Annotated in this window: 100 protein-coding genes, 1 tRNA gene and 3 pseudogenes (1 of these 104 cut by a window edge); 42 read left to right on the forward strand and 62 right to left on the reverse strand. The window is 71.0% G+C overall.

What is annotated here, in order from left to right; all coding sequences use genetic code 11:
• Positions 1 to 661: 661 nt before the first annotated feature.
• The gene (gene trpS / locus AB0L95_RS11255; RefSeq protein ID WP_365160430.1) at positions 662 to 1660 is read left to right on the forward strand and encodes a tryptophan--tRNA ligase; all 999 of its coding nucleotides are present in this window, start codon (positions 662 to 664) and stop codon (positions 1658 to 1660) included.
• 44 nt (positions 1661 to 1704) lie between these two features.
• Here the strand turns inward: trpS and proC are convergent, their stop codons facing one another.
• The 6 genes from proC to AB0L95_RS11285 all read right to left on the reverse strand — a co-directional run bounded on the left by proC (position 1705) and on the right by AB0L95_RS11285 (position 6113).
• Positions 1705 to 2514: a pyrroline-5-carboxylate reductase gene (gene proC / locus AB0L95_RS11260; protein ID WP_365160433.1), complete on the reverse strand. Its 810-nt coding sequence runs from the start codon at positions 2512 to 2514 to the stop codon at positions 1705 to 1707.
• Positions 2515 to 2624: 110 nt separating this feature from the next.
• Complete coding sequence (locus AB0L95_RS11265) at positions 2625 to 3398, reverse strand: ABC transporter permease (RefSeq protein WP_365160436.1); 774 nt, start codon at positions 3396 to 3398, stop codon at positions 2625 to 2627.
• Positions 3395 to 4234 carry an ABC transporter ATP-binding protein gene (locus tag AB0L95_RS11270; protein WP_365161002.1) on the reverse strand — a complete coding sequence of 280 codons (840 nt, stop codon included), beginning with the start codon at positions 4232 to 4234 and terminating at the stop codon, positions 3395 to 3397. Before AB0L95_RS11270 ends, AB0L95_RS11265 begins: the two co-directional genes overlap by 4 nt.
• A gap of 147 nt (positions 4235 to 4381) precedes the next feature.
• Complete coding sequence (locus tag AB0L95_RS11275; protein ID WP_365160439.1) at positions 4382 to 5158, reverse strand: class I SAM-dependent methyltransferase; 777 nt, start codon at positions 5156 to 5158, stop codon at positions 4382 to 4384.
• 97 nt (positions 5159 to 5255) lie between these two features.
• Positions 5256 to 5747, reverse strand: coding sequence for an EamA/RhaT family transporter (locus AB0L95_RS11280; protein ID WP_365160442.1), 492 nt, complete (start codon positions 5745 to 5747; stop codon positions 5256 to 5258).
• A gap of 48 nt (positions 5748 to 5795) precedes the next feature.
• Positions 5796 to 6113, reverse strand: coding sequence for an SH3 domain-containing protein (locus tag AB0L95_RS11285; protein ID WP_365160445.1), 318 nt, complete (start codon positions 6111 to 6113; stop codon positions 5796 to 5798).
• Between the two features lie 182 nt (positions 6114 to 6295).
• Here AB0L95_RS11285 and AB0L95_RS11290 point away from each other — a divergent pair, with 182 nt between their 5' ends.
• A complete protein-coding gene (locus AB0L95_RS11290; RefSeq protein ID WP_365160447.1) occupies positions 6296 to 8464 on the forward strand; it encodes a serine/threonine-protein kinase in 2169 nt (722 codons plus the stop codon).
• Positions 8465 to 8536: 72 nt separating this feature from the next.
• Here AB0L95_RS11290 and ilvD read toward each other — a convergent pair whose 3' ends face one another.
• From ilvD to AB0L95_RS11310, 4 genes are all read right to left on the reverse strand, one after another.
• A complete protein-coding gene (gene ilvD / locus AB0L95_RS11295; RefSeq protein WP_365160449.1) occupies positions 8537 to 10390 on the reverse strand; it encodes a dihydroxy-acid dehydratase in 1854 nt (617 codons plus the stop codon).
• Between the two features lie 229 nt (positions 10391 to 10619).
• Positions 10620 to 11267, reverse strand: coding sequence for a TetR family transcriptional regulator (locus AB0L95_RS11300; protein ID WP_365160452.1), 648 nt, complete (start codon positions 11265 to 11267; stop codon positions 10620 to 10622).
• Positions 11268 to 11283: 16 nt separating this feature from the next.
• Positions 11284 to 12108 carry a sugar phosphate isomerase/epimerase gene (locus AB0L95_RS11305; RefSeq protein WP_365160455.1) on the reverse strand — a complete coding sequence of 275 codons (825 nt, stop codon included), beginning with the start codon at positions 12106 to 12108 and terminating at the stop codon, positions 11284 to 11286.
• A gap of 110 nt (positions 12109 to 12218) precedes the next feature.
• Positions 12219 to 13151 carry a Ppx/GppA phosphatase family protein gene (locus tag AB0L95_RS11310; RefSeq protein WP_365160458.1) on the reverse strand — a complete coding sequence of 311 codons (933 nt, stop codon included), beginning with the start codon at positions 13149 to 13151 and terminating at the stop codon, positions 12219 to 12221.
• A 71-nt stretch (positions 13152 to 13222) separates the two neighbouring features.
• Between AB0L95_RS11310 and AB0L95_RS11315 the strand changes: the two genes are divergently transcribed.
• Positions 13223 to 14071: a hypothetical protein gene (locus tag AB0L95_RS11315; protein ID WP_365160461.1), complete on the forward strand. Its 849-nt coding sequence runs from the start codon at positions 13223 to 13225 to the stop codon at positions 14069 to 14071.
• Positions 14072 to 14271: 200 nt separating this feature from the next.
• Here the strand turns inward: AB0L95_RS11315 and AB0L95_RS11320 are convergent, their stop codons facing one another.
• The gene (locus tag AB0L95_RS11320) at positions 14272 to 16026 is read right to left on the reverse strand and encodes a hypothetical protein (protein ID WP_365160464.1); all 1755 of its coding nucleotides are present in this window, start codon (positions 16024 to 16026) and stop codon (positions 14272 to 14274) included.
• Between the two features lie 419 nt (positions 16027 to 16445).
• Between AB0L95_RS11320 and radA the strand changes: the two genes are divergently transcribed.
• The 3 genes from radA (at position 16446) to AB0L95_RS11335 (ending at position 19522) form a co-directional block, all read left to right on the forward strand.
• Positions 16446 to 17855 (forward strand): DNA repair protein RadA, encoded by a 1410-nt coding sequence (gene radA, locus AB0L95_RS11325; RefSeq protein ID WP_365160467.1) that lies wholly within the window; start codon positions 16446 to 16448, stop codon positions 17853 to 17855.
• 81 nt (positions 17856 to 17936) lie between these two features.
• A complete protein-coding gene (disA, locus tag AB0L95_RS11330; RefSeq protein WP_365160470.1) occupies positions 17937 to 19061 on the forward strand; it encodes a DNA integrity scanning diadenylate cyclase DisA in 1125 nt (374 codons plus the stop codon).
• A gap of 101 nt (positions 19062 to 19162) precedes the next feature.
• Positions 19163 to 19522 (forward strand): DUF6204 family protein, encoded by a 360-nt coding sequence (locus tag AB0L95_RS11335; RefSeq protein ID WP_365160473.1) that lies wholly within the window; start codon positions 19163 to 19165, stop codon positions 19520 to 19522.
• A 28-nt stretch (positions 19523 to 19550) separates the two neighbouring features.
• Here the strand turns inward: AB0L95_RS11335 and AB0L95_RS11340 are convergent, their stop codons facing one another.
• The gene (locus AB0L95_RS11340) at positions 19551 to 20372 is read right to left on the reverse strand and encodes a hypothetical protein (RefSeq protein WP_365160475.1); all 822 of its coding nucleotides are present in this window, start codon (positions 20370 to 20372) and stop codon (positions 19551 to 19553) included.
• Between the two features lie 382 nt (positions 20373 to 20754).
• Here AB0L95_RS11340 and AB0L95_RS11345 point away from each other — a divergent pair, with 382 nt between their 5' ends.
• The 5 genes from AB0L95_RS11345 (at position 20755) to cseC (ending at position 25435) form a co-directional block, all read left to right on the forward strand.
• Positions 20755 to 21699, forward strand: a complete 945-nt coding sequence (locus AB0L95_RS11345) for an A/G-specific adenine glycosylase (RefSeq protein WP_365160478.1) — start codon at positions 20755 to 20757, stop codon at positions 21697 to 21699.
• Positions 21700 to 22186: 487 nt separating this feature from the next.
• Positions 22187 to 22726, forward strand: coding sequence for a SigE family RNA polymerase sigma factor (locus AB0L95_RS11350; RefSeq protein ID WP_311694770.1), 540 nt, complete (start codon positions 22187 to 22189; stop codon positions 22724 to 22726).
• The gene (locus AB0L95_RS11355) at positions 22714 to 23370 is read left to right on the forward strand and encodes a hypothetical protein (RefSeq protein ID WP_365160481.1); all 657 of its coding nucleotides are present in this window, start codon (positions 22714 to 22716) and stop codon (positions 23368 to 23370) included. The genes AB0L95_RS11350 and AB0L95_RS11355 overlap by 13 nt, the downstream gene beginning before the upstream one ends.
• 8 nt (positions 23371 to 23378) lie before the next feature.
• On the forward strand, positions 23379 to 24083 hold the full coding sequence (gene cseB / locus AB0L95_RS11360; RefSeq protein WP_365160483.1) for a two-component system response regulator CseB: 705 nt from the start codon (positions 23379 to 23381) through the stop codon (positions 24081 to 24083).
• Between the two features lie 8 nt (positions 24084 to 24091).
• A complete protein-coding gene (gene cseC, locus AB0L95_RS11365; protein WP_365161004.1) occupies positions 24092 to 25435 on the forward strand; it encodes a two-component system sensor histidine kinase CseC in 1344 nt (447 codons plus the stop codon).
• A gap of 238 nt (positions 25436 to 25673) precedes the next feature.
• On the opposite strand, the gene AB0L95_RS11370 is transcribed toward cseC, so the two are convergent.
• The 3 genes from AB0L95_RS11370 to AB0L95_RS11380 form a co-directional block, all read right to left on the reverse strand.
• Positions 25674 to 26120, reverse strand: a complete 447-nt coding sequence (locus AB0L95_RS11370) for a VOC family protein (RefSeq protein WP_365160486.1) — start codon at positions 26118 to 26120, stop codon at positions 25674 to 25676.
• Positions 26121 to 26178: 58 nt separating this feature from the next.
• The gene (locus AB0L95_RS11375) at positions 26179 to 26601 is read right to left on the reverse strand and encodes a helix-turn-helix transcriptional regulator (protein ID WP_365161006.1); all 423 of its coding nucleotides are present in this window, start codon (positions 26599 to 26601) and stop codon (positions 26179 to 26181) included.
• Positions 26602 to 26716: 115 nt separating this feature from the next.
• Entirely contained in the window at positions 26717 to 28300 is a 1584-nt protein-coding gene (locus AB0L95_RS11380) for an MDR family MFS transporter (RefSeq protein ID WP_365160489.1), read from the reverse strand.
• A 166-nt stretch (positions 28301 to 28466) separates the two neighbouring features.
• On the opposite strand from AB0L95_RS11380, the gene AB0L95_RS11385 reads away from it, so the two are divergent.
• A complete protein-coding gene (locus tag AB0L95_RS11385) occupies positions 28467 to 29066 on the forward strand; it encodes a helix-turn-helix domain-containing protein (protein WP_365160492.1) in 600 nt (199 codons plus the stop codon).
• A 41-nt stretch (positions 29067 to 29107) separates the two neighbouring features.
• On the opposite strand, the gene AB0L95_RS11390 is transcribed toward AB0L95_RS11385, so the two are convergent.
• Positions 29108 to 29665 carry a M23 family metallopeptidase gene (locus tag AB0L95_RS11390; RefSeq protein ID WP_365160495.1) on the reverse strand — a complete coding sequence of 186 codons (558 nt, stop codon included), beginning with the start codon at positions 29663 to 29665 and terminating at the stop codon, positions 29108 to 29110.
• Between the two features lie 428 nt (positions 29666 to 30093).
• Complete coding sequence (locus AB0L95_RS11395) at positions 30094 to 32616, reverse strand: ATP-dependent Clp protease ATP-binding subunit (RefSeq protein ID WP_365160498.1); 2523 nt, start codon at positions 32614 to 32616, stop codon at positions 30094 to 30096.
• Between the two features lie 430 nt (positions 32617 to 33046).
• Between AB0L95_RS11395 and AB0L95_RS11400 the strand changes: the two genes are divergently transcribed.
• Positions 33047 to 33715, forward strand: coding sequence for an SCO3374 family protein (locus AB0L95_RS11400; RefSeq protein WP_365160501.1), 669 nt, complete (start codon positions 33047 to 33049; stop codon positions 33713 to 33715).
• Here the strand turns inward: AB0L95_RS11400 and AB0L95_RS11405 are convergent.
• The 10 genes from AB0L95_RS11405 to AB0L95_RS11450 form a co-directional block, all read right to left on the reverse strand.
• A complete protein-coding gene (locus AB0L95_RS11405) occupies positions 33694 to 34032 on the reverse strand; it encodes an Lsr2 family protein (protein ID WP_365160504.1) in 339 nt (112 codons plus the stop codon). The two genes, AB0L95_RS11400 and AB0L95_RS11405, sit on opposite strands and share 22 nt — an antisense overlap.
• A 250-nt stretch (positions 34033 to 34282) precedes the next feature.
• Complete coding sequence (locus tag AB0L95_RS11410; RefSeq protein ID WP_365160507.1) at positions 34283 to 34810, reverse strand: amino-acid N-acetyltransferase; 528 nt, start codon at positions 34808 to 34810, stop codon at positions 34283 to 34285.
• 9 nt (positions 34811 to 34819) lie between these two features.
• Positions 34820 to 35398, reverse strand: a complete 579-nt coding sequence (locus AB0L95_RS11415) for a BlaI/MecI/CopY family transcriptional regulator (RefSeq protein WP_365160510.1) — start codon at positions 35396 to 35398, stop codon at positions 34820 to 34822.
• Positions 35399 to 35603: 205 nt separating this feature from the next.
• Positions 35604 to 35786, reverse strand: a complete 183-nt coding sequence (locus tag AB0L95_RS11420) for a hypothetical protein (protein ID WP_365160513.1) — start codon at positions 35784 to 35786, stop codon at positions 35604 to 35606.
• Between the two features lie 126 nt (positions 35787 to 35912).
• Positions 35913 to 36566, reverse strand: coding sequence for a hypothetical protein (locus tag AB0L95_RS11425; protein WP_365160516.1), 654 nt, complete (start codon positions 36564 to 36566; stop codon positions 35913 to 35915).
• Between the two features lie 101 nt (positions 36567 to 36667).
• Positions 36668 to 37465 (reverse strand): type III pantothenate kinase, encoded by a 798-nt coding sequence (locus tag AB0L95_RS11430; RefSeq protein ID WP_365160518.1) that lies wholly within the window; start codon positions 37463 to 37465, stop codon positions 36668 to 36670.
• 9 nt (positions 37466 to 37474) lie between these two features.
• Positions 37475 to 38452, reverse strand: a complete 978-nt coding sequence (nadC, locus tag AB0L95_RS11435) for a carboxylating nicotinate-nucleotide diphosphorylase (protein ID WP_365160521.1) — start codon at positions 38450 to 38452, stop codon at positions 37475 to 37477.
• 5 nt (positions 38453 to 38457) lie between these two features.
• Complete coding sequence (locus tag AB0L95_RS11440) at positions 38458 to 40218, reverse strand: L-aspartate oxidase (RefSeq protein ID WP_365160524.1); 1761 nt, start codon at positions 40216 to 40218, stop codon at positions 38458 to 38460.
• The gene (gene panC / locus AB0L95_RS11445) at positions 40215 to 41255 is read right to left on the reverse strand and encodes a pantoate--beta-alanine ligase (RefSeq protein ID WP_365160527.1); all 1041 of its coding nucleotides are present in this window, start codon (positions 41253 to 41255) and stop codon (positions 40215 to 40217) included. Before panC ends, AB0L95_RS11440 begins: the two co-directional genes overlap by 4 nt.
• On the reverse strand, positions 41252 to 42247 hold the full coding sequence (locus AB0L95_RS11450) for a DUF2520 domain-containing protein (protein WP_365160530.1): 996 nt from the start codon (positions 42245 to 42247) through the stop codon (positions 41252 to 41254). The genes panC and AB0L95_RS11450 overlap by 4 nt, the downstream gene beginning before the upstream one ends.
• A 175-nt stretch (positions 42248 to 42422) precedes the next feature.
• Between AB0L95_RS11450 and AB0L95_RS11455 the strand changes: the two genes are divergently transcribed.
• On the forward strand, positions 42423 to 43718 hold the full coding sequence (locus tag AB0L95_RS11455) for a beta-eliminating lyase-related protein (protein ID WP_365160532.1): 1296 nt from the start codon (positions 42423 to 42425) through the stop codon (positions 43716 to 43718).
• Positions 43719 to 43802: 84 nt separating this feature from the next.
• Here AB0L95_RS11455 and AB0L95_RS11460 read toward each other — a convergent pair whose 3' ends face one another.
• Positions 43803 to 44021, reverse strand: coding sequence for a hypothetical protein (locus tag AB0L95_RS11460; RefSeq protein WP_365160535.1), 219 nt, complete (start codon positions 44019 to 44021; stop codon positions 43803 to 43805).
• Between the two features lie 158 nt (positions 44022 to 44179).
• On the opposite strand from AB0L95_RS11460, the gene AB0L95_RS11465 reads away from it, so the two are divergent.
• Positions 44180 to 45286 carry a DUF5937 family protein gene (locus AB0L95_RS11465; protein ID WP_365160538.1) on the forward strand — a complete coding sequence of 369 codons (1107 nt, stop codon included), beginning with the start codon at positions 44180 to 44182 and terminating at the stop codon, positions 45284 to 45286.
• 64 nt (positions 45287 to 45350) lie between these two features.
• On the opposite strand, the gene AB0L95_RS11470 is transcribed toward AB0L95_RS11465, so the two are convergent.
• From AB0L95_RS11470 to AB0L95_RS11480, 3 genes are all read right to left on the reverse strand, one after another.
• The gene (locus tag AB0L95_RS11470; protein WP_365160541.1) at positions 45351 to 45983 is read right to left on the reverse strand and encodes an AAA family ATPase; all 633 of its coding nucleotides are present in this window, start codon (positions 45981 to 45983) and stop codon (positions 45351 to 45353) included.
• A 109-nt stretch (positions 45984 to 46092) separates the two neighbouring features.
• Positions 46093 to 46764, reverse strand: a complete 672-nt coding sequence (locus tag AB0L95_RS11475; RefSeq protein WP_365160544.1) for a response regulator transcription factor — start codon at positions 46762 to 46764, stop codon at positions 46093 to 46095.
• 79 nt (positions 46765 to 46843) lie between these two features.
• Entirely contained in the window at positions 46844 to 48049 is a 1206-nt protein-coding gene (locus tag AB0L95_RS11480) for a sensor histidine kinase (RefSeq protein WP_365160547.1), read from the reverse strand.
• 421 nt (positions 48050 to 48470) lie between these two features.
• Between AB0L95_RS11480 and AB0L95_RS11485 the strand changes: the two genes are divergently transcribed.
• Positions 48471 to 49505: an SAM-dependent methyltransferase gene (locus AB0L95_RS11485; RefSeq protein WP_365160550.1), complete on the forward strand. Its 1035-nt coding sequence runs from the start codon at positions 48471 to 48473 to the stop codon at positions 49503 to 49505.
• Here AB0L95_RS11485 and AB0L95_RS11490 read toward each other — a convergent pair.
• The gene (locus AB0L95_RS11490) at positions 49470 to 50621 is read right to left on the reverse strand and encodes an NADH-quinone oxidoreductase subunit D (RefSeq protein ID WP_365160553.1); all 1152 of its coding nucleotides are present in this window, start codon (positions 50619 to 50621) and stop codon (positions 49470 to 49472) included. The genes AB0L95_RS11485 and AB0L95_RS11490 overlap by 36 nt on opposite strands.
• 31 nt (positions 50622 to 50652) lie before the next feature.
• On the opposite strand from AB0L95_RS11490, the gene AB0L95_RS11495 reads away from it, so the two are divergent.
• Positions 50653 to 51144 (forward strand): PH domain-containing protein, encoded by a 492-nt coding sequence (locus tag AB0L95_RS11495; RefSeq protein WP_365160556.1) that lies wholly within the window; start codon positions 50653 to 50655, stop codon positions 51142 to 51144.
• Entirely contained in the window at positions 51141 to 52472 is a 1332-nt protein-coding gene (locus AB0L95_RS11500) for a PH domain-containing protein (RefSeq protein ID WP_365160559.1), read from the forward strand. The genes AB0L95_RS11495 and AB0L95_RS11500 overlap by 4 nt, the downstream gene beginning before the upstream one ends.
• A 102-nt stretch (positions 52473 to 52574) precedes the next feature.
• Here the strand turns inward: AB0L95_RS11500 and AB0L95_RS11505 are convergent, their stop codons facing one another.
• Both AB0L95_RS11505 and AB0L95_RS11510 read right to left on the reverse strand, forming a co-directional pair.
• Positions 52575 to 54107, reverse strand: a complete 1533-nt coding sequence (locus AB0L95_RS11505) for a hypothetical protein (RefSeq protein WP_365160562.1) — start codon at positions 54105 to 54107, stop codon at positions 52575 to 52577.
• Positions 54108 to 54497: 390 nt separating this feature from the next.
• Positions 54498 to 55625, reverse strand: coding sequence for an alpha/beta hydrolase-fold protein (locus AB0L95_RS11510; protein WP_365160565.1), 1128 nt, complete (start codon positions 55623 to 55625; stop codon positions 54498 to 54500).
• A gap of 205 nt (positions 55626 to 55830) precedes the next feature.
• Here AB0L95_RS11510 and AB0L95_RS11515 point away from each other — a divergent pair, with 205 nt between their 5' ends.
• From AB0L95_RS11515 to AB0L95_RS11540, 6 genes are all read left to right on the forward strand, one after another.
• Positions 55831 to 57660, forward strand: a complete 1830-nt coding sequence (locus AB0L95_RS11515) for a phosphatidylglycerol lysyltransferase domain-containing protein (RefSeq protein WP_365160568.1) — start codon at positions 55831 to 55833, stop codon at positions 57658 to 57660.
• Between the two features lie 255 nt (positions 57661 to 57915).
• Positions 57916 to 58875 carry a dihydropteroate synthase gene (gene folP / locus AB0L95_RS11520; protein WP_365160571.1) on the forward strand — a complete coding sequence of 320 codons (960 nt, stop codon included), beginning with the start codon at positions 57916 to 57918 and terminating at the stop codon, positions 58873 to 58875.
• Positions 58872 to 59375 carry a nuclear transport factor 2 family protein gene (locus AB0L95_RS11525; protein WP_365160574.1) on the forward strand — a complete coding sequence of 168 codons (504 nt, stop codon included), beginning with the start codon at positions 58872 to 58874 and terminating at the stop codon, positions 59373 to 59375. Before folP ends, AB0L95_RS11525 begins: the two co-directional genes overlap by 4 nt.
• A gap of 259 nt (positions 59376 to 59634) precedes the next feature.
• A complete protein-coding gene (gene folB, locus AB0L95_RS11530) occupies positions 59635 to 59994 on the forward strand; it encodes a dihydroneopterin aldolase (protein WP_365160577.1) in 360 nt (119 codons plus the stop codon).
• On the forward strand, positions 59991 to 60602 hold the full coding sequence (gene folK / locus AB0L95_RS11535) for a 2-amino-4-hydroxy-6-hydroxymethyldihydropteridine diphosphokinase (protein WP_365160580.1): 612 nt from the start codon (positions 59991 to 59993) through the stop codon (positions 60600 to 60602). Before folB ends, folK begins: the two co-directional genes overlap by 4 nt.
• 79 nt (positions 60603 to 60681) lie before the next feature.
• Entirely contained in the window at positions 60682 to 61167 is a 486-nt protein-coding gene (locus AB0L95_RS11540) for a DUF3180 domain-containing protein (RefSeq protein WP_365160582.1), read from the forward strand.
• Positions 61168 to 61441: 274 nt separating this feature from the next.
• Here the strand turns inward: AB0L95_RS11540 and folE are convergent, their stop codons facing one another.
• The 6 genes from folE to dacB form a co-directional block, all read right to left on the reverse strand.
• Positions 61442 to 62047: a GTP cyclohydrolase I FolE gene (gene folE, locus AB0L95_RS11545; RefSeq protein ID WP_365160585.1), complete on the reverse strand. Its 606-nt coding sequence runs from the start codon at positions 62045 to 62047 to the stop codon at positions 61442 to 61444.
• A gap of 145 nt (positions 62048 to 62192) precedes the next feature.
• The gene (gene ftsH / locus AB0L95_RS11550; RefSeq protein WP_365160588.1) at positions 62193 to 64217 is read right to left on the reverse strand and encodes an ATP-dependent zinc metalloprotease FtsH; all 2025 of its coding nucleotides are present in this window, start codon (positions 64215 to 64217) and stop codon (positions 62193 to 62195) included.
• Positions 64218 to 64438: 221 nt separating this feature from the next.
• Positions 64439 to 64999 (reverse strand): hypoxanthine phosphoribosyltransferase, encoded by a 561-nt coding sequence (gene hpt / locus AB0L95_RS11555; protein WP_365160591.1) that lies wholly within the window; start codon positions 64997 to 64999, stop codon positions 64439 to 64441.
• Between the two features lie 232 nt (positions 65000 to 65231).
• Positions 65232 to 66287 (reverse strand): tRNA lysidine(34) synthetase TilS, encoded by a 1056-nt coding sequence (gene tilS / locus AB0L95_RS11560; protein ID WP_365160594.1) that lies wholly within the window; start codon positions 66285 to 66287, stop codon positions 65232 to 65234.
• Positions 66288 to 66480: 193 nt separating this feature from the next.
• Positions 66481 to 67614: a zinc-dependent metalloprotease gene (locus AB0L95_RS11565; RefSeq protein ID WP_365160597.1), complete on the reverse strand. Its 1134-nt coding sequence runs from the start codon at positions 67612 to 67614 to the stop codon at positions 66481 to 66483.
• Positions 67615 to 67740: 126 nt separating this feature from the next.
• Positions 67741 to 69399: a D-alanyl-D-alanine carboxypeptidase/D-alanyl-D-alanine-endopeptidase gene (dacB, locus tag AB0L95_RS11570; RefSeq protein WP_365160599.1), complete on the reverse strand. Its 1659-nt coding sequence runs from the start codon at positions 69397 to 69399 to the stop codon at positions 67741 to 67743.
• 79 nt (positions 69400 to 69478) lie between these two features.
• Here dacB and AB0L95_RS11575 point away from each other — a divergent pair, with 79 nt between their 5' ends.
• Both AB0L95_RS11575 and AB0L95_RS11580 read left to right on the forward strand, forming a co-directional pair.
• Positions 69479 to 69970, forward strand: a complete 492-nt coding sequence (locus AB0L95_RS11575) for an inorganic diphosphatase (RefSeq protein WP_059133642.1) — start codon at positions 69479 to 69481, stop codon at positions 69968 to 69970.
• 214 nt (positions 69971 to 70184) lie between these two features.
• A complete protein-coding gene (locus tag AB0L95_RS11580; protein WP_365160602.1) occupies positions 70185 to 71948 on the forward strand; it encodes a threonine/serine exporter family protein in 1764 nt (587 codons plus the stop codon).
• A 52-nt stretch (positions 71949 to 72000) separates the two neighbouring features.
• On the opposite strand, the gene AB0L95_RS11585 is transcribed toward AB0L95_RS11580, so the two are convergent.
• Both AB0L95_RS11585 and AB0L95_RS11590 read right to left on the reverse strand, forming a co-directional pair.
• Positions 72001 to 73059, reverse strand: a complete 1059-nt coding sequence (locus tag AB0L95_RS11585) for a VTT domain-containing protein (RefSeq protein WP_365160605.1) — start codon at positions 73057 to 73059, stop codon at positions 72001 to 72003.
• Positions 73060 to 73302: 243 nt separating this feature from the next.
• Positions 73303 to 74064: a MerR family transcriptional regulator gene (locus AB0L95_RS11590; RefSeq protein WP_365160608.1), complete on the reverse strand. Its 762-nt coding sequence runs from the start codon at positions 74062 to 74064 to the stop codon at positions 73303 to 73305.
• 210 nt (positions 74065 to 74274) lie between these two features.
• Between AB0L95_RS11590 and AB0L95_RS11595 the strand changes: the two genes are divergently transcribed.
• Entirely contained in the window at positions 74275 to 75561 is a 1287-nt protein-coding gene (locus AB0L95_RS11595) for an ion channel protein (protein ID WP_365160611.1), read from the forward strand.
• Between the two features lie 256 nt (positions 75562 to 75817).
• On the forward strand, positions 75818 to 77230 hold the full coding sequence (locus AB0L95_RS11600; RefSeq protein ID WP_365160614.1) for a glutamate decarboxylase: 1413 nt from the start codon (positions 75818 to 75820) through the stop codon (positions 77228 to 77230).
• Between the two features lie 27 nt (positions 77231 to 77257).
• Here AB0L95_RS11600 and AB0L95_RS11605 read toward each other — a convergent pair whose 3' ends face one another.
• From AB0L95_RS11605 to AB0L95_RS11615, 3 genes are all read right to left on the reverse strand, one after another.
• Positions 77258 to 77806 (reverse strand): DinB family protein, encoded by a 549-nt coding sequence (locus AB0L95_RS11605; protein ID WP_365160616.1) that lies wholly within the window; start codon positions 77804 to 77806, stop codon positions 77258 to 77260.
• A gap of 199 nt (positions 77807 to 78005) precedes the next feature.
• Positions 78006 to 79466, reverse strand: a complete 1461-nt coding sequence (locus AB0L95_RS11610) for an aldehyde dehydrogenase family protein (protein ID WP_365160619.1) — start codon at positions 79464 to 79466, stop codon at positions 78006 to 78008.
• A gap of 135 nt (positions 79467 to 79601) precedes the next feature.
• Positions 79602 to 80438 carry a helix-turn-helix transcriptional regulator gene (locus AB0L95_RS11615; RefSeq protein WP_365161008.1) on the reverse strand — a complete coding sequence of 279 codons (837 nt, stop codon included), beginning with the start codon at positions 80436 to 80438 and terminating at the stop codon, positions 79602 to 79604.
• A 341-nt stretch (positions 80439 to 80779) separates the two neighbouring features.
• Here AB0L95_RS11615 and AB0L95_RS11620 point away from each other — a divergent pair, with 341 nt between their 5' ends.
• Positions 80780 to 81268 (forward strand): ATP-binding protein, encoded by a 489-nt coding sequence (locus tag AB0L95_RS11620; RefSeq protein WP_365160622.1) that lies wholly within the window; start codon positions 80780 to 80782, stop codon positions 81266 to 81268.
• A gap of 230 nt (positions 81269 to 81498) precedes the next feature.
• On the opposite strand, the gene AB0L95_RS11625 is transcribed toward AB0L95_RS11620, so the two are convergent.
• The 4 genes and pseudogenes from AB0L95_RS11625 to AB0L95_RS11640 form a co-directional block, all read right to left on the reverse strand.
• The gene (locus tag AB0L95_RS11625) at positions 81499 to 81756 is read right to left on the reverse strand and encodes a DUF397 domain-containing protein (RefSeq protein WP_365160625.1); all 258 of its coding nucleotides are present in this window, start codon (positions 81754 to 81756) and stop codon (positions 81499 to 81501) included.
• Between the two features lie 171 nt (positions 81757 to 81927).
• Positions 81928 to 82364 (reverse strand): annotated as a pseudogene (locus tag AB0L95_RS11630) (SRPBCC domain-containing protein).
• A gap of 15 nt (positions 82365 to 82379) precedes the next feature.
• Complete coding sequence (locus AB0L95_RS11635; protein ID WP_365160628.1) at positions 82380 to 82754, reverse strand: metalloregulator ArsR/SmtB family transcription factor; 375 nt, start codon at positions 82752 to 82754, stop codon at positions 82380 to 82382.
• 7 nt (positions 82755 to 82761) lie between these two features.
• Positions 82762 to 83135, reverse strand: a pseudogene (locus AB0L95_RS11640) (VOC family protein).
• Positions 83136 to 83423: 288 nt separating this feature from the next.
• On the opposite strand from AB0L95_RS11640, the gene AB0L95_RS11645 reads away from it, so the two are divergent.
• Together AB0L95_RS11645 and AB0L95_RS11650 are read left to right on the forward strand one after the other, a co-directional pair.
• Positions 83424 to 83927: a hypothetical protein gene (locus AB0L95_RS11645; RefSeq protein ID WP_365160631.1), complete on the forward strand. Its 504-nt coding sequence runs from the start codon at positions 83424 to 83426 to the stop codon at positions 83925 to 83927.
• A 305-nt stretch (positions 83928 to 84232) separates the two neighbouring features.
• Entirely contained in the window at positions 84233 to 84739 is a 507-nt protein-coding gene (locus AB0L95_RS11650; protein WP_365160634.1) for a DUF4232 domain-containing protein, read from the forward strand.
• Between the two features lie 46 nt (positions 84740 to 84785).
• Here AB0L95_RS11650 and AB0L95_RS11655 read toward each other — a convergent pair whose 3' ends face one another.
• Entirely contained in the window at positions 84786 to 85967 is a 1182-nt protein-coding gene (locus AB0L95_RS11655) for a DUF2786 domain-containing protein (protein WP_365160637.1), read from the reverse strand.
• 93 nt (positions 85968 to 86060) lie between these two features.
• Between AB0L95_RS11655 and AB0L95_RS11660 the strand changes: the two genes are divergently transcribed.
• Together AB0L95_RS11660 and AB0L95_RS11665 are read left to right on the forward strand one after the other, a co-directional pair.
• The gene (locus AB0L95_RS11660; RefSeq protein WP_365160640.1) at positions 86061 to 86855 is read left to right on the forward strand and encodes a Clp protease N-terminal domain-containing protein; all 795 of its coding nucleotides are present in this window, start codon (positions 86061 to 86063) and stop codon (positions 86853 to 86855) included.
• A 112-nt stretch (positions 86856 to 86967) separates the two neighbouring features.
• The gene (locus AB0L95_RS11665) at positions 86968 to 88665 is read left to right on the forward strand and encodes a bifunctional 3'-5' exonuclease/DNA polymerase (RefSeq protein WP_365160643.1); all 1698 of its coding nucleotides are present in this window, start codon (positions 86968 to 86970) and stop codon (positions 88663 to 88665) included.
• Positions 88666 to 88768: 103 nt separating this feature from the next.
• Here the strand turns inward: AB0L95_RS11665 and AB0L95_RS11670 are convergent, their stop codons facing one another.
• On the reverse strand, positions 88769 to 91963 hold the full coding sequence (locus tag AB0L95_RS11670) for a BTAD domain-containing putative transcriptional regulator (RefSeq protein ID WP_365161010.1): 3195 nt from the start codon (positions 91961 to 91963) through the stop codon (positions 88769 to 88771).
• A gap of 435 nt (positions 91964 to 92398) precedes the next feature.
• Positions 92399 to 93313, reverse strand: a complete 915-nt coding sequence (locus AB0L95_RS11675) for a glycosyltransferase (protein ID WP_365160646.1) — start codon at positions 93311 to 93313, stop codon at positions 92399 to 92401.
• A gap of 742 nt (positions 93314 to 94055) precedes the next feature.
• On the opposite strand from AB0L95_RS11675, the gene AB0L95_RS11680 reads away from it, so the two are divergent.
• Positions 94056 to 94781, forward strand: a complete 726-nt coding sequence (locus AB0L95_RS11680) for an RNA methyltransferase (protein ID WP_365160649.1) — start codon at positions 94056 to 94058, stop codon at positions 94779 to 94781.
• Between the two features lie 61 nt (positions 94782 to 94842).
• Here the strand turns inward: AB0L95_RS11680 and AB0L95_RS11685 are convergent, their stop codons facing one another.
• The gene (locus AB0L95_RS11685) at positions 94843 to 95277 is read right to left on the reverse strand and encodes a hypothetical protein (RefSeq protein ID WP_365160652.1); all 435 of its coding nucleotides are present in this window, start codon (positions 95275 to 95277) and stop codon (positions 94843 to 94845) included.
• Positions 95278 to 95301: 24 nt separating this feature from the next.
• Here AB0L95_RS11685 and AB0L95_RS11690 point away from each other — a divergent pair, with 24 nt between their 5' ends.
• A complete protein-coding gene (locus tag AB0L95_RS11690; protein WP_365160655.1) occupies positions 95302 to 95553 on the forward strand; it encodes a hypothetical protein in 252 nt (83 codons plus the stop codon).
• 85 nt (positions 95554 to 95638) lie between these two features.
• On the opposite strand, the gene AB0L95_RS11695 is transcribed toward AB0L95_RS11690, so the two are convergent.
• A complete protein-coding gene (locus AB0L95_RS11695) occupies positions 95639 to 97588 on the reverse strand; it encodes an Ig-like domain repeat protein (RefSeq protein ID WP_365160658.1) in 1950 nt (649 codons plus the stop codon).
• 603 nt (positions 97589 to 98191) lie between these two features.
• Between AB0L95_RS11695 and AB0L95_RS11700 the strand changes: the two genes are divergently transcribed.
• The gene (locus tag AB0L95_RS11700) at positions 98192 to 98524 is read left to right on the forward strand and encodes a hypothetical protein (RefSeq protein ID WP_365160661.1); all 333 of its coding nucleotides are present in this window, start codon (positions 98192 to 98194) and stop codon (positions 98522 to 98524) included.
• Positions 98525 to 98744: 220 nt separating this feature from the next.
• On the opposite strand, the gene AB0L95_RS11705 is transcribed toward AB0L95_RS11700, so the two are convergent.
• Both AB0L95_RS11705 and AB0L95_RS11710 read right to left on the reverse strand, forming a co-directional pair.
• Positions 98745 to 101237 carry a SpoIIE family protein phosphatase gene (locus tag AB0L95_RS11705; RefSeq protein WP_365160664.1) on the reverse strand — a complete coding sequence of 831 codons (2493 nt, stop codon included), beginning with the start codon at positions 101235 to 101237 and terminating at the stop codon, positions 98745 to 98747.
• Between the two features lie 736 nt (positions 101238 to 101973).
• Positions 101974 to 103245: a glycosyltransferase 87 family protein gene (locus AB0L95_RS11710; protein WP_365160667.1), complete on the reverse strand. Its 1272-nt coding sequence runs from the start codon at positions 103243 to 103245 to the stop codon at positions 101974 to 101976.
• 502 nt (positions 103246 to 103747) lie between these two features.
• Between AB0L95_RS11710 and AB0L95_RS11715 the strand changes: the two genes are divergently transcribed.
• Positions 103748 to 104113 carry a hypothetical protein gene (locus AB0L95_RS11715; RefSeq protein WP_365160670.1) on the forward strand — a complete coding sequence of 122 codons (366 nt, stop codon included), beginning with the start codon at positions 103748 to 103750 and terminating at the stop codon, positions 104111 to 104113.
• A gap of 778 nt (positions 104114 to 104891) precedes the next feature.
• Positions 104892 to 105520 (forward strand): annotated as a pseudogene (locus tag AB0L95_RS11720) (site-specific integrase); the annotation flags it as partial.
• Positions 105521 to 106084: 564 nt separating this feature from the next.
• Here the strand turns inward: AB0L95_RS11720 and AB0L95_RS11725 are convergent.
• Positions 106085 to 106414, reverse strand: coding sequence for a transcriptional regulator (locus AB0L95_RS11725; protein WP_365160673.1), 330 nt, complete (start codon positions 106412 to 106414; stop codon positions 106085 to 106087).
• Entirely contained in the window at positions 106411 to 106854 is a 444-nt protein-coding gene (locus AB0L95_RS11730) for a hypothetical protein (protein WP_365160676.1), read from the reverse strand. The genes AB0L95_RS11725 and AB0L95_RS11730 overlap by 4 nt, the downstream gene beginning before the upstream one ends.
• Positions 106855 to 107261: 407 nt before the next feature.
• Between AB0L95_RS11730 and AB0L95_RS11735 the strand changes: the two genes are divergently transcribed.
• From AB0L95_RS11735 to AB0L95_RS11745, 3 genes are read left to right on the forward strand one after another with little or no spacing between them, the layout of a single operon-like run.
• Positions 107262 to 107690: a transposase gene (locus tag AB0L95_RS11735; protein ID WP_365160679.1), complete on the forward strand. Its 429-nt coding sequence runs from the start codon at positions 107262 to 107264 to the stop codon at positions 107688 to 107690.
• 53 nt (positions 107691 to 107743) lie between these two features.
• Positions 107744 to 108673, forward strand: coding sequence for an ATP-binding cassette domain-containing protein (locus AB0L95_RS11740; RefSeq protein WP_365160682.1), 930 nt, complete (start codon positions 107744 to 107746; stop codon positions 108671 to 108673).
• Positions 108670 to 109911, forward strand: coding sequence for an ABC transporter permease (locus AB0L95_RS11745; protein ID WP_365160685.1), 1242 nt, complete (start codon positions 108670 to 108672; stop codon positions 109909 to 109911). The genes AB0L95_RS11740 and AB0L95_RS11745 overlap by 4 nt, the downstream gene beginning before the upstream one ends.
• A gap of 118 nt (positions 109912 to 110029) precedes the next feature.
• Here AB0L95_RS11745 and AB0L95_RS11750 read toward each other — a convergent pair whose 3' ends face one another.
• A complete protein-coding gene (locus tag AB0L95_RS11750; RefSeq protein ID WP_365160688.1) occupies positions 110030 to 110209 on the reverse strand; it encodes an LxmA leader domain family RiPP in 180 nt (59 codons plus the stop codon).
• Positions 110210 to 110418: 209 nt separating this feature from the next.
• Here AB0L95_RS11750 and AB0L95_RS11755 point away from each other — a divergent pair, with 209 nt between their 5' ends.
• Positions 110419 to 110703 (forward strand): hypothetical protein, encoded by a 285-nt coding sequence (locus AB0L95_RS11755; protein WP_365160691.1) that lies wholly within the window; start codon positions 110419 to 110421, stop codon positions 110701 to 110703.
• A gap of 160 nt (positions 110704 to 110863) precedes the next feature.
• Here AB0L95_RS11755 and AB0L95_RS11760 read toward each other — a convergent pair.
• The 3 genes from AB0L95_RS11760 to AB0L95_RS11770 all read right to left on the reverse strand — a co-directional run.
• A tRNA-Thr gene (locus tag AB0L95_RS11760) sits at positions 110864 to 110940 on the reverse strand.
• 108 nt (positions 110941 to 111048) lie between these two features.
• Positions 111049 to 112593, reverse strand: a complete 1545-nt coding sequence (locus AB0L95_RS11765) for an alpha/beta hydrolase (protein ID WP_365161012.1) — start codon at positions 112591 to 112593, stop codon at positions 111049 to 111051.
• A 256-nt stretch (positions 112594 to 112849) separates the two neighbouring features.
• Positions 112850 to 113065: the 3' end of a DNA polymerase III subunit delta' gene (locus tag AB0L95_RS11770; protein WP_365160694.1), read on the reverse strand. The gene runs 990 nt beyond the window's last position; only the last 216 of its 1206 coding nucleotides appear in the window; its start codon lies off the right edge, out of view; it ends in the stop codon at positions 112850 to 112852.

Genomic DNA, 113065 nt, shown 5'->3' on the forward strand with positions numbered 1-113065 from the left:
GTACTCACCCGAGAGACTCTCTCAGGCTTTCCTCCGGGCGCTTCCCTTCGGTGTTTCCGACTCTATCAGATCTTTTCTCGACCCGATTTCCTCGGTGCTTTCCAGGTTCCCGCTCCCGCGTTTCCCTTTCCGGCGGTGTTGACTTTATCAGATCCCCTCGGGCTCTTTCCGAGCTCCTCTGGTCCTGACCCCCGGTCAACCGGGGTTGTCCTCCCGGCCCTTGGGCCGTTCCGACGAGTGAGACTTTAGCGGATTCCTCGCTCCCGAGCTAATCGGGGGCTGCGTCCTCGCAAAAGCTTCGAACGCGGATTCCTCATTCCGAAAATACGCGCACCGAAGCACACAGCGCTATGACGCCGATGATCGGTAGGTACCTACGGAATGGCTGTCCGGGGACCGACCGGAATCGGCGCTCACGTCGGACAACCCGAAGAACCTTACGGATCGGCCTGGGGTGTGTCAACTCGGTGCCGTACCGCCCCGTGCAGGCGTAGTCTCGTGTCCATGACTTCGCGTACGTGCACCCAGCAGTGGTGGGCCGCCTGACACGGCGGCCGGACTCACGTATGCGCTCAACGGCCGCCGCTTCGGCGGCCGTTCTCGTATCTCCTCCACAGGGGCGGCCGGCCGGCAGCGGCGGTCCCGACCAGAAGGTGGAGAGATGACACGGGTCTTCAGCGGGGTCAAGCCGACCGGGCACCTGACGCTGGGCAACTATCTGGGCGCCATGCGGCGGTGGGCCGACGTGGACCAGCACCAGTCCGACGCCCTCTTCTGCATCGTCGATCTGCACGCACTGACCGTGGACCACGATCCGGCGCGGGTGCGCAGGCTCAGTCGCCAGGGGGCGACGCTGCTGCTGGCGTCGGGACTCGACCCCGATCTGTGCACCGTGTTCGTGCAGAGCCATGTGGACGAACACGCGCGGCTGTCGTACGTGCTGGAGTGCGTGGCCACCGACGGCGAGATGCGGCGCATGATCCAGTACCGGGAGAAGTCCGCGCGGGAACGGGAGCGGGGCGGGAGCGTGCGGCTGTCGCTGCTGACGTATCCCGCGTTGATGGCGGCGGACATCCTGGCGTACGGGGCCGACGAGGTACCCGTGGGAGACGACCAGACCCAGCATGTGGAGCTGACCCGGGATCTGGCCGTGCGGTTCAACCAGCGTTACGGGCACACATTCGTGGTGCCCCGGGCGACCCGCCCCCCGGTCGCGGCCAGGGTCATGAACCTGCAGGACCCGACCTCGAAGATGGGGAAGTCCGACGACTCGGGGCCGGGGATCGTCTATCTGCTCGACGAGCCGGACGTGGTGCGGAAGAAGATCATGCGGGCCGTGACGGACAGCGGTTCGGACGTCGTGTACGACCGGGAGACCCGGCCCGGGGTGACGAACCTGCTGGAGATCCTGGCCGCCTGTGAGGGGGGCGGCCCCGAGAAGCTGAGCGGCGCCTACGACTCGTACGGCGCCCTGAAGAAGGACACCGCGGAGGCCGTCGTAGAGCTGCTGCGGCCGGTGCAGGAGCGGCACAAGGAGCTGTGCGCGGACCCCGGGTATGTGGACGGGGTGCTGCGGGCCGGTGCGGAGCGGGCCAGAGGGATGGCCCGGCCTCAGGTGGACGCGGCGTACCGGGCGATCGGGTTGCTGCCGGCCGGGTGAGGGTTCGCTGCCCACCGCCGGTCCCCCGGCGGTGGGCAGGCCCGTCAGCTGTTGCCGGACGCCAGCTCGCGGCTGCGGTCGCGGGCCGCTTCCAGCGCGGCGATCAGGGCCGCTCGTACGCCGTGGTTCTCCAGTTCGCGGATGGCGTTGATCGTCGTGCCGGCCGGGGAGGTCACGTTCTCGCGGAGCTTCACCGGGTGCTCGCCGCTGTCGCGGAGCATGACCGCCGCGCCGATCGCGGACTGGACGATCAGCTCGTGGGCCTTGTCGCGGGGCAGGCCGAGCAGGATGCCGGCGTCGGTCATGGCCTCGACCAGGTAGAAGAAGTACGCCGGGCCCGAGCCGGACAGGGCGGTGCAGGCGTCCTGCTGGGACTCGGGGACGCGGAGTGTCTTGCCGACGGCTCCGAAGATCTCCTCGGCGTGGGAGAGGTGGGCCTCGGTGGCGTGGCTGCCGGCCGAGATGACGGACATGGCCTCGTCGACGAGGGCGGGGGTGTTCGTCATGACGCGGACCACCGGGGTGCCGGCGGTGAGGCGTGACTCGAAGAACGAGGTGGGGATGCCGGCGGCGCCGCTGATGACCAGGCGGTCGGCGGGGATGTGCGGCGCGAGTTCGTCGAGGAGCGTGCCCATGTCCTGGGGCTTGACGGTGAGGATGAGGGTCTCGGCGCTCTTCGCGGCCTCGGCGTTGGAGACCGGGGTGACGCCGTGGCGGCTGCGGAGCTCCTCGGCCCGTTCCCGGCGTCGGGCGGTGACCAGGAGGTCGGCGGGGGCCCAGCCGGCTCGGATCATTCCGCTGAGCAGGGCCTCGCCGATCTTTCCGGTGCCGAGGACTGCGACTTTCTGGGTCATGGTGCGGTGCCCTCCGGGGGTTGCGTCGTCCGGGTTCATCCTCGCACCGGGGTGGGCGTGCGAGGCGGGTCGTCCGGTGGGCGGGACACCGGCCCCGTCCCGCGCCGCCGCTATGCCGTGCGTCGCCTGAGGGTCGCCGCTCCCAGTCCGAGCACCAGGAGTGCGCAGCCCGCGACGATCAGGGCGTCCCTGACGAACGTCGTCGTCATGTCCGTATGGCGGAGGACCTCGTTCATGCCGTCCACCGCGTAGGACATCGGCAGCACGTCGGAGAGCGCCGTCAGCACCGGGTGCATGTCCGAGCGGGGGGTGAAGAGGCCGCAGAGCAGGAGTTGCGGGAAGATCACCGCCGGCATGAACTGGACCGCCTGGAACTCCGAGGCCGCGAACGCCGAGACGAAGAGGCCGAGGGCCGTGCCGAGCAGGGCGTCGAGCAGCGCCACCAGCAGAAGCAGCCAGGGCGAGCCGGTGACGTCCAGGCCGAGGAACCAGACCGCCAGTCCGGTGGCCAGGGCGGACTGGATGATCGCGAGCGTGCCGAAGGCGAGGGCGTAGCCCGCGATCAGATCCGCCTTGCCGAGGGGCATCGCGAGGAGGCGCTCCAGGGTGCCGGAGGTGCGTTCGCGCAGGGTCGCGATGGACGTCACCAGGAACATCGTGATCAGCGGGAAGATCCCGAGGAGCGAGGCGCCGATCGAGTCGAAGGTGCGCGGGCTGCCGTCGAAGACATAGCGGAGCAGCACCAGCATCAGGCACGGGACGACCAGCATCAGCGCGATGGTGCGCGGGTCGTGGCGGAGCTGTCGCAGCACGCGGGCGGCCGTGGCCGTCGCGCGGGAGACGGTGAGGGCCCTCCCGGCCGGGTGGGCGGTGGCGATGGTCATCGGACCGTCTCCTTTCCTGCCGTCCGCTGCTCCGCCGCCTCGTCCACCAGGCACAGGAACGCTTCTTCAACCGTCTCCGCGCCGGTACGGGTGCGCAGGGCCTCCGGGGTGTCGTCGGCGAGCAGCTCCCCCTCCCGCATCAGCAGGAGGCGATGGCAGCGCTCGGCCTCGTCCATGACGTGCGAGGAGACGAGGAGGGTGGCGCCGCGGTCGGCCGCGAGGCGGTGGAAGAGGGCCCAGAGGTCGCGGCGCAGGACCGGGTCGAGACCGACCGTGGGTTCGTCGAGGACCAGGAGTTCCGGGGTGCCCAGCAGTGCGACCGCGAGGGAGACGCGGCTGCGCTGGCCGCCGGAGAGGTTGCCGGCGAGGGAGTCGGCGTGCGAGGTGAGGTCCACGTCGGCGATGGCCCGGGTGACGTTGTGGTGGCGGCGGTCGGCGGCGGCGCGGCCCGGGTCGAGGATCGCGGCGAAGTAGTCGAGGTTCTGGCGGATCGTCAGGTCGGCGTAGACGGAGGGCGCCTGGGCGACGTAGCCGATCCGGGAGCGCAGGGGGGCGGAGCCGGCGGGCAGGCCGAGGACCTCCAGGGTGCCGGCGACCTTGGCCTGGGTGCCGACGATCGCCCGCATGAGGGTCGATTTGCCGCAGCCGGACGGGCCGAGCAGACCGGTGATCCGGCCGCGGGGCACGGTGAAGCCGAGATGGCGGAGGACCGTGCGGGTGCCACGGCGGACGGTGAGCCGGTCGGCGTGGACGGCGGGTGCGGTGAGTGCGGCGGGAGCGGTGGGAGCGGGTGCCGGCGTCTCGGGGCCGGGCGGGTGCGCCCGGCGATTATTCATCATGCGATGAATATGGCGCGGACGGGTCCGGTCGTCAAGGGGCGGCACGTTCCGGCGGGGGCCCTGGAGTCGACGCGGCAAAGCCGCCGGCCGGTGCGGGCGCACGGGCGCGGCGGCTTGGGTCCTGCTCGGGCGGACGGCTTGGGGCTACGGACGTCGGGCCACGATCAGTTCGACGTCGTAGACCTCCTCCACGAAGCCGTCCGGGAAGGCGTCGAGGAGGCGCTCCCGTTCCTCGGCGAGGAAGGCGCGGGTGCCCTCCTCGCCGTGGACGAGGAAGAGCGAGTGGCTGCCGATGTTGGCGAGGTGGAGGTCGACGGGCACCCTACGGCTCCAGCGCACCACGCGGTGGGTGTGGGCCGGGACCTCGGGCGCGCCCTTGAAGGCGAGTTCGGTACGTGTGCCGCCGGCGCCGTTCTTGGTGGCGTCCTCGGCGCCGAAGTACCGCTTGATGCGCTCCGCCTGCGCGGTGATCCAGGGCACGTCCGGGGCGTCCATGTTCCACCACAGCGCGAGCGCGCCGCCCGGGCGCAGGACGCGCAGGGCCTCCGGGACCGAACGGGCGGCGTCGGTCCAGTGCCAGGACTGGGCGTAGGTGAGGAAGTCGACGGAGGCTGCGGCGAGCGGGAGGGCGTTTCCGTCGCCGCGCAGCAGCGGGACGTCAGGGAGGGTGCGGCGGAACTGGGCCGCCATACCGTCGCCGGGCTCGATCCCGAGGACCTGTGCGCCCCTGGCCCGCAGGAGGGCGGTGGCGATGCCGGTGCCCGCGCCGACGTCCACGACCCGGGCGCCGGTCAGGGAGCGGTCGGCGAGTTCCTCCAGCGCGTCGAAGAGGGCGGGCGGATAGGAGGGGCGGTTGGCGGCGTACTGGGCCGCGGCGGCATTGAACGAGTGGGCTCGCAGGGAGCTGGAGGGCGCGGTCATGCGTCCATGGTGGCGCGCCTCGGGTGCCGGCACAGCGGGATTCCCGGGTCCCGGGTCCCCCTGTACCGGGTCCCGGGAGGGGGCGGTGGGCCGCCGGTCAGGAGCGGCGCTTGCGGGCCGGGTTCCCCGTGCGGCGCTTCGCGCGCTTCTGGTGGGCGGCGTGGGCCTTGTCGTACTCCTCGCGGTGCAGCTTCTCGCCGGGGGCCTCGGTCAGCGAACGGACGAAGTAGGCGAGCAGCGAGCCGAGGAAACCGATCGCGAGCAGGCCCCGGAGGGAGGACCGGCGCTCCGGGTCGGGGCGCTTGCCGAAGGCTTCCCAGGTGTGGCCGAACGCCAGCACGCTGCAGACCGCGAACATCACCACGACCAGCACGGTCACGGGTGTGCCGACGTCGGCGATCTGCAGGCCCTGGTAGGCGAAGCGCAGCACGAGGACGGAGACGGCGGCGACCAGGAGGGAGCCGACGGCCACCGCGGCGCGGCGGGCGCCGTAGCCGCCGTCGTGGTCCACCCAGGTCGTACCGAAGAAGCGGATCGGTTCGGGACGGGGTCCGCGCGGGGTGTCCGGAGTGCCGTTCTCGTCGTTCACGCGTCGATTATCACCCCGGCGGCAGGCAGGACCCCGCCCCGGTCCGGTTCAGCCGCAGCGGGAGGCGACGTAGCCGTCGCTGCCCGTGTGCACATAGGCGTCCGCGACGTACTCACCGGCGTCGATGCTGTCCCAGATGTTGCTCGTGCCGTAGGGACCGGTGACCGTCGTGCCCGGCGTCTGGCAGTAGATCGGCACCTTGGCGCCCTCGGGCAGGATCCGGACGACGCCGTAGCCGGTGCCGGGGCCGCTGCGGACGTTGAGCCGGGCGCCCGGGGCCACCGAGTAGTAGCGCACGGCCGCGGCGGCCGCGACGGACTCCGTCACGCCGCCGTCCTGGGCTTCTCCGACCTGGTCGACAGACATGGAATACCTCCCCCGTTGAGCCCCATGATCGTCATGGGGTCCCGTTCATTCCCCCGCGTCACGTCGCGAAACACAGGTGTGACACGCCCGCGGAGGCTAGCAAGCCGCCTCTGACTCGCACGAGTCATCGACTAGGCTCCGTGCGTCGCGCGCGCGGACGAAACAGTCACGGGGGTGGTCCAATGGCGCCACAGCACAACACCGGAGCGGGCGCGGAAGCGGAACTTCCCGAGTACGCCGGTCACTATCCTCTGGAGTCCTGTCTCGGCTCCGGTGGCATGGGTGTGGTGCATCTGGCCCGGAGCACCTCGGGGCTGAAGCTCGCGGTGAAGGTCGTACACGCCCAGTTCGCCAAGGACCCGGAGTTCAGGGGGCGTTTCCGGCAGGAGGTGGCCGCCGCCCGGAGGGTGAGCGGTGCCTTCACCGCGCCCGTCGTCGATGCCGACCCCGAGGCCGCGCGGCCCTGGATGGCCACGCTGTTCATCCCCGGTCCGACCCTGTCCGACCATGTGAAGCGGAACGGGCCCATGGCGCCGGCCCAGTTGCGCCGGCTGATGGCCGGGCTCGCCGAGGCGCTGCGCGACATCCATCGGGTCGGGGTCGTGCACCGGGATCTGAAGCCGAGCAACGTGCTGCTCGCCGAGGACGGCCCGAAGGTCATCGACTTCGGTATCTCCCGGCCGAAGGACAGCGAACTGCGCACGGAGACCGGCAAGTTGATCGGCACGCCGCCGTTCATGGCGCCCGAGCAGTTCCGTCGGCCGAGGGAGGTCGGTCCGGCCGCCGACATCTTCGCGCTCGGGTCCGTCCTGGTGCACGCGGCGACGGGCCGTGGACCGTTCGACTCCGACAGTCCGTATGTCGTCGCCTACCAGGTCGTGCACGACGAGCCGGATCTGACCGGTGTGCCGGAGAGCCTCGCGCCGCTGGTCATGGGCTGTCTGGCCAAGGAGCCCGAGGACCGGCCCACGCCCGACGAGCTGATGCGGGAACTGCGGTCGGTGGCGGCGTCGTACGACACCCAGGCCTTCATACCGGCGCAGCGCAGCGATGACACGCAGAGCGGCACTCCGGGTGACCTGTCGCACGACGCTCCCGGTGACGCGCCTGGTGACACCGCGGCTGACATGCCGAGCGGTGAGCCGCCGCCCGAGTCCCGTGCCGGGAGACCGGGCCGGCGGCCCCGGGGCCTGCTCGGCCGGATGGCTCTGGTGGCGGGAGCGTTCAGTCTCGTGGTGGGCGGCGCATGGACCGTCGTCCGGCTGCTCGACGACGGCGGCTCCGCTCCGGCCGGTCCCCGCACCTCGCTGGCCGCGTTCCGCACCTGGGAGGCGAGGCCCGCGTCCGGGGACAGTGCCGTGCCGCAGTGCTCCTACGGTGCGGACAAGCTGCTGTGCGGACAGTCCGGTCTGGTCTTCGCCCTCGACCCGTCCGACGGCTCCCTGGTGTGGCGGCACAGGTACGACGCGGCCTTCCGCAGCGGACCCCCGGTCCTCTCGGGCGGTCTCGTCCAGCCGTTGCCGGCCCGGATCCAGCCCCTGGAGGCGCTGGACCCCGGGTCGGGCCGGACCCGCTGGCACCGGGAGATGCCCGCCTACAACGGGATGCGGCAGGCAGGGGGCATGCTCCTGCTCACCGGCACCGACGGGACGGTCACCGGCGTGGACAACGCCACGGGAAAGACCGAGTGGAGCCACCGGATCCCCGGCCAGAGCATGCCGTACTTCACCTCGTTCACGGGGGACCCGCTGGCGTACGCCGTGAGCACATCCGACGACGGGTCGGACACGCGGATCACCGCGGTGGACGCGGAGACGGGTGACGTGCGCTGGGACGCCCGTATGAAGGGAAACCTCACGCCCTTCGGCAGCGCGGACGGGTCCGTCTTCCTCCTCTCCAAGGACCCGGTCTACGGGCGCACCCGAGCCGTGGTCCGCTACACCCCCGAGTCGAGGTCGACGCGCGCCGTCGCGCTGCCTTTCCCCCTGGACGACGCCCATGGCACCGTCCACGGCAGCGTCGTCCATCTGCTGGCCGCCGGGGGCACGCTGGAGGCCGTCGACATGGACCGGCGCAGACCGCTCTGGCGTGTCGAGACGTCCGTGAGCCGCGGCTCGGCGCCGGTCGAGGACGGCGGGCACGTCTACTTCACCGCCGCCGACGGACGGCTGCTCGCCTTCGACGCGGGCGACGGCCGGCTTCTCGGCCAGACCCGGCCGCGCCTCGGCCCCCATGCCGACCGGGTGACGGCCGCGCTGCCGGAGCCCGTGATCGTCGACGGTCATGTCTACGCGGGCGCCCCCGACGGCACCGTCTTCGGTGTGGACGGACGTGACCCGTCGCTCTGGTGACATGCGAGGGGGCCGCTCCCGAAGGAGCGGCCCCCTCGTACGTCGCCGGTCAGCCCGGCTCCGTCAGGCGGTTCAGCCCAGCTTCGACACGTCGCGCACGGCGCCCTTGTCCGCGCTCGTCGCCATCGCGGCGTAGGCACGCAGGGCGGCCGAGACCTTGCGGCCGCGGTCCGCGGGGGCGTACACGCCGTTCAGGGCGGCGCGGCGGGTGTCCAGCTCGTCGTCGGACACCAGCAGGTCGATCGTGCGGTTCGGGATGTCGATGCGGATGCGGTCGCCGTCCCGGACCAGGGCGATCGTGCCGCCCGAGGCCGCCTCCGGAGAGGCGTGACCGATCGACAGGCCCGAGGTGCCGCCGGAGAAGCGGCCGTCGGTGACCAGTGCGCACGCCTTGCCCAGGCCGCGGCCCTTCAGATACGAGGTCGGGTACAGCATCTCCTGCATGCCCGGGCCGCCCTTGGGACCCTCGTACCGGATGACGACGACGTCGCCCTCCTTGACCTGCTGGGTGAGGATCTTCTCGACGGCCTGCTCCTGCGACTCGCAGACGACCGCGGGGCCCTCGAAGGTCCAGATCGACTCGTCGACGCCGGCCGTCTTCACCACACAGCCGTCGACCGCGAGATTGCCCTTGAGGACCGCGAGGCCGCCGTCCTGGGAGTACGCGTGCTCGGCCGACCGGATGCAGCCGCTCTCGGCGTCCACGTCCAGCGCTTCCCAGCGCTCGGACTGGGAGAACGCCTCGGCGGAGCGGACACAGCCGGGGGCCGCGTGCCACAGCTCGACCGCCTCGGGGGAGGGGGAGCCGCCGCGGACGTCCCAGGTCTTGAGCCAGTCCCCGAGGGACGGGCTGTGGACGGCGTGCACGTCCTCGTTCAGCAGGCCCGCGCGGTGCAGCTCGCCGAGGAGGGCCGGGATGCCGCCGGCGCGGTGCACGTCCTCCATGTAGTACGTACGGTCCTTGGCGACGTTCGGGGCGACCTTCGCCAGGCACGGCACCCGGCGCGAGACCTCGTCGATCTCCGCGAGGCCGAACGGGACGCCCGCCTCCTGGGCGGCGGCCAGCAGGTGCAGGATCGTGTTGGTCGAGCCGCCCATCGCGATGTCGAGGGCCATCGCGTTCTCGAAGGCCGAGAAGGTGGCGATGCTGCTGGGCAGGACGGTCTCGTCGTCCTGCTCGTAGTAGCGGCGGGTGAGGTCCATGACCGTGCGGGCCGCGTTCTCGTACAGCGCCCGGCGGGCCGTGTGGGTGGCCAGGACCGAGCCGTTGCCGGGGAGGGAGAGGCCGATCGCCTCGGTCAGGCAGTTCATCGAGTTGGCCGTGAACATGCCGGAACAGGACCCGCAGGTCGGACAGGCGTTCTCCTCGATGCGGAGGATGTCCTCGTCGGAGACCTTGTCGTTCACGGCGTCGGAGATCGCGTCGACCAGGTCGAGCGTACGGACCGTGCCGTCGACCAGGGTGGCGCGGCCGGACTCCATCGGGCCGCCCGAGACGAAGACCGTCGGGATGTTCAGGCGCAGGGCCGCCATCAGCATGCCCGGGGTGATCTTGTCGCAGTTGGAGATGCAGACCAGGGCGTCGGCGCAGTGGGCCTCGACCATGTACTCCACGCTGTCCGCGATCAGGTCGCGGGAGGGGAGGCTGTAGAGCATGCCGCCGTGACCCATCGCGATGCCGTCGTCGACGGCGATCGTGTTGAACTCGCGCGGGATGCCGCCCGCCTCCCGGATCGCCTCGCTGACGATCCGGCCGACCGGCTGGAGGTGGGTGTGGCCCGGCACGAACTCCGTGAAGGAGTTGGCGACCGCGATGATCGGCTTCCGTCCGATGTCCGCACCGGGTACACCGGAGGCACGCATCAGGGCGCGGGCGCCCGCCATGTTGCGGCCGTGGGTGACTGTGCGGGACCTCAGCTCGGGCATCGTGGCTCGCTCCTTCGGAGAGTTCTCAGCTCATGTCGAGCGTACGCCGGTGCTCCAAGGGACGGACACGACCGTCCGGAATGCGGGATGGGTGTTTCAGGAACCCGGCGGGGGCGGGGATCCGACTCGGAAGAGCCGCTGCGTGGGGTCCGGGGCGGGCGTGTTGGGGCGGGCGTGTTCCGGGCCGGGTTGCGGTGGCAGGGGCGTCTGTTGCGGTGGCAGGGGTGTCTCAGGGGTTGGCCATATGCCCCTGCACCACCGGCGCCAGGCGCGCCACCAGCTGTTCCAGGTCGGCCGACGCCACCGGCTCCACCTTGATCACGTACCGCAGCATCGCGACCCCGACCAGCTGCGCGGCGGCCAGTTCGGCACGCAGCTCCGCGTCGGGGAGGCCGAGCTGCCCCGAGATGCGGCGCAGCAGCTGCTCGACGATCAGCCGGCGGAAGACGGCGGCCGCGGTGTCGTTGTTCACGGCGGAGCGGACGATCGCGAGCAGGGGCGTACGGGTCACGGGGTTCTCCCAGACGCCGAAGAAGAAACGGGTCAGGCGCTCGCCGACGGCGTCGCGGGGGCCCTCGGCGAGCGCGTCGGGCGCGCTCAGGGCGGGCGCGACGGCGAGCTCGATGGCGGCCTCGAAGACCTGTTCCTTGGTGCCGAAGTAGTGGTGCACGAGCGCGGAGTCCACCCCCGCGGCCTTGGCGATGCCGCGGACGGACGTCTTCTCGTAGCCGCGCTCGGAGAACTCCTCGCGGGCCGCCTCCAGGATGCGGTCCCGGGTGGCGGGGGCCGCCTCCGTCTCCCTGCGGCTGGGCCGTCCCCTGCCGCGGCGGACGGGACCCGCGCCCGTCGACCCGGCCGGTCCGGTGGTCCCGGTCACGGACGGACCACCCCGCTCACCCGCGGGACACCTTCGCGGCGGACGCGAGGTGCAGACGTGTGAAGGCGAGCGCCTCCGCGAGATCGGCCTCGCGCTCGGCGGCGGACATCGCGCGGCGGGTGTTGACCTCGATGACGACGTATCCGTCGAAGCCGGTGAGCGCGAGCCGCTCCAGGACCTCTGCGCAGGGCTGGACGCCGCGGCCGGGGACGAGGTGCTCGTCCTTGTTGGAGCCGTTGCCGTCGGCGAGGTGGACATGGCCGAGGCGGTCGCCCATGCGTTCGAGCATCTGCAGGGCGTCGGAGCGGGCCGTGGCGGTGTGGCTCAGGTCGATCGTGAAGTGGCGGTAGTCGTCCCTCGTGACGTCCCAGTCGGGGGCGTAGGCGAGCATCTCGCGGTCGCGGTAGCGCCAGGGGTACATGTTCTCCACGGCGAACCGCACATCCGTCTCGTTCGCCATGCGCCAGATGCCGTTGACGAAGTCGCGGGCGTACTGCCGCTGCCACCGGAAGGGCGGGTGAACGACGACGGTGCCCGCGCCGAGCTTCTCGGCGGCCCTGCGGGCGCGCTGGAGCTTGACCCAGGGGTCGCTGGACCACACCCGCTGGGTGATCAGCAGACAGGGTGCGTGAACAGCGAGAACGGGGATCTGGTGGTAGTCGCTGAGCCGGCGCAGCGCCTCGATGTCCTGGCTGACGGGATCGGTCCACACCATGACCTCGACCCCGTCGTACCCGAGGCGCGCGGCCATCTCGAAGGCCGTCGCCGTCGACTCCGGATAGACGGAGGCCGTCGACAGGGCGACCTTCGCATCCGGGATGCGCACCACTGGTTCTGCCACGAGGGACAGGGTACGGGGCGTCGCCTTGGCATGGAGGGGCGGCCGCTCAGGGCGGGATGTGGCAAGGCGCACAGCGCCGCACGGCACCCCCTTGGGCCCCCAGGGATTGCCTAGCCCGCTGCCATGTGGTCGAGGCGGCGCAGGATCACGCCCTCGCGCAGGGCCCACGGACAGACCTCCAGGGCCTCCACACCGAACAGGTCCATCGCGCCCTCGGCGACCAGCGCGCCCGCGAGGAGCTGGGCCGCCCGGCCCTCGGAGACGCCCGGGAGGTCCGCGCGCTGCTCGGCCGTCATCCCGGCGAGCTGCGGCACCCAGGCCTCCAGGGACTCCCGCTTCAGCTCGCGCTGCACATACACGCCCTCGGCCGAACGCGCCGCGCCGGCGAGGCGGGCGAGCTGCTTGAAGGTCTTGGAGGTGGCGACGACGTGGTCGGGCACCCCGAGGCGGCTGAACTCGCCGACCGTACGCGCGATCTCGGTCCGCACATGGCGGCGCAGCGCCCTGATGTCCGCGGGATCCGGCGGATCGCCGGGGAGCCAGGACGCGGTGAGCCGGCCCGCGCCCAACGGCAGCGACACCGCCGCGTCGGGTTCCTCGTCCATGCCGTAGGCGATCTCCAGCGAGCCGCCGCCGATGTCGAGGACGAGCAGCTTGCCCGCGGACCAGCCGAACCAGCGGCGGGCCGCGAGGAAGGTCAGCCGCGCCTCCTCCGCGCCGGTCAGCACCTGGAGCTCGACGCCTGTGGCCTCCTTGACCCGGGCCAGCACGTCGTCCGCGTTGCTCGCCTCGCGCACCGCGGAGGTGGCGAACGGCAGCAGGTCCTCGACGCCCTTGTCCTCGGCGGCCTGGAGGGCGTCGCGGACGACGGCGATCAGCTTGTCGACCCCTTCGGGGCCGATGGCGCCGTCGCCGTCGAGCAGCTGGGCGAGCCGCAGTTCCGCCTTGTGCGAGTGCGCGGGCAGCGGGCGCGCGCCGGGGTGCGCGTCCACCACCAGCAGATGCACTGTGTTCGAACCCACGTCGAGGACACCGAGTCTCATGTACGGAACGCTACTGCCAGTACGACGATCCTCAGGCCCTGAAGCGGCCCGGAGCCACTTACCCTGGATGCGTGCCAAAGACGAAAAAGGCGAAGTCCGACAAATCCTCCAAGGGATCGAAGGATTCTCCGCAGGCGAAGGCGTCCCCCTCCAAGAAGGCCCCGAGCGTGAGCGACGAGAAGGGGCTCGATTTCGCGCGCGCGTGGGTGGAGTTTCCGGATCCGGCCGACGACGAACAGGTCTTCCGCTGCGATCTGACATGGCTGACCTCGCGCTGGAGCTGCATCTTCGGAAGCGGCTGCCAGGGCATCCAGGCGGGCCGCGCGGACGACGGCTGCTGCACGCTGGGCGCGCACTTCTCGGACGAGGACGACGAGAAGCGGGTGGCCGAACACGTCGCACGGCTGACGCCGGAGATCTGGCAGAACCATGACGTGGGCATGGAGACCGGCTGGGTTTCGGTGGACGACGAGGGTTCCCGCCAGACCCGCCCCTATCAGGGCTCGTGCATCTTCCAGAACCGGCCCGGGTTCGCGGGCGGCGCGGGCTGCTCGCTGCACATCCTGGCGCTGCGGGAGGGCCGCGAGCCGCTGGAGACCAAGCCGGACGTGTGCTGGCAGCTGCCGATCCGGCGGACGTACGACTGGATCGACCGGCCGGACGACACGCGGGTACTGCAGGTGTCCATCGGTGAGTACGACCGCCGGGGCTGGGGCCCGGGCGGCCATGACCTGCACTGGTGGTGCACGTCGGCGACGTCGGCGCACGGCGCGGGCGATCCGGTGTACGTCTCGTACCGGGCCGAGCTGACCGAGCTGATGGGCAAGGCGGGGTACGACCGCCTGGTCGGGCTGTGCGAGCAGCGCCTGGCGTCGCAGCTGCCGCTGGTGGCGCCGCATCCTGCCGATCCGGTGGAGTGAACTGAGCGGCGGGTTTCGCCCCGTGCGTGCAAGGGCCCCGCGTGTACGGGGGCCCGTGCGCGTGAGGGCCCGTGCGCGTGAGGGCCCGTGCGCGTGAGGGCCCGTGCGCGTGAGGGCCCGTGCGCGTGAGGGCCCGTGCGCGTGAGGTGGGTGCCCCGTGCGCTGCGGGGTGGGTTGTCCTACGTCTGTGGTGGCCGGGCCTACGAGGACGGGCTCGGGGTGGCGCTCCCGGCGGGCGGCGGGGTCGAGGCCGGGGGGTCCTGGGAGGGCGGCGGGTCCGTGGTCGGCGGGTCCGTGGGCGTCGGGTCGCCGGGCGTGGGTCCGGGGTCGGACGTGGGCGGATCGCTCGGTACGGGGGCGGACGGACCGGTGTGCACGGGGGTGGGGCGCGGGTCGGGCGGCACCGCCGTCCCGTAGCCGTCGATCGAGACCACGACGCCCGCGGGTGCCACCGTCACGCGCGCGTGCCAGGGGCCGGACGGTTCGCGCAGGGGATCGACGTACACCCGGACCGTGATCGACGCCCCCGGGGCGAGCGTTCCGGACGTCTGGCTGAGGGAGAGCCAGGAGGCTCCGGTGGACGCCGACCAGGAGACCGGCGCGCTGCCCGACGCGGTCAGCGTGACGAGGGTCGTGGTGCCGTCGCCCGCCGCCGTCACTGTGAGGTGCCCCGCTTCCCGGGCGCCCGTCCGCACCCCGATGACCTCGACGGACACATCGGGCTGGCGGCCGTCCTTGCCGAAGCGGGCGCCGGGTCTCGTACGCGCGTTGCCCGCGTTCTCGTAGCCGTCCGAGCCCGTGCCGCCGAGCACGGCGGAGTCGTGCAGCTCGCGCGCGGTGACCGTGCGGCCGTCGGTGCCCTCGCCGGTGAGGGGCGCACCGCGGTAGGCCGCCCACAGGGCGATGACGGGGGCCGCGACCACGGCGGCGACGACGGTCGTCGTGACGGCACGCGCGCGTAGACGGTCGCGGCGCGCCGCGTGGTCCTTGGGGTCCATGGGGAAGCCGCGCCGGTCGAAGCGGGGAGCACCGCCACGCGCGCGGGGGACGTGCGCCATCGCGGCGTGCAGGGCCGCGCGCGGAGCCTCGAGGACGGGGAGCGCGGCGGGGGTGACGCTGGTGCCCGGCCAGGCACCGGGGACCGCCCGCTCGGCGGTGCGACGACAGCGGGGACAGTCGTCGACGTGCCGGACGAGTTCGCGGCGCAGGGTGGCGCTCAGCACGAACTGGTGGTCGTCGGTCAGGCGGGCGACGCTCGGGCAGGAGCCGGTCTCGACGACCGCGAGCGCGGCGCGAGTGCGCTCGACCTCGCAGGCGGCGGAGGCGAGGAGTTCCCGTGCGGCTGCCAGGTCCATGCCGAGGACGGCGGCGACCTCCTGGGCGGTGAGCTGGTGACGCACGGCGAGTTCCAGCGCCTCCCGCTGCTCGGGCGTCGTACCGGCCGCCTCGGGCCAGGCGAGCTGGGCGAGTTCCTGTCTGCGCTGCTGCCGGATCTCCTCGGGGACGGCTCCCTCGGGTGCGGAGGCACCGGCGATCGCCTCGGCGGCGCGCCGGTCGTCGGCCTCCCGGTACCCGCGCGGACCGCGGTCGCGCCCCGCGGCGTGACCGGCCTGGCGGCGGCGCCGGGCCTCGGCGAGCCGGCGCAGACAGGACCAACGGACCAGCGCGTACAGCCAGGCACGGCAGTCTTCGGGGGTGTCCGGGGCGCGGGTGCCGCGGCGGTCGGCGAGCGTGAGGGCGTCCCCCAGGGCGGCCGTCGCCGTGTCGTGGTCGCACAACACGGACAGGCAGTAGGTGAACAGGCCGTCGAGGTAGGGCTCGTATCGCGCGGGAGGGCGCTGTGCCGTGCTGCGGGCGCTGCCACCGCGAGGCACGCTCCCCCGCTTGCGAGCGTCGTTGCGCGCTGGGCGTGCGCCGGTGGCGTGCGTGGAAGTCTCCGGCCTGCTGCTCATCACCTGTGCGACCGTAGGCGCCCACAGGCTGCACCTTCTTCCACCTTGCGCACTTTTACTCCGTACGGGTGAAACGATCCCTCAAAACGGGCCACGAGAAGCGGGTGCGGCGGGCCCAGCGCGCGCCGGCGCTCCGACCGCGCGCAGGTCCCGGGCGCTCCGCCCCCCGCCTGCGCGCCGCGGGCGCCGGGCGCCGGGCGCCGGGCGCCGGGGGAGTCGGGGCGGGTTCCCGCGGGGGGTAGGGGACAGGGGGCAGGGAGCAGGCCGGGGTCGGCGCGGGCGAGGGGCGGAGTCGGTGTCGGTATCGATGTCGGTATCGATGTCGGTATCGATGTCGGTATCGATGTCAATGTCGCGGCCGAGGGTTCCGGTGTCGTGGGCCGCGGCCCCTGGTGTCAGTGGGTCCCGCTACGGTTTCGTCCATGGCTGCCCGTACGAAGACCACCAAGGACCGGCCGTCCTACCGCTGCACCGAGTGCGGCTGGCAGACGGCCAAGTGGCTCGGCCGCTGCCCCGAGTGCCAGGCCTGGGGCACGATCGAGGAGTACGGCGCGCCCGCGGTGCGGACGACGACACCGGGCCGGGTGACCACCTCCGCCGTCCCCATCGGCCAGGTCGACGGACGGCAGGCCGCCGCCCGGTCCACCGGCGTGCCCGAGCTGGACCGCGTTCTCGGCGGCGGGCTCGTGCCGGGCGCGGTCGTGCTGCTGGCCGGCGAACCCGGCGTCGGCAAGTCCACGCTGCTGCTGGACGTCGCGGCGAAGGCGGCGAGCGACGAGCACCGGACGCTGTATGTGACGGGCGAGGAGTCGGCGAGCCAGGTGCGGCTGCGCGCCGACCGCATCGGGGCCATCGACGACCACCTCTACCTGGCGGCGGAGACCGATCTCTCCGCCGTGCTCGGCCACTTGGACGCGGTGAAGCCGTCCCTGCTCATCCTGGACTCCGTGCAGACCGTCGCGTCGCCCGAGATCGACGGCGCGCCCGGCGGCATGGCCCAGGTCCGGGAGGTCGCCGGGGCCCTCATCCGCGCCTCCAAGGAGCGCGGCATGTCCACCCTCCTCGTCGGCCACGTCACCAAGGACGGCGCGATCGCGGGCCCGCGCCTGCTCGAACACCTGGTGGACGTCGTCCTGCACTTCGAGGGCGACCGGCACGCCCGGCTGCGCCTCGTACGAGGCGTCAAGAACCGGTACGGCGCGACCGACGAGGTCGGCTGCTTCGAGCTGCACGACGAGGGGATCACCGGCCTGGCCGACCCGAGCGGTCTGTTCCTGACCCGTCGCGACGAGCCGGTCCCCGGCACCTGCCTGACCGTCACCCTGGAGGGCCGCCGGCCCCTCGTCGCCGAGGTGCAGGCCCTGACGGTCGACTCGCAGATCCCCTCCCCGCGGCGTACGACGTCGGGCCTGGAGACCTCCCGCGTCTCGATGATGCTGGCCGTGCTGGAGCAGCGCGGCCGGATCAGCGCCCTCGGCAAGCGGGACATCTACTCCGCGACGGTCGGCGGGGTGAAGCTCTCCGAGCCGGCCGCGGACCTGGCGGTCGCGCTGGCGCTGGCGAGCGCCGCGAGCGACACCCCGCTGCCCAAGAATCTGGTGGCGATCGGCGAAGTGGGCCTCGCGGGCGAGGTAAGACGCGTCACAGGGGTCCAGCGCCGGCTGTCCGAGGCCCACCGTCTGGGCTTCACACACGCGCTCGTTCCGAGCGATCCCGGCAAGATCCCGCACGGGATGAAGGTGCTGGAAGTGGCGGACATAGGGGACGCCCTGCGGGTCCTTCCGCGCTCCCGTCGGCGAGAGGCCCCACGGGAGGAGGAGGACCGCCGGTAGACTTTGCCCTGGTCTCGCCCGTCCGTACGAACCGAGAGTGCGACACGGGAGCGCCCCAGAACCTGCGACCGGAGGAGTGCAGTGGCAGCCAACGACCGGGCGGCAGCTCCCGGAAAGTACGGCGGGAGTTCCGGTGCCGATGGCCTGATGCGCGCCTCTCTGAGCGCCGTGGCTCCCGGCACGGCCCTGCGCGACGGACTCGAACGCGTGCTCCGCGGCAACACCGGCGGCCTCATCGTGCTCGGCTCCGACAAGACCGTCGAGACCATGTGCACGGGCGGCTTCGTCCTGGACGTCGAGTTCACGGCCACCCGGCTGCGGGAGCTGTGCAAGCTGGACGGTGCCCTGGTGCTCTCCTCGGATCTTTCGAAGATCCTCAGGGCGGGCGTGCAGCTGGTGCCCGACCCGACGATCCCGACGGAGGAGACGGGCACGCGCCACCGCACGGCGGACCGGGTGAGCAAGCAGGTCGGCTTCCCCGTGGTCTCGGTCTCCCAGTCGATGCGCCTGATCGCGCTGTACGTCGACGGGCAGCGCCGGGTGCTGGAGGACTCGGCGGCGATCCTGTCCCGCGCCAACCAGGCTCTCGCCACCCTGGAGCGGTACAAGCTCCGCCTGGACGAGGTGGCCGGCACGCTGTCCGCGCTGGAGATCGAGGACCTCGTGACGGTCCGGGACGTCTCGGCGGTGTCGCAGCGGCTGGAGATGGTCCGTCGTATCGCGACCGAGATCGCGGAGTACGTCGTCGAGCTGGGCACGGACGGCCGTCTGCTCGCCCTCCAGCTGGACGAGTTGATCGCCGGGGTGGAACCCGAGCGGGAGCTGGTGGTGCGCGACTACGTGCCCGAGCCGACCGCGAAGCGCTCCCGCACCGTCGAGGAGGCGCTGTCCGAGCTGGACGCGCTGTCCCACGCCGAGCTTCTCGAACTGCCCACGGTGGCCCGCGCCTTGGGCTACACCGGCTCCCCCGAGGCGCTCGACTCGGCGGTGTCCCCGCGCGGATTCCGGCTGCTCGCGAAGGTCCCGCGGCTGCCCGGCGCGATCATCGACCGCCTGGTGGACCACTTCGGGGGCCTGCAGAAGCTGCTCGCGGCGAGCGTCGACGACCTCCAGACGGTGGACGGCGTCGGCGAGGCCCGGGCGCGCAGCGTCCGCGAGGGCCTGTCGCGACTGGCGGAGTCGTCGATCCTCGAACGGTACGTCTAGCCTTCGGCGCCCTCTGGGGCCGGGGCGGGGTCCCTGAGGCCGGGGCGGGGCCCGCCGGAAAACCGGTGGAACGGCACCGCTGCCGCCTCTACGTTCGGAGGATGACTACCCGAACGTTCCGGATCACCGTCCGCGGCGTCTTCGACGGGCTCGACGACGGGCAACGGACCGAACTCCTGGCCCACGCCGCCGAGCACGACGTGCTGCACGCCGCGTTCACCCCCGAGGGCCATCTCAGCTACGACCTCGCGGCTCGTGCCGCCTTCACCTTCCGCTTCCTCGACTCGGGCGAGGCCGAGGAGGACATCCTGGAGGCGACGGAGCGCGCCGAGGCCTCCGCCCGGGCCTGGCTCACCGAGCACGGCTACGGCTACAAGAACCTCCGCTCCAGCGCCGAGGACCTCTCGCAGGCCCCGCTCGGCAAGCGCCGACGGCAGGCCCTCACCCGCCCGTCCTCCTGACCGGCCCCCGAGCGTCCCGCCGCCGGCATCAGTCCTTGGACAGCACGAACGACGTCTGGGCCTTCGGGAAACCGGAGGCCTTCGCCTCGACCAGATAGGTGCCCGCGGGCACCGAACCCGCCGGCGGCGTCGCGCAGTTCGGCGCGCTCTGCTTGCGGTCCCACTTGACCGTGTAGGCGACATGAGCGTTCGCGGGCACACGGAACAGCACGCTGCCCGAGCCGCTCGGGCAGTCGGCCGACGACCACACGTCCTTGTCGCTCCCGGTCTGAGTGACCGTCAGCACCGCACCCTTGGGGCCGAGATCGATCTTGCAGTCGGTGCCGGAGGAGTTCTTCGCGTCCAGCTCGAACGCGGGGGTGTCTCCGGGCTCGTAGGTGTTGTGGACGCTCCGCAGGGTCAACTGGACCGACCCCGGTGAGCAGTTGGGCAGGGAGGACCCGGAACCGGCCGGCAGTTGCCCCCCGGCGGAACCGCCGTTGCCGCTGCCGTCCGACCCGTCGGATCCCGTACCCGATCCCCCGGACCCCGTATCCGAACCACCCGAGCCGTCGGACCCCGACGATCCGGACGAACCCGCCGACCCGGAACCGCCTCCACCGCTCGACTCGTCCCGCCCGCCCGGGTGTTGGCTGATCGCCGGTCCGGTTCCGGACGGACCCGGAGTGATGGACGACGTGGGGTGCTTGCCGTCCGAGCCGTCCGCCTTGTTCTTGCCACCGCCGCCACCGGCCGTGACCACCCAGGCGATCAGCAGCGCCAACAGGGCTAGCACAGACAGCATTACGGCCCTCCGACGCCAGTAGATGGAGGAGGGAAGCGGCCCGACCGGATTGCGCAGAGATCCCACGGCGAAAACTGTACGAGAGATCGGAGCCGCGCCTTGCCCCACCCGCCGCCCCGGCATCAACTTTTCCGGATCATCATCCCGGGCGCCCTCCGTCGAACGGTGCCGCGGAACACGCCACGGCACCGGGCGACGCGCCGGTCCCCCGAAGCGCTCCCGCGGCCCGCGCTCCGCTCACCGCGCCCCCACCGCACTCCGCCCTCCTCCTCGCGCCCCCACCCACCGCACTCCGCGCCGCTCCTCACCCCGTCCGCCCGCCGCACTCCGAGCTCCGCGCCCCTCCCCACCCCGTCCGCCCGCCGGGACCCGGGCGCACCGACACAACACCCCCACCGAGGCCGAACCCCCACCCCACCGCCCCTCACGTGGCAGGATCGAAAGCGTCATGACTGCACCCACCACCCCCACCCCCGTGCCCACTCCCGCCCTCGAACCCGCCCAGACCGACGACCTCACGGGCAGGGCCCTGCACGCCCCGGTCATCGCCTGGTTCAACGAGCACGCCCGCGATCTCCCCTGGCGGCGCCCGGAGGCGGGGCCGTGGGGCGTGATGGTCAGTGAGTTCATGCTGCAGCAGACGCCGGTCAACCGCGTTCTGCCCGTCTACGAGCAGTGGCTCGCCCGCTGGCCCCGCCCCGCCGACCTCGCCAAGGAACCCCCCGGCGAGTCCGTCCGCGCCTGGGGCCGCCTCGGCTACCCGCGCCGCGCCCTGCGTCTGCACGGCGCCGCCGTCGCCATAACGGAACGGCACGGCGGCGATGTACCCACCGATCACGCCCAGCTGCTCGCCCTGCCCGGCATCGGCGAGTACACGGCCGCGGCCGTCGCGTCCTTCGCCTACGGCCAGCGGCACCCGGTCCTCGACACCAATGTGCGGCGCGTCCTGGCGCGCGCCGTCACCGGGGTGCAGTACCCGCCCAACGCCACCACCGCCGCGGAACGCAAGCTCGCCCGCGCAGTGCTGCCCGAGGACGAGCACACGGCGTCCCGCTGGGCCGCCGCCTCCATGGAGCTGGGCGCGCTGATCTGCACCGCGAAGAACGAGACGTGTCACCGCTGCCCGATCGCCGCGCAGTGCGCCTGGCAGCTGGCCGGGAAGCCGAAGCACGACGGCCCGCCGCGCCGCGGCCAGACGTACGCGGGGACGGACCGTCAGGTGCGCGGCCGGCTGCTGGCCGTCCTGCGGGAAGCCGTGGGTCCGGTCCCCCAGTCGGCCCTCGACCGGGTGTGGGACGAGCCGGTGCAGCGCTCCCGGGCCCTGGACGGCCTGGTCTCCGACGGCCTGGTGGAGCCGCTCCCCGGCGGCCTCTACCGCCTTCCGCTCACCTGACCCCGCCCGCCCGGGCGCGCACTCCTCACTCCAGCGCCCGGGCGCGCTCCTCACTCTCGCGCCCGGGCGTGAGATCCACATCGCCACGCCCGGGCGCGCGATCGGCTGTCCCCGCCCCCGAACGCATCCCGCGTCCCGTCGTTCGCACAGTCGTAGGCCAGCCCACAGATCGTCCGCTCACAGCTGTTACCTGGTCAGGTCACAGAGTTCGCGACCCTCCAGCCGGACAAATCACCCCATATCCTCCCCAACTACCGCTTCCCTTTACCCAGTTCCTCCGTCTGTTACACAACCGACGGACAGCCGAGCGCTCTCCGCAGGCTGGCTCGGACAACGCCGTGACAACCCGTCCGTAACTTCATATGCGTGCCGGGGATCGCCCGGCACCGGAGCCGAGAGCGGCTCACACGGACTTTTGCGGAACGGCACCCGGCTGGGGAACGCAGCCGGCGGACGGGTCCGAAAACGGGGAACGGAGGCGGTTGGAATGGCGCACGGCGAGGTGCTCGAATTCGAAGAGTACGTACGCACCCGGCAGGACGCGCTGCTGCGCAGCGCCCGTCGGCTGGTGCCCGACCCGACCGACGCCCAGGACCTGCTGCAGACCGCTCTGGTGCGCACGTACGGTCGCTGGGACGGCATCGCCGACAAGCGGCTGGCGGACGCTTACCTGCGACGCGTGATGATCAACACGCGCACCGAGTGGTGGCGGGCCCGCAAGCTGGAGGAGGTCCCCACCGAGCAGCTGCCGGACGCCTGCGTCGAGGACTCCACCGAGCAGCACGCCGACCGTGCTCTGCTGATGGATGTCCTGAAGGTGCTCGCTCCGAAGCAGCGCAGTGTCGTGGTGCTGCGACACTGGGAGCAGATGTCCACGGAGGAGACGGCCGCCGCCCTCGGCATGTCGGCCGGTACGGTCAAGAGCACGCTGCACCGGGCGCTCGCCCGGCTCCGGGAGGAGCTGGAGGCCCGCGACCTGGACGCACGCGCGCTGGAGCGTGAGGAGCGGGAGCGTTGCGCGGCCTAGGCACGGGGGCCATACGGCCCAGGGAGGTCCTCAAGGCGGCGATGGCGGCTGTGGCCGTGGTCGCCGCCCTCGGGCTTTTCGTCTCCGCCTGTGCCACCGGTGGCACGGGCGCACGGGACGAGGGTCCGGCGGCCCATGACCCGGTGGTCGCGGGCGCCGCGACGCCCTCCGCCTCGCCGACCAAGAAGGAGCCCACGCGGCTGGACGTGGTCAACATGGTCAAGGACGATCCGAAGGTCGCGAAGGCGGTCAAGGACGATCTGAAACCGTGCGTGGCCGATGAGTACCCTGTCGACGTCTCGTACGGCGACGTCACCGGCGGCACCGCGAACGACATCGTCGTGAACGTGATGACATGCAGCGATGCCGTCGGCCTCGGCTCGTACGTGTACCGCATGGAGAATCACAAGTACGAGAATGTGTTCCGGGCCGAGGAGCCTCCGGTCTACGCGGAGATAGACCGCGGTGATCTGGTGGTGACCCAGCAGATGTACGAGAAGGGCGACCCGGTGTCGTATCCCTCCAGCGAGGAAGTGATCACCTACCGCTGGACGGCGAGCCACTTCGCCGTCGTGTCCAGTACGCGCAACGTGTACAGCAACGCGGTGGGCAACGGCGGCAAGTCCGCCCCGGCAGGGAACTGAGAGAGCGGATGGCAGAGCAGACCCACGTCCTGTTCGTCGAGGACGACGATGTGATCCGCGAGGCCACCCAGCTCGCCCTGGAGCGGGACGGTTTCGCGGTCACCGCCATGCCCGACGGTCTGTCGGGCCTGGAGGCGTTCCGCGCCCGTCGCCCCGACATCGCCCTGCTGGACGTGATGCTCCCCGGGCTGGACGGCGTCAGTCTGTGCCGCCGTATCCGTGACGAGTCGACCGTCCCGGTGATCATGGTGTCGGCGCGCGCCGACTCCATCGACGTGGTGCTCGGCCTGGAGGCCGGCGCCGACGACTATGTGACCAAGCCGTTCGACGGTGCCGTGCTGGTCGCGCGCATTCGCGCGGTGCTGCGCCGCTTCGGGCACGCGGGCGGCCCCGACCGGGGCACCGAGGACTCCTCGTCCATGAGCGGCGGCACCCTCGCCTTCGGCGAACTGGAGATCGACACCGAGGGCATGGAGGTACGGCGGTCCGGGCAACCGGTGGCGCTCACCCCGACCGAGATGCGGCTGCTGCTGGAGTTCTCGTCGGCACCGGGCACGGTGCTGTCGCGCGACAAGCTGCTGGAGCGGGTGTGGGACTACGGCTGGGGCGGTGACACCCGGGTCGTCGACGTCCATGTGCAGCGACTGCGCACGAAGATCGGCCAGGACCGGATCGAGACGGTCCGCGGCTTCGGCTACAAGTTGAAGGCTTGAGCAGAAGCATGCGGGGGATTCTCGGACGTCTGATCACGGACGACCCGGCCATACGGACGGGCCTCAGATGGAAACTCAGCGCGGCGATCGCCCTGGTCGGCGCGCTGGTCGCGATCGCGCTGAGCCTGGTCGTGCACAACGCGGCGCGGGTGTCGATGCTCGACAACTCGCGCGACCTCGCCATCGAGCGGATCCAGGTGGCCCAGCGGATGTACGAGTCCGGGCGCACCCAGACCTTCGGCGTCAAGGTCGACGACCCGACCATCCCCCGGGATCTGCTGCAGAAGGTCCTGGAGGGCCGGCGGGCCACCTTTGTCTCCGAGGGCGCGCACGGCGTGCCGGACATCTGGGCGGCCGTGCCGCTCAAGGACGGCCGGGTGCTGTCCCTGCACACCCGTTTCACCGACCGCAGCGCCGATGTGATGAAGGACCTCGACCAGGCCCTGATCATCGGTTCGATCGCCGTGGTCCTCGGCGGCTCGGCGCTCGGCGTGCTGATCGGCGGGCAGCTGTCGCGGCGGCTGCGCAAGGCGGCGGCCGCGGCGAACCGGGTCGCCGCGGGCGAGACCGACGTCCGTGTGCGGAAGGCGATCGGCGGTGTGGTGCGCGACGAGACCGACGATCTGGCGCGCGCGGTGGACGCGATGGCGGACGCGCTGCGGCAGCGTCTGGAGGCCGAGCGCAGGGTGACCGCGGACATCGCGCACGAACTGCGCACGCCCGTCACCGGCCTGCTCACGGCGGCGGAACTGCTCCCGCCCGGGCGGCCCACGGAACTGGTGCGGGACCGCGCACAGGCCCTGCGCACACTGGTGGAGGACGTCCTGGAGGTCGCCCGGCTGGACGGCGCCTCCGAGCGGGCGGAACTCCAGGACATCATGCTCGGCGAGTTCATCACCCGGCGGGTGGCCGCGAAGGACGCCGATGTCGAGGTCCGGGTGATCCATGAGTCGGAGGTCACCACGGATCCGCGCCGTCTGGAGCGCGTCCTGTTCAATCTGCTGGCGAACGCGGCCCGGCACGGCAAGCCGCCGATCGAGGTGTCGGTCGAGGGCCGGGTGATCCGCGTACGGGACCACGGGCCCGGCTTCCCGGAGGAACTGCTGGCCGACGGGCCGAGCCGCTTCCGTACGGGCAGCTCGGACCGCTCGGGGCAGGGCCACGGCCTGGGCCTGACGATCGCGGCGGGCCAGGCGCGGGTGCTGGGTGCGCGCCTGACGTTCCGCAACGTACGGCCGGCCGGCACGCCGGAGCACATGCCGGCCGAGGGGGCGGTGGCGGTGCTGTGGCTGCCGGAGCACGCGCCGACGAACACGGGAAGCTTCCCGATGCTGCCGCTGTCCGGCGGCTGAACCGCCTCCCTGGTGCTGTGGCACTAGGACGTGTTTCGAAAGTCCCGTCCGGCCCGCGACTCCCCCAGCCTGGCGGCTGGGAGGTGCCCCCAGGCACGGCACCTCGCCGCGTTGTCGGGGGCGTCCGCGTACGCCCAGTACGCGGACGACCCTCCGCCTTGCGATGCACCGCACCAGACGCCGCGGGCCCCGCCCTTCGGGCGGGCGACGCTACTTTCGAAACACGCCCTAGCCGCTTCTACTTGGCCCACTCCTTGTCGAAGTCCAGGCCGCCCTCCCGGCGCTGGGTGAAGGAGAACCAGTTGCCGGAGTCGTCACGGAAGAGCGCCTCGGTGCCGTAGGGACGCTCCTGCGGCTCCTGGAGGAACTCCACGCCCCGCTCCTTGAGCTTCTTGTAGTCCCCGTGGATGTCGTCGGTGGCCAGCACTCCGGCGCCGAGGGCGCCCTTGGCGATGAGCTTCCTCATCATCTCGGCGGACTCGGGGTCCATCGCGGGCGGGCCCGGCACCATGAGCGTCAGCTCCACGTCCGGCTGGTCCGGCGCGCCGACGGTCAGCCAGCGCATACCGCCGTCGCCCATGGTCATGTCCGTACGGACCTCCAGGCCGAGCTTCTGTGTGTAGAACTCCTTGGCCCGGTCCTGGTCGAGGACCCAGACGGTGGTGATGGCGAGTCCCTTGATCATGGCGTTCTCCCAGGGGATGCGAGGTGCTGTTGCGTTGCCACCGTAGGCAGCGCGACGGTCAGTCCGCTTCTCCGGAATTGCGCTCCCGGTCCGCGGCTCCCGGGCGGAAGCCGCCGGCCCAGAGCATGGCGTAGCAGCCAGGTATGAGCGCGGCGCCGCGGCCCACGTGCTTGGTGCGGTACTCGCTGGGGGTGAGGCCGGTCCAGGTCTTGAACCGGGCGGAGAACGTGCCGACGCTGCTGAAGCCCACGAGGTGGCAGATCTCGGTCACAGTGAGATTCGCCGTGCGCAGCATCTCCTCGGCCCGCTCGATCCGGCGGTGCGTCAGATACTGGCCGGGGGTCTCCCCGTAGGCCCCCTTGAAGGCACGGATGAAGTGATACCGCGAGTACCCGGCGTGTGCGGCCACGGCGTCGAGATCGAGGCCGGGGTCGGCCCAGTCCCGGTCCATCGCGTCCTTGGCGAGCCTCAGCTGCCGCATCTTGTCCACAGGTCGATGCTGCCACGGGGCACTGACAGCGCACGGCGGCGCGGAAACGGCGAAGGCCCCCGGAGCGGTGGGGCTCCAGGGGCCTTCGGGGGCCGGGGCAGGTGCGTCAGACGGCCTCTGCCACCGTCGCCTGCAGCTCCGCGGCGTCCCCAGCCGCGTCCCCGGCCTGCTTGTCCGGTCCGGCGCCGCGCAGCGGGACCTCCTTCACGAAGACCGCGGCCACCAGCGCCGCCACGGCCACCACCGCGCCCAGCAGGAAGGCCGAGTGCGTGCCCGCCGACACCGCGTACTGGTACGCCTCCCGGGCCGCCGCCGGCAGCTTCTCCAGGCTCTTCGCGTCCAGCTGGGCGGACTGCTCGGTGATCTTCGAACCGAGGGCGCCGGCCCGCTTGGCCATCTCGTCCTGCACCCGGTTGTTGAACAGCGCGCCCATGATCGCGACACCGAAGGAGGAGCCGAGCGTACGGAACAGGGTGGTGGACGAGGACGCGACGCCCATGTCCTTCATCTCGACGCTGTTCTGCGCCACCAGCATGGTGATCTGCATCAGGCAGCCCATTCCGGCGCCCAGGACGGCCATGTACACGCCCGAGGTGAAGCGGGTCGTGCCGGTGTCCATCTGGGACAGGAGGTACAGGCCGGTGATCATCAGCACGCTGCCGACCAGCGGGAAGACCTTGTAGCGCCCGCTGTTGGTGGTGACGCGGCCCGCGATCATCGACACGACGAGCATCGCGCCGAGCATCGGCAGGAGCAGCAGTCCGGAGTTGGTCGCGGAGGCGCCCTGCACCGCCTGCTGGTACAGCGGCAGGAACAGCGTCGCACCGAACATCACGAAGCCGGTGATGAACCCGATCACCGACATCAGCGTGAAGTTGCGGCTGCGGAAGATGTGCAGCGGCACGACCGGCTCGGCGGCCTTGGTCTGCCAGAACACGAACCCGACGAGCGCGGCGACACCGATGCCGATCAGCTCCATGATCCGCGCGGAGGTCCAGGCGTACTCGCTCCCGCCCCAGGTGGTGACCAGCACGATCGAGGTGATGCCGACCGTGAGCAGGGCGGCCCCGAGGTAGTCGATCCGGGTCTTGGCGCGCTTCCTGGGCAGATGGAGTACGGCGCTGATCGCGATCAGGGAGACTATGCCGAGCGGCAGGTTGATGTAGAAGGCCCAGCGCCAGCCCCAGTGGTCGGTGATCGTGCCGCCGACCAACGGGCCGCCGATCATCGCGAGCGCCATGACGCCGGCCATCATGCCCTGGTACTTGCCGCGCTCCCGCGGCGGGATCAGGTCGCCGATGATGGCCATGACCCCGACCATGAGGCCGCCGGCACCGAGGCCCTGCACGGCGCGGAAGCCGATGAGCTGGCCCATGTTCTGCGCCATGCCGCTGAGCGCCGAACCGATCAGGAAGATCACGATCGAGCTCATGAAGGCGCCCTTGCGCCCGTACATGTCGCCGATCTTGCCCCACAGCGGGGTGGAGGCGGCGGTCGCGAGCGTGTACCCGGTCACCACCCAGGACAGGTGCTGAAGCCCGCCGAGCTCGCCCACGATCGTCGGCATCGCGGTGCCCACGATCATGTTGTCGAGCATCGCGAGCATCATCGCGATCATCAGTGCGAGCAGGACGACTCGCACGCTCCGTGGCTGCTTCTCGGTCTCGGGCGGTGCCGTGTTGTCCGCCATGCTCCCCAACTCCCCTAGGTCTTGCCTGCCGCCCGGCCACTTACTTGCCGCCCGGCTAGTTGACTACACTGAGGGAAGGTAGCCCCGGAACTAGCCGGGCGTCAAGTAAGTTTGGGGCCTGCCTGTCGGGCGGTAAGCAGGTATTCGAGGTCCGAGGAGTACGAGGATGGGCAGCACGACCATGGATGGCACCAAGCGGCAGCGGCGGGGGGACACCCACCAGCGGATCCAGGACGTGGCGCTCGAACTCTTCGCCGAGCAGGGTTATGAGAAGACCTCGCTGCGAGAGATCGCGGAGCGCCTGGAGGTCACCAAGGCGGCTCTCTACTACCACTTCAAGACCAAGGAAGAGATCCTCGTCAGCATCTTCGAGGATCTGACCCGCCCCATGGACGAGCTGATCGAGTGGGGCAAGGCTCAGCCGCACACCCTGGAGACCAAGCGGGAGGTGCTGCGCCGCTACAGCGAGGCGCTGGTGGAGGCGGCCCCGCTGTTCCGCTTCATGCAGGAGAACCAGGCCACGATCCGCGAGCTGAGCATCGGCAACGAGTTCAAGGACCGGATGCTCCAGATGCGCGACATCATCCGGGACCCGGACGCCTCGCTGACCGACCAGGTCCGCTGCATCAGCGCGCTGTTCACCATGCACGCCGGGATGTTCGTCCTCCAGGAGGTCGAAGGCGACGCGGAGGAGAAGCGCAAGGCGGTCCTGGAGGTCGCCATCGACCTGGTGACCCAGGCGCACGCCGAGCCTCAGGCGTCGTAGCGACCCGGGGGCGCCGTGGGGACACCCGGCCGCTCACCTGCTCAGATCGCCACGCCCTTGGCGCGCAGGAAGGCGAGGGGGTTCACGGCGGACCCGTAGTGCGGGGTCCTGCGGATCTCGAAGTGCAGATGGGGCCCGCTGGAGTTGCCGGTGGAGCCGGAGAGCCCGACGCGCTGCCCGGTCGTCACTTTCTGGCCGGGCCGCACATCGATCCGCGAGAGATGGGCGTACTGGGAGTACGTGCCGTCGGCGTGCCTGACGACGACGGCGTTGCCGTACGCGAACCCGTCGCCGGCCCCGTTGCCGCCCGCCTTGACGACGGTTCCCGCGTGCACGGCGACGACCCGGGTGCCGCTCGGCACCGCGAAGTCCTGGCCGCTGTGCCCGGCCCGCCACATCCCGCCGGCCCGGCCGAAGCCCGCCGTCAGCCCGTACTGCTCGACCGGGCCGACCCAGGCGGCCGTGCCCGACGCGGCACTGTCGGCGGCGGTGGCGACCCCGGACCCCAGCAGGGCCGTGACTCCCGCACCGGCGGCCAGCACGGCGATCCGGCGGCGGAGCCGAGACCTACGGGACAGGGAGTGGGCACGCAGGGGCATGGGGACCTCGCGAAGTCGGGGACTTGACCATCCCTTGGTACAAGCTGCCCGCGACACCCTCAAAACCCCTGCACTACGACGATTCTTCGTACCGATCGAGCGGGAATTCCACCCTCTTGACAGAAGGGGCACCAATGGGGAAGTCGGGGCGAAAGGGCCGCATAGCGCGCCATTCGCACGGCACCCCCTTCTCACACCCGGGTACTAAATGTCCTTTTTGTCGATAACGCTCTTCTGCTAGGTCCCGTAGTACGGCCCGCGCTCCTGTGTGCCATGTCACCGCCCCAGTGGCCCGTGCCCCGCGATGGAAAAGCCATTTCGGGTTCCTGAGGAAGCCGGGAAGCCGGGCCTCATGGAAAGCTCGCGGCGAAAAAGGGGCTGCCCCGGGACCGAAAGTCCCGGGGCAGCCCCTGGCGAAACCGCGGAGGTCACGCCTCCTTGCTCAGGTTCGGACCGCCACCGGCCGCCTGCTCGATCGGCGGAACGTCCGGCAGTGCCGACTTCTCCTCACCGCGGAAGGTGAAGGTCTGGCTGTCGCCCTCGCCCTCCGTGTCGACGACCACGATGTGGCCCGGACGCAGCTCGCCGAAGAGGATCTTCTCGGAGAGCGTGTCCTCGATCTCGCGCTGGATCGTGCGGCGCAGCGGTCGGGCGCCCAGCACGGGGTCGTAGCCCTTCTTCGCCAGCAGCTCCTTGGCGGACTGGGCCAGCTCGATGCCCATGTCCCGGTCCTTGAGCCGCTCGTCGACCTTGCTGATCATCAGGTCGACGATCCGGAGGATGTCGTCCTGGGTCAGCTGCGGGAAGACGACCACGTCGTCGACGCGGTTGAGGAACTCGGGCCGGAAGTGCTGCTTCAGCTCGTCCGAGACCTTGTTCTTCATGCGCTCGTAGTTGCTCTTCGTGTCGCCGGCCGCGGCGAAGCCCAGGTTGAAGCCCTTGGAGATGTCCCGGGTGCCGAGGTTGGTCGTCATGATGATGACCGTGTTCTTGAAGTCCACGACCCGGCCCTGGGAGTCGGTCAGACGACCGTCCTCCAGGATCTGCAGCAGCGAGTTGAAGATGTCCGGGTGGGCCTTCTCGACCTCGTCGAAGAGGACGACCGAGAACGGCTTGCGGCGCACCTTCTCCGTCAGCTGACCGCCCTCCTCGTAGCCCACGTAGCCGGGGGGCGAACCGAAGAGACGCGACACCGTGTGCTTCTCGCTGAACTCCGACATGTCGAGGGAGATCAGCGCGTCCTCGTCGCCGAACAGGAACTCGGCGAGCGCCTTCGACAGCTCGGTCTTACCGACGCCGGACGGGCCCGCGAAGATGAACGAACCACCCGGACGCTTCGGGTCCTTCAGACCCGCACGCGTACGGCGGATCGCCTTCGAGAGCGCCTTGACGGCGTCCACCTGGCCGATGACCCGCTTGTGGAGCTCGTCCTCCATGCGGAGCAGGCGGCTGGACTCCTCCTCGGTGAGCTTGAACACCGGGATGCCCGTGGCGGTGGCCAGGACCTCGGCGATCAGCTCGCCGTCGACCTCGGCGACGACGTCCATGTCGCCGGCCTTCCACTCCTTCTCCCGCTTGGCCTTCGCGGCGAGCAGCTGCTTCTCCTTGTCGCGGAGAGACGCCGCCTTCTCGAAGTCCTGGGAGTCGATCGCGGACTCCTTGTCCCGGCGGACGGCCGCGATCTTCTCGTCGAACTCGCGCAGGTCCGGCGGCGCGGTCATCCGGCGGATGCGCATCCGGGAACCCGCCTCGTCGATCAGGTCGATCGCCTTGTCCGGCAGGAAGCGGTCCGAGATGTAGCGGTCGGCCAGGGTGGCGGCCTGGACCAGGGCCTCGTCCGTGATGGAGACGCGGTGGTGCGCCTCGTAACGGTCGCGCAGACCCTTGAGGATCTCGATGGTGTGCGGCAGGGACGGCTCCGCGACCTGGATGGGCTGGAAGCGGCGCTCCAGGGCCGCGTCCTTCTCCAGGTGCTTGCGGTACTCGTCCAGCGTGGTGGCGCCGATGGTCTGCAGCTCACCGCGGGCCAGCATCGGCTTCAGGATGGAAGCCGCGTCGATGGCGCCCTCGGCGGCACCCGCACCGACCAGCGTGTGCAGCTCGTCGATGAACAGGATGATGTCGCCGCGGGTGCGGATCTCCTTGAGCACCTTCTTCAGGCGCTCCTCGAAGTCACCGCGGTAGCGGGAACCGGCGACCAGCGCGCCCAGGTCGAGGGTGTAGAGGTGCTTGTCCTTGAGGGTCTCGGGCACCTCGCCCTTGACGATGGCCTGCGCCAGGCCCTCGACGACCGCCGTCTTGCCGACGCCGGGCTCGCCGATGAGGACCGGGTTGTTCTTGGTCCGGCGGGACAGCACCTGCATGACCCGCTCGATCTCCTTCTCGCGCCCGATGACCGGGTCGAGCTTGGACTCACGAGCGGCCTGGGTGAGGTTCCGGCCGAACTGGTCCAGGACGAGGGAGGTCGAAGGCGTGCCCTCGGCCGGTCCGCCGGCGGTGGCGGTCTCCTTGCCCTGGTAGCCCGACAGCAGCTGGATGACCTGCTGGCGGACACGGTTGAGGTCTGCGCCCAGCTTGACCAGGACCTGGGCGGCGACGCCCTCGCCCTCACGGATCAGGCCGAGCAGGATGTGCTCCGTGCCGATGTAGTTGTGGCCCAGCTGAAGGGCCTCGCGAAGCGACAGCTCCAGGACCTTCTTGGCACGGGGGGTGAAGGGGATGTGGCCGGAGGGGGCCTGCTGGCCCTGGCCGATGATCTCCTCCACCTGCTGGCGGACCGCCTCGAGCGAAATCCCGAGGCTCTCCAGGGCCTTAGCGGCGACACCCTCACCCTCGTGGATCAGGCCCAGGAGGATGTGCTCGGTGCCGATGTAGTTGTGGTTGAGCATCCGGGCTTCTTCCTGAGCCAGGACGACAACCCGCCGCGCGCGGTCGGTGAACCTCTCGAACATCGTTAATCGCTCCTCAGAGCGGTCAGGCAGTAAGGGGACGCTCCCCTCCCTGTCCTTCCGCAGCTTAGTCCCGCAAGCGGGGACCGCTCATTCCAACTGCCGACACCGTCCTTGGCCTCCTGACCCCGAACGCCGACATCTGCTCCAACCCGATGGTGCGAGACGATGTTCCCGCAGGCCAGGCAGATACCCCACTCGCCAGTACGCCTTTGGCGAACGTGGGGCGGCCCGTCCTGCGTGTCGCCCCCTCCCACTAGGGATGTCTTACCCGTACGCACGGACACTCCATGCCGCGCGCACCGGTTCCCTCCGCTACGGGCGAACATCCTTGCGCTGCCGAACAACCCCGCACGCCCTTGTTCCCGACACTCTGCGCAGTCATGGCACCACCCAGCGTAACTCGGGGCCTACTCGGGCTGTTGCTCCGGGCATGGTCCACACAGTGCCCCTGCTTTCCACGGTGCCCCTCCCCCGCCGACCGCGCGACCCGGACGGGACGGCACGCCGCTGGTACGAGGACGGGCTGGGCTGGGCCACCGTTCCCGGAGAGCCGTTGCGGCTGGTCACAGGCGTGCGCTTCGACGTCCTGGAGGTTCCCGCCGCGGCCGGTTCGGCCGCGCTGCGGCATCTGGGTCCCCTGTCCCCGGTGGCGCTGCACGGGGACCGCATGCGGCTGCTGGTGGCCGCGGGCAGCGCGGACGAGCTGCCGGGGCTGCTCGACTGGCTGGAGTGGGGCTCCCTGGCGGTGGATCTCACCGCCGTCGGAGCGGGTGGGCACATCGAGGCGCCGCTGCCACCGGATCGGGCGCCCGCCGACGGCTCCCCGGACACCGGCGCCCCGGTCCCGGCCGTCGGCCCGCTGACCCCGGACCGCGCGATCCGGCCGCTCTCCCCGGACCGGACCGGTTCACAGGGGGCCGCCGTCTGGCTGCGGCCCCCCGAGCCGGGAAGCGATATCGAACTGCTGCTGCCGACTCTGTCGGCCGTGGGGGGCGTTGGGGGCGCCCCCGATCTGGTGCGGCTGGTCGACACGATGGCCACGCAGTGCCACCGGGTACGGCTGCGCCGCGCGTGCCCTCAGGCGTTGGCCTTCTCGTAGGCCTCGCGGATGGACGCCGGAACACGGCCGCGGTCGTTGACCTCGTAACCGTTCTCCTTCGCCCAGGCACGGATCTGCGCGGTGTCCTGGCTGCCACCCGTAGCGGCTGCGCGGGTCTTGCCGCGACCGCCCGCCGCGCGGCCACCGGTACGACGACCACCCTTCACATAGGGGTCGAGAAGGCCACGGAGCTTGTCCGCATTGGCGGTCGTGAGATCGATCTCGTACGTCTTGCCGTCCAGCGCGAACGTGACGGTCTCGTCCGCCTCGCCACCGTCGAGGTCGTCGACAAGAAGGACCTGAACCTTCTGTGCCACCGGATTTCCTTTCATCGATAACTTCAGGGCTGAGGGAGTGCGGCCTGCGCCGCTTGTTTCGCGTCCCCTGTTATATGCAGTACTGCAGTACGTCGGAAAGCAAACCGCTTTTGCTGGAAAAACACAAACCCCTGGGAGAGGTCAACCTGAGGAGGGCGACCCGGAAACATACGCGTTTCGGACATAGGGAACCTGGGCAACGCTGTCCGACTGAAGCGGGGGTCGAATAGTCCGGGGGATGCCTTGACGATCACAGATGCAGAAGCATCCGGCTGTTGCCCAAGGTGTTCGGTTTCACTCGTTCGAGACCGAGGAACTCCGCAACGCCCTCGTCATAGGAACGCAACAGCTCCGCGTAGACATCGGTGTCGACAGGCGTCTCACCGATCTCGACGAAGCCGTGCTTCCCGAAGAACTCGACTTCGAAGGTCAGGCAGAATACGCGGCGAACGCCGAGCCAGCGGGCGGTCTGCAGCAACTTCCCCAGCAACTGGTGCCCGACACCGAGACCCGTGGCCTCTGGCTTCACCGCGAGAGTGCGCACTTCCGCCAGGTCTTCCCACATGACGTGCAGGGCTCCGCAGCCGACGACCTCGCTGTTGTCGTCGCGTTCCGCCACCCAGAACTCCTGGATGTCCTCGTAAAGCGTGACCGTCGCTTTGTCCAGCAGGATGCCGCGCCGGACGTAGGCGTCGAGGAGGCGGCGCACCGCCGGGACATCCGTCGTCCGGGCCCGCCGGACGGTGACGGCTTTTGCGGTGGGGCTCTCTGCTGGCATGAGCGGACGCTATCGCCCGGTGCCGCCCCCGTCCGAGCCGGGGTTCTTCTCGTCCCGCGTCTTGGCGGGGTTCTCTGCCGGGGCTGTGCGGGGCTTGCCGCCGGTGCTCCCGGCCGGCCGTTCGGAGGGGGATGCGGATTCGGGGGATTCGGCTTCCACGGGGGTCGCCGTTTCGGTGCCTTCGGCTTCCGCGACGGCCGTTTCGCCGTCTTCCTGCTCCGGGACACTTGACGGGCGCACGATGCGCATGGCGTCCCGCAGCGCCTGTCGCTGTTCGTCGCTCATCATCCCGAAGAAGGCGACGAGTGCGGCGGCCGGGTTGTCGCTCTGCGACCAGGCGTCGTTCATCAGTGCGGCCGCGTAGGCGGCGCGGGTGGAGACGGCCTCATATCGATAGGCCCGGCCTTCCGCCTCGCGGCGGACCCAGCCCTTCTGATGGAGATTGTCCAGCACGGTCATCACCGTGGTGTATGCGATGGACCGTTCCTGTTGAAGGTCTTCCAGGACTTCTCGAACGGTCACCGGGCGGTTCCACTTCCACACCCGCGTCATGACCGCGTCTTCGAGTTCTCCCAAGGGGCGGGGCACCCTCAGCACAATAGTGGGAGATGTCACCAATGGCCTGCCGGACGGGTACTCATACGGCGAAAGGCGGCAAAAAGGGCGTACGACTCGAAAAACGGGCGCGACGTACGCCGGACGGTGCGCGGCGGGGCGGCCTGTGCGGACGGGGCCGGGCGAGTGCGAGGCGGCCGGTGCGGACCGGCGCCGGGCGGGGTGCGAGCCGGCTCGGTCAGCCCTTGGTGACGTGGGGGGCGGCCTGGGAGGCGCTCTCCGCGCGCGCGAGCGCCGCGTCCGCGGCCGCGTCCTCCTTGGCCTTGGCGGCGCCGCCCTGGGTCTTCACGATCACCCTGATGAGCCCGATGAAGAACACGGCCATGACGACCGGGGGCACGAGCGCGGAGACATAGTCCATGGGTCCAGAGTAGCCAGGCCCTGTCCGATGGATTCCGGTCGGGTGGGTCTTACCGGACAGGGGCGGGTACGAGGGGTGCGGCGCCGGGGCGCCCGCGGCGGGCCGCTGCCGCGCGGGCGGGGGCGGTCAGCCGACGGCGAGCTGTTGCCGTGCGTGCGGGGGGCCCGGCTTGCGCTTGGGCGGGAAGACCTCGCCGGGGGTCGGGATGGGGCGCTGCGGGCGAGGGGACTGCGGCTCGGGGCGCGGTCCGGGCTTCTCGGGCTTCTCGGCCGGTTTGTCGCCGGGTTTGCGGGCGGGCTTCTCGGCCTGCTCCCCCGCGCCGCCGCGACCGCCCGGAAGGGCCGTGAGACGGACCCGGCAGGCGGGGACCGTGACGCCGCGGGAGGCGGGACGGGCCCGCACGTCGCGCTCGGCGAGGGGGTCGCAGCGGTCGAGAAGGGCGGCTGCGGCCGGGGTGCCGCGCAGGGCGCGCAGGGCTGCGAGATCGTCCGGGACCGGGCGATAGCCGGCCCGCAGGGCGTCCTCCAGGAGGGCGAAGTAGCCGACTGCGGCGCCGGGGAGGGCGGCGCGGTAGCGGGCGAGGTCGGCCAGCAGGAAGGCCCGCAGACGGACCCCCTCCCGCACCGCCTCGTCGACGGACTCGGCGAGGCGGAGGCAGTCCTGGACGTCCTCGGCGGAAACGGTGCGGGGATGGAGGGCGAGGGCGAGGGCCCGGCGGAGCACGCGCAGCTCCTCCGCGCCGAAAGCCAGGCCGCCGCGGGATCCGTATGGCGTGGGCATGCGGTGACGCTACCGCTAATCGGACAAAACGGGCTGATCGGGGCTCCGTGTCGCCTTCGGGTTCCCTCAGGTGGGGGCGGCCTTCGGCCCTTTGCCGCGTCTCACATGCGGGACACGTTCCGTTCGTAGACCAGCCGCAGGCCGATCAGGGTCAGCCAGGGCTCGTGCTCGTCGATCACCGTGGACTCGCCGAGGACCATCGGTGCGAGGCCGCCCGTCGCGATGACCGTCACGTCGTCCGGGTCGGTTGACAGCTCGCGGGCCATCCGGCTCACAACCCCGTCGACCTGGCCCGCGAAGCCGTAGACGATGCCCGCCTGCATCGCCTCCACCGTGTTCTTGCCGATCACGCTCCGCGGCCGCGCCACCTCGATCTTCCGCAGCTGCGCGCCCTTGACGCCCAGCGCCTCCACCGAGATCTCGATGCCCGGCGCGATGACCCCGCCGACGTACTCCCCGCGGGCGCTCACCGCGTCGAACGTAGTCGCCGTGCCGAAGTCCACGACGATCGCCGGCCCCCCGTACAGCTCGACCGCGGCGACCGAGTTGATGATGCGGTCGGCGCCGACCTCCTTGGGGTTGTCGGTGAGGATCGGCACGCCGGTCTTCACCCCCGGCTCCACGAGCACCGCGGGCACGTCGCCGTAGTAACGGCGCGTCACCTCGCGCAGCTCGTGCAGCACCGACGGCACGGTCGCGCAGATCGCGATGCCGTCGATGCCGTCGCCCAGCTCCTCGCCGAGGAGCGGGTGCATGCCCATCAGGCCCTGCAGGAGCACCGCCAGTTCGTCCGCCGTGCGGCGCGCGTCCGTGGAGATCCGCCAGTGCTCGACGATGTCCTCGCCGTCGAACAGGCCGAGGACGGTGTGCGTGTTGCCTACGTCGATGGTCAGCAGCATGGCTTTTTCCTACTCCGCCGCTCGCAGGTCCAGGCCGATGTCCAGGATCGGGGAGGAGTGCGTCAGCGCTCCGACCGCCAGGAAGTCGACGCCCGTGTCCGCGTACGCCTTCGCGTTCTGCAGGGTCAGCCGGCCCGACGCCTCCAGCAGGGCACGGCCGTCGACGATAGCGACCGCCTCTTCGCACTCGCCCGGCGTGAAGTTGTCCAGGAGGATCAGATCCGCGCCCGCGTCGACCACCTCACGCAGCTGGTGCAGGGTGTCGACCTCGACCTCGATCGGGACGTCCGGGAACATCTCACGGACCGCCTCGAACGCCTGGGCGACACCGCCGGCCGCCACGACGTGGTTGTCCTTCACCAGCGCCGCGTCCGACAGGGACATCCGGTGGTTCACACCGCCGCCGCAGCGGACCGCGAACTTCTCCAGGGAGCGCAGGCCCGGCGTCGTCTTGCGGGTGTCCCGTACGCGCGTCCCGGTGCCTTCCAGGGCGTCCGCCCACGCGCGCGTGGCGGTCGCGATGCCCGACAGACGGCACAGGATGTTCAGCGCGCTGCGCTCGGCGGTGAGCAGGTCACGGGTGCCGGTGGTGACGGTCAGCAGCTTCTGGCCGGCCTCCACCCGGTCGCCGTCGTCCACGTGGCGCTCGACCTCGAACTCGTCCGTGCAGACCACCGAGATGACTGCCTCGGCGACCCGCAGGCCCGCCGCCACACCGGCCTCGCGCGCGGTGAAGTCGCCGGTGGCGACCGCCTCCTCGGGGATCGTCGCGACCGTCGTCACGTCGACGCCGTGGTCCAGGTCCTCCTGGATGGCGACATTGGCGATGTCCTCGACCTCCACCGGGTCGAGCCCGGCGTCGGCCAGGAGCTGGGCGAGTGCCGGGTCGAGCCCGCACTCCAGATATTCCTCGTCGGTGTCCGCGCCGCAGGCACAGCCGTCGCCGCAGCCACCGGTCGAGGTGAGGGGAAGGTCGGGGGTGCTCACGTTCGTCACTGCTCCTGAGGCCGGTGCTGCGGGGAGGGCTCTCCGGCGCGCGCGGCGCCGGGCGACCCGGGGAGGGTCGGGGGGAAGTCTGCGGTGTCAGTGGTGTGTACGGCCAGCGTCCGGTCCGGATTCAGCCGTACGACGATGTGGCGGCGCCAGGCGTCGTCGTCGCGGTCGGCGTGGTCCTCGCGCCAGTGGCAGCCGCGGGTCTCCTCGCGCAGCAGGGCCGCGGCGACCAGGACCCGGGCCACGCACAGGAGGTTGGTGGTCTCCCAGGTGTCCACACCGGGCTCGGAGGTCTTGCCGTTCTCGGCGAGGGCGTCGCGTGCGTCGCTGTGGAGACGCTGGAGCCGGTCCGCGGCCTGCTGGAGGGACGCGGCGGACCGGAGCACTCCGGCGCCGTCCGTCATGACCCGCTGGATCGTGAACCGGTCCTCCGGGGCGAGCAGCGGGTGCGCGGGCCGCTCGGGATACGGGACGGGTTCGGGCACGCGCGCGTGCAGGCCGTCCTCCGTCCGCCCCCGCGCGATGTCGGCGGCGATACGCTCGGCGTAGACCAGGCCCTCCAGCAGGGAGTTGGAGGCGAGCCGGTTGGCGCCGTGCACACCCGTGCAGGCGACCTCGCCGCACGCGTACAGGCCCGGCACGGTCGTCCGGCCGTGGGAGTCGGTGCGCACACCGCCGGAGGCGTAGTGCGCCGCCGGGGCGACCGGGATGGGCTCGGTGACCGGGTCGATGCCATGGGCGCGGCAGGCGGCCAGGATCGTGGGGAAGCGGTGCCCCCACATCTCGGCGCCGAAGTGGCGGGCGTCGAGGAACATGTGCTCGGCGTCCTGCTCCTGCATCCGGCGCATGATCGCCTTGGCGACGATGTCACGGGGCGCCAGTTCGGCCAGCTCGTGCTGACCGGCCATGAAGCGCACCCCGTCCGCGTCCACCAGGTGGGCGCCCTCGCCGCGCACCGCCTCGGACACGAGCGGCTGCTGGCCCTCCGCGTCCGGGCCGAGGAACAGCACGGTCGGATGGAACTGCACGAACTCCAGGTCGCTGACCTCAGCGCCGGCGCGCAGGGCGAGCGCCACGCCGTCACCCGTGGACACCGACGGGTTGGTGGTCGCCGAGAAGACCTGGCCCATGCCGCCGGTGGCGAGGACCACGGCGGGCGCGTGCACGGCGCCCACGCCGTCGTGCTGCCCCTCGCCCATGACGTGCAGGCTGACACCCGCGGTGCGGCCCTCGGCGTCGTTGAGCAGATCCAGGACCAGCGCGTTCTCGATCGTGCGCAGGCCACGCGCGCGTACGGCCTCCACCAGCGCCCGGGAGATCTCGGCGCCGGTCGCGTCGCCGCCGGCGTGCGCGATCCGGCGGCGGTGGTGGCCGCCCTCCCGGGTGAGCGAGATGCCGCCCTCGTCGTCGGTGTCGAAGTGCGCGCCGGTGGAGATGAGCCGCCGTACCGCGTCGGGGCCCTCGGTGACCAGGATGCGCACCGCCTCCTCGTCGCACAGGCCCGCCCCGGCGGTCAGCGTGTCCTGAAGGTGCTGCGCCGGGGTGTCGCCCTCGCCGAGGGCCGCCGCGATACCGCCCTGCGCCCAGCGGGTCGAGCCGTCGTCCAGCCGGGCCTTGGTGACGACGACCGTCCGCAGGCCCGCGGCCTCGCAGCGCAGGGCCGTGGTGAGGCCGGCGACGCCGGAACCGACGACGACGACGTCCGCGGAGATGGACCAGCCCGGTGCGGGCGCGTGCAGTCGTATGCCTGTGCTGCTCACGAGGCGGCTCCGTGGGGGTCGACGGGCTCGGGGGCTCCGAAGGAGAGAGGGATGTTGTCGATCAGCCGGGTCGTCCCGACCCGGGCGGCGACGGCGAGGACGGCCTCGCCGGTGTAGTCGTCGGGGACCTCGGTGAAGTCCGACGGGTCGATCAGGGCCAGGTAGTCCAGGACCAGCGGCGGGTCCAGGTGGGCGGCCTCGTCGAGCACGAGCCGGGCGGTGGCGCGGACGGCCGCGGGACCCCCGGGCGCGGCCTTGGCCACGGCGTGCGCGTCGGCTGCGGCGCGCGACTCGCCCAGCGCGCTCAGGGCCTCGGCCCGCGCGCGCGTGGAGGGCACCTCACGAGCACGCGCGCGCAGCGCCTCCTGGGCGGCGTGCCGGTCGCGTCCCGCGAACAGGGCCCGGGACAGGGCGAGCGCGGTGTGCCGCTCGGTGGGCGAGAGGTAGCGGTTGCGGCTGGAGAGGGCGAGCCCGTCGTCCTCGCGCACGGTGGGCACGCCGACGATCTCCACGCCGAAGTTCAGGTCGCGCACCATCCGGCGGATCAGGGCGAGCTGCTGGGCGTCCTTCTGCCCGAACAGGGCGACGTCGGGGCGCGTGAGATGCAGCAGCTTGGCGACGACCGTGAGCATGCCGTCGAAGTGCCCGGGGCGGTGGGCCCCTTCGAGGCGCTCGCCCATCGGGCCCGCGGACATCCGCACCTGGGGCGCGCCGCCCGGGTAGACCTCCTCCACGGAGGGGGCGAACACGGCGTCCGCACCGGCCTGTTCCGCGACCTTCAGGTCGGCGTCCAGGGTGCGCGGATAGCGGTCGAGATCCTCGCCCGCGCCGAACTGCAGCGGGTTGACGAAGACGGTGACGATCACGAAGCCCTTGCCGCCGACGTGCTTGCGGGCCGCCCGGATCAGGGTGGCATGGCCCTCGTGCAGGGCCCCCATGGTCATCACGACGGCCGTACGCCCCGACGCCCCGTGGTGGTCCTGGACGTACCGCAGGTCGTCCACCGTGGGGGCGAGTTCGAAGGGGCGGCGGCTCATCGGTCTTCCTCGTTCTCAGGGTTCTCGGGACTCTCGGGGCGCCCGGGGCCCTCGGACCTCTCCGGGCTCCCGGGGTTCCCCGGCACGTGGGTGCCGTTGGCGAGTACCCCGAGGAGGTCCTCCGCGAGCTCCGGCTTGAGCAGTCCGTGAGCGAGGGCCCGGTCGGCGGTCGCGCGGGCCATCGCCAGATAGCCGGCCACGGTCTGGGGGGCGTGCTCGCGCAGCTCGGCGATGTGCGCGGCGACCGTGCCCGCGTCACCGCGCGCGACGGGGCCGGTCAAGGCCGCGTCACCGGAGCGCAGGGCGTTGTCCAGGGCGGCGCCGAGCAGCGGGCCGAGCATGCGGTCGGGTGCCTCGACGCCCGCCGCGCGCAGCAGGTCCATGGACTCGGCGACCAGGGTGACCAGGTGGTTCGCGCCGAGGGCCAGGGCCGCGTGATACAGCGGGCGCCGCTCCTCGGCGATCCACTCGGGCTCTCCGCCCATCTCGATCACGAGCGCCTCGGCGGCCAGCCGCAGCTCCTCGGGCGCGGTGACCCCGAAGGAGCAGCCGGCCAGGCGCTGGACGTCCACCGGGGTGCCGGTGAAGGTCATCGCGGGGTGCAGGGCGATCGGCAGCGCTCCCGCGCGCAGGGCGGGGTCGAGCACACGTGCGCCGTAGCGCCCGGAGGTGTGCACCAGCAGCTGTCCCGGCCGTACGGCCCCGGTCTCGGCGAGGCCCTGGACCAGGCCCGGCAGGGTGTCGTCGGGGACGGTCAGCAGCACCAGCTCGGCACGCTCCAGGACCTCGGCGGGCGGGAGGACCGGCACGTCCGGGAGCATCAGTGCCGCCCGCCGCCGGGAGGCGTCGGACACCCCGGAGACCGCGACCGGGCGGTGTCCGGCGAGTTGCAGGGACGCGGCGAGCGCCGGACCGACCCGGCCTGCTCCGACCACGCCCACGGTGAGCCGCGCGGGGCGGTCCTTGGGGTCTGGCTGCTGGAATGTACTCACTCGTCGGTGGCCTTCCCGTTCCAGTCCGCTCTGGGTACCGGACGATTTCTCGTCATGTTAACGCTATCCGTCGGCCGGGCGGCCGGCTGTCCACAGGCCCTGGAGTTTCCGCAGGTCCGGCGGGGTGGGAAATTCCGGGTGCCGGACGGCGCGGGCACGCGGCATCATCCAGGGCGTGAACACGGTGACGAGGGCGGAGGGGGACGAGGGCGGCATGACGGAGACGGCAGAGACGACGGAGGGGGCCGGACCGCAGCAGGGGCGGCCGACGGTGGAGGCGGAGGAGCGGCCGGGGCAGGCGCACGGCGAGGAGGCGGAGGAACTGCCGACGCAGACGCCCGCCGAGCGGTCGCGGCTGCGGCGGGAGCGCCGGACAAGGGTCGTGCGCGGCGCGGAACGCGTGCTGGCGCGTCCGGGCTTCCTGGGCACGCTCCGGGAGCGGCTGGCGCTGCTGGACGGCGTGGCGGACCTGTACGACCTCGACGAGACCGTGGACATGTACGGGACGGGCGTCGTCGAGGCCCTGGAGGAGAAGGTCGCCGGGCTGCTCGGCACCGAGGCCGCCGCCTTCTTCCCCACCGGCACGATGGCCCAGCAGGTGGCCCTGCGCTGCTGGGCGGGCCGCACCGGCAGCCCCACGGTCGCCCTGCACCCGCTCGCCCACCCGGAACTGCATGAACGGAAGGCGTTCACCGAGGTCAGCGGGTTGCGCCCGGTGCACATCACACGCGAGCCCCGGCTGCCGACCGCCGACGAGGTGCGCGACTTCGAGGAGCCTTTCGGGGCGCTGATGCTCGAACTGCCCCTCAGGGACGCCGGTTTCGTCCTGCCCGCCTTCGAGGAGCTGGCCGAGGTCGTGGAGGCGGCGCGCGAGCGCGACGCGGTGGTGCACTTCGACGGCGCGCGCCTGTGGGAGACCACGGTCCACTTCGGCCGCTCGCTGCCGGAGATCGCAGGCCTCGCGGACAGCGTCTACGTCTCCTTCTACAAGTCGCTCGACGGGTACGGCGGCGCGGCCCTCGCCGGCCCCGGAACGCTGGTCGAGGAGGCCAAGACGTGGCGCCACCGCTACGGCGGCATGGTCTTCCAGCAGTTCCCTACGGTGCTCTCGGCCCTCGCCGGCCTGGAGCGGCAACTGCCCCGGCTGCCGGAGTACGTGCGCCACGCGCGCGTGGTGGCCGCGGCGCTGCGCGAGGGGTTCGCGGCGGCCGGGCTGCCCTGGACCCGGGTGCACCCTACCGAGCCGCACACCCACGACTTCCGGCTCTGGCTGCCGTACGACGCCGACGTCCTCACGGAGACGGCGTTCCGGCAAGGCGAGGAGACCGGGTCCCTGCTGTTCGCCAACCCGTGGCAGCACGGCGGCCCTGGCCTCGCCTTCACCGAGGTCTCCGTACGGGCCGACGGGCTGGCGTGGACGGCGGACGACGTGAAGGCGGCGGTGACGGAGTTCGTGGCGCGTCTGCCCTAGGAGGCCGGGGATCCGGACGGCTCTCGCCCGTTCGAACAGTTCGGACAGTTCGGATATCTCGGACGGGAAGCGGTCGGGGAGCGGTCAGCAGCTGGGGCGCGGGCGGCGGCCGTGGACCCATCGGGACAGCGCCGTCCGCAGCCGGCCGCGTGCCGGGCGGCCGGCCACGACGGCACGGAACGCCCGGTAGTCGCCGAGTTCGCGCACCAGCTGCCAGTCGCGGGCGCCGGGGGCCGGCGGGGCGGGCTCGCCCAGGCGCCGGGCGCGGTAGGTGTCGAGGAGGTACTGCTGGGTGATGCTCATGGGATATCGCCTCTTCGGGACGTGAGGACAGGATCCGTAGGCTCCGCGGATGCCCCGGCCCACCCAGACTGTGCCCGGGCCGCCGCCCCCGTCGTGTCGATTGACGACTGTCGTCAACCGACGGCCGGGTTGTCGGTGGCCCCGTGCACCATGGGGTCATGAGCGTGCGTATCGACATCACCGGGCTGCGGCAGGAGCAGATCGCCGTCGTGCCCTCCCCGCTGGCCGAGCTGGGGATGGCCCTGCACGCGCTGTCCGAGCCCGGCCACCACCCCAGGCTGCGGGGCTGGGCGACCGGCCTGACCTGCCGCCTGGACCCGCATCTCGCCGACCGGATGTGCGAGGCCGACTTCCTGTGGCGTACGACGTTCTCGGACCTCTTCCTGCCGTACGCGGGCCTGCCGGGCGGGAACACGCTCCCGCGCGCCACCCTCGCCGAGGAACTGGACCTGCTGGACAAGCTGAGCGACGAACAGTTCGTGGACGCGGCGCTGGAGTTCACCTGCCCGCTGCCGTACAGCGACGCGGGCTCCGCCGCGCTCACCGACGCGGAGTCCCGACGGCGCGCCCTGGAGCTGGCCGCCGCGCGAGGGCCGCAGAGTCTGCTGTTCAGCGAGCGGCTGCTGGCCGACCCGCCGCGCACCCGGGCCTGGCTGCGGCAGTTCCTGGAGGACTGCGACGCGGCGTTCTTCGCGGACACCTGGTCCCGGCTGAGCCACGAGCTCGCGGCGGACGCCCGCCACAAGACGGACCTCCTGCGGCACAAGGGCCTGGCCGAGGCGCTGGCGTCGGTGTCGCCCGCGGTGACGCTGGACGAGGCCGCGGACCGGATCACCGTGGACAAGCTCGGCGAGGGCCATACGGCCACAGCGGGCAGCGGTCTGCTGCTCGTCCCGACCAGCCTGGGCTGGCCGCACCTGATGGTGCTGCACCGGCGCGGCTGGCAGCCCGTGCTGCACTACCCCGTCAGTTCGCCGGAGATGGCGGCGCCGTCGTCGCTGGAGCAGCTGACCCTGCGGATGGCCGCCCTCTCTCATCCGGTGCGCATGCGCCTGTGCCGCAGCCTCGCCCGCAGCGCGTTCACCACGGGTGAGCTGGCGCAGCACTACGGGATGACGGCGCCCGAGATATCCCGGCATCTGGGCACCCTGAAGAAGGCGGGCCTGCTCACGACCCGCCGCCGCGGCCGGTATGTCCTGCACCAGCTGGATGTGGCGGCGGTGGCCCGGCTGGGGAGCGACTTCCTGGAGGGCATTCTTCGCTAGTGGCCGCACACAGGGCCCGCACACAGGGCCCGCGGGCAGTCGTAGTCGTCAGTCGCAGAGGCCGTCAGTCGAAGCGGATGTGCTTCAGCCCGATCCTCGCCTGCCGCAGCCGGGTGCGCAGGGCGCCGTCCGTGTGGGGCCGGAGCGTCAGCCCGGCGAGGACGGCGATCCGGTCCGCCGTCTTGGGCACCGTGGTGTTGTCCATCCACAGGTGCTCGGCGAACTCCGGCTCGCGCAGCCGCTCCAGACAGTGGTCGAGCTGCCGGACGGCCCAACTCTCCCTGCGCAACGGCGCGTCCTTGCCGGCCACGTACGTCAGGAGATGCCCGAAGCCGCGCTCCCGCAGCCGCTTCAGCACGGTCTCGCGCTCGGCGAGGAGAGTGAAGTGCCGCACGTCATGGCCTCGTTCACCCAGCCGGCCCACCGTCTCCGCGAAGTAGCCCGGGTCGGTGACCGTCATGGGCGCGATGACCACACCGTCGCGCTTGGTCAGCGCGAGGTCCAGGACCTCGACCACGCCCTGCCGCCAGGCCGCCAGGTCCTGGAAGTTCCCCCGCAGTTCGGGCGGCAGCATGCGGTGCAGTCCGAAGCCGACGTGTTCGGGATCGCAGACGACGCTGCCGGGCAGACGTCGCTGGATCTCGTGTGCGGTCTGTGTCTTGCCACCCCCGAAGGGGCCGTTGATCCACAGGAGCATGCGCAGACCCTAGTGGGCACCAGCCACGGGGAGGCCGGGAGTGACTCAACCGTGGCCGGGCGCCCGGAGGCCGGGACCGGTCAGCCGGCCGCCCGGAAGCCGAGACCGCTCAGCCGTGGCCGCCCGCCCGTACAAGACCGGTCTCGTAGGCGAGGACGACCACCTGCACCCGGTCCCGCAGGCCCAGCTTGGTCAGGATGCGGCCGACGTGGGTCTTGACGGTCGCCTCGGACAGCACGAGCCGGGCCGCGATCTCGCCGTTGGACAGCCCCTGCGCGACCAGCACCATGACCTCGCGTTCGCGTTCGGTGAGCCGCTCCAGCTCCTTGTGCCGGGGCTCGGTGGCGCCGGCCGGCAGCATGGGTGCGAACCGGTCGAGGAGGCGGCGGGTGGTGGAGGGCGCGACCACGGCGTCACCGCTATGCACCGAGCGGATGGCGGCGAGCAGTTCCCCGGGCGGCACGTCCTTCAGCATGAAGCCGGAGGCACCCGCCTTCAGCCCGGAGAACGCGTACTCGTCGAGATCGAAGGTGGTCAGGATCAGCACCTTCGGGGCGTCCGGCTCCGAGCAGATGCGGCGGGTGGTCTCCACGCCGTCCAGCTTCGGCATACGGACGTCCATGAGGACCACGTCGACCTCGGCGGCGCGCAGCACCTGCAGGGCCTCGACTCCGTCGCCCGCCTCCGCGACGACCTCCATGTCCGGCTGGGCGGCGAGCACCATCCGGAACCCGGTGCGCAGCAGCACCTGGTCGTCGACGAGCATCACGCGGATCGGCATGGCGGGGTCCTCCGGTCGGGCTTCGGTCGGTGGGCTGGGCGGTGTCGTGAGGGGCGGGCGGTCGGGGCGGGCGCACGTGTCAATGGGTCGGTTTCAGCGGCAGCAGGGCGCTGATACGGAAGCCTCCACCGGGGCGGGGACCGGCGTCCAGGGTGCCGCCCACCATGCCGACGCGTTCACGCATTCCGATCAGCCCATGGCCCTGGCCGTCGAAGCCGCCCTCCTCGTACAGCTCGTGCGGGGCGCCCTTGCCGTCGTCCTCCACGAGCAGTCCGAGGCCGTCGTCGAAGTACACCAGGCGCACGCTCGCCCCGGTGTTGGGGCCCCCGTGCTTGCGGGTGTTGGTCAGCGCCTCCTGGACGATGCGGTACGCCGTCAGCTCGACGCCGCTGGGCAGCGGGCGCGGGGTGCCCTCCACCTTGAAGTCGACGGGCAGGCCCGCGCTGCGGCACTGCTCGACCAGCTCGTCGATCTGTTCGACGTCGGGCTGGGGCACATACTCGCCGGCCTCCTTGTGCTCGCCGGTGCGCAGCACACCGAGCAGGCGGCGCATCTCGGCGAGGGCCTGGCGACCGGTGCCGGAGATCGTCTCCAGGGCCTTCTTCGCCTGGTCGGGAGCGGCGTCGAGAACGTACGCGGCGCCGTCCGCCTGCACCACCATCACCGAGACGTTGTGCGCGACCACGTCGTGCAGCTCGCGGGCGATCCGGGCGCGCTCGGCGGCGACCGCGACCTTGGCCTGCGCCTCGCGCTCCTTCTCCAGCCGGGCGGCGCGCTCCTCCAGCTGGGCGAAATAGGCACGGCGGGTGCGCAGGGAGTCCCCGAGCACCCAGGCGAGCGCGAAGGGGACGGTCTGGAAGACCGCGATCGCGACGTTGCCCAGCGGGCCCGAGTGGGCGTCCGGCCAGCGGATCATGGTCAGGGGACCGGCACACAGGCCGCCGACGAGGCCGGTCCGGGAGGCCCAGCCGGCGCCGTCCGCGGCGACCGTGTAGATGATCGCCAGCATGGCGAAGTCGGCGACCGTCGGCTGCTGGTCCACCAGCAGCTGGACCAGCCCCGTCGCGAGCGCCACCAGAAGCATCTTCTCGGGCAGGCGACGGCGCAGCGCCACGACCCCGCACAGGACGGCGGAGATCGAGAGCCCCGCGGCGACCGATCCGTGGTAGTCCCGCGCCCCGCTGAGGTTCGTCACGCTCACGCAGGAGAGCCCGAACAGGACGACGGCCCAGAAGCTGTCGACCCACGTCGGGTGCCTGCGGAGGAAGTCATAGAGGCGCTGCACATAACCCAGCGTAGGGAAGCGCTGCGTGTGCAGGGGTCAACCGGAGGACCGATCCCAGGCGGACATGTGTACTCCGCAAGGTGGATGCTCCATGATCCCCAACGGCTACGGCACCCCGGGCGGGCACGTCGGAGCCGCGGAAGCCCGTGGGCGGTGCGGGGTGGCCGGCTGCCCGGCACCGCGGGCGCCTCGCACGGAACGCCGGCCCCGCGACCCGGGCGCGGAGCGCGGACACCGCACGCCGGGCGCACACGCCTGGCCTCCTCCCGGCCCACTCCGGTCGCACACGCCTGCCCGGACGTCGGCCCCCTCCAGGGCACGCGCCCGCCCGACCCTCGATCCCCTCCAGGGCACGCGCCCACCTTGCCGTCGCCCCCTCCCCCTCCCCCGCGGTCCCCCGCACCCGGCCTAGCCTGGCCCCGTGGCAGAGCTGGCAGAGCAGGCGGACGGCGAGTGGCGGAGCTGGCGGGCGGCGGCCGAGGAGGCGCTGTACGGGGCGCACGGGTTCTACCGGCGGCCCGAGGGTCCCGCGGGACACTTCCGTACCTCCGTGCACGCGTCCCCGCTCTTCGCGGTCGCGGTGGCCCGGCTGCTGTGCGCGGTCGACGAGGCCCTGGGAGGCCCCACCGAGCTGGCGTTCGTGGACATGGCGGCCGGCCGGGGCGAGCTGGTCACCGGTGTCCTGGACGCGCTGCCCCGGGACGTCGCCGCCCGCACGCGCGCGTACGCCGTGGAGATCGCCGAGCGTCCCGGAGGGCTCGATTCCCGGGTCGAGTGGCTCGACGAGCCTCCGCGGGAGGTCACGGGACTGCTGTTCGCCAACGAGTGGCTGGACAATGTGCCGGTCGAGGTCGCGGAGGCCGGCTCCGACGGCGTGGCGCGGCTGGTCCTCGTGCACGAGGACGGCGCTGAGCGCCTCGGGGAGCCGGTCACCGGCGCGGAGGCGGAGTGGCTCCGGCGCTGGTGGCCGCTGCCCGCCGAGGGCTGCCGCGCCGAGATCGGGCTGCCCAGGGATGCCGCCTGGGCCACGGCCGTCGCCACCGTCGGCCGTGGACTCGCCGTTGCCGTCGACTACGCCCATCGCGCGGCCGCCCGGCCGCCCTTCGGGACGCTCACCGGGTTCCGCGCGGGCCGGGAGGTCGCCCCGGTACCGGACGGCTCCTGCGACATCACCGCGCATGTGGCGCTGGACGCGTGCGCCCTGCCCGGGGCGCGTCTGCTGACCCAGCGCACCGCTCTGCGCACGCTCGGGGTCACCGGCGCGCGCCCCCCGCTCACGCTCGCGTCCACGGACCCCGCGGCCTATGTACGCGCCCTCGCGCACGCCGGAGCCGCCGCCGAACTCACCGCGCCGGGCGGCCTCGGCGACTTCGGCTGGCTGCTCCAGCCCGTGGACATCGCGGGGGCCTCGCTCGGGGGGCTACTTGTCGATGTCCCCGACCACGAAGAACAGTGACCCGAGGATCGCCACCATGTCCGCGACCAGAGTCCCCGGCAGCAGCTCGGTCAGTGCCTGGATGTTGTTGTACGAGGCCGAGCGCAGCTTCAGCCGGTACGGGGTCTTGTCGCCCTTGCTGACCAGGTAGTAGCCGTTGATGCCGAGCGGGTTCTCGGTCCAGGCGTAGGTGTGGCCCTCGGGTGCCTTGAGCACCTTCGGCAGGCGCTGGTTGATCGGCCCGGGCGGCAGCTCGGCCAGCCGGTCCAGGCAGGCGTCGGCGAGGTCGAGCGCGTTGTGCGTCTGCTCCAGGAGGCACTCGAAGCGGGCGAGGCAGTCGCCCTCCTGCCGGGTGACCACCTTCAGCGTGTCCTGGAGTTCCCCGTAGGCCAGGTACGGCTCGTCCCGGCGCAGGTCGAAGTCCACCCCGGAGGCGCGCGCGACGGGGCCGCTCACGCCGTACGCGTGCACCGTCGCGGGCGCGAGGACGCCCACGCCCCGGGTGCGTCCCCGGAAGATCTCGTTGCCGAGCACCAGGTCGTCGAACCGGTCCATACGGGAGCGCACGTCCCGCACCGCGGTACGCGCGCGTGCCGTCCAGCCGGCCGGGAGGTCCTCCTTGAGTCCCCCGACCCGGTTGAACATGTAGTGCATACGCCCGCCGGAGATCTCCTCCATGACGTTCTGGAGTTCCTCGCGCTCCTGGAAGGCGTAGAACACCGGGGTGATGCCACCGAGCTCCAGCGGGTAGGAGCCGAGGAACATCAGGTGGTTGAGGACCCGGTTCAGCTCCGCGAGGAGCGTGCGCATCCACACCGCGCGCTCGGGAACCTCCATGCCGAGCATCCGCTCCACGGCCAGGACCACGCCCAGCTCGTTCGAGAAGGCGGAGAGCCAGTCATGACGGTTGGCGAGCATGATGATCTGGCGGTAGTCGCGCGCCTCGAACAGCTTCTCCGCGCCGCGGTGCATATAGCCGATGACCGGCTCCGCGTGCCTGATCCGCTCGCCGTCCAGCACCAGCCTGAGCCGCAGCACACCGTGCGTGGACGGATGCTGCGGACCGATGTTGAGCACCATGTCGGTGCTCTCCGCGGCACCGCCGATCCCGACCATGGTCTCCTTCGTGGGAGTCATGGCACCAGTCTCTCGTACGTACCCTTGCGCCATGGAAACGGGGACTCGAGACAGGGGCGGCGTGCCGGTGTGGCGAAGCCTGCCGCCCGGGCTGCTGCGTATGCGGCGATTGTTGCTGGTGGTGTGGCTGGGGCTGTCGGCCCTCGCCGTGGGACTGCTCCTCGGCTTGCTCGCCGGGCCTAAGTGGGCCCTGTTCGCGGTGCTGCCGCTGGCCGCGCTGGGCTGGGGCTGGGTGCTGCTCGGCCGTAACTGGCGCTCCTGGCGGTACGCCGAGCGCGTCGACGACCTGCTGATCAGCAGGGGCGTGCTGTGGCGCGAGCAGACCGTGGTGCCGTACGGGCGGATGCAGCTCGTCGAGGTCACCTCCGGGCCGGTGGAGCGGTATTTCGGGTTGGCGAGCGTCCAGCTGCACACCGCGGCCGCGGCGACGGACGCGACCATTCCGGGCCTTGCCCCGGCCGAGGCGGAACGACTGCGGGACCGGCTGGCCGAGCTGGGCGAGGCCCGATCGGCAGGACTGTGAGCGCGCCCGGGGACCTGCCCGCGATAGCGGAGGGACGCGAGCGGACCGAGCGGCGGCTGCACCCGGTCACGCCGCTGCGGCGCGCCTGGGCGCCGGTCACCGTGATCGCCGGCTGGGCCGCGCACGACCCCGGACAGGCCCAGCAGCAGCTGACCAGACTGACCGCGACCACGCTCCTCGCCGCACTCGCGGTCCTCGTCACGGCCGCCTCCCTGTACGGCTTTCTCAGCTGGCGGTTCACCTCCTTCGCGGTGACCGACACCGAACTGCGCATCCGGACCGGCCTGTTGTTCCGCCGCACCGCGCACATCCGGCTGGACCGGCTGCAGGCCGTCGACGTCACCCAGCCGCTGCTGGCCCGGATCGCGGGCGTCGCCAAGCTGAAACTCGACGTCATAGGGACCGACAAGAAGGACGAACTGGCCTATCTCGGCGAGGACGACGCGCGCGTCCTGCGCGCCGAACTCCTGGCGCGCGCGGCCGGTTTCGCGCCCGAGACGGCACACACGGTCGGTGAGGCACCGATGCGGCCGCTGCTGCACGTGCCGCCGGGCATGCTCGCCGTCTCCCTGCTGCTCATCGGCGCCACCTGGGGTTCGCTGTTCGGTGCCCTCGTCGTGCCGACGCTGGTGTGGTTCGGCACGCACAGCGTCTGGTCGGTGCTCGTGGCCGGGCTGCCGCTGGTGGGCGGGGCGGCCACGCGGAGCGCGGGACGGTTCGTCCGTGCCTACGACTGGACGGTCGGCGAGTCGCCGGACGGGCTCCGGATCGACCACGGGCTGCTCGACCGGGCGCACGAGACGGTGCCGCCGGGGCGGGTGCAGACCGTACGGATGGTGGAGCCGCTGCTGTGGCGGCGGCGCGGCTGGGTCCGGGTGGAGCTGAATGTGGCGGGCTCCTCCAACTCGGTGCTGGTACCGGTCGCACCCCGCCCCCTCGCCGAGTCGCTGATCGCGCAGGTGCTGCCCGGGGTGACGGTCCCCACGGCCCTCGCCCGGCCGCCGCGCCGCGCCGGCTGGTGCCTGCCGCTGTGGTGGCGCGGCCACGGAGTCGCCGTCACCGACACGGTCTTCGCCGCGCGGCACGGGCTGCTGCGCCGGACTCTGTCCCTCGTCCCGCATGCGAAGGTGCAGAGCGTGCGGCTGACGCAGGGGCCCTGGGAGCGGTTCAGGAAGGTCGCCGACGTGGAGGTGGACACCGGGGCCGACAAGACGGTGCGGGCCCGGCTGCGGGACGCGGAGGAGGCGGCGGCCCTGCTGTACGCACAGGCGGACCGGTCACGGACGGGGCGACGGGACGCTCGGCCGGAGCGGTGGATGGCCTCGTAGACCGCACAGCGTGGACGGCCTCGCAGGCCGAGCGCCAGGGGGAACGACATGAGGGGCGGCGGCACTCGGAGTGCCGCCGCCCCTCACCCGTACAGGCTGTACTCAGGACGCCGCTGTGCGCAGCCCCTGCAGGTCGATCTGCTCGGTCTCGTCGTGGGCCGTCAGGTCGATGACCTGGCCGATGCCGCGCGCCTCGGGGTCCGCGGGCTTGAAGCCGGACTCGGACTCCTCCTTGTGCATCGCGAGCGCCTCCTGGCCCACGACGTCCGCGAGGTCCTCGTTCTGCATCGAGGTCAGGGTCTCCCCCGGGCCCTTGGTGCCGAAGAAGTCGAAACCGCCCTCCGCGGCCGGGCGCCGCGGCGGGGCCGCCGGTACGACGGCGACGGCGGTCGGCACGGTGAAGTGCCCGGTGGTGTGGGCCGGCTTGGTCGCGCCCGGCAGGGGCTGCTGCGCGGTCGGGGCGCTCCCGTGCTCCCGCCCGGCGACCGCCGTGGGCTTCCCCGCCGCCTCGTCCTGCGCACCGGAGCGGTCCCGTACGGCGCCGGTCTCCGCCGAGCCGCCCTTGCGGCCGCCGCCGTTGCCGGGGCCGTCGTCCTTCGGGGGAACGGACTCGGGGGAGGTCCTGGCCCGGGCCGCGGTGAGCGCGGAGAGTGCCGACTGCCGGTGGGCGTCGCCCGGGGCCGGGGTGTCGGCGGTCGCCTCCACGGGGCCGCTCCCGTCGACGGACCCGGCGGTGTCGTCCTCCGCGGCCTGCGCCGCGTCGTCGCCCAGCGCCGCGTCGTCGCCCAGCGCCGCGTCCTCGTCCTGCTCCGGGTCGTCGTCCCGCGCCGATGCGGCGATCTCCTCCGGGGCGTCCTGCTCGGACGCGGCGACGTCCTCCGGCGTCTCGTCGCCGCCGTCCTCGACCAGCCGCGTCAGCGCCGAGTCGGCCCGCAGGAAGAGCGCGGATCCCTCCGGGGAGAACACCCCTGCGACCGCCGGCTCCGATTCGGTCGCGGCCGTGGTCCCGCCCTCGGCCTCTCGTACGTCCCTGCCCTCCGGCGTCCCGCTCTCGGCGGCGCCCGGCGCCTCCAGGCCGTCCCGCTCCGTGGAGTCGTCCGGCGCCGCGGAGTCGTCCGGCGTCGTCGAGTCGTCCGGCGCGCCCGTCGTCCCGGCGGGCAGCGCCCGCGCCTGCGGCACCGTCGTCTCTATGGCCAGCAGACGGCGGCCCTCCAGGGCGGTCGCGCGCTCGGTCTCCGCGGTGGCGTACCGCCGCAGCAGGGCCGCGTGCTCGTTGCGCAGCTTGGCCAGCTCCGCGCGCTTGGCACGCAGCCTCTGCTCCAGCTTGGTGCGCAGCTCGCGCGACTCCTCCAGGTCCGACTCCAGTTCGGCGACCCGCTCCTCGTGGCGCCATTCGTCGCTTGCCCTCGCGCGCGCGAGGTCCGCGACGTGTTTGCCCGCGGCCACGTCCCAGCGGCGCATGACGACCGCGCCCAGCATCGTCGTCACCGCGGCAGCCGCGGCCAGCACACGGAGCACCACTGGCTCCGTGAACAGCCAGGGCCCCACGGCGCAGACGATCGAGACGCCGGCGATCACCGAAGAGGGCAACAGCCTGTGCAAGGGCGGAGAATGGCGGTGACGTCCACGTGGCATGGCCAGAAACTTACCGCGCGTAGGCGAATGATGGTGCCCCGCCCGGTAAAAACACGGCCACTCCTACGCGTTCATACCGCCCCGGGGACACCGGAAACGGAAGAGCCGCCCTCAAATCCCGTGCATTCCCTTCCGCCGGGCCCACGACACCGGAACCCGAGGGCGCCGGCGCCCCTCCGGTCGGCCCCTCGCGGCTGCTCCGCGACCCCTCCGGCAGTCGTCGGCCCCCTTTTCAAGATCATTTCCCGTGCGCGATCCCTGTCTCCCCCGCACGGGATCACCCGCCCGAAAGCGACCCGGGGGCACGACTGGAGACGAATTCCGGACCCGCGCCGAGACAACACCGGCACGGAATTCCGCCGCAGCCCCCACGCATTCGTCTTCGTCCCCTCAGCGGTCGCTGAGCCGCCCGCTCATCCACTGCAGCGCCGCCGGGATCTCCCGTCGCCAGGTGTTGAAGTTGTGGCCGCCGCTGTCGAGGATGATCGACGAGATCCGGGTCGGTTTCCTGGCCCCCACCTGCTGTATGAACTTGAGCGTGGACCGGTAGTCGCCCTCGCCGACCCGGCTGCTGCTGACGAGCAGTGAGGTGTCCGGGGCGGGCAGATGCTTCAGGCACCACCACAGGTCGGCACGGTTGCGCAGGTTCTTGTCACCCTGGAAGAGGTCGCCCGTGGTCGGGTCGATCGGCGCCTTGTAGTACGGCGACAGGCCTGCCCCGGCGGCATAGGCGTCCGGGTGGTGCATCGCAAGCTTCAGTGCGCAGTAACCGCCCGTCGAGTCCCCTATGACACCCCAGCTGCCTGGCTTCTTGCCCACCCGGTAGTGCGCCCCGACCGCGCCGGGGAGGTCCTTCGCGAAGAACGTCTCGGTCTGCGGGCCGCCCGGGACGTCCACGCACTCGGTGTCCCGGGGAGGCGCCACGGTCGGCCTCAGCATCACCAGGATCATCGGCTGCATCCTGCCGCTCTTGGCCAGCTCGTGCGCCGTCTGCGGATAGTGCAGACCCTTGATGAGCGCCTCGGCCGTACCCGGGTACCCGGTGAGGACGACGGCCGCGGGGAACGTCCGTGTGCGGTACTGCGGTTGGAAGTACTCCGGCGGCAGATACACATACGCGGGCGTGGTGACATGCGTGGTGCGCCCCACTATGTCAACCCGCTGGATCTGGCCGCCGATCTGTGGCCGCGCACCACCTTTCACCTGCACCTCGCTGGTGTCGACCACCTGGAGGGGGGCCCCGGCCGAACCGGCCAGACCATGGTTGACGACCACACCCGGGGTGCTCTCCTGGCCGAACAGGTCGGCCCAGCTGGCGTAGAACCCGAAGGCCTGGTTGGCGGCGAGCCCGACCGAGGCGAAGATCGCGACCTGGGTGGCGAACAGCAGGCCGACCCGTCCGCCGACGGCCCGCCAGGTGCGCCGCGCCAGCCGTGGCCAGAACCACACCGTGCCGACGAACAGCAACACAGCGAACAAGACCGCCAACACCAGCACTTTGTTGCTCGTGAGACCCATGGCTCTTTCCTGTCTGCGCTTTCCGACCCATGGGGCGTCACCCGCACTTTCGCGAGGGCTTGCCCCGGACTTTCCTTCGCCTTTGAACCGGCTTTGAGGTGGGGAGTGAACCTCTCTCCCCGCGACACCGTCCTAGAGGGCGCAATGTCGCCGGATGCCCGAATAGGCACCGGACACAAGGTCTCTCGCAGAACTACGGGATGCGATGTCTGTCAGGATAGATGGGGAAAAGTCGGGCGAGGTTCCGGAGCGATCGCGTGGGGTGCGCCGCATCCTCCACGGCCCGCGCCCTGAGTCCGTCCCTGCACTGGTCGCCGGGGCCTGCACGCTCGTAGGGGTCCTGGACATTGCCGCGGGCGTCTTCCCACGCTTCCGGCACAGCCGCATGCACCGCATCGTCGAGGTTCTGCCCGGCGCGTTCGGTCCGTTCGCGGCCGCCCTGTCGCTGAGCGCCGGCGTTCTGCTGCTGCTCCTCGCGCACGGGCTGCGGCGGCGCAAGCGCAGGGCGTGGCGCGCGGCCGTGCTCCTGCTCCCGGCGGGTGCCGTGGCGCAGTTCGTCTACCGCCACTCCGTCATCGGCATGCTGATCTCGATGGCACTGCTGCTGCCGCTGCTGCGCCATCGAAAGGAGTTCGCGGCCCTGCCCGACCCGCGCAGCCGCTGGCGAGCGCTCGCCAACTTCGTGCTCATGGGCGCCGGTTCACTGGGGCTCGGCCTGGTCATCGTCAGCGTCCACACGAACCGCATGGTGGGCGACCCGAGCGTGTCCGACCGCATCGAGCATGTGCTGTACGGCCTGTTGGGCTTCGAGGGCCCGGTCGACTACACCGGCGACACCTCCTGGACGGTGGGCTTCTCGCTCGGCGCGCTCGGTCTGCTGACCGCGGTCACCACGATCTACCTCGCCTTCCGCCCGGAACACCCCGCCGCCCGGCTCACCGAGGAGGACGAGGCCCGGCTGCGCGCCCTGCTGGACAAGCACGGCGCCCGCGACTCCCTCGGCCAGTTCGCGCTCCGCCGCGACAAGGCGGTCGTCTTCTCGCCGAGCGGCAAGGCCGCGGTCACCTACCGCGTCGTCTCCGGCGTGATGCTCGCCAGCGGTGACCCGATCGGTGACGTGGAGGCGTGGCCCGGGGCCATCGAGCGGTTCATGGACGAGGCCAAGGCCCATTCCTGGACCCCCGCGGTCGTGGGCTGCTCGGAGACGGGCGGCGAGGTCTGGACCCGAGAGACCGGCCTGGACGCCCTTGAGCTGGGCGACGAGGCGGTGGTGGACGTCAAGGATTTCTCGCTCACCGGGCGTGCGATGCGCAACGTGCGCCAGATGGTGAAGCGCATCGAGCGGGCGGGTTACGAAACCCGGGTACGGCGCATCCGTGACCTCAGCGAGGGCGAGCTGGAGCGGATACGGCGCGCTGCCGAGGACTGGCGCGGCACGGACACCGAGCGCGGCTTCTCGATGGCGCTCGGCCGCATCGGCGACCCCGCCGACGTCGACTGCCTCATCGCCACGGCGCACAAGCCGGACGCCGCGGAGGGCCCGTACGGTGATCTGAAGGCAATCCTGCACTTCGTCCCGTGGGGCACCGACGGTGTCTCGCTGGACCTGATGCGCCGGGACCGCTCCGCCGACCCGGGCATGAACGAACTGCTCATCGTGGCCGCCCTCCAGGCCGCCCCGAAGCTCGGGATCGAGCACGTCTCGCTGAACTTCGCGATGTTCCGCGCGGCCCTGGCGCGCGGCGAGAAGATCGGCGCGGGACCGGTGCTGCGGGCATGGCGGGGACTGCTGGTCTTCCTGTCCCGCTGGTTCCAGATCGAGTCCCTGTACAAGTTCAACGCGAAGTTCCAGCCGCGCTGGGAGCCACGCTTCGTGGTGTACGCGTCCTCCCGCGACCTGCCGCGCATCGGCCTGGCCATGATGCAGGCGGAGGGCTTCGTGAACCTGGCGCTGCCGCGCCTGCTGCGCCGCTCCGCCCCGGTGCAGCGCCCCTGCGCCCACACGGTGGCGGAGCACGGGGTCCGGGCGGCCTGACCGCCCCGGACCCGGGCGGACTTCCGTGTCCGCCCCCTGGGAGGTCGTACAGGTCCGGGCGAGGGCTCCGTTCCAGCCGGGGAGCCCTCGCCCGGACCTCCACCCACCGGACCGTCCCCCAGGTACCCCGCCGCCCTCACGGCACACCTGCGACCGAGGCACCCCGCGGCACCGGCCCCCGCACCCGGCCCGATCCGGCCCCCGCCCAGGACCCGCGAGCCCAGGGCGGCTCCGTCGGGGGCCTACGCTGAACATATGAGCACGAAGACCGGGCGGGGCCACGTGGCGGGCCTTCCGACATGGGACCGCTGCGCGGTCATGGGCGTCGTCAACGTCACCCCCGACTCCTTCTCCGACGGCGGCCGCTGGTTCGACACCACCGCCGCCGTCAAGCACGGCCTCGACCTGGTCGCGCAGGGCGCCGACCTCGTCGACGTCGGCGGCGAGTCCACCCGACCCGGAGCCACCCGCGTCGACGAGACCGAAGAGCTCAGGCGTGTCGTCCCCGTCGTCCGCGGCCTCGCCTCCGAGGGCGTCACGGTCTCCGTGGACACCATGCGCGCCTCCGTCGCCGAACAGGCCCTCGCCGCCGGCGCCGCCCTGGTCAACGACGTCAGCGGCGGCCTCGCGGACCCCGCGATGGTCCCGGTCGTCGCGGCCTCCGGCGCCCCCTTCGTGGTGATGCACTGGCGCGGCTTCCTGGAGGGCGGCAACGTCAACGGCGTCTACGAGGACGTCGTCTCCGAGGTCGTCGACGAACTCCACGCGCGCGTGGAGGCCGTGCTGGCGGGCGGCGTCGCCCCCGACCGGATCGTCGTCGACCCCGGCCTCGGCTTCTCCAAGCAGGCCGAGCACGATCTGGCGCTGCTCGCCCACCTCGACCGCCTGCACGTCCTGGGCCATCCCCTGCTGGTCGCCGCCTCCCGCAAGCGGTTCCTGGGCCGTGTCCTGGCCGGCCCCGAGGGGGCGCCCCCGCCGGCCCGCGAGCGCGACGCCGCCACGGCCGCCGTCTCCGCACTCGCCGCCCAGGCCGGCGCGTGGGCGGTCCGTGTGCACGAGGTCCACGCGACGGCGGACGCGGTACGCGTCGCACGCGCCGTCGAGGCGGCGCGCGCGGCCGATCCCGCGCCGGGCAGCGACCCCGACGGCGGACGCCCGGGCAGCGGCCCCGACGGCGGACGCCCGGGCACCGGATCCGCCGAAGGAGCCCGGTGAGCGCCGCCCACACCGATGTCGAACAGGTCGAGCAGGCCAACACCGCCTTCTACGAGGCGATGGAACGCGGTGACTTCGAGGAGCTGTCCTCGCTCTGGCTGACGCCGGCCGACCTGGGCGTCGACGAGAAGTACCACGACCCGGCGGATGCCGGCGTGATCTCCTGCGTCCACCCCGGCTGGCCCGTGCTGACCGGCCGCGGCGAGGTGCTGCGGTCGTACGCCCTGATCATGGCGAACACCGACTACATCCAGTTCTTCCTCACGGACGTCCATGTGTCGGTGACCGGCGACAGCGCCCTGGTGAGCTGCACCGAGAACATCCTCAGCGGCGGCCCGGCCCCGGGGGAGGGCGAGGAGCTGGGCCCCCTCGTCGGCCAGATAGTCGTCGCCACGAACGTGTTCCGGCGCACCCCCGACGGCTGGAAGCTCTGGTCCCATCACGCCTCCCCGGTCCTGACCGAGTCCGCCGACGAAGAGGAGGACGACTCGTCGGCCTGAGCAGGTGGCATAGGCCGCCGGATTGGGTAGGCGGCCTGACGTGGCGGGAATCACCTACCCTCGGGTAGCGATCAGCTGCCGCCCCGTGAGCCACCCTGTTCGCCAGGGAAAACGCCCGATGAAGGCTTCGGTCGTGGCAGGGGCACACGCTCCCGGTAGCAAACGCTGTCGGTGCCCGCAGGTAGATTCGTTCGCGGCTGGTGCACCGACCGCACTCGGTGCGCACCTGTCGCTACCGACGATTGCAGGAGTGATTCGCGTGGATCGTGTCGCGCTGCGCGGCCTGAAGGCCCGCGGGCACCACGGCGTGTTCCCCCGGGAGCGCGAGGAGGGGCAGACCTTCATCGTGGACCTCGTCCTGGGCCTGGACACCCGGCCGGCCGCGGCCGACGACGACCTGTCGAAGACCGTGCACTACGGCATCGTCGCCGAGGAGATCGTGGCCCTGGTCGAAGGAGAGCCCGTCGACCTCATCGAGACGCTCGCCGAGCGCATCGCCCTCGCCTGCCTCAAGCACGCCCCCGTCCGCGAGGTCGAGGTCTGCGTGCACAAACCGGACGCACCGATCACGGTCCCGTTCGACGACGTGACCGTCACCATCACCCGGAGCCGAGTATGAGCGCCTTCTTCGCCGGGGGTCAGAGCGACCCGACCGTACAGCCGGTGCCCGCCTCCGTGGTGGAGCAGGTGGACGCCGCCGACACGACCCTGCAGAACCCCAAACGCGCCGTGATCTCCATCGGCTCGAACCTGGGCAACCGCCTGGAGAACCTGCAGGGCGCCATCGACGCCCTGGAGGACACCCCGGGCGTCCGCGTCAAGGCGGTCTCCCCGGTGTACGAGACGGAGCCGTGGGGCGTGGCTCCGGGCAGCCAACCGACGTACTTCAACGCGGTGGTCGTGGTGAAGACCACCCTGCCCCCGTCCTCGCTCCTGGAGCGGGCCCACGCCGTGGAGGAGGCCTTCCACCGGGTGCGGGACGAGCGCTGGGGCGCGCGCACCCTGGACGTGGACATCATCTCGTACGCGGAAGTCGTCTCCGGCGACCCGGTGCTGACCCTCCCCCACCCGCGCGCCCACGAGCGGGCCTTCGTCCTCGCCCCTTGGTACGACCTGGACCCGGCGGCCCAGCTCCCCGCCCGGGGCCCGGTGGCGGATCTGCTCGCCGTCGTCACCCGCGAAGGCGTCATTCCCCGCCCCGACCAGGAACTCCGGCTGCCGGAATAGTCGTTAAGGTCTACCGGGCCGGGATGCTCCCGGCTCGACGACCGCGGACGGGCGACCGTCCGGCTGACGAAGGGGCATCGTGAGAGAGCTGCGCATCAGGACGCTGGCAGCGGTGTTCGTGATGGCCGGAGTGCTGTCCTGGGCGGCGGCCCGGCTGTGGAGCGCGGTGGGCACACTCCCCCGGGTCCCCCTGGCCGCGCCCATCGTCCTCGCCCTGATCGCCGTGGTCCTGCTGGCCACGGCGCTCTCCCTGCGGGCCCGGTTCAAGGCCCAGCGCGAGCGCCGCCTCGAGGCGAAGGGCGTCGACCCTCTGATGGCGGCCCGTGCGGTCGTTTTCGGCCAGGCGAGCGCCCTGGTGGCGGCCCTGGTCGCCGGGATGTACGGCGGCGCGGGTGTCTTCCTCCTGGAGTCGCTGGACGTCCCCACGACGCGCGACCAGGCCATCTACGCCGGCTTCTCGGTTCTCGCGGGTATCGCCGTCATAGCGGCCGCCTTCTTCCTGGAGCGCGTCTGCCGCCTCCCGGACGACGACGAGCAGAATGGCGACACGACATCGGTGTCCTAGCGCCCCGGCGGGTGACGTGAGCGCGACGTTGCCTGCCGGGGGCACTAGGGCGTGTTTCGAAAGTAGGGTCGTCCGCCCGAAGGGCGGGGCCCGCGGCGTCTGGTGCGGTGCATCGCAAGGCGGAGGGCCGTCCGCGTACTGGGCGTACGCGGACGACCCCGACAACGCGGCGAGGTGCCGTGCCTGGGGGCACCTCCCAGCCGCCAGGCTGGGGGAGTCGCGGGCCAGACGGGACTTTCGAAGCACGCCCTAGGCCGCGGCGGCCGGCGGGGCCTCAGCGCGCCATGATGAGGCTCATCGCCTCGTTGCGCGTGGCCGCGTCCCGCAGCTGACCGCGCACCGCCGAAGTGATCGTCTTCGCGCCGGGCTTGCGGATGCCGCGCATCGACATGCACATGTGCTCGCACTCGACGACGACGATCACCCCGCGCGGCTCCAGGATCTCCATGAGCGAGTCGGCGATCTGCGTCGTCAGCCGTTCCTGCACCTGCGGGCGGCGCGCGAAGACGTCCACGAGCCGGGCCAGCTTCGACAGACCCGTGATCTTTCCGCTGGTGGCCGGGATGTAGCCGACGTGGGCAACGCCCCTGAACGGCACGAGGTGATGCTCGCAGGTCGAGAACACCTCGATGTCCTTCACCAGCACCATCTCGTCATGGCCGAGGTCGAAGGTCGTCGTGAGGACGTCCTCGGGCTTCTGCCACAGGCCGGCGAATATCTCCCGGTACGCCCGGGCCACCCTTCCCGGAGTCGCGCGCAGGCCCTCCCGGTCCGGGTCCTCTCCGACCGCGATGAGCAACTCCCGTACGGCGTTCTCCGCGCGCTTCTCGTCGAACTCGCCGATCGTGCCCTCGCCGTCCAGCGTCACCGGGTCGGTCATGTGGTGCCTCGTTCCTGCGCCTGCGACGCGCACCCGTCGCGCGTCTGATGGGCGGCCTGAAGGAAAGGCCGCGCCCCCCAAGGCTAAAACCCTGGGGGGCGCGGCAGAAATTCCGGGCCTTGTGGGGCCCTCGGGGAGCGATCGGTCAGCTCTCCCGGCGGTCCTCCGGAGCCGCGTCTGCGGGGAGGGACTCCGTCGCGTTGGCGATCGCCGGGGTCGCGCCATTCGCTCCGTTCGTCAGTGCCAGCTCCTTCGGGGAGAGCACCGGCGGGCGGGTCGACGGCGTGCGGCGCGAGGAGCCGGTCCAGGCGGGCCGCGGCGGGCGCTTGACGATCGGGGCGAAGATCTCGGCGATCTCCTCCTTGCCCAGCGTCTCCTTCTCGAGCAGCGCGAGCACCAGGTTGTCGAGGACGTCGCGGTTCTCGACCAGGATCTCCCAGGCCTCGTTGTGCGCGTTCTCGATGAGCTTCTTGACTTCCTCGTCCACGAGCGCGGCGACCTCTTCCGAGTAGTCGCGCTGGTGAGCCATCTCACGTCCGAGGAACGGCTCGGTGTTGTCGCCGCCGAACTTGATCGCGCCGAGACGCTCGGTCATGCCGTACTGCGTGACCATCGCGCGAGCCGTGGACGTGGCCTTCTCGATGTCGTTCGCGGCACCCGTGGTCGGGTCGTGGAAGACCAACTCCTCGGCCGCGCGGCCACCCAGCATGTAGGCGAGCTGGTCCAGCATCTCGTTGCGCGTCGTGGAGTACTTGTCCTCGTCCGGGAGCACCATCGTGTAGCCGAGGGCACGGCCGCGGGACAGGATCGTGATCTTGTGGACCGGGTCGGAGTTCGGCGAGGCCGCCGCGACCAGGGCGTGGCCGCCCTCGTGGTACGCGGTGATCTTCTTCTCCTTGTCCGACATGATCCGGGTCCGCTTCTGCGGGCCCGCGACCACGCGGTCGATCGCCTCGTCGAGCATCTGATTGTCGACGAGCTTGCGGTCGCTGCGGGCCGTGAGCAGGGCCGCCTCGTTCAGCACGTTCGACAGGTCGGCGCCGGTGAAGCCGGGGGTGCGGCGGGCGACGGCCGCCAGGTCGACGTCCGGGGCGACCGGCTTGCCCTTCTGGTGAACCTTGAGGATCTCCAGACGGCCCTGCATGTCCGGGCGGTCGACCGCGATCTGACGGTCGAAACGGCCGGGGCGCAAGAGGGCCGGGTCGAGGATGTCGGGGCGGTTCGTGGCGGCGATGAGGATCACGCCGCCCTTCACGTCGAAGCCGTCCATCTCGACGAGCAACTGGTTCAGGGTCTGCTCACGCTCGTCGTGACCGCCGCCGAGGCCGGCGCCGCGATGACGGCCGACCGCGTCGATCTCGTCGACGAAGACGATCGCCGGGGCGTTCGCCTTGGCCTGCTCGAACAGGTCACGCACTCGGGAGGCACCGACACCGACGAACATCTCGACGAAGTCGGAACCCGAGATCGAGTAGAAGGGGACGCCCGCCTCGCCCGCGACGGCACGCGCGAGAAGCGTCTTGCCCGTACCGGGAGGGCCGTAGAGGAGGACACCCTTGGGGATCTTGGCGCCGACGGCCTGGAACTTGGCCGGCTCCTGGAGGAACTCCTTGATCTCCTGGAGCTCCTCGACCGCCTCGTCCGCGCCCGCGACATCCGAGAAGGTCGTCTTCGGAGTGTCCTTGGTGATGAGCTTCGCCTTGGACTTCCCGAAGTTCATGACCCGGGAGCCGCCGCCCTGCATCTGGTTCATCAGGAACAGGAAGACGACCACGATGAGGACGAAGGGAAGCAGAGAGAGCAGGATCCCGACGAACGGGTTCTGCTTGGACGGCGAGACCGTGTAGCCGTCCGGGATCTGCTTGGTCTGGTACTTGTCCTGAAGGATGTTGGCCAGGGAGACGCCCTGGTTGCCGATGTAGCTCGCCTGGATCTTCGAGCTGCCCTGGACCTTCTGGCCGTCCTTCAGGGAGACCTTGATGATCTGCTCGTCGCCTGTGGTCAGCTTGGCCTGCTGGACCTTGTTCTCATTGATCGCCGCCACGACCTGGCCGGTGTCCACCGTCTTGTAGCCGCCGGAAGAGCCGACGACCTGCATCAACACGACCACGGCAAGGACGGCCAGCACGATCCACATGACCGGCCCACGGAAGTATCGCTTCACGTCCATCCATACGGAGCGGTGTCGCCCCGTCCCTCCTGCCATAGTGAGTTTGATAAAGACAGTTCTTCTGACGGTACCCCAGGATTGTCACCCGCAGCCGCGGGGACCGCTGGCAATACCGTCCACGCATGCTCCAACGGCGCGAGACCCGCTGGGGTTCCCGAACGTCCTGAAAGAGCCCGGACCTCGGGTCCGGCCGCCGTCGCCGACGGCCGGACCGCTGAGGTTCAGCCGCCGTAGACGTGAGGCGCGAGCGTACCGACGAACGGGAGGTTGCGGTACTTCTCCGCGTAGTCGAGGCCGTAGCCCACGACGAACTCGTTCGGGATGTCGAAGCCGACCCACTCGACGTCGATGGCGACCTTGGCCGCATCCGGCTTGCGCAGCAACGTGCACACCTTCAGGGTGGCGGGCTCGCGCGAGCCGAGGTTGGAGATCAGCCACGACAGCGTCAGACCGGAGTCGATGATGTCCTCGACGATCAGGACGTGCTTGCCCTTGATGTCGGTGTCGAGGTCCTTGAGGATGCGCACGACACCGGAGGACTGGGTGCCCGCGCCGTAGGAGGACACGGCCATCCAGTCCATGGTGACCGGGGTGGACAGCGCCCGGGCGAGGTCGGCCATGACCATCACCGCGCCCTTGAGGACACCGACGATCAGCAGGTCCTTGCCCGCGTACTCCGCGTCGATCTTCGCAGCCAGCTCAGCCAGCTTCGCGTCGATCTCTTCCTTGGTGATGAGCACCTGCTGGAGGTCGGCACCCATGTCTTTCGCGTCCACCCGCATCACTTTCGGTCGTCCCGCCGCTCTGATTGCCCGCTCGCCCGCGGGGCGCCTGTGCCGCGGTGGACGGTCACCCGTCCGCGGACACCCGCGCGGGGCAGCCGCAACGGCTGCAGCCCTCACGGTCGGTGTCCGCTGTCTCTCGCGACAGCGGCACGCCCCTTCGGCTCGCTTGCGCGGCTGACCGGTCCCGCCCCGAAGGGGTGACCGGGCGCCTCCCGAAGGGGGCGGGTTTTCAGCCGTGCCGAATCACCAGTCTGCCACCCTGACGCTGGGCGACGACTTTGCCCGGGAGATTGATGGCTCCCTGGCCGCGCCAACCCGTGATCAGCCGGTCCACTTCCTCGATGTGACGGGCGAAGAGGGAACCGGCCGGAGCACCGGCCTCGATGGCGGCGCGGCGCAGGATCCTGCGGCGCACGGCCGGCGGCAGGGCGTAGAGCTTCGCGCACTCCAGGAGGCCGGTGGCGTCGCGTACGGCGGTCTCGGCCTGACTGGCCCAGGCGTCGAGCGCGTCGGCGTCGTCGCGGGAGAGCTGGGCCGTACGGGCGAGGGCTTCGACGACGCCCTTGCCGAGCGCCTTCTCCAGGGCGGGCAGGCCCTCGTGGCGGAGCCGGGAGCGGGTGTAGGTGGGGTCCGTGTTGTGGGGGTCGTCCCAGACGGGCAGGGCCTGGGCCATGCAGGCCTTGCGGGCGGTCTGCCGGTCGATCTGCAGGAAGGGGCGGCGATAGCGGCCGCCGGCCCCCGAGACCGCGGCCATGCCGGAGAGGGAGCGGACGCCGGAGCCGCGGGCGAGGCCGAGCAGGACGGTCTCGGCCTGGTCGTCGCGGGTGTGGCCGAGGAGGACAGCGGTGGCGCCGTGGCGCTCGGCAGTGATGTCCAGGGCGGCGTAGCGCGCGTCACGGGCGGCGGCTTCGGGACCTCCGACGCGGCCGACGCTCACGGCGACGGAGTCGACGGGGTCGAGGCCCAGCTCGCGCAGGCGCAGGACCACCTCGTCGGCGCGCAGGTCGGAGCCGGCCTGCAGTCCGTGGTCGATGGTGATGCCGCCGGCGCGGATGCCGAGTTTGGGGGCCTCGAAGGCGAGGGCGGAAGCGAGCGCCATCGAGTCGGCGCCCCCCGAGCATGCCACGAGCACGAGCGGCGTGACGGGGCGCTCGTGGGAGGGGGAATGGCTGCTCAGTTGTGTGATCTGCCCGGTGTTCTGTGCCGAGGTCTGCTCGGTGAGGATGTCGTGGAGGACGCGGCGGACCGCCAGGCGTATCGCCGCGACCGCAGGATGGGGACCCATGTCCGGTTCCCTTCATGAAATTGTCGGGGGGTGAGCCCGATCGCTGGTCACTCAGAGTGTGTAGATGGTGACAGAAACGGGCCGTTCCCCGAGCATTGCACGCCTACCCATGGCTCACGGTCCCTCGGACGAGTGATTGGCGGGGCGTTCACCTGCCGACGGCCGGATTCGTCTCACCCCGCTCGCGCACGGCTCACGGCTCCGCCCTGCGATGCACCCGCGCGACCCAGTCCGCCGGTTTGGCGATCTCCGCCTTGGTGGGGAGGGTGTTGGGAGAGGTCCACACCCGGTTGAAGCCGTCCATGCCGACCTGCTCGACGACCGCACGCACGAACCGCTCGCCGTCGCGGTACTGCCTGAGCTTGGCGTCCAGGCCCAGCAGCTTGCGCAGGGCGAGGTCGAGACGGGAGGCGCCCCTGGCGCGGCGCTGCTGGAACTTTTCCCGGATCTCGGCGACGGACGGCACGACGTCCGGGCCGACGCCGTCCATCACGAAGTCCGCGTGCCCTTCCAGGAGGGACATCACGGCGGTCAGCCGCCCGAGGATCTCCCGCTGGGCGGGCGTCTGCACGAGTTCCACGAGCGAGTGACCCTCCTCGCCCTCCTCGCCCTCCGTGCGGCCCCCGGCGAGCGACTGGACCGCTTCCCTGATGCGCTCCAGGACCGTCATGGGGTCGACATCGGTCTCCCCCAGGAAAGACTGGATTTCGCCCTCGAGGTGATCGCGCAGCCAGGGCACCGCCGTGAACTGCGTGCGGTGCGTCTCCTCGTGCAGGCACACCCACAGGCGGAAGTCGTGGGGCTGGACGTCCAACTCGCGTTCCACATGCACGATGTTCGGCGCGACCAGCAGGAGACGGCCGCCGCCGTTCTCGCCCGCGGGCAGTTCGCGGGTGGCCGGGGCGAAGGTCTCGTACTGGCCGAGGACCCGGGAGGACAGGAACGACAGCAGCATGCCCAGTTCCACACCGGTGACCTTGCCGCCGACGGCACCGAGGACGGCACCGCCGGGGGTGCCCCCGCGCCGCTGCTCCATCTTGTCGAGGAGGGGTTTGAGGATCTCCCGGAATCCGGCGACGTTCGCCCGGACCCAGCCGGGCCGGTCGACGACGAGGACGGGGGTGTCGTGAACGCCCGTCTGGCCCATACGAGTAAAGCCCCGGACATGTTCCTCCGAGGCCTTCGCGTGGCGGCGCAGCTCCGCGACGACGGCGCGGGCCTCGTCGCGGCTCACCTCGGGGCCCGGCCGCACGAGTCGGGTCGCGGTCGCCACCGCGAGATTCCAGTCGACCATCCCAGCAGATCCCGCACCACCGATGCTCGTCATGCGTCAACGGTACGTGAGCGCCGCCACTCGGGGCAGGGCAGCGCAACGTGCGGCGGTGCGCCACCGGGGCGGCGCGCCGCAAGGGGATGGCGCATCAGCAGGGCAGCGCACCGCAGGGGTGGCGCGTCACCGGCAGCCGCAGCCCGCGAGCTGCGCCGCCGTGCGGTCCAGGGCCGTCCGGGCGGCCGTCTGGTCCATCGAACCGTCCGTCAGGAAGGCGAACGCCAACAGCCGGCCGTCGGCGTCGACCACCGTCCCGGCGAGGGTGTTGACGCCCGTCAGCGTGCCCGTCTTGGCCCGTACGAGGCCGGTGCCCGAGCGTTCGGCGGCATCCGCGTAGCGGTCGCTGAGGGTGCCCGTGAAGCCGGCCACCGGCAGCCCCGTCAGGACCGTACGGAGTTCGGGGTGGGACGCGGAGCCGGCGGTGGCCAGCAGAGACGTCAGCAGGTCCGCCGTGAGCCGGTCATCGCGGTTCAGCCCGCTGCCGTCGTGGAACGCCGCGCCCGCGAGCGGGAGCCGGAGCTTGCCGAGCTGGGCGGCGATCGCCGCGGCGCCCCCGTCGAAGCTCGCCCGGCCGCCGGTGGCCAGGGCGGTCTGGCGCGCGAGAGCCTCGGCGATGTCGTTGTCGCTGTTGGTGAGCATCCGCTCGACCACGGCGGACAGGGGCGGCGACTGGACGGAGGCGACGGTCTCGGCGCGGGACGTGGCCTTCGCCGCCGGGACACCGGAGGCGGAGGTCTTGATGCCGCGCTCGCGCAGCAGACCGGCGAAGGTGCGGGCCGCGTCCCCGGCCGGGTCCGTGCTGCGGTCGGCGGGCCCGTCGGTGGAGTTGTCCCGGCGGCCCTCGTCGGCCGTCAGGGCCGTGACCGGGGCGAGGTTGGGGTTGACCCCGATGGGGTGCAGCGCGTCGCCCGTGAACAGCGAGGCGTCGTAGGCGAGCGACACCGAGGACAGACCCCGCTTCTTCAGGGCGGCGGCGGTCGTGCCGGCGAGGGTGCGCAGGCTCGCCCAGCCCTCGGCCTTGGCGCGGGCTGTGAGCGTCGGGTCGCCCCCGCCGACGAGCACCAGCTTGTCGGTGCCGGGCTCCAGCGCGGTGCGGGTGGTGAAGCGGTGGTCGGGGCCGGCCGCGGAGAGCACGGCCACGGCGGTGGCGATCTTGGTGGTGGAGGCGGGGGTCAACGCGTCGTCCGCGTTCTTGCCGTACAGGCGCTTGCCGGTGGCGATGTCGACGACGACGGCGGAGCGCCGGGAGCCGAGGGAGGCGTCCCCGAGGAGCTTGTCGAGGGCGGCCGCCAGGGGCCGTACGCCCGGCGCCGACTGAAGTGCCGTGGCGGCGCCGACGCCGGCCAGCACGGGCGCGGCGCTCGGCGCGGGCGCCGGTGACTGCGCCGTCGCGCCGGCGCCCCGCCCGTGATCTGCGCCACCCTCGCGGTCCCACGCTGCGGCCCGTTCGCGCTCGGCCGTACGCTGGCCCGAGGAGTCCCATGGACCGGCGGCGCTCGCGGCCCCGACCGCGAGCGCCAGGCCCATGACGGTGGCGACAGCCGCCAGCTGCGGGGTGGTGAACCTCCCGGCGCGCGGGCGTGCGAAGTGCGCGACCCGTGTGACGTGCGGTTTCACCGTTCCGGTGGCCCGTGCCACGCGTGGCCTCACGGTCTCGGCGACCCGCCGCGCGCGGGGTCGCACGGCCCGGGCCACGCGTGTGAGGCGTGGTCTCACGGCCTGCGCGGCCCGCGCCAGACGCGGCCTCGCGGCCCGCCAGGCCCTCAGCTCCGGCACGACCACCAGCCCCTTTCGCGATCACACACCTGCGTGAGGGACACTTAACCACCAGAACTATGTGCTGATCATGGAGGAGCCACCGGTGGAGTTCGACGTCACGATCGAGATCCCGAAGGGTTCGCGGAACAAGTACGAGGTGGACCACGAGACCGGTCGTATCCGCCTGGACCGTCGACTTTTCACCTCGACCAGCTACCCGGCCGACTACGGCTTCGTCGAGAACACCCTCGGCGAGGACGGTGACCCGCTGGACGCGCTGGTCATCCTCGAGGAGCCGACCTTCCCGGGCTGCCTCATCAAGTGCCGCGCCATCGGCATGTTCCGGATGACGGACGAGGCCGGCGGCGACGACAAGCTGCTGTGCGTGCCGGCGTCCGACCCGCGCGTGGAGCACCTGCGGGACATTCACCACGTCTCCGAGTTCGACCGCCTGGAGATCCAGCACTTCTTCGAGGTGTACAAGGACCTGGAGCCCGGCAAGTCGGTCGAGGGTGCCAACTGGGTGGGCCGCGCGGACGCCGAGGCCGAGATCGAGCGCTCGTACAAGCGGCTCAAGGAGCAGGGCGGCCACTGACTCCCGTGGTCGGCAACGGACGGGCCGCGTGATCCCCAACGGGTGACGCGGCCCGTTCGCGTACCGGTGCGCATACTGAGGCGTACGAGCGGTACGAAGGGGACAGGCTGAGGCGTACGGGAAGTACGCAGGGGACAGGCCGAGGCGTACGGCAGGCAAGCAGGGACCGCAGACTCGGGGGGACACGGGCTGAGGAAAGGCAAGAGGGAAGCAGGTGGCGGAGCCGGACACGGAGGACCGCAAGCCGCGGTCGGACGAGGCCAGGAGCGCGTACACGCCCCCGGAGCAGGGCGGCGACGACTCCGTGGTCACGTCCGAGTTCACGATCCCGCTGGGGTTCCCGGTGCCCACGGGCGGCGCTGCCGACTCCTCGACGACCTCCGAGTTCGCCGTTCCTGAGGGCCTCGAGGTGCCGGCCGTCGGCACGGAGTCGGAGACGACGTCCGAGTTCGCCGTACCGGACGGCCTGGAGGCCCCCCAGCCGCCCGGGGCCGAGCCGGAGGGATCGGCGTTCAGTCCGCCGAGCACCTACAGCGTCCGGCACGCCCCGGCCGCCTTCACCCCGCCGTCCGGCATCCCCGTCGTCCGGCTGGCCGAGGAGGCGCCCTGGCAGGACCGTATGCGCACGATGCTGCGCCTGCCGGTCGCCGAGCGGCCCGCGCTGGAGCCCGTGCACAAGATCGGGGATACGGGCCCCGCCGTGCCGCGTGTGCTCGACCTGACCCTCCGTATCGGCGAACTGCTGCTGGCGGGCGGCGAGGGCGCCGAGGACGTGGAGGCCGCGATGTTCGCGGTCTGCCGGTCCTACGGGCTGGACCGCTGCGAGCCGACGGTCACCTTCACGCTGCTGTCCGTCTCGTACCAGCCGTCCCTGGTGGAAGACCCCGTGTCGGCGTCGCGGACGGTACGCCGCCGCGGTACGGACTACACCCGTCTGTCCGCCGTCTTCCGGCTCGTGGACGACCTCAGCGACCCGGCGACCGCGATCTCCCTGGAGGAGGCCTACCGCCGGCTCGCCGAGATACGCCGCAACCGGCACCCCTACCCCGGCTGGGTGCTGACCGGGGCGAGCGGGCTGCTCGCCGGTGCGGCCTCCGTCCTCGTCGGCGGTGACGTCCTGGTCTTCATCGCCGCGGCGATCGGCGCCATGCTCGGCGACCGACTGGCATGGCTGTGCGCCGGGCGTGGACTGCCGGAGTTCTACCAGTTCACGGTGGCCGCGATGCCCCCGGCCGCGATCGGCGTCGCGCTCACGGTCGCCCATGTCGATGTGAACGCGTCCGCCGTGATCACCGGTGGTCTGTTCGCGCTGCTGCCCGGACGGGCCCTGGTGGCGGGCGTGCAGGACGGGCTGACCGGCTTCTACATCACGGCGGCGGCACGCCTGCTGGAAGTCATGTACTTCTTCGTGGGCATCGTCATGGGTGTGCTGGTGATCCTCTACTTCGGTGTGAAGCTGGGCGCCGAGCTGAACCCGGACGCCGCTCTGAGTCTCTCCGAGCGGCCGGTCGTGCAGATCATCGCGTCGATCCTGTTGTCCATGACCTTTGCGATCCTGCTCCAGCAGGAACGATCCACCGTGCTGATGGTGGCCCTCAACGGCGGAGTCGCCTGGTGTGTGTACGGCGCCATGCACTACCCCGGCGGCATCTCGCCGGTCGCCTCCACGGCCGTCGCGGCCGGTCTGGTGGGCCTGTTCGGGCAGCTGCTGTCGCGCTACCGGTTCGCCTCCGCGCTGCCGTACACGACCGCCGCGATCGGGCCCCTGCTGCCCGGTTCGGCGACCTACTTCGGGCTGCTGTCCATGGCCCAGAACCACGTCGACAAGGGCCTGGTGTCCCTGGCGAAGGCCGCCTCCCTCGCCATGGCCATCGCCATCGGTGTGAACCTCGGGTCGGAGATCTCCCGGCTGTTCCTGCGGATTCCGGGCGGTTCCGCGGAGGGACGCCGGGCGGCCAAGCGGACGCGCGGCTTCTGACGCACGCTCCGGGGCCCGGCTTCCGGGACGCCCGGGCTCGGGGACGCGCGGCTCAGTTCTGCGGGTAGCCCTGGCCGTAGGGGTTCGGCTGCTGGGGGTGCTGCGGCTGCGCATAGCCATGGTCGGAGCCGTACGGCTGCTGCGGCTGCGGCTGCTGCTGCGGCTGCGGGTAGCCCTGGGGGTGCTGCTGGGCGTAGGGCTGCTGAGGCCCGCCGTAGTACTCGTCGTAGCCGCCCTGGTTCGTGCCGTACGGCTGCTGGGCCTGCCCGCCGTGGTTCTGGCCCTGGTCGCCGTACGTCTGGCCGTGGTGGCCGTATGCCTGGTCCGATCGCCCGTACGCCTGGCTCTGGTCCCGGTGGGCCGGCGGCACGGCGCGCAGCTGCGTCGTCGCGTCGTCCATGACCGGCGGCTGCTGTCCGAAGGACGGCTGCGGGAAGGACGGCTGCTGGAGGGGCGGCTGCTGCGCGGCCGGGGACTGCGCCGGCTCGTTCTTGGCCTTGGCGCGTGCCCGCAGGAACTCGATGGCGATCGGAACCACCGAGACGAGGACGATCAGGATGAGGATCGCCTCGATGTTGTTGTTGACGAAGCCGATGTTGCCCAGCCAGGAGCCGAGCAGGGTGACGCCCGCGCCCCACAGGACGCCGCCGATGACGTTGAAGACCAGGAACGAGCGGTACCGCATACCGCTGACGCCGGCGACGATCGGTGTGAACGTGCGCACGACAGGCACGAAGCGGGCCAGCACCAGGGACTTCGGACCGTACTTCTCGAAGAACTCGTGGGCCTTGGTGACGTTCTCCTGCTTGAAGAGGCGGGAGTTCGGCCGGTTGAAGAGCGAGGGGCCGACCTTCTTGCCGAACATGTAACCCGCCTGGTCACCCAGGATCGCGGCGACGCAGATCAGTGCGATGGCTCCCGCCAGGGGGAAGTCCATCTGATGCGAGGTGATCAGCAGACCACAGGTGAACAGCAGCGAGTCGCCCGGCAGGAAGAAGCCGATGAGCAGTCCGGACTCGGCGAAGACGACGAGGAGCAGGCCCCAGATCCCGAAGGTGTCCAGGAGGTGGTTCGGATCCAGCCAGCTCGGGCCGAGGGCAAGCGTCATCACGGTTCCGGGCTCCTGAGGGGGTGAGGGGAGGCGCGGCGCCCTGACGGACGGCCGACACCACGGCGATGGCCGGACAAAGCTATCAACGGACGGTGTCCCCACCGGGTTCCACCGGTGACTCCAGGATGCACTGTGCGTGGAGCGGGCCGAGCCGTGCGCCGGGGACCCGGAGACGCGGGTACCGGGGCAGCTCTAAGGGGCACCGACCATGGGCCGGCGCCCCTTACTGCAGCTGTCCCGCGCTCACCCCTCGTGACGGTCCGCGTTCGCCGCGATCGCGTCCCCGAGGTGCTCGGCGAGACCCGGCCGCATGGCGTCGTAGAACGCCTTGAAACGCTCGTCGGAGACGTACATCTCGCCGAGACAGCGGTGCAGCTCGTACGAGCAGTCGTAGAACCAGGTGCAGATGTGCTGCCGGTGTTCCTCGGCCAGGTCCATGGCCCGCTCCCCGGACGGGGGCTCCCCGGTGGCCATCAGGGCGTCGTAGCGCTCGCCCCAGGCGGCCACCTCGTCCTGGACGCGCTTCCAGTCGTCCTTGGTGTACCGCGCGGTGCGCCGCTGCGACTCGGCGTACTCGGACGTGCCGCCCCAGCGCCGCTCGGCCTCCTCCGCGTACTGCTCCGGGTCCTTGTCCCCGAAGACCTCGAACCTCTCCTCGGGCGTGAGGTTGATGCCCATCTCGCGTGCCTCCATGGCGTGCTCCACGGCCGCCGCCATCTTCTGCAGTCTCTCGATCCGGGCAGTCAGCAGCTGGTGCTGCCGGCGCAGATGCGCGCGGGGATCCGCGTACGGGTCGTCGAGCAGGGCGGCGACCTCTTCGAGCGGAAAGCCCAGTTCCCGGTAGAACAGGATCTGCTGCAGCCGGTCGAGGTCTCCGTCACCGTAGCGCCGGTGACCGGCGTAGGTGCGCTCACCGGGTACGAGCAGGCCGATCTCGTCGTAGTGGTGCAGCGTGCGCACCGTCACACCGGCGAAATCGGCCACCTGACCGACCGAGTAACTCACTTCCGCTCCCTTCTGGGTACGCATGTCAGGCTCGGGCCTCACGCCGCGTGAGGTGCAAGGCGCATTTCCCCGGGCGCCATGGAACGCCCGGAAGACCTTGAATGCTCACGAAATGCCCATGAACGTACTTTTAATGTGGCCAACGCCTGAGTGCGCGAGACGCCCGCGTGCCAGGGCATTCATGCCGTTTTGCCCTCCTATGGTGGGCCTGTGGCCCAGGACACCGCGCGACAGGTACCCGTCGCCCCGGCGACCCCCGCGCGGGGACTGCTGCCGCTGGTCCTCCCGGCGCTCGTCGTCGGGGTCGGAGCCAGTCTCCTCTACCTCGGCGTGAGCGGGCTCGCCACGCAGCTCCAGCACGCCCTGTGGGAGAACCTGCCCGACGCGCTGGGCGTCGGCCGCTACTCGGTGCTCTGGATGCTGGTCGTGCTCACCGCGACGGGCGTCCTGGTCGGCCTGGTCGTCTGGAAGGCACCGGGGCACGCGGGTCCCGATCCCGCGACCCTGGGGCTGGCCGGCACGGCCCCGCTGCCGTACCCCACCCTGCCGGGGCTGCTGCTGGCCGCTGCGCTGATGCTGGCCGGCGGTCCGAGTCTCGGTCCGGAGAACCCGATCCTGCTGACCAATGCCGCACTGGCCTTCCGGCTGGGCCGCAGGGCCGTGCCCCGGCTGCCGGGGGAGGCGTGGGCCGGGCTGGGCGAGGCGGCGACCATCGGCGCGCTGTTCGGCACGCCCTTCGCGGCCGCGCTGCTGCTCTCCGAGGCCCTGGCCGGGCGGCCGTTCAGGGGGCTGCTGTGGGACAACGTCTTCGGGCCGCTGGTCGCGGCCGCCGCGGGTGCGCTGACCACCACGCTGCTGGCCCGGCCGAGCTTCGACCTGGATCTGCCCGCGTTCGGCCGGCCCCGCTGGAGCGACCTGCTGAGCGCGATGACGGTGGCCTCCGCGGGCGCGCTGCTCGGGATGGCCGCCGTGTACGCCTTCCCGTACGTCCACGGCGTCTTCCGGCGGCTGCGGCATCCCATGGTGGCCCTTCCGATGGGCGGACTCGTGCTGGGGCTCCTCGGCGCCCTCGGCGGTCGGCTGACGCTCTTCAAGGGGCTCGACGAGGTGGCGGTGCTGGCCCGCGACCCCGGCGCCTGGCCGGCCGGGCAGTTCGCGACGCTGGCCGTGGTGAAGCTCGCAGCCCTGCTGGTCGCGGCGTCCTGCGGGTTCCGCGGCGGACGCATCTTCCCGTCCGTGTTCATCGGCGCCGCGCTCGGCCTGTGCGCGCACGCGCTCTTTCCGGCCGTGCATCCGTCGGTCGGTGTGGCCGCCGGGGTGCTCGGACTGCTCCTCGCCGTGACCCGGCACGGCTGGATGAGCCTGTTCACCGCCGCGGTGCTGGCGCCCTCCCCCGCGATGCCGGCGCTGCTCTGCATCGCGTCCCTGCCGGCCTGGCTCCTGGTCACGGGCCGCCCGCAGATGCAGCTCCGGGAGGACGGAACCGCGATCCGGTGAACGGTGCTTTCGCTTCCCTTCCTTTCCTTACGTTTCCTTTCCTTACGTTTCGGTCGGTGAACCGGCGGGGGTCGGGCACCGATGATGGGGCAGAGGCGAGGATCACCGGGGGACGAGGGCCGGAAGCGGGTGAACCGGCAGGCATCGCCCATCCGATGAATCAGAGTCCGAGCACGCCAGCGCATACGGCCGCACGACCGCACGACGCAGGACCGGAAACGCACGACCGTTACGCCACGACGGGAGACGAGACACCATGCCGCTGCACACGGGCCAGGGGAAACCCGAGGAGCGCCCCAGGTCGATGAACCCCTTCTACGGGGAGGCCAATCCGGTCGTCGAGATGACCGAGGCACCGCCCAAGCACCGGCTGCCCGAGGGCCCGATACTGCCCACGACCGCCTACCAGCTGGTCCACGACGAGTTGATGCTGGACGGCAACTCACGGCTGAACCTGGCGACTTTCGTCACCACCTGGATGGAACCCCAGGCAGGGCAGCTGATGTCCGAGTGCTGCGACAAGAACATGATCGACAAGGACGAGTACCCCCGCACGGCCGAGCTGGAGCGCCGCTGCGTGGCCATGCTCGCCCATCTGTGGAACGCGCCGGACCCGCAGTCCGCCGTGGGCTGTTCGACGACCGGTTCCAGCGAGGCGTGCATGCTCGCCGGGCTGGCTCTCAAGCGCCGCTGGGCCCAGCGCAACGCGGACCGCTACCCCTCCAAGGAGGCCCGCCCGAACCTGGTGATGGGGGTGAACGTCCAGGTCTGCTGGGAGAAGTTCTGCAACTTCTGGGAGGTCGAGGCGCGCCAGGTGCCCATGGAGGGCGACCGGTTCCATCTGGACCCGCAGGCCGCCGCCGAACTGTGCGACGAGAACACGATCGGCGTGGTCGGCATCCTCGGCTCCACGTTCGACGGCTCCTACGAGCCGATCGCCGAGCTGTGCGCGGCCCTGGACGAGCTCCAGGAGCGCACGGGCCTGGACATCCCCGTGCATGTGGACGGCGCCTCCGGGGGGATGATCGCGCCCTTCCTGGACGAGGACCTGGTGTGGGACTTCCGGCTGCCGAGGGTCGCGTCGATCAACACCTCCGGCCACAAGTACGGGCTGGTGTATCCGGGCGTGGGCTGGGCCCTGTGGCGCGACGCGGAGGCCCTTCCGGAGGAACTCGTCTTCCGGGTCAACTACCTGGGCGGCGACATGCCGACCTTCGCGCTCAACTTCTCCCGTCCGGGCGCCCAGGTCGTGGCCCAGTACTACACGTTCCTGAGGCTGGGCCGGGAAGGTTACCGAGCGGTCCAGCAGACGACACGGAACGTGGCGCGGGGGCTCGCCGAGCGGGTGGAGGCGCTGGGCGACTTCCGGCTCCTCACCCGCGGCGATCAGTTGCCCGTCTTCGCGTTCACGACCGCACAGGACGTGACGGCGTACGACGTCTTCGATGTCTCCCGGCGGCTGCGCCAGAACGGCTGGCTGGTGCCCGCGTACACCTTCCCGGCCAACCGCCAGGATCTGTCCGTGCTGCGGATCGTGTGCCGCAACGGCTTCTCCACGGACCTGTCCGACCTGTTCATCGAGGACCTGGCCCGGCTTCTGCCCGAGCTGCGGCGGCAACCGCATCCGCTGACGCGCGACAAGGAGGCCGCCACGGGCTTCCACCACTGACACCGCCGGACCGGGCCGCCCGCCGGGTCAGCCCTGGGGCGTGCCCCGCTCCAGGGCCACCAGCTCGAAGGCCGTTCTCCCGTCCAGCGACTCCCGGACGATGTCGGCGTGGCCTGCGTGCCGGGCCGTCTCACGGATCAGGTGGAGCATGAGCCACCGCATCGAGGCGCGCTCGTCCGGCGGGAACCAGGGGTCGTTGGGGAGCGGGAAGGTGTCGTCGAGGCTCGGCACCGAGCGGATGAACGCCTCCGTCTCGACGGCGACCTTCTCCGCGTACGCGAGCTGCGACTCGACCGTCTCGTCCGCCAGGAGCTCGAAGCTCTCGTGCCAGTTCGCCTCGGTCCGCCGCAGGGCCGGCGGTTCCTGCCGGGCCCGGGCGATCCAGCCCTGTTCGGTCTCGGTGACGTGCTTGAGCAGCCCGCCCAGGGACAACTGGCTCGCACTGGGGCGGGACCGCGCCTGCTCGTCCGTCAGCCCGAGCAGGGTCCGGCGGATACCGCCGCGTTGTTCCTCCAGGAAGGAGAGCAGTGCACCGCGTTCGTCGCCCCGCTCCTCCGCGCGTACATGCATGACCATGACCGGCCGCCTTTCCTCGGTTCTGGCGAGGTCTCCCTCTGCCCGACACCGACGACGCTAGGGGCCCTTGCGGTCGGCTTCTGTCCGCAAGGGCCCTACGGCGACATGATCTAGAAGATCCGGACCGGCAGGAGTGGAGAGCAACGGGGACGAACAGAGCGGACGAGCAGAGAGGCACGGAGAGAACTCGGCGGAGAGCTCAGAACGGGAACGCGCTCCGCCCGTGCTGCACCGAGATCCACTTCTGCGTGGTGAACGCGTCGATGGTGGTCTCGCCGTTGAGCCGGCCCATGCCCGAGTGCTTCTCGCCGCCGAAGGGGACGAGCGGCTCGTCGTGGACCGTGCCGTCGTTCACGTGGAACATGCCCGTGTCGATCTGCTTGGCGAAGGCCACACCGCGCTCGACGTCGGCCGTGTGGACGGCGCCGCTGAGGCCGTACGGGGTGTCGTTGACGAGGCGGACGGCCTCCTCCTCGCCGTCGAAGGGGATGAGGAGGGCGACCGGGCCGAAGATCTCCTGCCGGAGGATCGAGGAGTCGTCGGGGACGTCCGTCAGGACGGTCGGCTGCACCAGGTTGTCGGTGGTGGTGCCGTGCACGAGCGCCGTGGCGCCCTCCGCGATGGCCTGCTCCACGGCGCCGGAGATCGCGTCCGCCTGGGAGGAGTTGATGACCGGGCCGAGGAGGGTCTCCGGGTCACGCGGATCGCCGGCCTTGAGGGACTTCACCTTGGCGACGAACTTGTCGGTGAACTCGGCCTGGAGCGAGCGGTCCACCAGGATGCGGTTGGCGGCCATGCAGACCTGGCCCTGGTGCACGAAGCGGCTGAAGACGGCCGCGTCGACCGCGTAGTCGACATCCGCGTCGTTGAGGACCACCAGGGCGCTGTTGCCGCCGAGTTCGAGAACGGAGCGCTTGAAGAGCGACGCGCACACGGTGGCGACGTGCCGGCCGACCTTGTCGGAGCCGGTGAAGGAGATGACCTTCGGGATCGGGTGCTCGATGAAGGCGTCGCCAATCTCGGCTATGTCCGTGATGACGACGTTCAGCAGACCGCCCGGCAGCCCCGCTTCCTCGAAGATCTTCGCGATCAGGGAGCCGCCGACGACGGGGGTGTTCTGGTGCGGCTTGAGGACCACACCGTTGCCGAGGGCGAGCGCCGGGGCGACGGACTTGATCGCAAGCAGGAAGGGGAAGTTGAACGGGCTGATCACGCCGACCACGCCGACGGGCACGCGGTAGAGGCGGTTCTCCTTGCCGTCGATCGGGGACGGAAGGATCTTGCCTTCGGGGCGCAGCGCCAGCTGGATCGACTCCCGCAGGAACTCCTTGGCGAGGTGCAGCTCGAAGGCGGCCTTCAGCCGGGTGCCGCCCAGCTCGGCGATGATCAGGTCGGTGATCTCCGCCTCGCGGTCCTCGACGAGCCTGAGGGCCCTCTCGAACACCGCACGGCGGACGTAGGGGTTGGTGGCCGCCCACTGCTTCTGGGCGCCCTCGGCGGCCTTGTAGGCGTCGTCGACCTCGTCGACCGTGGCGATCGTGATCGACGCGAGCTTCTCACCGTCGTACGGATTGAAGTCGATGATGTCCCAGGAGCCTGTTCCCGGGCGCCACTCACCGCCGATGTACTGCTGAGCCAGATCGGTGAAGTAGGACGACATGTGAACCCTCAATCCCTCGCAGCCGAAGCAGACACCCGTTCACACACCCGCGATCGCGTCACGGCCTGATCACGCGTCATCGTACTTGTGCTTAAAGGGAGTTGTGGGGCCGCTGTGCATACTGCGGGAAGAGTCTCAGGAAAGCTGGAGCAACCCCCGCAGCACGTCGCGGCTTTCGTCCGGTCCGGGGCTGTCCTGCTGCAACTGCTTCATCGCGGTCTCGTACTGCAGCACGTCCTCGCGCTTGTCCAGATACAGGGCGCTGGTGAGCTGCTCCAGATAGACCACATCGGACAGATCGGACTCGGGGAAGCTGAGGATGGTGAAGGCGCCGCTCTCACCGGAGTGCCCGCCCAAGCTGAACGGCATGACCTGGAGACGGACGTTGGGCCGCTCCGAGATGTCGATCAGATGCTGCAGCTGGCCCCGCATCACCTCGCGGTCGCCGTAGGGGCGGCGCAGCGCGGCCTCGTCGAGAATGACGTGAAACTGCGGGGCGTTCTCCGAGACGAGGTACTTCTGCCGCTCCAGCCGCAGGGCCACACGCCGGTCGATGTCCGCCGCGCTCGCACCCTTCATGCCCCGGGCCACGACCGCGTGGGCGTACGCCTCGGTCTGCAGCAGGCCGTGCACGAACTGGACCTCGTAGGAACGGATCAGATGTGCCGCGCCCTCCAGGCCGACATAGGTGGGGAACCAGCTCGGCAGCACGTCCGAGTAGCTGTGCCACCAGCCGGCGACATTGGCTTCCTTCGCGAGGGAGAGCAGGGACGTCCGTTCGGCCTCGTCGGTGATCCCGTACAACGTCAACAGGTCCTCGACGTCACGTGTCTTGAAGCTCACCCGTCCCAACTCCATGCGGCTGATCTTCGACTCCGAGGCCCGGATCGAGTAGCCCGCCGCCTCTCTGGTGATGCCGCGCGCCTCTCGGAGGCGCCTGAGATGGGATCCCAGCAGAATGCGCCGCACCACCGACCCGCTCGAGTCCCCAGCGCTCACTTGTCAGCCTCCCCAACGTCCTTCAGATCGCGCAGTCTGCCACTAAAACACTTCGAGCAGTACTCGTGCGGTTACAGAAATGGAAAGCAGTCAAAGCTGAGACAGGGCAGAGATCAGGAAGGGCAAGCAAGCGGGAAGAAAGTGGCCGAAGAAATAAGCAGAAAGCAGTACAGGAACGGCCAACTCCGGCGCGTGCACGTGCATCTGCCCTTGCATCTGCCTGGCTCATCCGAAACCATGGTCCCGCGCCACCGCTGCATCGCACCGACCGCGAACACCCGGGAGTGCCTCGCATGGGGACGAATGGATCGACCATGCTCGAGCCCTTACGGCAGGGACTTCCGCCGCTCGACCTCGCGACCGTGTCCAGCGCAGCCTCCTGCGCTCTGCCGGCCCGCCTGGAAGCGGTCAGGGAAGCACGGCAGTTCACCCGCAGAACCCTGAGCCAGTGGGATGTGGGCGAGCACTTCGACGACGTCTGTCTCGTGGTCTCCGAACTCGTGACCAACGCACTGCGGCACGCCCTGCCCTCGCCCTCCGCGCACTCGTGCGACCAGCACCCTCCGGTGCGGCTGCACCTGATGCGCTGGACCACGCGCCTGGTGTGCGCCGTGCGCGACCCCAGTCACGACAGTCCGGTCGCGGGCGACTCCGAGGACTTCTCGGCCGAATCGGGCCGCGGGCTGTTCCTGGTCGACTCGTTCGCCGACAGCTGGGGCTGGCACCCACTGGCGGGCACACTGAACGGCAAGGTGGTCTGGGCCCTGTTCCGGCTGCCGTCCCCGTCGGCGTGCGCGGAGTGACGCCCCGCGGCGTTTTCTGAGGCGGCGGATCTACGCGTGTTACATCCTGCGGCGCGAGCGGCAACGCGCCGCAGGACGTACGCGGTCACGGTCCGGCCGGGACCGCCCGGACCGGTGGCGCACTTCCTCGGGTGCGGGGCACGCCCGAAGCACAGGAGCACACCCCGCACCCCGGACGCTCTACGCGCGTCGCACGGACGCCTACACGTGTTACCTCTTGCTCGCGCGTGTCACGCGATCAGATGGTCGAACTCGCCGTCCTTGATGCCGAGCAGCATCGCCTCGATCTCCGCGCGGGTGTAGACGAGCGCCGGTCCGTCGGGGAAGCGCGAGTTGCGCACCGCCACCCCTCCCCCCGGCAGTCGGGCGAACTCCACACATGACCCCTGAGAGTTGCTGTGCCTGCTCTTCTGCCAGGCCACTCCGTGCAGCTCCGTCGCAGCCATGCCGTTGTACACGTCATCCACGTCGCACACGTCGTGGTCCACAGGTCGCTCCCGGGTGGTGCATTGGCTGATATGGCCATCGATGCAGTGGTCAACTGCCCCGGATCATAACTCCGTTCACATGCAGGTGCATGGGCAGATGCACGTGCACGGGGGGTGTTCCTGTGATTACAGCTTTTACAGTCCCTTGACTACAGCGTGACGACTGTCTGACTACAGCTCGTCAAGCGTCTGCCCCAGAGCCCGCAACACATGCGACCTCCAGCCCCCGTCCATGATCTTCCGCGCCATCCGCTGTGCCGGATCGTCCGGATCGAACCCTTCATGCACTAGGAACAGACGCGTTCCGCGCCCTTCCTGTTCCACCGTCCATGTGATGGTCCAGTCCATGGGACGGGCGGGGTCGGCGTCGGCCCACCGGACGCGCAGCATCCGCTCGGGCTCGAAAGCGAGAACCCGCACGTCAGCCGTGCCGGAGAAGTCGGTGTTCGGCCGTGGGACCGAGGTCATCGTGTAGCGGTGACCGGCTTCGAGACGGAAGTTCTCCGCCCCGGGCATCAGCCACTGTGCGAGCAGCGCGGGTTCGGTGAGGGCGCCAGGGCGCGCCAGACCTTGGCCGGCGGATGCGGCAGGAACTGGTCGACGCGGATCGCCGGGTGCGGTGCTCATGGTCGGTCATCGTCGGGCATACGGTCGAGCAGTTCACCGAGGCCCTTCAGCCGCTCGCGCCAGAACCGCTCGTACGGGTGGAGCCAGTCCTGCACCTCGGCGAGCGGAGCCGCCTCCAGGCGGTAGATCCGCTGGCGTCCGGAGCGCTGCTCGGCGACGAGGCCGGCCTCCCGCAGCACCTTCAGATGCTCCGAGAGGCTGGGCCGGCGCATGGCGAAGTGGTCGGCCAGGGCCTGGACGGGCTGGGGTCCCTCGTCGCGCAGGAGGCGCAGCACCTCACGGCGCGTGGCGTTGGCGAGGGCGGCGAACACCCGGTCCTCGTCGGCCGCGCGGACGTCGGCAGCCGTACCCCCCGTACCCGTCCCGGTCATGGTGTGATCAGAAGCCTTCCTTCTCCGTGAGCAGCATCAGACCGTTGCCGTCGGGGTCCTGGAAGGAGGCCATCCGGCCCCAGGGGAGGTCGTCCGGGCCCTGCACGGAGACACCCGCCGCGGTCAGCCGTGCGCAGGCGGCGTCGACATCGGTCGTCACCAACATGATCCCCCGGGCCTCGCCGGGCCGGAACCGCCCACGTCCGGGCCGGAGAGCGTGAAGACGGTCTGCGCGCCCTCGGGCGCGACCTGGAGCCAGCGCCCCTGGGGCATCGCGCGATCGGCGGTGATCTCGAAGCCGAGGAGGTCCGTGTAGAAGCGCAGGGCGCGGTCCTGGTCGGAGACGGGGAGGGTGACGAAGGAGGCATGGGTGATGGTCATACGCGGCACAATAAGTAGGTGATTCCCTACGCGTCAAACGTAGGGGATGTCCTACGCATCGGTTCGCGCCGCCTTCACCTTCCGGCTCGACGCGGCCCCGCCCGCCCCTCCACCCGAGCCACCGGCCCCACCGACCCGACCCGCCTCGGATCGACCCGGCCTGGATCGACCCTGATCAACCCGCGTGAGCAAGCGCACGCCGGACATCTCCCGTGCGGGCACAAGTCCTCCTGGTAGCTTGCTGCGGCCGTTCCCGATCTCATCCGGCAACCTTGGGAGACTCCAGTGATGACGGCGATCCACGTCACCCGCCGGCAGGCCCGTGCCACGCTCGCGTCCGCGGGCCTTGCGGCCGCGCTCCTGCTGACCGGCTGCAGCAGCGGTTCCGGGGACGGCGGCTCAGGGGCCGACGACTCCTCGACGCCGAGCGCGGCCGGGTCCACGGCGGACACCGGTGGCTCCCCGAGCGCCAAGGCCGGGAAGCTGGAGGGCAGCTGGCTGGCCACGACCGGCGGCAAGGCCGTGGCCCTGGTGATCACGGGCAAGCAGGCCGCACTCTTCTCGACGGGCGGCACCGTGTGCAGCGGGACCGCGGGTGAGGAGGCGGGCATGCAGATGATCCACCTCAAGTGCACGGACGGCAGCAAGAACCGGGCGACCGGCATGGTCGACTCCGTGAACTCCGCGCACATGAAGGTCACGTGGGGGGGCGGCGTCGGCTCGGAGACCTACACGAAGGCCGAGGGCGGCAAGCTGCCGAGCGGGCTGCCGACGGCGAGCCTGGGCCAGTGACGCGCCGCCTGTCGCCGGGCACCTGATCCCACTCGTCGCCCCCGCGGTCTGCCCCCGCGCCGGTGACCCATGGGCGCGTGCCGGATCCGGAGCGCCCGGCGGTCGGCTCGTTCCACCGGCGTACGAGGTCCATCCGCCGGCGTACGGGAGGAATCTCCGGCACCGCATGAGGACACAGGCGGACACAAGGAGTGAACCTCCCCCCTCGCACCCCAGGGCGCATGCGGGATCCAGGGGGCGCGCAACGGGTCGCGGGCCGCCTGCGTGATGATCCTTGGACACCGTCACGAGCCCAGAGGACCTTCATGCGTACGATCCGCGTCCCCCTCGCCGTCACCGCGCTCGCCGCGGCCCTCACCCTGACCGCCTGCGACAGCAAGAGCGGCGACGACGGGGCGAAGGCCGCCGACTGCGCGGTCGCCGTCAAGGTCGGTCCCGGCAACGCCGCCACCTCCGCAGGCGACACGGGGAACGTCCCGGTCACCGTCACGAACCGCGGCAGCGACAAGTGCACCTTCCAGGGCTTCCCGGGCATCGAGATGAACGGCGACAGTTCCTCCTGGAGTGTCGCGAAGGAGAAGGACGCCAAGCCCGCCAAGGTGACGCTCCAGAAGGGCGAGGCGGCGACCTTCACCATCACCTACGTCCGCGGGGACGGCGGCTCGCTCAGCGCGCCGGCAAGGACCGTGAAGATCACCATCCCGGGCGCCGGCGCCGCGAAGAGCTACCCGTGGTCGTACGGCGAGGTGGCGCTGAAGACCCCGGACACCCCCGACGCCTCGGTGAGCCCGATCCAGATCGCCGGCGACTGACCGGAGCGAAGGGCCGCGCGCGTCCAGCGTCCAGCGGGAGGCACGCTCAGGGAAGCCGGGGCCGCTCCCCGGACCGGGGTCGTTCCGCGACCCGGGCCCGGTCGGCGGCCGCGGTCCCCTGCTCCCAGCCGGCCGCGTCGTCGACCCCGCGCAGCCGGGTGGTGACCGTGTCCGGGAACATCCGCTCCATGTGGTCCACGACGGCCATGTCCCGGGCCGCCAGCACCGGCAGCAGATCCCCCTCGGACCCGGCCACCTGAGCCTCGGCGGCGGCCCGGAGCCGGTCGCCGATGCGGTGTGCGTAGGCGGCCAGGAACGACTGCCGGAACGTCTTCGTACGCTTCCGGCCGCCCTTGCGCTGCGCCGCCTCCGCCTTCGTCATGGCGGCGGTGGCCTGCACGAGCAGCGATGTGTAGAGGAGCTCGACGGCCTCCAGGTCGGGCTCGAAACCGATGACCGCGGAGAAACCGAAGGGCTCGTGCCACACGGCCCGGCAGCGGTTCGCGGTCGCCACCGCGTCCAGGAGCACCGCCTTGGCCGTCTCGTACGGCGGGTCCACGCCTATGCGGCAGGCGCCCGGCGCGTCCTTGGTGTGCGCCCGGGCGGCGAGCAGCGCCTCGTCGATGCTGTGCCGGGCCATCAGCTCCTGCGCCTTGGCGCTGAGCGCCTCCGCCTCCTCCGGGTAACCGGTCGCCTCCGCCTTCGCGAGCAGCGCGCGGATACGGGTGAGCATCCGGGACTCCGGCTGCTGCGGGCCGGCGGCACGCCCGGGCACGTCGAGCGGTTCGAGCGCGGGGAGGCGGAGCAGTAGGCGGTACAGCTCCAGCACGGCGGTGGCGTACGAGAAACGGTCGGGGACGCGCGGAGGTTCCGGGTCCAGTTCCTGGAGCTGGGCGGTCCAGCGCGGTTCGGGGGACGGCCGCTGTCCGGCTTCCTTGAGGATCAGCGCCGACACCAGGCGTACATGCAGATCGTCCAGTTCGCGCCGCACCATGCGGACGACGTCGGCGGGCTGCCAGCCGCGCCTCCAGGCAGCGCCGACGAACTGCTCGCCGCGCAGGGCCAGTTCGCCGTCGGCCGCCGGATCGGCGGCGAGCAGCGAGGCGCCGGTGTCCAGGGTCGCGTCGGCGTCGTCATAGAGGGCGGCGCGGAAGGCGCGGTCCACGGTGGTCGTCGTACTCACGCGTTCGATCGTGACATGGCCGCCGCTCGAACCCGTCCCGGGCATCCTGCCCGCCCTGCGATCGTCGGCCGCCGACCATCGACCGTCGATTGTCAACTTCGGGTTGACAGTCCCCGGGTGTCAACTTACGGTTGACACATGACGGCCAAGCCTCAGACCACAGCGAATCTGCGTCTCGACGACCTCATCGAAGCCATCAAGAACGTGCACACCGACGCCTTGGAGCAACTCCAGGACGCGGTACTCGCCGCGGAGCACCTCGGCGACGTGGCCGACCATCTGATCGGCCATTTCGTGGACCAGGCCCGGCGTTCGGGAGCGTCCTGGACCGACATCGGCAAGAGCATGGGCGTGACCCGGCAGGCGGCCCAGAAGCGCTTCGTCCCCAAGGAGTCGGCCGACCTCGACCTCAGCCAGGGGTTCAGCCGCTACACGCCACGCGCGCGGAACGTGGTCGTGGCCGCGCACAACGCGGCGAAGCAGACGGGCAACGCCGAGACCGTGCCCGAGCACCTCGTCCTCGGCCTGCTCGCCGAACCGGACGGGCTCGGCGCCAAGGCCATCGTCGCGGGCGGGGTCTCCCTGGACGCGGTGCGCGAGGCGGCGACCTCGGCACTGCCGCCCCGCGCCGAGGAGGCCCCGGAACTCGTGCCGTATGCCCCCGCCGCCAAGAAAGCCCTCGAACTCACCTTCCGCGAGGCTCTCCGCCTGGGCCACAACTACGTCGGCACCGAGCACATCCTCCTCGCGCTCCTCGAACTGGAGAACGGCGAGGGCCTGCTGTCCGGCCTCGGTCTCGACAAGACGACGACCGAGGGACACCTCGCGAAGGCGTTGGAGGAGATCAGCAGGACCCTCGGACACACGGCCGCCGGACAGGAGGCTCCCGGACAAGGGGCCCCCGGACAGGAAGCCGCCGGCCAGGAGGACTGAGCCGCCCGGAAGGACCGAGCCGGCCAGGAGGACCGAGTCGTCCCGGAGGGACTGGGCCGGCCGGGACGGCACGTCCGGCCCGTTGTCAGACCCCCCTGTCAGACTCGCAGACATGACCGGGCGCTGGGCTCTCGCTCCGGCCGAGGACGGTGGCGTGGAGGTCGCCGCCCTCGGCCCGGACGGCCTGCCCTCCGGGCCCGTGGTCAGGGAGGGGGATCTCGCCGCGGCCGTGCGGTCACGGCCCGAGGTCACCCGATGGGTGTGGCGGTCCACCGCCGAGGTCCAGTCCCGTCTGCTCGCCACGGGGGTGCGAGTCGACCGGTGCTACGACATCGAGGCCGCCGAGACCCTCCTCCTCGGCCACGAGGGCCGCCTCGGCGAGCCCCGGTCGGCCGCCGCCGCGCTGGCCCGGCTGCGCGGCGGCCCCGTGCCCCCGGATCCCCCGCCACGCTCCGCCGAGCCCGGCTCGCAGTCCTCCTTGTTCGAGCCGCGCCCCGTCCGCGTCCCGCTGAACGACCTCGTCGAGGTGTACGCGGACCAGCAGCGCCGGCACGACGCCGCCACGCACCCCGACCGCATGCGGCTGCTCACCGCCGTGGAGTCGGCCGGGATGCTCGTGGCCTCCGAGATGAACCGGTCCGGGCTGCCCTGGAGCGCCGACGTCCACCGCGAGGTGCTCCACGAACTGCTCGGCGAGCGGTACGCGGGCGGCGGTGAACCCCGGCGGCTGGCCGAGCTGGCCGACGAGGTGTCGGCCGCCTTCGGCCGCCGGGTCAGACCCGATCTGCCCGCCGATGTCGTCAAGGCGTTCGCACAGGCCGGGATCCGGGTGCGGTCCACCCGCCGCTGGGAGATCGAGTCCGTCGACCACCCCGCCGTGAAGCCCCTTCTGGAGTACAAGCGGCTGTACCGGATCTGGGTCGCCCACGGCTGGTCCTGGCTCCAGGACTGGGTGCGCGACGGCCGCTTCCGCCCGGAGTATCTGCCGGGCGGCACGGTCACCGGCCGCTGGGTCACCAACGGCGGCGGCGCCCTCCAGATCCCCAAGGTCATCCGGCGCGCCGTCGTCGCCGACCCGGGCTGGCGGCTGGTCGTGGCCGACGCCGCCCAGATGGAGCCGCGGGTCCTGGCCGCGATCTCGCGCGACCCGGCGTTCATGGAGGTGGCCGGCCGCGAGGCCGACCTCTACCAGTCGGTGTCGGACCGCGCGTTCTCCGGCGACCGTGACCAGGCCAAGATCGCGGTCCTCGGCGCGATCTACGGCCAGACGTCCGGCGACGGCCTGAAGAACCTCGCCGCCCTGCGCCGCCGCTTCCCCACAGCCGTCGCGTACGTGGACGACGCGGCGCGCGCGGGCGAGGAGGGCCGGCTCGTACGGACCTGGCTCGGGCGCACGTCCCCGCCGGCGGCCGGCGCCTCGGAGGACGCCACGGAGGAAGCGGGCATCCCGCAGGAGGACAGCCCGGAGGACACGGCGGGCGGGCCCCAGCAGTGGATGCCGGGGTACGCCTCGACGAACTCCCGCGCCCGCGGCCGCTTCGCGCGCAACTTCGTGGTGCAGGGCAGCGCCGCCGACTGGGCCCTGGTGATGCTCGCCGCCCTGCGCCGCTCCTGCGCGGGCCTCGCCGCCGAGCTGGTGTTCTTCCAGCACGACGAGGTGATCGTGCACTGCCCGGCCGAGGAGGCGGACACGGTGGCGGCCGCGATCCAGGAGGCCTCGGACCTGGCGATGCGGCTGACGTTCGGCGAGACACCGGTCCGTGTTCCGTTCACCACGGCGGTCGTGCAGTGCTATGCGGACGCCAAGTGAGAGACCGGGACGGGCGGGAAGCGGGCGCGTAGGCGCGGGAAGCGAGGGCGCGTAAGCGGTGGAGGTGCGGGCGCGCAGGCACTCGGCGGGCGGGCTGTCCAGGTCACCCCTCCGCCAGTCGTTCCCGCAGTTCCCCCACCACCGGGCTGTCCGTGCCGTCCAGCGCGGCAAGGGCGGCCGTCCACTGCCGACGGGCCTCCTCGACCTCGCCGTCCGCGAGGTGGAGCAGACCCCGCTGATGACGGGCGAGACCTCCGGCGTAGCAGTCGCCCCGGCGGCCGGCGAGCGTCAGCAGCGCGTCGCACTCCCGCGAGGCCCGTTCCAGGTCGCCCCGCTCCCGAAGCGCCCGCACCAGCCCGAGCCTGGTCTGCGACTCGCCCTGCCAGTGTCCATGGCCGCCGAGAATGCGCAGACTCTCCTCGAAGTGCGGTACGGCGGCCTCCGGTTCACCGAGCATGAGATGGTCGAAACCGATGTTGCAGTGCGCGGTGTGACGGACGACGACATGGCCCATCCTCTCGCCGATCTCCAGGCTCCGGCGGTGGTGGCCGACGGCCGCCCTCGGGTCCGTGTGCGCGTAGAGGTTGCCGAGGTTGCTGTAGGTGATGGCCTCCTGCATCGGGTCGTTCAGGACCCGTGTGTACTCCAGGCACTGCCGCAGCGTCTCACCGGTCTCCTCGTAGCGGCCGAGCGGCTCCAGGAGCACCGCGCGCCTGTTGAGCCCCCGGAGCAGACAGGAGAGACGGCCGAGGCACCGCCAGATCGCCAGCGCCTCGTCGAGCTGGGCGAGCGCGTCGTTGCCGCGGCCCTTCAGACAGTTGACCCCGGCGAGGTCGAACAGCGCGAACGCCTCCGCGGGCGCGTCACCGAGCCGGCGCACCCCCTGCAGGGCGGCACGGGCGAGCACCTCCAGCTCGGCGACGGGGCCGCGGCTCTGGAGATGGGGAGCGATCAGGCGGACGAGCAGCGGGACATGGGCGGAGGTGTTCGCATGGCGTTCCACCAGGGCGACCATGTTGTCCAGTTCGAGGACGATCCAGTCGGCGGCGGCCCGGGCCGAGCCGAAGACGGGCGCAGCCGCCAGGTCCGCGGCATACGTCCCCGGCTGCGACGGGGTCGCCCGGAGCCGGTCCTCGCGCTCGACACCGGGGTCGGCGGTGGCTTCGTAGGCACGGGTGGCCATGGCGGTGTACCAGCGGAGGGCGGCTTCCGCGGGACAGTCATCGGCGGGACCCCTGGCGGGGTGGGGCGCGGGAGCCGGGGCGGGGCGGTCCCCGGGGTCCGGGGCGTCCTGGCGTCGGTCCGTGGTCTGTTCGTTCACCGCGGTCTCGCGGGCGTAGTCCCGGACGAGGTCGTGCGGCGCGTACCGCCCGTACGCCGTCTCCTCCAGAAGCGCGACATCGACGAGTCGGTCGAGGGCGGCCTCGGCACGGCGCTCGTCCGTCCCGAGAAGGCGTGCGAGCAGGGCCGCCCCGTAGGCGGGCAGGTCCATCGCGCCGATACGGCCGAGGGCACGCGCCGCGTCCCGGTCGGCCTCGCGGTCCGAGGCCCGTAGGGCGTCATGGGCCACGGCGAGTGATCTGCGCACGCTCAGGTCGTCGTACTCCAGGTGGTGCAGGCGCCCCTCGGTGGCGGCCAGTTGACCGGCCAGGACGTCCGGGGCGAGCGCGCGGCGGGCGGCGAGCCGGGCGGCGATGACGCGCAGGGCGAGCGGCAGCCGCCCCGCCAGTTCGACGAGCGGATGCGCGGCGTCGAGCCCGTCCCTGCCGGAGACCGCGCGGAGCAGGGCGGCACTGTCCTCGTCGGAGAGGGGGGCGAGCGGAACCCGGTGGGCGCCGTCGAGAGCGGTGAGCGGAGAACGGCTCGTCACGATCACCGCGCAGCCGGGTCCGCCGGGCAACAGCGGTCTCACCTGGGCGGCGTTCGCGGCGTCGTCCAGCACCATCAGCGTGCGGGTGGGGGCGAGCAGGGAACGCAGCAGCGCGGCCGCCGCGTCCGGGTGTGCGGGGATACGGCGGGGTTCCGCGCCGAGGTCGCGCAGCAGTGCGGTGAGCGCCTGCTCGGGGGTGAGCGGGGTCATGCCGGGCGTGGCGCCGTGCAGATTGATGTAGAGCTGGCCATCAACGAAACGTTTCCGCAGCCCGTGCGCCACATGCAGCGCGAGCGCGCTCTTACCGACCCCGGCCATACCGCTGAGCACGGCGACACGAGGGGTGTCGCGTTCGGCACCGAGGAAGCAGTGCAGTTCGCCGCGGTCGCCATCGCGGCCGGTGAAGTGGGCGGGCGCGGGCGGGAGTTGGGCGGGCCGGGGCACGGCGGGTGGGCTCGGGGCACCGACTTCGACGTCGGGAGCGGCCTCGGGCGCGATCTGGTCGCCGCCGCCGTCGGCCTCCCTACGGCCGGCATCCGTACCCCCGACGTGAGTACCGACGATGTCCGTACCGCCGGCCTCCCCACCGCCGGTGTCCCCGTGCGCGCCCCGCGCGCCCCCGGCGGGCCCCGGGCCGACGCTCCTCTGCCGGGATCCGGGCACGCCCGGTCCGTCGTCCCGGAGAATCTCCAGATGGGCCTCGCGCACCGCGCCGCCGGGCTCGACCCCGAGTTCCTCGATGAGCCGTTCACGCAGATCACGGTGGACGGCCAGAGCCTCGGCCGAACGGCCGGTGCGGTGCAGTACGAGCATGAGCAGCCGGTGGAAGCCCTCCCGCAACGGGTGCTCGGCCACCAGCGCTGCCAGCTCCGGCGCGAGGCCGCCGAGCCGGGCACCGCCGAGGTGCAGCTCGGCGTCGTACCGCCACTCCAGGAGCAGCAGCCGTGCCTCCTCCAGGCGCTGCACCAGCGCATACCCGCCGGTCTCGGAAGACAGTCCGCTCAGCGGGGCTCCGCGCCACAGCGCGAGCGCGGCGGACGCCTCGCCGACGGTGCGCTCCCAGTCGCGACCGGTGTGCGCGGCGCGGGCAGCGGCAACGTTCCCCTCGAAGACACGGACGTCCAGCTCGCCCTCGTCGACCCGTAGGAGATAACCGGGGGGCACGGCGCGCAGCCGCTCGGGGCCGTCCTCGCCGAGGAGGCGACGCAGCCGGGTGACGTGGTTCTGCAGGGACGCCTGCGCGGAGGCCGGCGGGGCGCCGCCCCAGAGGGCGTCCTTGAGCGCGTCGACCGAGACGACCCGGCCCGGCTCCAGCAACAGCGCGACCAGCAGGGCACGCATCTTTCCGCTGCCGATGGGATGGTTCTCGCCGTCGGTGTCGTACACGACGGGCGGACCCAGCAGCCCGAACCGCAGCCCGTACCGCATAGCCGCCCCGATGCCCTTCCGTACGGCCCGACGGCCGTCCCTCATTTCACCGTGCGGCACGACGGCCGCTCACCGCTCTGCCACGCGGCACAGCCGCCTCGTTGCGCCGCGGACTTCGCATCCGCGTGCGGCGAGTTCCGACCGTCCGGCCCACGAGCCCTCCGGGGTACCGGCCAGCTCACGGCTCCTTTCAGAACCATTGGCCCCATGTTAGCGATCTGTTGGCGTGGCCTGATGTGATCCCTCCATCGGATCTGGCCCGACGGTGCGCGCGTAGATGCGCAGCTCGGGGGAGTGTCGCCGCCGCGGCCGGATTCCGGAAACACGAGGGCCCGGTCGGCGGAGGTGAACGACCGGGTCTTTCGTCATCGTGGGGGGTGTACGGGGCGACCACGGCGGCCCCCACTCCCGACGCCCCGCATCCTTCGCCTCTATCTAGAGGACAGGCGGTCGGCCGAGCCTCGTCAGGCGCCAGACCGTGCGCCAGCGCATGGGCCGCCGCTCGCCGCCGGAGGTCCGCAGCCCCTCCATGAAGCCGCCGAACCAGGCCCTCAGCCCGCCGACCGATCGTGTCCGCAGGAGAGTGACGACGATCCAGACCCCCAGATGCACGGGGATGAGCGGCAGGGGCAGCCGACGCCGTACGAGCCAGACACGGTTCCGCGCGGTGACCCGGTAGTAGATGGCGTGCCGGGCGGGCGAGGTCTTCGGATGCTGAAGGAGCAGTTCGGGCACGTAGAGGATGGTCCAGCCCGCGTCGGCGGCCCGCCACGCGAGGTCGGTCTCCTCGTGTGCGAAGAAGAACTCGGCGGGCCAGTCCCCGGTTTCGGCGAGCATCGCCATGGACAGCGCGTGCCCGCCGCCGAGGAACCCGGTCACCGGGCCGCCGCGCATCGGATCGGCCGCGCCGACCCTCGGTACATGCCGCCGCTGGGTCTCGCCGTGCTCGTCGGCGATACGGAACCCGGCGATGCCGAGCCTGGGGTGGGCCGCGTAGAGATCCCGGACGCGCCGGAGTACGTCGGCTTCCACGAGCAGCCCGTCGTCGTCCAGCTCGACCACGACGTCGACGTCCCCGAACTCGCGGAGCCGGGCGAGGGCGACGTTTCGCCCGCCGGGGCAGCCGAGGTTCTCGTCGACCTCGACGCTGGTGACCTCACCGGGCAGACCGAGACGCGCGGCGAACTCGGGCAGAGGACAGCCGTTGCCGACGACGACGATGCGGGACGGCGCGAGGTCCTGCTTGGCGACGGAGGTGAGGAGGGCGTCGACCTCGACGGGCCGGTTGCCCATGGTGACGACGGCTACGGCGATACGGGGCCCCGACTCCTGCTGCGACACGACGCCCACCCCATCCCGGCCTACGACTGTCCACGCGATGCTAGTCGTTAACCAAGAGGACGCTCAGTGTCCTCCGGTTCTCCTCGCACCGGATGATTTTCCGACCGAGTCGGGCGGTTTCCTCCCCCACGAGCACGGCCCTCCCTGCCAGCACCCGCCGAACCATCACCGGCACCGGCCACCGCCACCACCTCCCACGCGGGGTGCACAAGCACACCGAACACGCCGAACACGCCAAGCACACCGAAGACACCGAAGACACCGAACACACCGAAGACACCGACCCTGAATTGTCGTCGATTGGCAAAAAAGGCAACCCGGCTCGAAAACCGAAGCATGAATTCCCGCTCGACGACCCGGCCCCCGTCTCTTCCGTTTCCTCATATCCAATACCGGTTCCTCATATCCAATACCGGCCCCGTAACCGAGACCGGGACCCCCCACCGCCTACCGCCTACCGCCCACCGCCCCGTCGCCCTACCGCCCCGCCCCGACCGACCGGCACCGCGAAGCGGCGGCCCAACGGGTCCGGTACCCTGGCCACGACCGCGCGCAGTGCACGCGAGAAACAAACAAGAGAAACCCTAGAGAAAGGGGACGGAGGATCGGAGCCCGAAAGGCGCCGTGATTCCCACCGCCGATGCCGTCCATCCCGCAGGCTGGTTCGCCCAAGGAAATCTCCAGCCCCAGCAATCCTCATGTGAAGGAACTCGCCGCCCTCCGCCGCAGGCGGAACAGGCAGAATTCCGGAGTGACCCTCGTCGAGGGTTATGAGGAGCTGGATCTCGCCCTGCGGGCCGGGGTCCGTCCCCGCGAGCTGTATTTCTGCCCCGCGCTGACCGGCGATTCGGACCCGAGGGACGTCCTGGCGCGCGCCGCCGAGCGTGGAGCCGCCCTGTTCAGCCTGAGCCGGCAGGCCTTCGACAAGGCCGCCTACCGCGAGGGCCCGGACGGCTGGCTCGCCGTCGTACCGGACATCGAGACCGACCTCTCCCGCATCGGGGTCGACAACCGCTCCCTCTTCGTCGTCTGCGAGAGCGTCGAGAAGCCCGGCAACCTGGGCTCGGTGCTGCGCACCGCCGACGCGGCCGGAGTGACCGCCGTCATCTCGGCCAACCCCGTGACCGACTGGGGCAATCCCAATGTGATCCGGGCCAGCAAGGGCACGGTGTTCGCCGTCCCGATCGCCTCGGCCGACTCCGGGGACGTCGTGCGCTGGCTGCACGAGCACTCGGTGAACGTCGTCGCCACCACCCCCGACACGGACGTCCTGATGGCGGACGTCGACATGACCGGCCCCACGGCGATCCTGGTGGGCAGCGAGAAGTACGGCCTGTCGGACCAGTGGCTGTCGGGCAGCCACACCAAGGCGAAGATCCCCATGTTCGGACAGGTCGACTCCCTCAACGTCGCGGTGTCGGCCGCCCTCTTCACCTACGAGGCCGTACGGCAGCGCATGGCAACGGGACAGCGCTGAGGACCACTGCTGCGGAAGCTGATCCTCCGGCTCCCCCACTGTCACCGCCTACGGGTCAGGCTCACTTCGGGCTCACCGGTGGGAACGCCCGGTCGTAGAGGCGGCGCAGTTGCGGGTCTGCTTCGGCGCTGGCGCCGCACAGCGACACCTGCCCCTTGTCGGCGGTGACGAGGTAGCGGCGGCCCGTTGCGAAGGTCACCCAGCTGAGCTGCGGGAGCTGGTGCACGGCCGTGCGCAGCCGCACCGTGGGCGCGTCGCCGCCGCGGTACCAGTGGTCCACGCGGAGTTCGACCTGGCCGTCCCTGACGGAGATCGCCGTGCCCTCGAAGGCGGTGTGCATGCCGCTCAGAACGTCGACGCCGACCGCGGCGCATCGGTCGCTGCCCTCCGCGGGGACGGTCAGGGTCATCGGGTGTGCCGTGACCGTCGGGGCATGGGTCAGGCCGGCTCTCACACTGATGCCGCCGATGACCGCGATCAGCGCCGCGACGGCCACCGCGGCGAGCCACAGGGCACGGCGGTGACCTCCGGAGGCACCGGGTCGGGGCGCGGGCTCGGGTTCGTCCACCGTCCGGATCAAGACGTCAAGGGCTCGGAGCCCGACCTCACCTACGCCGTCGGCGGGCACTGGCTCGTACCCGCCCGGAAGGGTGCGGTCCTCGCGTGCAGCGTCGTCGGCGCCGACCCCGCCATGCGCCGCCTCTTCCAGCGGGCGTTCGCACCGGCGGTGACACCGCCGCACCGCGTGCCGGTGACGCCGCCGGGAGCCTGATCGTCGATCTGCTCAGCTCCAGGCGCCACGCACGTCACCAGTTTCTGATCAAGATCCGGACGCCATCACGGACGAGACGCGGAGCCTAGTTGGTGAAGTAGAAGTACTTCCAGGCGCCGTACGTCGTCGAGTTCACGGTGTCCCCGGAACCCCCGTTGATGTACGCGGACCGCACCCGGGCACGGACCCCCGACTCGCCGGGGTGCCCCAGGTTGACGATCGACTGTCCGTTGGTCCCGACCGAGAAGTACTCGGAGTCCGTCGTGTACCACTTGCCCTGGTAGAACACCTGAAGGTCCAGGCGCTGTCGGCGGCCCTTGTAGTACGTCATCGTCGTCGCGTCGATGGCGTCGGTGTTCTTGTGGAAGTAGTAGTACGTCGTGGACCCGATCTTGCCGGTCCGGTAGTACTTCGACAGCGTCGACGACACCTTCACCCGCGCGTAGCCGGTGGACTTCACCGTCTTCGGCGCGGTCCGGGCGTCACCCTTGAACACCGCGCTGACCGTGGTGTCCCGGGTCATGCCCACCGCCACCGACAGGTTGCCGCTCGAGTTGACCTTCGCGGACTTCAGCAGCTTGTTCGGCTTGTCGCTGCCGTAGGGGTCGGCCCAGATCTCGACCGTCCGGTTCTTGTACGTCGACCCCAGATGCGCCGTGAACACCACGCTCTTGCCGTAGTCGTACAGCTTGCCGTTGTTGTTCAGCGTGAGCGTCGGCGTGGTCCGGGAGACCGCGACCGTGTCCGACGCCGAGACCGAGGTGTGCGTGGCATCGCCGGCGTACGACACCGTGTACTTGACGTTCCCGCCGTCCGGCGGCGTGTCCTTGAAGGAGAAGCTGCCGTCGGACTTCGTCGCGACGGAGGCCAGCGCCTTGCCGGCGGGGTTGTCCAGGTCGGTCCGGGTGACGCGCAGGGAGACGCCGCTCGGCAGCGGCACCGTCGCCGACAGCTTCCCCGTCACGGTGAGCGCCTTGGCGCGCGGCGCGCTCGACGGGGCGTTCACCGTCAGGGTCGGGACGTTCATCGACGGGTCGGTGAGCACCTTGACGGTGTAACCGCCGCTCGTCTGCGTGAGCGCGAAGATCCGCGAGGAGTCGGGGGCCCACACGAGGTCGACCGCACCGGACGAACCGACCGTGTAGCTGCGGACCGGCTGGCCGGCGTCGGGCCGGTAGACGGCCACCTTGGTGCCGTTGACCTGGGCGACCAGCCCGGTCGCCGAGATGTCGGCCCGCTGACCGGCGGGGTAGGCGCCGACGGCGGTGAACTTCCCGTCCGCGTAGGCGTCCTTCTGCGCGCCGTCGACCAGCACCTGGGAACCCCCGGGCACGAGGTCGATGTCACTGATGCCGCTGTTCAGCGTGTAGTCGCCGTTGTACCAGGCGGTCATGCTCGGGGTGGCGCCGGACACGTCGACGACGGCCATCGAGTCCGTCGAGAGGCCGGTCTCCCCCACAGCCAGCACACCGGGCTGGGACGGGTCCGTGTCGAGGAGCCCCGGACCCCAGATACCGGGGCCCGACCGCGGGAACCGGCCGAGCGCGACCGGGTTCGTGCCGTCGGCCGGATCGACCGCCGGGTCGACGGAACCCATGTTGCCGTCCCACTGGTCGCCGTAGGTGAACCAGACCTTGCCGCCGGCGAAGGCGACGTAGCGCGGACCCGTCGTGGTGGCCACGGCGTAGCGGGCCTTGACGTCGAGAGTGGCCGCGTCGAGGGCCACGATCTCGTGGGTCGTCTCCGCGGTCGCGTACAGGGTGGAGCCGTCGTCGGACACCGCGAGATCCGAGACCCCGCTGATGCCGCTCACCGAGTCGACGAGCGCGCCGGTGTAGTCGGCCGCCACGATCTTTCCGGCGGTACGGTCACCGAGGAAGACACGGTGCAGGGCACCGTCCGCGACGATGCCGCCGGGCGAGGAGACGGAGGCAGGCGTGACCGCCGAGGCGACCCCTGCCGAGACGGCGCACAGCGCCACCGAGCTGAAGAGGACCGCAAGCGACGTCGCGGTCGAAATGCTGCGCCTACGCACAGTGATTCTTCCCCCCACAAGGAAGCCGGTTGGTTGACCGGGTACGAGTAGCGCCGCGCGACGCCCGAGCACCTTCGCCGACCGGCGGCGGTGTGGGGCGCGGCTGCTGTGGGTGAAGCGTAGGCCATGGCAGTGACAGCTGCGAAGCGGTGTTTCCTGCGCGCCACGAGCGGCAGTTGAAACAAGGACTGAGACTGGGCCGCCTGCGGCAGTATGGTCGGGAACCGGCGCAGGGCTTGCTCCCCACCCGCCCTGCTACGCCCGGAACGTCGCCGGCCGAGGCAGCCGTCCGCACCGGCCTCACCCACCACGAGGCCCCGCTCGACGATCGCTTCGGCGGCACGGATGACGGGCCTCCGCCCTGAGACCCCGCCCGCGCAACGCGGACCCCTCACCAACTGCCTTTGCCGCCAAGGAACCTGACCGAGTGGAGCAGGAGTCAGGCCGTTGACGATCCGTCGAAAGATCGTCGACAACCTGTCGAAATCCGACCTGTTCGCGGGGGTTTACTAGACAGTCGCGTCTGTCCATGCGGACAGCCGGACACGGCCGCCTGCCCGTTCTGTGGACAGTCGAGGCCGATAGTCGATAAGGAGCACGGCAATGCTGAAGAAGTCACTGGTGGCGGTTCTGAGCGCTTCCGCCCTCGCGATAGGCGCGCTCGGGCTGAGTGCCGAGTCTGCGTCGGCAGCTTCCACGTGGAAGCTGAAGGCCACGTGCAGCTCGGTCAACATACGAGCGAACTCCAACGCCGGCGCGAAGATCAATGGCGTTGCCTACAAGGGCGACCTCATGAACGGCACGAAGGTGGACTACAAGGGCTACAAAGACATCAAGGTGGACAAGGCCTGGATCTACGGCAAGGTGGTCCGCAAGGACCACAAGGTGATCTACGGCTGGGCCGCGCTCAAGTGCTTCAACCCTTACGAGCAGTAGGGGAAACCTGCTCGGACAACACCACTGCCTCTGACCGTTTCCCGGTCGGAGGCAGTTCCTCCGGCAGTGGGTGTGAGAGGCACTCTGGCCAGAGGATGTCCGCAGACCTGCCTGACGGTCCACTCCGGCACCGACCGTGACCTCGGTCTGCCGCGGTTGTGCGCCGCCGTCGGCGTCCGGGTCAGCGTTGGGTCACACCTGTCGAGGGACGATGGCCCGGTTACTCCTTGCGCGCGGGTGGCGTGCCGGAGGCCCGTGCGTGTGAGGGCGCGGAGTCCAGGCCTTGTTCGGCCCAGATGACTTTGCCGCCCGATTCCGAGCGGGCGCCCCATCTGCGGGACAGTTGGGCGACCAGGAAGAGGCCACGGCCGTCTTCGTCGATGGCGCGTGCGTGACGCAGACGCGGGGAGTTGACGTCGGTGTCGAATACTTCGCAGGTCAGGACTTGGTGCCGGATCAGACGCAGTCCGATCGAGCCTGTGCTGTGGCGGACGGCGTTGGTGACCAGTTCACTGACGATCAGTTGCGTGGGGTCCTGGAGACGCTCCAGGCCCCATTCGGTCAGCCGGCGGGCTGCCATGTGCCGGGCGCTGCGGACAGCGGTCCGGTCGTTCGGCAGTGTCCAGGAGGCGACCTGGGTGGGGCTGAGTGAGAGCGGCCGCGCCAGGAGCAGGGTGATGTCGTCGGACGGCGCCCGGCCGGGCCAGGGCTCCGTCGCTCGGGTGCACAGGTCTTCCAGGGAGCGACTCGGTTGTGCCAGGGCGGTGCCCAGGCGGCGCATTCCCACGTCGATGTCGTCGTCGCGGGTTTCGACCAGGCCGTCGGTGTACAGGGCGAGGAGACTTCCCTCGGGCAGCTCCAGCTCCACGGCCTCGAAAGGGACACCCAGCCCGATGCCGAGTGGGCTTCCGGTGGGCAGGTCGGGGAAGGTGACCCGGCCCTGTGGGCCGATGATCGCGGGCGGGGGATGCCCGGCCCGTGCCATGGTGCACCGGCGGGTGATCGGGTCGTAGACGGCGTACAGACAGGTGGCTCCGACAACCGAGGGGGTCTGGTCCGCGGCGTCGGCGTCTTCCTCGGCCAGTCGCTGGCACGTGTCATCGAGACGGGCCAGCAGCTCGTCGGGAGACAGCTCCATGTCGGCGAGCGTACGTACGGCGGTGCGGAGCCTGCCCATGGTCGCGGCGGCGTTGATGCCGTGTCCGACGACATCGCCGACGACGAGAGCCACCCGGGCGCCGGACAGCGGGATCACGTCGAACCAGTCGCCGCCGACCCCGACTTCCGTGTCGGCCGGCAGGTAGCGCCAGGCCGCCTCGACCGCCGCGCCGCCCATCAGACGGTGGGGGAGCAGGTTGCGTTGCAGCGCGAGGGCCGTGGTGTGTTCGCGGGTGTATTGGCGGGCGTTGTCCAAGGACAGCGCGGCCCGGGTGACGAGCTCCTCGGCGAGGAGCAGGTCGTCCTCCTGAAACGGAACAGGGTCCTCGGTGCGGATGAACAGCGCGACACCCAGGATGGCGCGCCGCGCAATGATGGGCACGATGATCAGGGAGTGCATCCCGTTCTCACGGATCTTTTGGGCCCGCGCCGGGTCGTGGTCGATCCATGTCCCGGGGGAGGCGTCCAGCACCGGTTCCAGGTGGGACCTTCCCGTGCGCAGAACGCCGGCGAGCGGCGAGGTCGGGGGGACGAAAACCGTCTCTCCTCGCGCAAAGGACGACTCTGGGATTCCTGGGTGGATCGAGGCCTGACCGGCACGGAGGAAAACGGGAGGGCGACCGCTCATCGTGTCGATTCGGGTCGAGGGCTCTTCGCCGAACGGGATGGACTCCCCCAGGTCGACGTAGGCGTAGTCGGCCAGCACGGGCACGGCAAGGTCGGCCAGTTCCTGCCCGGTCCGCATGACGTCCAGGGTGCTGCCGATACGCGTTCTGGCCTGGCTGAGGATGGCAAGGCGCTCGCGCGCCCGCTGATTGCCGGTGACATCCACGCTTATGCCGCAGACCCCCAGTGTCTTGCCGTCCGCGTCCTTGAGGCAGAAGTACGAGGCCGAGAAGGCATGCTCTCGGCGCGGATCTTCCGTCGGCCACGCCCGGTACTCGTGGACCGCGGTGGTGCCGTTCCGCAGCGCCCGCCGCATCACCGCTTCAAGGGCTTCGGCCTCGATGCCGGGTAGTGAACTGGTGAGTCGCCGGCCGAACCGCCGGTCACGGGGGATGCCGTCGTGGCTCTCTATCGTGTCGTTCACCCAGACGCAACGCAGCTGCGGGTCACGAACGATGATGCCGATCGGCGTGCGGGTGAGAAGCGACTCGCGCACCGATCCGTTTCCCGCTGCCCGGGAGAGCGTGCCGACGCCGGTGACGGACACAAGCCACCGGAATGTTCCGTCCTGTCCTCGCAACATCGAGATCCGGTAGTTGATGTCAAGCATGCGGCCGTCGCGATGGCGCACCGTCATCGTGCCCGACCGGTCATTCTGGGCACGGCACTGCTCGACGAACGCCGATCTCGTCGATGTTTCCTCGGAAGACGGCAGCACGAGTGCGGCAGCCCGGCCCACCACGTCCGCGGCGGAGTACCCGAGAAGCTGCTCGGCGGCCTGCGTCCAGGCGACCACCGTCCCCCGCTCGTCGAGCATCGCGACCGCCGACTCTGATACCTCGCGCGTGTTCGATCGCTTGCCAAGGGTCACCCTGCCAGTACTGGTCATCGAGCTGCCCTCCTCACCTGGGTGACTGTCGTTCTCACGGAGGTCGGTTGCGGCTGCGGCGACCAGGACCACGGCGGGGTGGACAGCTGGGCCAGGGTCCCGGCAGGACGTGGGACGACCTCGGCCGGGTCCTGCTGAGATCAATCCGCCCAGATATATGAACCTTTTGGGTAATGGACCGGGCAGAGCTTTGATGTGTGACAGGGCTTGCAGCCGCGGCGGATACCGACGCGGTCCACCACGGCTGCCGCAGGCTCTGCGGTGGTCGGCGGAGACGCTGCTGAGCCCGGTGTTCTGGCCGATCCCGCGGACGGCGGCGCCTCGCCGGTGTCGGTGATGCCCTCGCTTCTCAGCGGCATACACACAGCAGCGGCGCGGCCCATCACCTGGGATCACATCTTCCTGGAGGCGACGGACGGCAGCCCGCCCCACGTCGCTGTGTGGCGTTCCGTGCGCAAGCACGGCGAGACCAGAACGAGGAAGAGCCGCCGGACCGTCGCCCTGCCGAAGCAGGTCGATCTGACACGGCCGGGCATCCCGGAAGGTGCGCCACACATCACCGGCATCGCGCGCAGGCGCCCTAGCCGCCCGGCAGCCCAGGCACCGACAGACGATCAGCGCTGACCTGATCGGCGTTGCCACGGTGGCCGACGTGCCCGTAGTGGCCACGCTGGGCGGGTGAACGGCCAGGAAGGACGAGCGGTACGGCAGGAGGCGGACACGTCGGTGCGCACCGTCAGGTCTGCCGGCCGACCGCCTGGCCTGTCCCGTGAGGCTGCCTGTCGGGCACGCCCGTCGACAGGGCGGCGGCGAAACGGGGCCAAGCCAGCAGAACGATCGGGTAGATCGCGTAGCCGATGCGGGTCGCCGGCGACAGCACTATCGCCAGGATCAGACCGAGTGCCAGTCGGTCGGCACCGGCCACGGCACTTCGCGGCGGGCGGATCACCAGCGAGAGGCCCACACCCGCGGCGCTCAGCGCGATGAGTGCCACCGTGACCGCCTCGCCGTGCGGGACCAGCACAGCGATCAGATGCCCCAACAAGGGACTCTGCGCGGACGATGCCGTGGGGCCGAGACCCAATGGATAGAGGACGACGTTGCGGTAAAAGGCACCGCTGTCCACCAGGGCCACGGGCAGGACGGCGAGCAGGGCGATACCCACGGCTCCCACTGCGCACTTGAGCGCGGCACGCCGCCCGCCGCGCACCGCCAGCACCGCGACGAGCACCGGGATGGCCGGCCAGGCGGTCCACTTCAGCGCGGCCGCCGCGCCCAGGGCCAGCCCGGCCCGTCCGGCATCGCCCCGCTGCGTGAAGACCAGGGCCAGGCACATCAACCCGATGACCGGCGGGTCCACACCACCGATGGTGAGTGGCAGCGCGACGACGGGACAGGCGAACAGCCACAACACGCCCGTCCTACCCGTGACCCCGCCCGGGGTGCTGACCCGACCGGCGTCCGCGTCCCGGCCGTTGGTCAGCACCCGTATCGCGCCCGCTACGGCCGCCAGGAAACCGACGAGGAACCATAACCGGGCGCTGGTGAATGGGGTGTCGCCGAACAGCATGTGCGGTATGCCGAAGAGCGCCATGCCGGGGAGGTAGGGATTGAAGTCCCGCACCACGTGCGGTGTGGGGTGGTACGGGCTTCCGGAGGCGAACAGCAGGTCGGCCGCCCGTTCCACGACACCGACCTCCATCTGCTCCTTGCTGATCACCGTCAGGTACAGCAGGGGCAGGACGACCGCACCCACGACCGCGACCACGGCGGGGGCCGGCGCCCACGGCGCGGACGACCTCGCCGCGACCAGGGCGGCACAGCCGTAACCCAATGCGGCGGCCAGGCCCCATGCTTCCTGCGAGGTGTCGGCGGGCGACAGCAGGCCCACCACGAGTGCGGACACGGCGCAGACCACCAGCAGTGGCCAGTCCCACCGTCGCTCAACGCGCGGCGACTTGGCGGCGGGGGCGGTGCCCGATTCCGGTGCGCGAAAGGCAGTTGACATCAGGCACCGGACTCTCGCCGGACACGGATGCCGAGGCCGGCCGCGCGGTGGCGCTGTTCACGCGTACCGGGTCCGGGGAGGCCGGGTAAAGGAAAGCTGGTGATCATGACACAACTGTACATTTGATGTGTACACGCCGTGCATGCGGTGGTCGTCTGCCTGTTACGGGGCCGTGCTGCTGCGGGCACTGCTCATGCTGACCAACCCCGACATCGCCCGCTGACAGGCGATCTGGGAAGCAGGCAACCGCCCGCGACTGGCTGGACCTTGCTACCTCCTCAACTTACCTTCGCTGACGGGCACCTGCGCCAGTTCCCGGTGTGCCGCCTCTGAGCAGCGGCGGGGCTGTCGTCGACTGTCGTCAGTTGTCGCCGTCGGTCGCCCCCGGACGGCCCACAGTCGGCCCGGCTCAGAGCCTCCAAGGCCCGCTGACCGAGGGTGCGATCTGTCGGAGAGGGGGCCGATAATCCTCCCCTGACCAGGAGCTATACCATCCCGCGTCATGAGACGGTCGGTGATTGCCCTGTTGAGCGCGGGGGCGGCAGTTGTGCTTGCGGGCGGTGGGTACGCCATAGGCGCGGGCGGCCACGACGGCGCAACCGCGAAATGCGACGAGGCCACGCGGGAATTCGCGAAGCGCGCAGATCAACTCAAAAAGCAGGTGCAGAGAGAAGATGACCGCTGGCAAGTGGTCACAGCGCAGACCGAGATCCTTGCCGGGGTCGTGAAGCAAAACCCGACCTGTTTTGATGCCGGGACGCGCTCGGCTGCGGAGGTCGTCCAGCGGCTTTCCGGGGGAGCGCAGGACGCGGCCAGGTGCGAGCTGATCGGCATCAAGGCCGAGGTCTGCTCGGTTCAGACCACCTGAATGAGCGGACGGTGTGTACGGCGGCGTCCTCTTCGCGGGTGAGGAAGGCGGCAATCCAGCGGGGGGACCGCAGACTACCCGATGACGGACGCCGGCATGGCAGCGACGACGGCACCCTGCAAAGGCTTTGAGGTCTGTGCTCATCCTTATCAGGTCGATCATGGGGAGTCGTCGACGTGGACCAACTCGTGCCGGACCTCCCCTGATCGTTCACTGAAGTTCGGCGCTGACCGCCGCTGTTCGCAGCTGTTGGTGTCAGCCGCTGGTGTCAGGAGTCGAGGGCGGTCTTGACAGACCAGTACGGCCGTTCCACAAGGCCCGCGTGTGACGATGTGGGTCATGGGCGCGATCGACGCCACAGACGACGCTTCTGATCGGGCGGTTCCTCAATCTCCTGTGGCTCGGGCGGCTCATGCACTTCGGCGAGTTCTGCGACTGATACGCGGAAGGATTCAACGATGATTGACACGCGGAAGGGGCGACTCAGGGTCCTGTATCTCCCGGAGAGCCACCATGAGCTCCCTTTCGGACAACCGGTAGATCTCGCGCGTGGCATCAGGTCGTGAAGAGTGCTGGCGCGACCGGGCGACCTCGAGCGCCGCGTCCCACGCCTCCTCAGCGCCCCCCACCGGAACTGTCTTTACGGCGCCGAACTCGCGTCCGATCTCCTCGATGACAACGAACCACCCTCCGGACCCACTCAACTGTGCCCTCCCCTGCTGCCGGAAACGTCGCGGTCAGAGCCAATATCGCTTAGGCGGTGCTGTCCCTGGAAGCCATGTCGCGCGCGTTGGAGATTGCCCACCGCCGCCGCCTCGTCGGCGAGAACGTCGCCACACTCGTGGACACGCCGAGCATCGACGAGACCGAGGCCAACCCCTTCACCAAGGAAGAGGCCAAGGCGTTCCTCGAAGCGGCGGCGAAACGCCCCACCTTCATGCGGTGGATCGTGGGCGTCGGCATGGGGTTCCGGCGGGGAGAGACGCTCGGTCTGCGGTGGCCGTACGTCGACCTGGGGGCGGAGCTGCTTCGCCCGGAGTGGCAGCTCCAGCGCCTCACGTGGCGCCACGGCTGTGACGACCCGCGGCTCTGCGGCGCCCGCCTTCACCGATTCGAGTCGTGCCCGCCCGACTGCACCACGCACCGGAACTACAAGCGGGGCTGTCCGAAGCCGTGCCCCAAGACATGCACCAGGCACGCGAGCGCCTGCCCGCTGCGCAAGGAGGGCGGACTCACCTTCACTCGGCCCAAGGCCAAGAAGAGCACCTGTCGAAGGACGCGATGCGGCGCATGGGCGAGTTCTTCGTGCTCGCTTCCCCGGACCCCGATCCCGGCCCCACTGAGACCAGAACTGAGACCGCCGACACCCGCGCGGCCCGCTCTCGCCGTCGTCGCCGCGTCCGCTGAACGAAAGAACCCCAGCTCAGAGTCACTCTAAGCTGGGGTTCTGGTGGAGCCGCCTTCGGGATTCGAACCCGAGACCTACGCATTACGAGCTCGCCAGAGCGTTGCTCCAGGGTTCATTACCTACCCCTATTTTCCTCGTCTGTGCAGGTCAGAAGGCATGGGGGTCTCCGGGCTGTACTGATCATTCACGGGGTTTCACTGTCCTTCCGGACCCATCTTGGACCCAGAATGGGTCCGCCGGCGGCCTGCCAGGCCCCCGCCGGGCGGGCCTGCAGCTCAGCGCCGGGCGCGAAAACGCCTCCAGCGCAGACCCCTTGCGAAGCAAAGAGGCCCTGCCTCCTCAGGGGGATCAGCGCCGCCAGTGGCGTCCTGACCAGCGTGTCGATCACGCACGGCGCGGGCTGCTGACTTCGCTCGCCGAACGTGGGGTGCTGCCGCCGGGCATGCGGCAGCACCCCACGCGTCATGTGTCGGGCCTCGCGACCGGCCGCCGTACGTCCATGGGTGTCCCCCGATCCATGAGTCGTACGGCGGCCTTCTTGCATGCGGAGGCCGCCGACGCTGTTACCGACCGGCTTCCGCGCCGTGGCGGTGAGCCTGGGCGGCGATCTGCTGGAGCGCCCCGAGGTGGGCGGCGAGCCGGATGCGGCCGTCAGCTGTGAGGGAGACCCAGGTACGCGGGCGCTTGCCGACGAAGCCCTTGCGGGTCTTGATGTACTCGGCGGCCTCGAGGGCGGAGAGCGTCTTGCTCAGGGCGGAGTCCGACATCCTCAGGCTGTCACGCACGGTCTTGAAGTCGGCTTCCGCGCACCCGGAAAGGAAGGCGACGACGGACAGCCGGGTGGGGTGCTGGATGGTCGCGTCCAGTTGCGGGGCGGTGTCCCGGACGGTCATGCCGGCAACCCCTTGCGGGCCTGCGCCATCTGGATCCAGGTCAGCGCACCCAGGCCGAGTCCGAACACGGTGAGGAATGCGGGGAAGCCGAGGAACACGGTCGCGACGCCGGCGGCGGCCAGGGGAATCAGCGCGACCGACTGCCTCAGTGCTCGTCCCCGGGTGTCCCCGGTCGGCCACAGGGCCACCCCGCCGGCCCTGCTGGACACGACGGACAGCACGAGGAAGGCGATCAGGCAGACGAGGCCGCCCACCAGGTACGCCCAGGCATCGGGGTGCGCGTCGAAGAGCGCCAGGCCGCCGAACCCGGCGGCGAACAGCAGGCCGGCGGCCGGCGGATGCCACACGGGCACCCGGCGCGCCGCGCGAGCGGCCGAGACGGCGCTGCGGGCAGCGGTGAGGGCCGTGTCGGCTTCCAAGGGCGGCATGGGTTCAGTCATGGTGACAGCATGGCATGTACTTTCCTGGATGGCAAATACTTGCCCTGTGACGTGATCCACTTGTCGAGGTCGACTGATAGAGTGACGGAGGGCAACGCCATGACCAGCCGAGCCCATTGCTGCCATCAAGCCTTCGTGGCTGAACGAACGGGGGTTCACCGTGCATTTCTTCGTGCCTTCACCGCCACAGCGGGACTGAGCACCCATTCGCCTCCCTTAACTGGGGCGAAGAATCTGTACGAAAATTGAGGAAACCTTTACGCAGCCGCTCGTCGTCGGCGCGCGGAAAACTGCTGCCCGGAAACATTTGAAGAACACCTTCCGGGTCTCTCTCTTACCTCAGCTTTTCATCAACTCGCTTGTCCTCTCGACTCGACAGCGACCAGGGTCACATCGTTCGACTTTCCATGAACTTCCGCCCGAAGGGAATTAGAATCGTGGCGCGCCCGCCCGTCATGCCCCCGGAAGAAAAGGACAAGCTTGTCCTCGGTGTTCTGTCGGGGAAAATCACGGTCTCTCAGGCCGCCCGTCAGTCAGGAGTCTCCGAGCAGGCCATCGGCAACTGGAAACGCCAGTTCATCGCCGCCGGCAGCCAGGGCCTGGAGGGAGGTGACCGTTTGAGCAGCGAACGAGAGCGCAAGCTCCGCGCCCAGATCACCGAGCTCAAGACCGCGCTCGGCGAGGTCTACGTGCAACTCCGCGCCCGGCGACAGATGGTGGACTACCACGCGGTCCCTTCACAGACCTCGAAACCATACGGCGTGAATGTGGGCTCAGCGTTTCGAGGTTCTGCAGCCTCCTCGGGATACCGCGAAGCACTTACGCGCGGCGACTGACGTCCCGGGACGACTAAAACACCCGGAACACGACACCGGGAGGAATGCAGAACATGCACGACAATCCGGGCCTCATAGTAGAGGCCCTGACGAAGCGTTACGGGGACCACATGGCCCTCGACAAGATGTCCTTCGAGGTGAAGCCGGGAGAAGTCTTCGGCTTCGTCGGGAGCAACGGCGCCGGCAAGACCACCACGATGCGTATCGCGGTCGGCGTCCTGAAGAGCGATGACGGCGCCGTGTATTGGCGGGGCAGGCCCGTTGACGCCGCGTCCCGCTCCGAGTTCGGGTATATGCCGGAAGAACGCGGGCTGTATCCCAAGATGACCGTGGCGAAACAGCTGGTCTATCTCGCCCGGCTGCACGGCATGTCCCGCGCGGAGGCCGTGGCCGCCATGCAGACGTGGACTGAGCGGCTGGACGTGGCCCAGTACCGCAACCGCCAGGTGGACTCCCTCAGCCTCGGCAACCAGCAGCGGGTCCAGCTGGCCGCCGCCCTCGTCCACGACCCACAGGTGCTGCTGCTCGACGAGCCGTTCTCCGGCCTGGACCCCCTCGCCGTGGACACCATGAGCGCCGTACTGCGGGAGCGTGCCGAGCAAGGGGCCCCCGTGCTCTTCTCCAGCCACCAACTCGACCTGGTCGAGCGGTTGTGCGACCGGGTCGGCATCGTCCGCTCCGGCTCGATGATGGCCTGCGGTTCGGTCGAGGAACTGCGGGCCCGCGGCGGCGAGGACGTGTACATCGAGATCGAGGGCGCACCGCGGGACTGGGCTCGCGCCCTGCGTGGCATCGACTCGTTCCGCGACCAGGGCCAGGGCACCGTGGTACGACTCGCGGACCACTGCGACGAGGGGGAACTCGTACGGCAGGTCGCCGACCTGGGCCGGCTGCGCACCTTCCGACGGCAACAGGCCACGCTCACCGAGCTCTTCCGTGCCTACGTGACGAACGCCGACGAGTCCACGGAGATGGCCGCATGAGCCGAATGAACGACGGGACCACCACGCCCAGGACCAGGACGGGTGGGTCCGCGATGGCGGCCGTCTGGCTCGTCATGCAGCGGGAGACGGCCGCCCGGGTCGCCAACCGCACTTACGTCGTGGGCACGTTGCTCAACGTCGCGGTGATCCTGGGGCTGCTGTACTTCTTCGCACCGTCTCAGGCAGACGAGCACCACGCCACCGCGACCGTCACCGTCACCGGCGTACCAGTCACCGCCGTCGCCCCCGGACCGAGCGTGAACAGCGCCACCAGATGGCGCAGTGCGGACAGCGAAGCCGCGGCACGTCGCCAGGTCGCCGACAAGAAGGCCGACGCCGCGCTGGTGATGCACGGGGCGCAGGTACGGATGCTGGTCCGAGCCGACACCTCGGCGGAGATCCGCGCCACCGTCCTGGCCTCCGTCCGGCAGTGGGCGACCACCCGTGCGCTGCACGAGCAGCACGTCGACGTGGACCGTCTGGAACGTGAGGTCACCGCCGCACTGCCCCGCACCGAGACGGTCGACGGGACCGGCGGCACCGCCGCGGGCGCGGACAGTGGTGCGGGGCTGGGCGCCGCGATCGGCATCGTGACGGTCCTCTTCTTCCAACTCTTCGGCTACGGCATGATGGTGGCCCAGGGAGTAGTCGAGGAGAAGTCCACTCGCGTCGTCGAGGTGCTCCTGGCCACCCTCACGCCACTGCGGCTGGTGATCGGAAAAGTCGCGGGCATCGCCGTCGCCGCGGTGCTCCAGACCGCCGTGTTCGGTCTGGCGGCCGTGGCGGCCGTCCGGTTCGGGCATGTGCTTCCCACACAGTTCCCGGCCACGCCGGCGACGTGCGCCGCACTCGCCTGGTTCGTCCTGGGCTTCGCCTTCTTCGCCTTCGTCTTCGCCGCGGCGGGCTCTCTCGTCTCACGCGCGGAGGACGTGTCCTCGGCGGTCATGCCGGTGCTCATGGCCACCCTGGTCCCCTTCGGCGTGGCCATCGCCGCCGCGCAGGACCTGAACGCCACCTGGGTGCGGGTGGTCCAGTACGTTCCGCCGTTCTCCATGCTCATCATGCCGTTGCAGGTCAGCGCGCACCATGCGGGATGGGGCCCCAACCTGCTGGCGGCCCTGCTGATGATCGCCGCAGCGGCGGGGCTGGCGGTGCTGTCCGCACGGGTCTACCGACGGTCGATCCTGCGCATGGGGACGACGGTGCGCTGGCGCGAGGCGCTGACGTCGGTGGCGTGACCCGCTGACGACCTCGCAGGCGAGGGCTCCCCGGAGCAGTTTCCGTATCGCCAACAACGACAACAGCTCTGGTTGCGCAGAGGCTTGCGCAGCCAGAGCTGGTCGTACGAGGAGGTGATCAGCAACCCTGCTGGTGGGTGACCGTGGTGAGGGTGATGCTCGTGGCGCAGTGCTGGGTCGAGAAGATGGTGATGGTGGTCTCCGCAGTGGCGGGGACGTTGCCCTCTGCCGATGCGCCGAATTCTGCAGCGTCGGTGTAGGCGGCATAGCCGGCCATGAGCTGTGCGGTGGTGCTCATCCTTTTCTTCCTCCTCGGGTCGACTGACGTCCATGGTGGCCTCGGCACACTGGACGTGAGAAGGGACCAAGTTTGAGCAGAGTTGGGGACACAGGTCGCTGAGCAGCGGGCGTGCGAGTCTCTGTGAGCTGCGGCCGTCCGTCGTACGCGTACGCGCCGAACCTTGGCGACCGAGTTCGGGCGGCGCCGCGCGCTTCCGTGCGCGGCGCATGGCGCTGGCCGCCGGTGTCGCCCCGAAGGCCGTGCAGGCGATGCTCGGACACGCGTCCCTGCGAATGACGAGCGACACCTACCAGACGGTCCTGCCCGAGATGCACGCCGCGACCGCCTCGGCGTCCCTGGACCTCATCACCGCCTACCGGAAGGCCGAGCAGGCGGCGAGGCTCGGGCACGCCCCGGTGGAGGCGACCGGTGGCTACCAGGTGCAGCCTGCGCGGCCAGAGAAGGCGGTCGCGAAAAGGGCGATGAAGAGGCAGCGCCGCCGGGTGGCCTGACGGATGGTGGGTCCCGCTGGGTCCCGCTGGGCCACACGCTGGACCCATCTTGGACCCATCAGGCCCATTTTCCCGCCTCGGAGGGCAGTGGCCTAGACCGCGTACCGATCATGGAAAAGAGAAATGCCCAGGTCAGAAGGCATGACCTGGGCCTTTTCGGTGGAGCCGCCTTCGGGATTCGAACCCGAGACCTACGCATTACGAGTGCGTTGCTCTGGCCATCTGAGCTAAGGCGGCGCGCCGTCCGCACTATGGTGCGATCAGCAACGTCGGTAAGTCTACACAGTTTCCGGGAGTGCTCCGACCACCCCTGGAGGCCACTCCTCCGGGGGTGGTCGGGAGCGGCTACGAGCAGTGTTTTCCCTTTGCCGGCGGTGCGCCCCGCAGCAGGTAGGCGTCGATCGCCGCGTCGATGCACTTGCTGCCGCGGCCGTACGCCGTGTGTCCGTCGCCCTCGTACGTCAGGAGCCTGCCGGAGGAGAGCTGCGATGCCAGGGCCTTCGCCCAGGGGTACGGGGTCGCAGGGTCGCGGGTCGTGCCGACCACCACGATCGGCGCCGCGCCCTGGGCCGTGATGCGGTGTGCCCGGCCCGTCGCCTGCACCGGCCAGTACGCGCAGTTCAGCGACGCCCAGGCCAGTCCCTTGCCGAACACGGGCGACGCCTTCTCGAACGCCGGAAGTGCCTGTTCCACCTCCGCCGGGCCGGAGAACGCCGACGGAAGGTCCAGACAGTTCACAGCCGCGTTCGCGGACATCAGGTTCGCGTATCTGCCGTGAGCGTCCCGCTCGTAGTAGCTGTCGGACAGGACGAGCAGCGCGGCCCCGTCATGGCGCTTGATCGCCGAGGTCAGCGCCTCGCGCAGCTGGGGCCAGGCCGCCTGGTCGTACATCGCGGCGATCACCCCGGTCGTGGCGAGGGCCTCGCCGAGCCTGCGGCCGCCGGCGTCGCCCGTCGGGAGGGGGGAGGCGTCGACTTTCGTGAAGAACGCCTTCAGGTGGTCGCCGACCTTGGCCGGCGACGTACCCGGGCCGCCCAGCGGACAGTTGGACTGCCGGACGCAGTCCTTGGCGAAGGACTGGAAGGCCGTCTCGAAGCCCGCCGTCTGGTCCTCGTTGAGCTTGCGGGCGGACAGGGACGGATCCATCGCGCCGTCCAGCACCAGCCGGCCAACGCGGTCCGGGAACAGTCCCGCGTACGTCGCTCCGAGGAACGTCCCGTAGGACGCCCCCACATAGTTCAGCTTCTGGTCGCCCAGCACCGCGCGCAGAATGTCCATGTCACGGGCCGCCTCGACCGTCGAGACATGGCGCAGCAGGCTCGCCGAGTGCCGCCCGCAGCCCTCCGCGAACTTCTTGTCCGAGGCGACGAGCCGGTTCACCTCCGCCTGGTTGTCGGGCGTGAGGTCGGTCTGTGCGTACGCGTCCATCTCGCGCCCGTCGAGGCACACGACCGGCTCGCTGTGCCCCACGCCGCGGGGGTCCATGCCCACGATGTCGTAGCGGGCACGGATCTCCGCCGGGTAGCCGGCGCCCGCGTACTGCTCCAGATAGCCGACGGCCGAGCCGCCCGGCCCGCCCGGGTTCACCAGCAGCGAGCCGAGGTGTTCGCCGGGGCCCTTGGCCCGCTTGCGGGCCACTGCCAGCGTCACATCGCCCGCGGCCGGCCTGTCGTAGTCGCGGGGCGCCTTCATCGTGGCGCACTCGAAGCCGGGGACCTTGCAGGGGCTCCAGGTCAGCCTCTGCGCGTAGTACGGGGACAGTGCCGACGGCGTGGCGCGCGGCAGCGCGGCCAGCCCTTCGTCCGTTGTCGTCGCCGTCGTCGCGCCTCTGGCGGAGCAGGCCGAAGCGAGCATCGCGGCGGCGGCGAGCAGCGCGCCGCCCGTCCGCATCGCCTGGGGCGGACGGAGGAGTCGGAGGAGGGGGAACGGACGGGAGCGGAGACGGCGAGGGCGGCGGGAACGGGTCGAGGGGGACGGTCCGGTGATGCGCCTGGTCTGCATCCCGTGAGCGTAACCCTGAGAGATGGCTCGATCGCTCTCCGTCGCCTCGGCCCTTCGTACGAGTGACCCGGTCAATCCACCGCGAGTCGTACCCCCTCTCATGGGCGGGCGTCCGGTCACCTGCCGTACCGTCTCGGCCCCTCTCTCACCCGGCCCGGAGCGCCATCGTCATCGCCTCCACGGCCAGCAGGGGCGCCACGTTGCGGTCCAGGGCCACCCGGCAGGCGGCGATCGCCTCGATACGGCGGAGTGTCGCCTCGGGCGTGCTGCCCCTGGCCAGGCGCTCCAGGGCGTCCTCCGTGTCCACGTTCGCCAGGGCGATGCGGGAGCCGAGCTGGAGCGCGAGGACGTCGCGGTAGAA

Source organism: Streptomyces sp. NPDC052036, from assembly GCF_040680495.1.
Taxonomy (GTDB): Bacteria; Actinomycetota; Actinomycetes; order Streptomycetales; family Streptomycetaceae; genus Streptomyces.

What these genes read in the sequence shown, in the direction of transcription:
- radA (WP_365160467.1), top strand. Translation starts at nt 16,446, where the DNA reads ATGGCTGCCCGTACGAAGACCACCAAGGACCGGCCGTCCTACCGCTGC.
- AB0L95_RS11710 (WP_365160667.1), bottom strand. Translation starts at nt 103,245, where the DNA reads ATGTCAACTGCCTTTCGCGCACCGGAATCGGGCACCGCCCCCGCCGCC.
- AB0L95_RS11335 (WP_365160473.1), top strand. Translation starts at nt 19,163, where the DNA reads ATGACTACCCGAACGTTCCGGATCACCGTCCGCGGCGTCTTCGACGGG.
- AB0L95_RS11635 (WP_365160628.1), bottom strand. Translation starts at nt 82,754, where the DNA reads ATGACCGGGACGGGTACGGGGGGTACGGCTGCCGACGTCCGCGCGGCC.
- AB0L95_RS11390 (WP_365160495.1), bottom strand. Translation starts at nt 29,665, where the DNA reads ATGCCCCTGCGTGCCCACTCCCTGTCCCGTAGGTCTCGGCTCCGCCGC.
- AB0L95_RS11380 (WP_365160489.1), bottom strand. Translation starts at nt 28,300, where the DNA reads ATGGCGGACAACACGGCACCGCCCGAGACCGAGAAGCAGCCACGGAGC.
- tilS (WP_365160594.1), bottom strand. Translation starts at nt 66,287, where the DNA reads ATGGGTCCCCATCCTGCGGTCGCGGCGATACGCCTGGCGGTCCGCCGC.
- AB0L95_RS11475 (WP_365160544.1), bottom strand. Translation starts at nt 46,764, where the DNA reads ATGCCGATCCGCGTGATGCTCGTCGACGACCAGGTGCTGCTGCGCACC.
- AB0L95_RS11270 (WP_365161002.1), bottom strand. Translation starts at nt 4,234, where the DNA reads ATGAATAATCGCCGGGCGCACCCGCCCGGCCCCGAGACGCCGGCACCC.
- AB0L95_RS11735 (WP_365160679.1), top strand. Translation starts at nt 107,262, where the DNA reads ATGAACTTCCGCCCGAAGGGAATTAGAATCGTGGCGCGCCCGCCCGTC.
- AB0L95_RS11460 (WP_365160535.1), bottom strand. Translation starts at nt 44,021, where the DNA reads ATGAGCATCACCCAGCAGTACCTCCTCGACACCTACCGCGCCCGGCGC.
- folE (WP_365160585.1), bottom strand. Translation starts at nt 62,047, where the DNA reads ATGACCGACCCGGTGACGCTGGACGGCGAGGGCACGATCGGCGAGTTC.
- AB0L95_RS11285 (WP_365160445.1), bottom strand. Translation starts at nt 6,113, where the DNA reads ATGTCTGTCGACCAGGTCGGAGAAGCCCAGGACGGCGGCGTGACGGAG.
- folK (WP_365160580.1), top strand. Translation starts at nt 59,991, where the DNA reads ATGAGCGCCTTCTTCGCCGGGGGTCAGAGCGACCCGACCGTACAGCCG.
- AB0L95_RS11730 (WP_365160676.1), bottom strand. Translation starts at nt 106,854, where the DNA reads ATGACTGAACCCATGCCGCCCTTGGAAGCCGACACGGCCCTCACCGCT.
- AB0L95_RS11420 (WP_365160513.1), bottom strand. Translation starts at nt 35,786, where the DNA reads ATGGACTATGTCTCCGCGCTCGTGCCCCCGGTCGTCATGGCCGTGTTC.
- AB0L95_RS11750 (WP_365160688.1), bottom strand. Translation starts at nt 110,209, where the DNA reads ATGAGCACCACCGCACAGCTCATGGCCGGCTATGCCGCCTACACCGAC.
- AB0L95_RS11505 (WP_365160562.1), bottom strand. Translation starts at nt 54,107, where the DNA reads ATGCCACGTGGACGTCACCGCCATTCTCCGCCCTTGCACAGGCTGTTG.
- AB0L95_RS11410 (WP_365160507.1), bottom strand. Translation starts at nt 34,810, where the DNA reads ATGCCAGCAGAGAGCCCCACCGCAAAAGCCGTCACCGTCCGGCGGGCC.
- AB0L95_RS11715 (WP_365160670.1), top strand. Translation starts at nt 103,748, where the DNA reads ATGAGACGGTCGGTGATTGCCCTGTTGAGCGCGGGGGCGGCAGTTGTG.
- AB0L95_RS11290 (WP_365160447.1), top strand. Translation starts at nt 6,296, where the DNA reads ATGGCGCCACAGCACAACACCGGAGCGGGCGCGGAAGCGGAACTTCCC.
- AB0L95_RS11385 (WP_365160492.1), top strand. Translation starts at nt 28,467, where the DNA reads ATGGGCAGCACGACCATGGATGGCACCAAGCGGCAGCGGCGGGGGGAC.
- AB0L95_RS11275 (WP_365160439.1), bottom strand. Translation starts at nt 5,158, where the DNA reads ATGACCGCGCCCTCCAGCTCCCTGCGAGCCCACTCGTTCAATGCCGCC.
- AB0L95_RS11510 (WP_365160565.1), bottom strand. Translation starts at nt 55,625, where the DNA reads ATGGGTCTCACGAGCAACAAAGTGCTGGTGTTGGCGGTCTTGTTCGCT.
- AB0L95_RS11600 (WP_365160614.1), top strand. Translation starts at nt 75,818, where the DNA reads ATGCCGCTGCACACGGGCCAGGGGAAACCCGAGGAGCGCCCCAGGTCG.
- AB0L95_RS11655 (WP_365160637.1), bottom strand. Translation starts at nt 85,967, where the DNA reads ATGCCCGGGACGGGTTCGAGCGGCGGCCATGTCACGATCGAACGCGTG.
- AB0L95_RS11660 (WP_365160640.1), top strand. Translation starts at nt 86,061, where the DNA reads ATGACGGCCAAGCCTCAGACCACAGCGAATCTGCGTCTCGACGACCTC.
- panC (WP_365160527.1), bottom strand. Translation starts at nt 41,255, where the DNA reads ATGAGCCGCCGCCCCTTCGAACTCGCCCCCACGGTGGACGACCTGCGG.
- AB0L95_RS11465 (WP_365160538.1), top strand. Translation starts at nt 44,180, where the DNA reads ATGAGCGTGCGTATCGACATCACCGGGCTGCGGCAGGAGCAGATCGCC.
- AB0L95_RS11705 (WP_365160664.1), bottom strand. Translation starts at nt 101,237, where the DNA reads ATGACCAGTACTGGCAGGGTGACCCTTGGCAAGCGATCGAACACGCGC.
- AB0L95_RS11755 (WP_365160691.1), top strand. Translation starts at nt 110,419, where the DNA reads ATGGCGCTGGCCGCCGGTGTCGCCCCGAAGGCCGTGCAGGCGATGCTC.
- cseC (WP_365161004.1), top strand. Translation starts at nt 24,092, where the DNA reads ATGCGGGGGATTCTCGGACGTCTGATCACGGACGACCCGGCCATACGG.
- AB0L95_RS11400 (WP_365160501.1), top strand. Translation starts at nt 33,047, where the DNA reads ATGGTCCACACAGTGCCCCTGCTTTCCACGGTGCCCCTCCCCCGCCGA.
- AB0L95_RS11745 (WP_365160685.1), top strand. Translation starts at nt 108,670, where the DNA reads ATGAGCCGAATGAACGACGGGACCACCACGCCCAGGACCAGGACGGGT.
- AB0L95_RS11620 (WP_365160622.1), top strand. Translation starts at nt 80,780, where the DNA reads ATGCTCGAGCCCTTACGGCAGGGACTTCCGCCGCTCGACCTCGCGACC.
- AB0L95_RS11430 (WP_365160518.1), bottom strand. Translation starts at nt 37,465, where the DNA reads ATGCTGCTGACCATCGACGTAGGCAACACGCACACCGTCCTCGGCCTG.
- AB0L95_RS11395 (WP_365160498.1), bottom strand. Translation starts at nt 32,616, where the DNA reads ATGTTCGAGAGGTTCACCGACCGCGCGCGGCGGGTTGTCGTCCTGGCT.
- AB0L95_RS11765 (WP_365161012.1), bottom strand. Translation starts at nt 112,593, where the DNA reads ATGCGGACGGGCGGCGCGCTGCTCGCCGCCGCCGCGATGCTCGCTTCG.
- AB0L95_RS11650 (WP_365160634.1), top strand. Translation starts at nt 84,233, where the DNA reads ATGCGTACGATCCGCGTCCCCCTCGCCGTCACCGCGCTCGCCGCGGCC.
- AB0L95_RS11605 (WP_365160616.1), bottom strand. Translation starts at nt 77,806, where the DNA reads ATGGTCATGCATGTACGCGCGGAGGAGCGGGGCGACGAACGCGGTGCA.
- AB0L95_RS11665 (WP_365160643.1), top strand. Translation starts at nt 86,968, where the DNA reads ATGACCGGGCGCTGGGCTCTCGCTCCGGCCGAGGACGGTGGCGTGGAG.
- AB0L95_RS11310 (WP_365160458.1), bottom strand. Translation starts at nt 13,151, where the DNA reads ATGAGACTCGGTGTCCTCGACGTGGGTTCGAACACAGTGCATCTGCTG.
- AB0L95_RS11610 (WP_365160619.1), bottom strand. Translation starts at nt 79,466, where the DNA reads ATGTCGTCCTACTTCACCGATCTGGCTCAGCAGTACATCGGCGGTGAG.
- folP (WP_365160571.1), top strand. Translation starts at nt 57,916, where the DNA reads ATGAGCACGAAGACCGGGCGGGGCCACGTGGCGGGCCTTCCGACATGG.
- AB0L95_RS11345 (WP_365160478.1), top strand. Translation starts at nt 20,755, where the DNA reads ATGACTGCACCCACCACCCCCACCCCCGTGCCCACTCCCGCCCTCGAA.
- ftsH (WP_365160588.1), bottom strand. Translation starts at nt 64,217, where the DNA reads ATGGACGTGAAGCGATACTTCCGTGGGCCGGTCATGTGGATCGTGCTG.
- AB0L95_RS11490 (WP_365160553.1), bottom strand. Translation starts at nt 50,621, where the DNA reads ATGACTCCCACGAAGGAGACCATGGTCGGGATCGGCGGTGCCGCGGAG.
- AB0L95_RS11470 (WP_365160541.1), bottom strand. Translation starts at nt 45,983, where the DNA reads ATGCTCCTGTGGATCAACGGCCCCTTCGGGGGTGGCAAGACACAGACC.
- proC (WP_365160433.1), bottom strand. Translation starts at nt 2,514, where the DNA reads ATGACCCAGAAAGTCGCAGTCCTCGGCACCGGAAAGATCGGCGAGGCC.
- AB0L95_RS11375 (WP_365161006.1), bottom strand. Translation starts at nt 26,601, where the DNA reads ATGCGGCAGCTGAGGCTCGCCAAGGACGCGATGGACCGGGACTGGGCC.
- AB0L95_RS11495 (WP_365160556.1), top strand. Translation starts at nt 50,653, where the DNA reads ATGGAAACGGGGACTCGAGACAGGGGCGGCGTGCCGGTGTGGCGAAGC.
- AB0L95_RS11565 (WP_365160597.1), bottom strand. Translation starts at nt 67,614, where the DNA reads ATGACGAGCATCGGTGGTGCGGGATCTGCTGGGATGGTCGACTGGAAT.
- hpt (WP_365160591.1), bottom strand. Translation starts at nt 64,999, where the DNA reads ATGCGGGTGGACGCGAAAGACATGGGTGCCGACCTCCAGCAGGTGCTC.
- AB0L95_RS11725 (WP_365160673.1), bottom strand. Translation starts at nt 106,414, where the DNA reads ATGACCGTCCGGGACACCGCCCCGCAACTGGACGCGACCATCCAGCAC.
- ilvD (WP_365160449.1), bottom strand. Translation starts at nt 10,390, where the DNA reads ATGCCCGAGCTGAGGTCCCGCACAGTCACCCACGGCCGCAACATGGCG.
- AB0L95_RS11700 (WP_365160661.1), top strand. Translation starts at nt 98,192, where the DNA reads ATGCTGAAGAAGTCACTGGTGGCGGTTCTGAGCGCTTCCGCCCTCGCG.
- AB0L95_RS11670 (WP_365161010.1), bottom strand. Translation starts at nt 91,963, where the DNA reads ATGCGGTACGGGCTGCGGTTCGGGCTGCTGGGTCCGCCCGTCGTGTAC.
- AB0L95_RS11425 (WP_365160516.1), bottom strand. Translation starts at nt 36,566, where the DNA reads ATGCCCACGCCATACGGATCCCGCGGCGGCCTGGCTTTCGGCGCGGAG.
- AB0L95_RS11515 (WP_365160568.1), top strand. Translation starts at nt 55,831, where the DNA reads ATGTCTGTCAGGATAGATGGGGAAAAGTCGGGCGAGGTTCCGGAGCGA.
- AB0L95_RS11645 (WP_365160631.1), top strand. Translation starts at nt 83,424, where the DNA reads ATGACGGCGATCCACGTCACCCGCCGGCAGGCCCGTGCCACGCTCGCG.
- AB0L95_RS11740 (WP_365160682.1), top strand. Translation starts at nt 107,744, where the DNA reads ATGCACGACAATCCGGGCCTCATAGTAGAGGCCCTGACGAAGCGTTAC.
- AB0L95_RS11350 (WP_311694770.1), top strand. Translation starts at nt 22,187, where the DNA reads ATGGCGCACGGCGAGGTGCTCGAATTCGAAGAGTACGTACGCACCCGG.
- AB0L95_RS11370 (WP_365160486.1), bottom strand. Translation starts at nt 26,120, where the DNA reads ATGATCAAGGGACTCGCCATCACCACCGTCTGGGTCCTCGACCAGGAC.
- cseB (WP_365160483.1), top strand. Translation starts at nt 23,379, where the DNA reads ATGGCAGAGCAGACCCACGTCCTGTTCGTCGAGGACGACGATGTGATC.
- AB0L95_RS11265 (WP_365160436.1), bottom strand. Translation starts at nt 3,398, where the DNA reads ATGACCATCGCCACCGCCCACCCGGCCGGGAGGGCCCTCACCGTCTCC.
- trpS (WP_365160430.1), top strand. Translation starts at nt 662, where the DNA reads ATGACACGGGTCTTCAGCGGGGTCAAGCCGACCGGGCACCTGACGCTG.